We start from the raw sequence: 115343 nt of genomic DNA on the forward strand, positions 1-115343 counted from the left end.
CATGAAAAAGATCGGCCAGCCCATCATGCCGATGTTAGGAAAGTATATGTTTGCTTTTGTTGTCGCAGTGTTATTTTTATGTGCTGCGGCAGGAATCGAGGCGCTGCTCTCACCAATATTGATGAAATCGGTAATCAATTCATTTTAGGCTTGTGAAAATGGGGCCAATTTATATATAATGGGCGAATAAACGAATTGTTTATTCGTTTTTTTTGTCGTAAAATAAAGAATAAGTATCCTTCTCTTTTGATAATAATTATTATATAATATTGAGTATCAACTCTTATTTGTAATAATTTTATTTTGAATCTATCCCATAATCTGTTATAATGAGAATGTTAGTGGCGAGGGAGGAACTTCGGATGGAAAGTAGAATTGATAGAATAAAGAAACAGTTGCATTCGTCAAGCTATAAATTAACGCCTCAGCGTGAAGCAACCGTTCGCGTTTTGCTGGAGAATGAAGAGGACCATTTAAGTGCGGAAGATGTCTACCTCCTTGTTAAAGAAAAATCGCCTGAGATAGGCTTGGCAACTGTATATAGAACACTTGAATTATTAACAGAACTGAAAATTGTCGATAAAATTAACTTTGGTGATGGGGTTTCACGCTATGACCTTCGACAAGAAGGAGCAGCACATTTCCATCATCATTTAGTATGCATTGAATGTGGAGCAGTGGATGAGATCCAGGAAGATTTATTAGAGGATGTCGAAGAGGTCGTTGAACGAAGATGGAACTTTAAAATTAAAGATCACCGCTTGACATTCCATGGCATTTGTTATCGTTGCCACGATAAAGCCAATAGTGAAGAAACTGAAAAAGTTGAACAACAATAGCAAGAAAACCTTTTCTGTTCGTGGAAAAGGTTTTTTTTGTAAAATAAAATGTTGGTTGATGATTATTTTTAATTTATAATCTAAACGCCATCATAGGTATAATTCTTGTCCAAAATGGCATATCTTTTACTATTAACGATATGTGGGGGACATGTAAGATGAAATCGTGGCTTAAAATTGTTTTTCAAACGATAAAAGTATTCGTTCTTTTCACGGGATGCACAATCCTTTTTTATTATGGTATTATGTGGTTAAATGAAGAATATCAAGATTATCACCGCTATGATGAACCAGAGGGCACTGCTGTAAAAGTATTCTCTAGGGGAAATCCCAACGGTTCATCAAGCTGGTTTGATCGGTTAATTCTTTTCTATTTAAATGGAGAGTAGGGCCATTAATGGAGGACAATCTTAAAGATTTCATACATTATTTACTAGTAGAAAAAGGACTGGCAAAAAATACAATCATTTCTTATGAGAGAGATCTGAAAAGCTATATAAAGTATTTGAAAAAGGCTGAAGCAATAACGGCAATGAATGATGTCCAGCGTCTACAAATCATTCATTTTCTGAAGAGCTTGAAAGAACAGGGGAAATCATCAAAAACGTTGGCGAGGCATATTGCTTCTATTAGAGCCTTTCATCAATTTCTTTTAAGGGAGAAGGCTGTAGACCAAGACCCCTCTGTACATATTGAATCCCCTCAGCATGAACGATCACTGCCAAAGGTATTAAATATGCAAGAGGTGGAAACATTATTAGATTCACCGAAAACGCATGATCATTATGGACTTCGTGATAAGGCGATGCTTGAATTATTATATGCAACAGGAATCAGGGTTAGCGAATTAATCAGTTTGAAGATTGGGGATGTCCACTTGACAATGGGGTTTGTCCGCTGCATTGGCAAGGGCAATAAAGAGCGAATCATTCCAATAGGAAAGACAGCTGCTGGTGCACTTGAACGGTATCTTCAAGAAGGAAGAAGCCACTTTGTTTCAAAAAAACAAAGAGATGATTCCTTATTTTTAAATCACCATGGCCGTGGGCTATCGAGACAAGGATTCTGGAAAATTCTCAAACGTCTTGCTGCCGAAGCGGGCATTGAAAAGGACTTAACCCCGCATACCCTCAGGCATTCCTTTGCAACTCATCTACTCGAGAATGGTGCTGATTTACGTGCCGTTCAAGAAATGCTTGGCCATGCGGATATATCAACAACACAAATTTATACACATGTAACAAAAACTAGATTAAAAGATGTATATAGTCAATATCATCCGCGGGCATAACGAAAAGCGGAAGCGCTGGAGCTAGACTATTCTCTAAATTCAAAGCTGCTATTAAAAATGGCAGCTTTTTCTTTCATTTATTAAAGATATTAGGTAAAATATAGATGTCAGACTTCCGACATATAAAATGGAGAACATGTGATAAACGTATGTATAAGGGGTAACCTAATTAATATTTACAAATGTAAACGTATTCACTATCAAAGGAGGAGTTTAAATGACTTCATATGCATATAAAAGAGTTTTCGTCGTTGTTATGGATTCAGTTGGAATAGGTGAAGCGCCGGATGCTGAAAAATTCGGGGACAAGGGAGCCGATACACTTGGTCATATTGCCGAAAAAATGAACGGCTTGAAGATGCCGAACATGGGTAAGCTTGGACTTAGCAATATTCGTGAAATTAAGGGCATTGAAAAAGCTGAGAAACCGCTTGCTTTCTTTACGAAAATGAAGGAAGCATCAAATGGAAAAGATACGATGACAGGTCATTGGGAAATTATGGGACTTAATATTCAAACACCTTTTCAAGTTTTTCCAGAAGGCTTCCCGCAAGAATTAATTGCTGAACTAGAATCACGCACTGGCAGAAAAGTGATTGGCAATAAACCTGCAAGCGGAACGGAAATTCTTGTTGAGCTTGGGGAAGAACATATGAAGACCGGTGCACTTATAGTGTATACATCAGCTGATTCTGTTCTTCAAATTGCTGCTCATGAAGAAATTATTCCTTTAGAAGAGCAATATAAAATTTGTCAAATCGCGAGAGAACTTACACTGGATGAAAAATATATGGTTGGCAGGGTAATTGCAAGACCATTTATTGGTGAACCGGGAAACTTCCAACGAACATCTAATCGTCATGATTATGCCTTAAAGCCTTTTGATCGTACAGTCATGTCAGAAATGAAGGATGCGGGACTCGATGTGATAGCTATCGGAAAAATTTCTGATATCTTTGATGGTGAAGGTGTAACAAAGTCTCTTCGTACGGTTTCAAATATGGATGGGATGGATAAATTACTGCAATCATTTGATATGGACTTTACTGGTTTAAGTTTCTTAAATTTAGTAGATTTTGATGCCCTTTATGGTCACCGCAGGGATCCTGAAGGATACGGAAAAGCGCTTGAAGAATATGACGCACGTCTGCCAGAAGTATTTGAAAAGATGCAAGATGGGGATTTGCTGATCATTACGGCTGACCATGGGAATGATCCAATTCATCACGGAACAGACCATACAAGAGAATATGTACCACTTCTTGTCTATGCAAAAAATAATGAAAATGGCAAAGAGCTTACAATTCGTGAAACATTTGCAGACATTGGCGCGACAGTTGCAGAAAACTTCCATGTTAAAATGCCTGCTTATGGAAAGAGCTTTTTACAGGAATTGAAATAGGAGGAAATGATCATGTCATTCGAAAAAATTGAAAAAGCAGCAAGTTTCTTAAAGGAAAAATATGAGGAGACACCCCAGATCGGTTTAATCCTTGGGTCTGGTCTCGGTGTCTTAGCAGAAGAAATCGAAAATCCTGTAAAGATTCCTTATAATGAAATTCCAGATTTTCCTGTTTCAACTGTTGAAGGCCACGCGGGTCAGTTAGTATTCGGCTTGCTTAATGGCATTCATGTAGTTGCCATGCAAGGACGTTTTCATTATTATGAGGGCTATTCTTTTGAAAAAGTAACCTTCCCTGTTCGTGTGATGAAGGAACTTGGAATCGAACAATTAATTGTAACAAATGCAGCCGGCGGAGTGAACGAAAGCTTTTCACCAGGTGATTTAATGCTAATTAGCGATCATATTAATAATATGGGAAACAATCCACTAATTGGTCCGAATGATTCGCGCCTCGGTGTTCGTTTCCCAGATATGTCTGAAGCTTATTCGTCTGAGCTTAGACAACTGGCAAGAGGAATAGCAGCGAAATTAGGCTTAAATATCCAAGAAGGTGTCTATGTTGGCAATACGGGGCCAACCTACGAAACACCAGCTGAAATCCGCATGCTGCGCGTGTTAGGCGGAGATGCTGTTGGCATGTCCACAGTACCTGAAGTAATTGTCGCGAGACATGCAGGTATGAAAGTACTGGGGATCTCCTGTATCTCTAACATGGCAGCTGGGATTTTGGATCAGCCGTTAAATCATGAGGAAGTTATTGAAACAACTGAAAAAGTGAAAGCAGATTTTCTTATCTATGTAAAAGCGTTAGTACAAGAACTTGGTACAAAGTAGGTACTAAAGGAAAGCGAGCGGTGATTTATTATGAGAATGGTAGATATTATTGAAAAGAAAAGAGATGGAAAAGAATTATCGGCAGAAGAAATTCAATTTTTCATACAAGGATATACTGACGGCTCGATTCCTGACTATCAAGTAAGTGCGTTAATGATGGCGGTTTTCTTTCAAGGAATGACTGAACAGGAAAGAGCCGATTTAACAATGGCGATGGTTGAATCTGGTGATAAAATTGATTTATCCAAAATTGAAGGTATTAAAGTGGATAAGCATTCGACTGGCGGGGTTGGAGATACAACAACACTTGTATTAGGACCATTAGTTGCAGCCGTTGGTGTTCCAGTCGCAAAAATGTCTGGACGAGGGCTTGGCCATACAGGGGGAACGATTGATAAACTCGAATCTGTTGAAGGCTTTCATGTAGAAATCGAAAATGAAGAATTTATAAATCTTGTGAATAAAAATAAGATTGCTGTTATCGGGCAAAGCGGAAATTTAACACCCGCAGATAAAAAGCTTTATGCTCTCCGTGATGTCACGGCAACCGTTGATAGCATCCCATTAATTGCAAGCTCTATTATGAGCAAGAAAATTGCCGCGGGAGCCGATGCGATTGTACTTGATGTTAAGACAGGCGCAGGCGCATTTATGAAAACACTGGAAGATTCGAATGAGCTTGCAAAGGCAATGGTTCGTATTGGGAATAACGTTGGTAGGAATACAATGGCGGTTATTTCTGATATGAGCCAGCCGCTCGGATTTGCGATCGGTAATGCCCTTGAAGTAAAAGAGGCGATTGATACGCTTAAAGGAGAAGGACCGGAAGATTTAACAGAGCTTTGCTTAACATTAGGAAGCCATATGGTTGTTCTTGCAAAAAAAGCCGATAGCTTAAAGGAAGCACGTGAAATGCTTGAAGGAGTCATGAAGGATGGCACAGCTTTAGAAACATTTAAAACGTTCCTAAGCTCACAAGGAGGCGATGTATCTGTCGTTGATGAGCCATCGAAGCTTCCGCAGGCGAAATTTACATTTGAATTGGAAGCGAAGGAAGAGGGCTACGTTTCCGAAATAGTTGCTGATGAAATTGGCACAGCGGCTATGCTTCTTGGCGCTGGAAGAGCAACGAAAGAATCCGTTATTGATCTCGCAGTTGGTTTGATGCTTCGGAAAAAAATTGGTGATCAAGTGAAAAAAGGAGAGTCACTTGTGACGATTTACAGCAATTTTGAAGAAATTGATGAGGTAGCATCAAAGCTTTATGCAAATATTAAATTATCTAAAGAAAAAGTAGCTGCGCCAACATTAATCCATGGAGAGATTACCGAATAAATAAAAACTGTCAGGGGAAAACAGCCCCTGACAGTTTTTATTTTTATCGTTCAAAATATAAATTTTTACTTATAGGAAATTGTATAAATTTGTTACAAATGGAAATGATGGAGGCTATAAAGAATGGAGGTTTGTGTGATGAAACGAATTGTCCCTTTAATAGTTATGTCTTTCCTATTGACAACACTCTTTGTACCTGAAGCAACAGCAAAAGAAAATGATGGGCTAGATTTAGCTAAAAATGTAAAATCGGCCATCTTAATTGAACGAGACACAGGTGCAATTTTATACGAAAAGAATAGCAACGAACAGCTCCCTCCTGCAAGCATGACGAAAGTAATGACCATGCTATTAATTATGGAGGCATTAGATGAGGGCAGGCTGTCGATGGATGAAAAAATTCGCACAAGTGAATATGCTGCTTCAATGGGAGGATCACAAATTTTCCTTGAGCCAGGAGAGGAAATGACGACGGAGCAGATGCTAGAAGGAATTGCCATCGGGTCTGGGAATGATGCATCCGTTGCGATGGCAGAAAGGCTTGCTGGCTCTGAAGAAGAGTTTGTAAAGCTCATGAACAAAAAAGCAAAGGAACTTGGACTAAAAAATACAGAATTTAAAACAGCAACGGGTTTGCCTGGTCATGGAGATTATAGTACCGCTCACGATATGTCCATGATGGCCAAAGAGCTTCTAAAATACGAAGGAATAACGAAATACACCGGTACATATGAGTCTTATCTACGAGAAAATACAGATAAAAAATTCTGGCTAGTAAATACAAATCGCCTAGTTAAATTTTATCCAGGTGTAGATGGACTGAAAACCGGATTTACGAATGAAGCAAAATATTGCTTAACAGCAACGGCTGAAAAGAATGGGATGCGTGTCATTGCGGTTGTATTCGGGGCCCCGACCTCAAAGGAGAGAAATGCCCAAGTAACAAAGATGCTTGATTACGCTTTCAGCCAATATGAGACACACCCGCTGTATAAGCGGAATGTGGCACTTGGAAAAGTTGCTATTAGCAAGGGAGAAAAGAAAAGAGTTGAAGCGATGACGAGTGAACCGATCTCCCTTTTAACGAAAAAAGGGGAAGGCATTGAAAATATTAAACAAACGGTGGAATTAAATAAAAATGTGAAGGCTCCTATAAAAAAAGGGGATAAAGTAGGAATATTAAAATTGAAACAAGACGGAAAAACAATCGTTGAGACGCCGCTTGTAGCCAAAGAAGGTAGCAAGGAAGCGAGCTGGTGGACATTATATAAACGTTCAATGGGCATGTTTACAAAAGCAGGGCAATAGTAAGATATAAGGCACTGTCGAAATATTGATTATACATTCTAGTTTTAGCGAAATGCCACTAGTTTTGTCTTTCGGAAGGAAATGCGTTAGCGCATAGCGAATTTGACTCACTATAAAGGCAAAAGTATATCATGTAAAGTGATATGGTATAAAGCCAAATGGGATCCTAGATAAGGAGGCTATGATAGTGAGTCTTACTATTAATTTAGAAGTGAAGAAAGATGTCCTATGTATTCGTTTAAGCGGGGAACTAGATCATCACTCTGCTGATGAGCTGCGGAGACAGGCGTCTAACGCAATTGAAGAATATGATATTCATCATATTATTTTAAATCTTGAACAGCTTTCCTTTATGGATAGCTCAGGTTTAGGCGTTATTTTAGGCAGATATAAACAAATTAAACAACAGCATGGTGAAATGGTTGTTTGTGCAATTTCTCCAGCAGTCCAAAGATTATTTGATATGTCGGGTTTATTTAAAATTATCCGTTTAGAGCCGACAGAAGAATTTGCTTTGCAAAGACTGGGGGTTGCATGATCAATGAAAAACGAAATGCAAATTAAATTCAGTGCATTAAGCCAAAATGAATCGTTTGCCCGTGTAACTGTCGCAGCATTTATTAGTCAGCTTGATCCGACAATGGATGAGTTAACTGAAATTAAAACAGTTGTATCTGAAGCAGTCACCAATTCGATCATTCACGGCTATGAACAAGATCCAAACGGGCTTGTGTATATTACTGTGAAAATCGAGGATGGTTTCATTGATATGTCCATCCGAGATGAGGGTTTGGGCATAATGAACGTGGATGAAGCTCGGCAACCGCTGTATACAACTAAGCCAGAACTTGAGAGATCAGGCATGGGCTTTACAATTATGGAAAATTTCATGGATGAAATCGAAATTCAATCGCAACCGGGGAAAGGCACAGAGATCCGATTAAGAAAGCATTTATCAAATAGTAAAATGCTATGCAATTAAGGGAGTCTTGCTATGGATGTGGAGGTTAAAGCAGAAAAGAGCCAAACTTTTTTGAAGGATCATGAAGTCAAGGAGCTAATCCAAAAAAGCCAGGCTGGTGATCAAGAGTCTAGGGATTTAATTGTCCAAAGGAACATGCGTCTCGTCTGGTCGGTTGTTCAGCGCTTTTTAAACCGAGGATATGAGCCGGATGATCTCTTTCAAATCGGTTGTATTGGATTATTGAAGTCAGTTGATAAATTTGACCTATCGTTTGATGTAAAGTTTTCAACGTATGCCGTTCCTATGATTATTGGGGAGATTCAGCGATTTATACGAGATGATGGGACAGTCAAAGTCAGCCGCTCTTTAAAAGAGATGGGAAATAAAATTCGGAAAGCAAAGGATGAATTGTCTAAATCGCTTGGAAGAATACCCACCGTCTCAGAACTTTCTGAATTCCTTGATATTCCGCCTGAGGATATTATCCTTGCTCAAGAAGCTAGCCGGACCCCATCATCCATTCATGAGACGGTGTATGAAAATGATGGAGACCCGATCACATTGCTTGATCAAATTGATGATGGAAATGAAGGAAAATGGTTTGATAAGATTGCTCTAAAAGAAGCGATAAATGAACTGGATGACAGGGAACGTTTGATTGTCTATTTGCGCTATTATAAAGATCAAACGCAATCTGAAGTGGCAGCAAGACTTGGCATCTCACAAGTTCAAGTATCTAGGCTTGAAAAAAAGATCCTCCAGCAAATGAAAGACCGTATGGATTTATAATCCATACGGTCTTTTTTGTGAATCTCCGATATCTTTTGCAACCGTATTTATTTACTAACTATTTTTTCTAATACCCAATTATTGGTCGTCATGAAGTAAATATATGTAACTCATACTAGTGATACAAGGAAATAACTGTGTGGGAAGTGAACGAAATGGAACGAACGGTTTATATTCGGTTGCGTCACCGCATACAAGTACGAGCTCGTGAGGAAATTTTGCTCAAGGATATTGCTCAGCTAATTGTCGAAGATAAGCATTTTGAGAAGTTGAGCCAAATGAAAGTTTATGAAGTAACGGAACAAGACCGGAATATAATCATCATTGATGTCATGATGGTTATCCGTTTAATCACAGAAATGCTGCCGAATATAGAAATTCAAACACAAGGACCATCTCAAGTAATTATTGAAGTGGTATCTGAAAAAAGGAAGGTATCCCTGCCACTTTTTATTTTAGTATGGTTTTTATTGTTTATCGGTGCGGCCTTAACAATTATGAATTTTCATGAGGATGTTAGCATGCAGGCTGTTCAGCAGCGGATTTACACTATCATTACCGGAAAAATGGATGACAAACCTTTGATCTTTCAGATACCTTACTCCATTGGCCTAGGCCTAGGAATGATTCTATTCTTTAATCATCTTTTTAAGAAGCGTCTTAATGAAGAGCCGAGCCCTCTGGAAGTAGAAATGTTTAATTATCAGTTGGATCTAGATAATTATGTGGCAATGAACGAAAACAAAGAAAGTATGAAAAATATTGACGAGCGGTAATGTAGTCTTAGTCATGTTTGTCGGTCTTGCTGGGGGATTAGCAGTAGGCTCTGGGTTCGTAGCGTTTCTGTCTGTATTAGGTGTGATCCCAAGGCTTATGCAGTTGACAAAAACAATGAAAATGATCCGGTTTTATGAATGGGCTGTAGTAATGGGGGCTGTCATTGGTGGAATGAGTACGTTATGGGATCCGATCTTTCACCTCACATCCTATCTATTAGTACCGATAGGCTTGGCTTCCGGGATATTCGTAGGTATGATTGCGGCAGCATTGACGGAAGTGCTAAATGTCCTGCCTATTCTTGCTAAGCGAGTAGGCATAGATGGACAAATTGTATTTTTGTTAATGGCCATAGTGCTTGGCAAGATTGTAGGTTCACTCTTTCAGTGGATCTATTTTGTAGATAAGTAGCAAAAAATAGTGATTAGAAGGCTGTATCAACCTATGATGAAAGGATAATAGAACATGGAGGATCATCGAAGGCACGTAATTTTAATTACAGATGGAGATGATTATGCTAGAAAATCAATCGAACACATTGCCAATGAAATCGGGGGCAGATGTATCTCCTTATCCCACGGAAATCCTACCACCTTAGACGGCCCCCTAATTGTAAAGCTGATAAAAAAAGCACCGCATGACCCCGTGTTTGTCATGTTTGATGATAGCGGTTTTGTAGGTGAAGGAGCGGGGGAGCGCGCGTTAAAGTATGTAGCAGCTCATGAAGATATTCATGTACTTGGGATTATTGCAGTTGCTGCAAAAACAAGACAGGCTGAATGGGCAAAAGTGGATGTTTGTATTGACCGTGATGGAGAATTAACTCCTTATGGAGTCGATAAATATGGGCTTCAAGAAATGGAAAAAGGAAGACTTTATGGTGACACGGTCTATTGTCTCGATGAAATAGACGTCCCCATTAAAGTTGGAATTGGTGATGTAGGAAAAATGGCGAAAAAAGACCATTATGAAATTGGCTCGCCAATTACGAAGAAAGCCGTAGAACTCGTATTGGAAAGGAGCGGTTATCGTGGCAGACAATAAAATGAAAAATAAAATGCCTATTCCTGATTCAGTGGAAGAAATTGAAACGTATATGAAAAATAGAATTGGGTTGGGGGATAGTTTTGATTTAGGTGTTCGAAAACTCATCATTCTTAGAAAAGATGTACATTTTTATTATGTAAACGGACTAACAGATACCCAATTTATTATTGAAATTGTTGAAGAGCTTGTTGCAATCAATGACAACGAAAAATTATCAGCAAATATAAGTAAAATAGTTGAAAATAGGTTAGTCCATCAATCTGTAACTAAAATAAAAACAATGGATGAGCTTGTGGATCAAGTGCTATCAGGGCTGATTGTTGTAGTAATGGAAGGGGTTACCCATGGATTAGTCATTGATGTCCGCAGTTATCCAGGCAGAACACCAATGGAGCCGGATACGGAAAAGGTAGTAAGGGGATCAAGGGATGGATACGTAGAAAATATTATCATAAATACTGCCTTAACACGAAGAAGGATACGTGACGAAAGGCTTCGCTTTGAGATTATGAGGGTTGGTGAAAGATCAAAAACAGATGTGGCAATAGGATATATTAAAGATGTTGCCAATCCTGATTTAATTGACGTAATCCGAAAAGAAATTGCTGCCATACAAATCGATGGTATCACAATGGCCGACAAAACAATTGAAGAATTTTTATTAAAGCAAGGATTTAATCCTTTTCCACTTGTCCGCTATACAGAGCGAGCAGACGTTGCGGCAACTCATTTGCTTGAGGGGCATGTTTTAATATTTGTTGATACGTCACCAAGTGTAATGATTTCACCTACAACATATTTTCATCATTTACAGCATGCAGAAGAGTATCGGCAATCGCCGGCAGTAGGTACATTTGTACGCTGGATTCGTTTTCTTGGGGTAGCTTCATCCTTGTTTTTGCTGCCGCTTTGGTTTTTGTTTGTATTGGAGCCTTCTCTTTTACCCGAAAGTATTTCATTTATTGGACCTAATGAAGAAACCAATATACCCGTGATCATTCAATTATTTCTTGCAGAAATAGGAATTGAATTGCTTCGGATTGCTGCCATTCATACACCAACTCCGTTATCTACAGCTATGGGCTTAATTGCAGCTGTTTTAATCGGACAAATTGCCATTGATGTTGGTTTATTTGTTCCAGAGGTTATTTTGTATGTGTCCCTTGCTGCAATTGGAACTTATACAACTCCAAGTTATGAATTAAGTATCGCTAACAAGCTCTTTCGGTTATTATTTTTAGTCCTGGTTGCAATATTTCACACCCCGGGCTTTGTTGTTGGGATTACGATATTTATCCTATTCCTTGCGAATATGAAGCCATTAAACATACCGTATTTATGGCCGTTTATCCCATTTCATCCGAAGGCATTATGGCGAATATTCGTTCGTGCATCTGTACCTGGTTCGAGTATACGTCCAAGTATTGTCCATACGACAAACCGTTATAAGCAGCCGCCAAAAAACAGTACTTCAAAATGATATCTACTTATTGCGGACTTAACAGAATTGTGTTAAAATTTCTTAAAATTAATAAACAAAATACGACAGAAAATAGACAGTTTCTAATAAAGATACTGTCTATTTTCTAATTAATAAAAGCTTAAAGGGAAGAGGTAGGTTCATGCATTTAAACGGTACATCGAAGGTAAATGACAAGGGGCATTTGGAGATAGGCGGATTGGATACTGTAGTGCTAGCCGAACAATTTGGCACACCTTTATACGTATATGATGTTTCTTTAATTAGGGAAAGAGCGAGAGGCTTTAAGCATACGTTTGAAAAACTAGGAGTAACCGCTCAAGTTGCGTACGCGAGCAAAGCATTTTCGACGATTGCTATGGTCCAGCTTGCGGAAGAAGAAGGACTTTCACTTGATGTTGTTTCCGGCGGAGAATTATATACAGCCTTAGCAGCTGAATTCCCCCCTGAAAAAATTCATTTTCATGGGAATAACAAAAGTAAAGAAGAGCTGGAAATGGCTCTTAAACATGGAATTGGCTGTATTGTTGTCGATAACTTTTATGAATTAGAGCTCATTGAATCGATTTGTGAAGCGATGGAAGTGAACGCGAAAATTCTTTTAAGAGTTACACCTGGAGTTGAAGCGCATACACATGAATATATTACAACTGGGCAGGCAGATTCTAAATTTGGCTTTGACCTACAAAATGGACAAGCAGAAAAGGCAATGAGAGTGGCCTTAAAGTCCTCGAAAATCGAACTGCTCGGCTTGCATTGTCATATCGGTTCACAAATATTTGAAACCGCTGGATTTCTAGTAGCAGCACAAAAAATATTTGAGAAACTGAATGAATGGAAAAAGTTATACGCCTTTGAAACAAAGGTGTTAAACTTAGGCGGAGGCTTTGGCATTCGCTATACGAATGAGGATCATCCTCTGCCAGCAGGTCAATATGTTGAAGAAATTATAGAGGAAGTGCAAAGGCAGGCCGATCATTTTGCAATGAAAATGCCTGAAATATGGATTGAACCAGGCCGTTCTCTTGTGGGAGATGCCGGTACGACATTATACAAGATAGGCTCCAATAAAGAAGTTCCTAACATTCGCAAATATATCGCCGTGGATGGCGGGATGAGCGACAATATTAGACCGGCTCTTTACCAAGCAAGGTATGAAGCTATTTTAGCTAATAGAGCATTAGAAAAAGCAGAGGAGACTGTTTCTGTTGCTGGAAAATGCTGCGAATCAGGTGATATGCTCATATGGGATATCCCACTTCCAAAATCGGATCATAATGATTTGCTGGCAGTTTTTTGCACAGGTGCATATGGATATGCGATGGCAAATAATTACAATCGGATTCCTAGACCGCCTGTCATCTTTGTAGAAAATGGGGAAGCAAAGCTCGTTGTAAGAAGAGAAACGTATGAGGATCTTATTCGAATGGATGTATCAATCAAAGAAAAAATTAGTAATTAACAGTTGTTGAATGTATTCATGCATATTGAAAAAAGCTTGTAGAATGAAGAGCATGCCAATTGGGTCAGGTGTTGAGCTCGCTTTCTACAGGCTTTTTTGTATTTAATCGTATTAATTACTAGTGTAGAATGGAAAAATTGAAAGGTTTCGTGTAGAATAGAACTAATCCTTGAATGTGTGAAGATGTAATGATTTTGTTACAGGAGGTTTTATGAAAAAAAGCAATTGGATTCTTTTTGTTTTATTAATCGTGATGAGTTTAGCATGGGGACTTTATTATTGGTTTTTTATCGTTCCATCTAAGTAGACCCCCAGAAAAGCAATGATTAGTATCAGTATATAGCTAAAAGATCAGCCATTAGTGTACAAACTAATGAGGCGTACATATATTATATTATTACAGTTTGAAATATTAAATTTTTGGGGAAAATTAAGATGGAATGCTAAAATCTAATGAGGGATAAAAATGTTAATTCGTTATAAAAAAACTTTCGAAAAGATTGCTATGGGTTTGTTATCTTTTATGCCAAATGAAAAAGATCTCAAGAAGCTCCAGCAAACGATGAAACAATATGAAAGTGAGGAGAACCTGCAACTATTTCTTTGGAAAGCAGGGGAAGATATTATTGGATTAATGGGTGTTCTAATGAATGAAGACTCAGCTATGATTCAGCATATCTCAGTCAATCCTTCTCATAGGCAACAAGGAATTGGGAAGTCGATGGTCAAAGCGCTACAAGAATTATTCCCAGACAAAAAAATCACAGCGAATGAAAATACCGAATCATTCTTAAGTAAATGTGATCTCACAATTCATATAGAAAAAGGCAGTGAGTAATTATTTTATTCACTGCCTTTTTCTATGTGTTGGTGAATGGCTCTTTTTTAATGCATCTAACCGTTCCTGAATAATACTGCTTCGATCTCTAGAGGAATGGCGATGAACGATTTCCCTATTATTCAAGTCACTAGCTGATCCCCATATGAAACCGCGATCGATGCAGCCTGCATTGCAGCTTTCAATTAATATCGGATCAGTTATTGGAATCATATAGCTAGTATAGGGAATTTGTAAGGAGATATCTTCATGTTTTAAAGGCAGGTCATTCATCAATTGTTCTGTATCAATTCCTAACTGAAGCAGCTGTCTTTTTTCATTTTTTAAGATAGCAATTGATTTAGCTATCGTCTTTTCGGCACCTGGAAAATTTCCGCGCCGATGATGGTAATTTGACACGGCTAGGAGGATTAGACCTACCCAAATAGACTGCTTATTGTTAGGATCAACCTCTTTCCAATATTCCTCTAAGATTTCATGACATTCGAAATAATCTCTATCCCCATGAAAATGTATTAAGTAATCAATATACGCTTTTGGATACAACTCGCCACCTCCTATAAATATATGTTTATCATACCACAGAATATTTGTCTAAAAATTCAGCAATAGTTTTCAAGCAAACAAAAAACCCGGCATGAACCGGGTCATGTATACATATTATCTTAGCACCAAGCTGCTCCTACAATAATCAGCAGGATGAACAAAACGACAAGTAAAGCAAACCCTGTTCCTCCGCATCCAATGTGTCCTTTAGACATACATCATACCTCCTGTTTCTTTTGTTGTTTCAATATCATTTTATGTAGGCAAATACCAAAATGTATGGGCGAATGAAGAGAAAATTTATATAAGGCGCTTTCGCATTTCTAATATTTTTCTATTGGATAGCTCACCTTTATAATTTATACTATAGTAGTCTTTAATGAGGAATTTAATGAGGAAATTTTGGTGAGTAGTAATGGAACATTATAATGTAAAGATTGATGCGTTTGAAGGACCGCTTGATTTGCTTCTTCACTTAATAAATCGGCTTGAAATTGATATATATGATATTCCAGTAGCAGAAATTACTGAGCAATATTTATTATATATCCATACGATGCAAGTGCTGCAGCTTGATGTGGCAAGTGAATATCTCGTTATGGCAGCTACCTTGCTAGCGATTAAGAGCAAAATGCTTCTCCCAAAGCACGAGGAAGATTTGCTTGACGATGAATTTGGTGTAGGACCTGAAGAAGACACGATGGAAGAGCTTGTTGAAAGATTAGTTGAATACAGAAAATATAAAGAGGCAGCAGTTGATTTTAAAGAAATGGAAAAAGAGAGGGGCTTGATGTTTACAAAGCCACCAAGCGATTTAAGCGATTATGCCAAAGACATTCAACCGGAAAAAACGGAATTAAACGTTTCGTTGTATGATATGCTTGGCGCACTCCAAAAACTATTAAGAAGACAAAAACTGCAAAAGCCGCTATCTACGAAAATAACACGTCAAGAAATCCCAATCGAGACGAGAATGGCAGAAATTCTTGACGATTTAAGACAAATCAAGGTACGAAAAAGTTTTTATGAGCTCTTTCCTGTTCTTGACCGTGAAAATATTGTCGTTACTTTTTTAGCGGTGTTAGAGCTAATGAAACGTCAAGAAATCATTATTGAGCAGGATGGAAATTTTTCGGAAATTTATGTAAGTGCTATGGAAGGAGGAAATGAATATTAATATTATCAATTGGAAAGGGATTGTTGAAAGCCTTTTATTTGCCGCAGGGGATGAAGGGCTAACTTTAAAACAGGTGGCTCTTGTTCTCGAAGTAGATGAGTTGCAAGCTGAAGAAATTATTAAAGAATTAATGGAAGATTATCGAAAAGATGACATGCGAGGCATCACAGTTATCGAGCTAGCAGGTACCTTCCAGCTTGCTACGAAAAAAGAAAATTCAGCCTATCTAAAAAGACTTGTCGTTACTCCGCAAGCATCAACATTATCCCAAGCAGCATTAGAAACACTGGCAATTATTGCTTATAAACAGCCGATTACAAGAGCGGAAATTGAGGAAATAAGAGGGGTGAAGACAGAGCGGCCAATACATACGCTTATGGCGAAAGCGCTCATTAAGGAAGTGGGTAGAGCAGAGGGATCAGGAAGAGCTTATTTATATGGCACAACGAAAGAATTTCTTGATTATTTTGGTTTAAAAAAGATCGAGGAGCTGCCACCGCTTCCAGAAAAGGTAGAAGACGATTATCAGCTGGAAGAAGCCGATTTGTTTTTTGATAAGTTTCAAGAAACAATTGATTCTTGAATTTTTCATACAATTGAATCTATTTATGATACTATATACTTGTAAAAAAATGCTTAATTTTTAAAATGAAGCATTTTCTATATCGTTTTCATTTTTACATATGGGGAAAATTGTTGTGGAGGGGTTAAGATGCTTATTAAACAATGCAAGGGATATGAGCTGGAAAAGGAAAAATCGAATACGTCAGAGGATTTCTTCAATCGAAGTGAGGTTACTTTTGAGGAAAATGGACAAGAAAAGACTTTACACGTTCTATATGTCCGGTATTTTGATGAACTAATGTCTGAGTTTACTCCATTTGAAGGGAGCACCATTTTTAAAGCAGGATCCAAGGAGGTTGAATTTAAAGACATCGTGGCTCTTATTTGTTTGTTGAAAAATCCTGGCTTTCGCCACCGAAAGCGTGTTTACATTAATTCAAAGCTAGATTTTGCATCGTATTTTCAAGATATTGATTACACGAAGCTTCCTGGGATATTTGAGGATTTAGAAACGAAGAAGAGCTTTAATCTTCGTTCACCCTTGGAGTACATCGTTCAGCCCCAATAAGAATCCTTAAAAAACAGCCTTTGATGGTTGTTTTTTTCTTTATTAAAAAGTATATAGTTGGCGATATTTACATTCTACAGGAAAAAGCATATTTTATTGGGCTATTCATACTATAGAAAGGGACTATTAAGAAAAGAGGGATCGCATGAGTAAAATGAATGATTATATCCAAGATGTGTTTAAATGGAATAAGGAACTGCGAACATTTCTCGAATCAGAAAACGTTGATGAGAACGATGAGCTATGGCTGAAAATGGACCGAATGACTGATATTATGGAGGGAATTCAAAATCCATTAAGCAACGAGGCATTGTTGGAGATTCAGAATCATGTGGAAGAACTGCATATGGATATGGAGGAGTATTTCACGAAAAGGCAGGAGCTAGGAAGTGTTTATGTCAATCCACCTCAAATTGCAGCAGGAGCTCATACATTGCCTCCATTGCCATATGCTTACAATGCATTAGAACCTTATATATCAGGGGAAATTATGCGATTACATCATAATAAGCATCATCAATCTTATGTTGATGGATTGAATAAAGCAGAGAAGGAGCTAAATAAAGCAAGAAGATCGGGTGACTTTTCCTTAATTAAGCATTGGTCTAGAGAGCTTGCTTTTCATGGATCAGGGCATTACCTTCATACGATTTTCTGGAATAATATGATTCCTAAAGGCGGAGGAAAGCCTTCAGGCAGCCTGTTAAAAGCAATAGAAAAATATTTTGGGAGTTTCGAAGCATTTAAACAGCAATTCACAGAAGCAGCGAAGCAAGTCGAAGGTGTGGGCTGGGCTGTACTAGTTTGGTCACCAAGGGCGCATCATTTGGAAATACTGCAATCCGAAAGGCATATGATTTTAACCCAATGGGATACGATTCCTTTGCTTGTATTGGATGTCTGGGAGCATGCCTACTATCTGCAATATAAAAATGACCGTGCCAGCTATGTGAAAAATTGGTGGAATATTGTTAATTGGAAGGATGTTGAACAAAGGTTTATGAAAGCTTCTGAGCTTAAATGGAAACCATTTTAATAGAAATAAAAGGCGAAAAACAATCTATGTTTTTCGCCTTTTATTGTCATATCAATACTTGTCCTGCATAAAATTGTACAAACCAGTGAAGGAGACTGCAATGAAAAAGATGAAAAAGCTGATGATCTTTCCATTAATAGCCGCCATTTTTATAGCGTTTATTCCACTAAGGGCGCAAGCTTCTTTTTCTGTTAGCGCACAAAGTGCCATTTTAATGGAGCAAAGCTCTGGTCGGGTACTATATGATAAAAATGCAAATAAGCCGATGAGAATTGCAAGCATTACAAAGATTATGACGGCTATTTTAGCCATTGAATCGGGAAAAATGGATGAATGGGTAAAGGTAAGTGAGAAAGCGGTCCATACAGAAGGTTCCTCTATTTATTTAATTCCTGGTGAAAAAATAAAGTTAGAGGATTTAGTATACGGATTAATGCTTCGATCTGGAAATGACGCAGCTGTTGCTATTTCAGAGCATGTTGGTGGAAGTCTGGATGGTTTCGTTTATTTAATGAATCAAAAGGCAGAAGAAATCGGTATGAAGAATACTCATTTTGCCAATCCGCATGGGCTGGATGACCATGAAAATCATTTGTCAACAGCTTATGATATGGCACTCTTGACACGTTATGCGATGAATAATAAAGAGTACCAGAAAATTTCAGGTACGAAGGTTCACAATGCGCCGCATCCTACTGAGAAATGGGATCGAAAGTGGAAGAATAAGAACAGACTGCTTACAGAGCTTTACAGCTATACAACAGGAGGAAAGACAGGCTATACAAAACGTGCGAAGCGCACGTTAGTAACGACAGCCACCAAAGGTGAGCTCGACTTTATTGCTGTAACATTAAATGGTCCTGATGATTGGAATGACCATATTCAAATGTATGAGACCGGTTTTACCACCTATCGTTTAGTAGAGGTTTTGCCAAAAGGAAAGATCGAGCAAATAAAGGATAAATTTTATAAAAAGAAGGTCTATGTTAAGCATAGCTTTGATTATCCGGTGACATCGAAGGAAAAGAAGCAATTTAAAATTGAATACAAACTGAAGAAGCCAAAAAAAGAATGGGAAGATAATCCCCCTAAAATTGTTGGACAAGTGATTGTTTATTTTGACAAACAGCAAGTGAAAAGGATGCCAATATATTATAAATATGCTGATAGACAAGCCAAGCAATCGTTTTTTGAGCAATTCAGAAACATATTTCTCGTGATGATTGGTGTGAAAATAGATGGTTAATATTATATGGGTATTCCTAACAGTCATTGGAATTATCTTTGCCATGGTTAACGGAACGATGGATCAAGTGAATGAAGCGATCTTTAATGGTGCAGCAGAAGCAGTTACTTTATGTATTGGGTTAATCAGTGTTCTTGTATTTTGGTTAGGCATGATGAGAATTGCTGAGGAAGCTGGGCTATTGCAAAAATTGTCTCTCCTATTTAGACCGATTGTAAAGAGGCTATTTCCGGAGGTACCGAATGATCATCCAGCAATGGGCTACATTCTCTCTAATATGATGGCCAATATGTTTGGACTTGGCAATGCAGCAACCCCGTTAGGTATTAAGGCGATGGAGGAACTAAAAAGGTTAAATGGTGGATTGGATATCGCCAGCCGTTCAATGATAACCTTTCTAGCCATTAATACGTCAAGCATCACGCTTATTCCAACAATGGTTATTGCTATTCGAATGAAATATGAATCCGCATCCCCAACAGAGATTGTCGGTCCTACGTTAATTGCATCCTTTTGCTCAGCAATAGGCGCGATCATCATTGACCGGTATTTTCATTATAGAAGAACGAGAAAAGGATGAGTCATATGCAAGTTGTATCGGTTATCTCCCTCTGGTTTATTCCTGTTCTAATTGGTTTTATATTAATATATGGGACGGTAAAACGTGTACCCACTTATGAAAGGTTTGTGGAAGGCGGAAAAGAAGGAATAAAGATCGCAGTCTCGATTATTCCTTTTCTTGTTGGAATGCTTGTTGCCATATCGGTTTTTCGTGCTTCTGGAGCACTAGAGTATTTTATGGAGTTCATTCGCCCTATACTAGAAGCAATAGGTGTTCCGCCTGATATTGTTCCGCTCGCCATCATTCGTCCAATCTCAGGGTCAGCTGCACTTGGAATCACAAGTGATCTTATTGCTGTTCATGGCCCAGATTCATTTATCGGCAGGTTAGCATCTGTTCTTCAAGGCAGTACAGACACAACTTTTTATGTACTAACTGTTTATTTTGGTGCGGTAGGAATCAGAAAAATGGGAGATGCTTTAAAGGTAGGTCTATTGGCAGATTTAATCGGAATCATCGCAGCCATTGTAGTAGTTACACTTATTTTTGGGAGGATATGAAAAGACTAAGATGATAAAAACATGTAAAAATACCTAAAATAATAGGTATTTTTTTTAATGCTATTATTTGAAAAAAACGTCTACTTTGAAAAAGGAATGATTTATGTCATAATTCATAAGGATGGAAATAGGTATAATCCTTATTAAGTAATAGTTGGGGTGACATAAATGGAAAGATTGCAAAAGGTAATTGCCCATGCTGGATTTGCTTCTCGCAGGAAAGCGGAGGAGCTCATTAAGGAAGGCCATGTAAGGGTGAATGGAAAAACAGTTAAGGAGCTAGGTGTTAAGGTTTCCTCTTCAGATCGAGTAGAAGTGAATGGCATTCCTGTGGAAAGGGAGGAGCCGGTTTATTTTCTCTTATATAAACCAAGAGGCGTTATTTCAAGTGTAACGGATGATAAAGGAAGAAAAGTAGTAACTGATTTTTTTCAGCAAATTGAACAGCGGATTTACCCGGTGGGGCGTCTAGACTTTGATACTTCTGGCCTGCTGCTCTTAACAAATGATGGGGAGTTTGCTAATATGCTCATGCATCCAAAGAATGAAATTGAAAAGGTATACGTAGCCAAGGTAAAGGGAATTCCTTCAAGAGAGAAAATGAGAAGCCTTGAAAAAGGCATTCGCTTAGAGGATGGGAAAACAGCCCCTGCGCAGACAAAAGTGCTTTCAATTGACAAGAAAAAGCAGACAGCAATTATTGAATTAACAATCCATGAGGGAAGAAATCGACAGGTTAGAAGGATGCTCGAAGCTATCGGTCATCCAGTCCTTAAATTAAAAAGGGAAAGATACGGCTTCTTAACACTCCAAGGGTTAAAAGCGGGAGAAGCAAGAGAATTAACAGCACATGAAGTCAAGCAGTTGCGCGCGCTATCAAAATCGTAAGTAAATGGCGTTAAATTTCAACAATTAAGGGAAATTTCATAGAAAAGTCACAGTTACTTCAAATTGTAAACATTATTAGAATGATGATAAATGGTATAATAAAAATCGGCTGTTTCGTTTTAAAGACGCACAGCGTTTTTCTAAAGGGGAGAGTGTGATGAAAAAGCGTCGTTTAGTGATGAGAACGATTATTTTGCTCATTTTAGGTGCAGCTGTCGCTTATACCTTGTATGCAAATTTTACAAAAGATGATATTAAGAAGGTTGTTGTTGGTGAACAAGCACCTGATTTTGTTCTTGTGGACTTGAATGGAGAAGAGCATCGTCTTTCGGATTACAAGGGTCAGGGTGTCTTTCTTAATTTCTGGGGTACATATTGTAAGCCATGTGAAAAAGAAATGCCGTATATGGATAACCAGTACAAACAATTTAAAGACAAAGGTGTACAAACATTAGCTGTAAACGTAGGTGAGTCAGAGCTATCAGTAAGTAAATTTGCTGATAGACATCAATTAACTTTTCCGATTGTACTTGATAAAGACGGACAAGTTCAGACTGCCTATAAAATTGGCGCACTTCCTGCAACATTTATGATTGATAAAGATGGAAAAGTGGTTAAATATCACACAGGTCAATTGACGGAAGAAATGATTAAAGAGTTAATGGAACTAGTTCAACCATAAGCTACGGGGAGTTTTTTAAATGAAACATGTAAAATGTGAATGCGGGCATGTGAATCCGCATGGAACCATTCTTTGTGAAGCATGTGGAAGAGTTCTTCAGGAATCGGAAAAGGATAAGAAACTTGTTGATATGCGCTATGAGGGCAGTGCAAGGCGTTCGCAAACATACAACAAAACAATCATTGATAAAATCTGGAATTTCTTCTCATCCGTAAAAGTCGGTGTTTGGCTAATTGTGATTACGTTAATTGCGTCAGCACTTGGCACAATTTTTCCGCAAGAAATGTACATTCCTCCTATCATGCCTGCTGCAGAGTATTATGAGGATCAGTACGGTTGGTTAGGAAAGTTGTATTATGATCTTGGATTTCATAATTTATACAGTTCATGGTGGTATCTTGTTTTAATCGCTTCCATTGGCATTTCTTTAGTTATATGCAGCCTCGACAGGATGATCCCTTTATGGAGGGCTTTAAAGGCTCAACGTGTTGCAAGGCATGAAGGGTTCCTGAAGCGCCAGCGCATCTTTGGCGTCTCAGAGCATAGCAATCTTGATGAATCTTACACAGAGATAAAAGAAAGATTAAAAGCAAAGAGATACAATATTCGCGAAGAAGATGGGAATATTCTAGCTGAGAAGGGCAGATTTTCAAGATGGGGTCCGTATGTGAACCATGTTGGACTTATTATTTTCCTAATTGGCGGAATGCTTCGTTTTGTTCCGGGAATGTATATTGATGAAGTCCTCTGGCTTCGTGAGGGAGAGACAAAGGTCATTCCTGAAACGGATGGTCAATACTATTTAAAGAATAATAAGTTTATTCTAGAAGTTTATGATAAGGATAAAGATAACAAAGCATTTAGTGAAGCAATTGAGGAAAAAGGAATGGTAGCAAAAAACTACCAATCAAATGTAACCCTTTACAAGAAAAAGGGAGAAACCGTTGCCGGACAAGAGCCTGAACTTGTAAAAGTTAAGGACTATGAGATTCGTGTAAACGAACCGCTAAAGTTCGAAGGGTATGCACTCTATCAAGTTAGTTATAAATTAAATGAACTAAGCAAAATGACTTTTACATTGAGCAATAAGAAGTCAAATGAATCATTAGGCGAAGTGAAAATTGATTTGAATGACCCGAAAGATCGCTATGATCTTGGCAATGGCTATGCGGTAGAAGTGGTAAGCTATTTCCCTGACTTTGAATTTGATGACAGTGGAGAGCCGGTAACGAAATCAAAGGTTCCAAACAATCCGGCATTTGTATTCAAAATGATTACTCCTGATAAAAAAGATGGTGAAATCAGTTTTGTAGCTATACAGCAAACGATTGAGCCCTTTGGTGATAATGAATATAAAATGAATTTTGCGGGTATTGATACGAAAAATGTTTCATCTATTACGGTTCGAAAAGATTTAACGCTATGGATTATCGCATTGGGTGGGCTTATCTTTATGATTGGGGTTGCTCAAGGTTCCTATTGGAATCATCGCCGTATATGGATACGCAGAGTAAATGATGAAGTCTGGATTGCTGGACATACGAATAAAAACTGGCATGGTCTAAAAAGGGAAATCCAGGCTGTATTAGCGGATACAGGAATCGACGAACCTGAAGATCAAATGCAGAAAGAAGAAAATAAAGTATAAGGAGGGAAATCAGTGGTAAGTTTAAGCGGAAATTTATTATTTGCCTCATTTATCCTTTATTTAATCGCCACTGTCTTTTTTGCTGGATCGATTAAGGATAAAAAAGGAAAGTTAAAAGAAAAAGGCACAAATAAATGGGCGAAAATCGCAATTTTTATTACAATCATTGGATTTGTTTCTCAGTTAGGGTATTTTATTACTCGCTGGATTGTCGCTGGACATGCTCCTGTAAGTAACATGTTTGAATTTGGCACATTCTTTGCTTTATCATTAGTCGGTGCTTTTATCGTTTTATACTATATGTATAAAACACCATTACTTGGTGCTTTTACTTTACCAGTGGCACTCTTACTAATCGCATTTTCAAGCATGTTTTCACGTGATATATCGCCGCTTATCCCAGCACTTCAAAGCCATTGGCTTTATATTCATGTTACGACCGCAGCGTTGGGTCAAGCGATTTTAGGGATGAGCTTTGCAGCAGGTCTTATCTATCTTGTCAAGGCTATTGATCAATCAAAACCAAGTAAACGTACTTTTTGGCTTGAGACAATTATGTTTGGTCTCATTTGTACGCTTGGTTTTGTAATTGTAACTACTACATTCTCATTATTCGATTACAAAGCTGAATTTAATTGGATTGATAAAAATGGCCAAGAGTTAAAACAAGAATTTAATATGCCTGCAATAACTGGTCCGAATGAGGGCGAATTATTAACGGCTGGAAAATTTGAGCCGCTTGTAGAAATGCCTGGCATTATTAATGCGAAAAAAATGAATACAGTGATATGGTCGTTATTGTCAGGAACCATTATTTACTTATTATTCAGATTGATTATCCGGAAACGAGTAGGGGCTGTATTGCAGCCAGTAGTAAAAAATATTAAACTAGATTTAGTAGACGAAATAGGCTACCGCTCGGTGTTAATAGGCTTCCCGGTATTTACTTTGGGAGCTTTAATATTTGCAATGATCTGGGCTCAAATTGCTTGGACACGATTTTGGGGGTGGGACCCGAAAGAGGTTTGGGCGCTCATCACTTTCTTATTCTATGCAGCTTTCCTACACTTACGATTATCAAAAGGGTGGCATGGCGAAAAGTCTGCCTGGCTTGCAGTTATAGGATTTGTGATTATAATGTTTAACTTTGTGGCAGTAAATCTTGTTATTGCGGGATTGCATTCCTATGCAGGATAATGAAGCAGTTTAAAACTATTACTGGATATAGAAAGAATATCTACTTAATTTTAAAAAAAGCCTTCACTTCACGTTAGTGAAGGCTTCTTTTAAAAGATATATTTTTGGGGGAAAATGATAAGGGGGATATAGTTATGGACAAAGACGTTAGAATTTTAGTAGTGGATGATGAGGAAAGAATTCGACGTTTATTAAAAATGTATTTGGAGAGAGAAAACTATTTAATAGACGAGGCAGAGGATGGGAATGAAGCGATAGCAAAGGCATTAGGGAATGATTATGATGTCATTTTGCTTGATTTAATGATGCCTGGGAAAGACGGAATTGAAGTATGCCGTGAAGTAAGAGAGAAAAAAGCTACACCAATAATCATGTTAACAGCCAAAGGGGAGGAAGTTAACAGAGTACAAGGTTTTGAGGTTGGAACAGACGATTATATCGTGAAGCCATTTAGTCCAAGAGAGGTTGTATTGCGTGTAAAGGCATTGCTGCGCCGTTCATCGAAGACATCCTTCATTCAAACAGAGACAGCTACGAAGGATGTCATTGTCTTTCCACATTTAACAATTGACCATGATGCTCATAGAGTATTAGCGGATGGCAAGGAAGTAAGCCTCACTCCAAAAGAGTATGAATTACTCTATTTCTTAGCAAAATCTCCTGATAAGGTTTTTGATCGGGAACAACTGCTGAAAGAAGTGTGGCATTATGAGTTTTTTGGTGATCTAAGAACTGTAGACACACATGTGAAGCGCTTGCGTGAAAAGTTAAATAAGGTATCAGAACAAGCAGCAAAAATGATTGTAACTGTTTGGGGAGTCGGCTACAAGTTTGAGGTTATTAATGAATGATGCTGTGGCGCAGCGTTGTAGGTAAACTTTGGATTACCATTCTTCTGCTCGTATCTTTTGTGTTATTTATATTAACAATCATGCTCCTTGAGTTTTTTGAGAATTACCATATCAATGAAACAGAAAAAGGGCTTACAGATACTGCGCAAAAAATTGCTCGAATTCTGGAGGAGCATGAGAAAGAAATTGGGCTGGAAATTGCATGGGAATTAGTTGATGACTTTACGAAAATTGTTATCATTCACAATGAAAATGAATATGATTATTCACCTAATAAAAGCCAAACCTTTCAGTTGCCTTTGTCGTATTTAACGGAAGATAAAGATTTGCAAAAGGTATTTACAGAAAAGAAAACAGTACAGAAAATTTCCCCATTTTCTATAAATGAGGAAATGGATAACGATAAAACCAAAATATTAATTATCGGTGTTCCTTTACAAGATTCAGGGAATAAAAATGGGGCTGTATTTATATACCAGTCATTAGAGGTAATGCAGGAAACGACCCGGACAACAACAAAGTTTATTTTTCTTGCAGCAGGTGTAGCTATCATCTTAACAACAATTTTTGCCTTTTTCCTTTCGACACGGATTACTGCACCACTCCGTAAAATGCGTGAGGCAGCATTTGAAGTGGCAAAGGGAAAGTTTGATACAAAAATTCCTTTAACATCACATGATGAGATTGGTGAATTGGCAATTGCCTTTAACCAAATGGGAAAACAGCTGAAATTTAATATGAATGCTTTAAGTCAGGAAAAAGAGCAATTTGCTAGTATTTTAAGTGGGATGGCAGATGGTGTTATTACGTTTAATCGGGATGGAACGATTCTAATCACTAATCCTCCTGCAGATCGTTTTTTGCATAATTGGTATTATGAACAAGAGGAAAGTAATACAGATACAGCTGCTGTTCCTTCAAAAGTAATGGAGCTTTTTCAACAGGCCGTTAATACAGAAAAAGAACAAGTTGGTGAAATCTCCGTTCAGGGAAGGTTCTGGGTGATGATTGTAAGTCCGCTCTATAATAATAAATATATACGTGGTGCGGTTGCGGTTATTCGTGATATGACAGAAGAAAGACAGCTTGATAAGCTAAGGCAGGATTTTATTGCGAATGTTTCTCATGAACTTCGGACCCCTATTTCTATGATGCAAGGATATAGTGAAGCAATTGTAGATGATATTGCCGGGACGGATGATGAAAAGAAGGAGATGGCTCGCGTTATTTATGACGAATCCTTAAGAATGGGCAGACTTGTTAATGAATTGCTTGATCTTGCAAGAATGGAAGCTGGGCATATCCAATTAACAATTGAAGAGGTTGAAGTTCATTCCTATTTTCAGAAAATTATTCGGAAGTTTCAAGGGCTTGCAAAAGAGAAAGGGATTATGTTGGAGCAGGAGCTCGAAGGAACGGACTCTTCGTTTCAATTTGATCCTGATCGATTAGATCAAGTTTTAACCAACCTGATTGATAACGCAATTCGACATACACCAGAAAAGGGATTTGTGAAAGTTTCTGAACGGATGGACGAGCGCGGCTTGATCATTGAAGTAAAAGATTCGGGTTCAGGTATTCCGGAGGAAGATTTGCCATTTGTTTTTGAACGGTTTTATAAAGCCGACAAAGCTAGAACAAGGGGAAGATCAGGAACAGGATTAGGACTTGCCATAGCCAAAAATATTGTCAATGCCCATAAAGGTCAAATTACAGTACAAAGTAAGCTTGGTCAAGGAACGACATTTTCTATCCTTATTCCTCGAAAAAACGAATAATATCGTATACCCTGCCGATTGTTCTTGATACACGGGAAACATAGAAAAGCGGAAGCGCCTTGGTCATCGCCGTACAAACGCAGAAGGGCCTGTTCTTTCGATAAAGGAAACACGGTGAGCGAGAGCGAACCGATGTTGACGCAATCGTTGCGGGGGGACCTGAAGTTTGCTAGGCGATAGGCGCTGAAGCTAGACAATACTCTTCTTTTTAAAACAAATGATTCATGAACAAATACAAAAGGAAGGATTCCTGAGAAAATCCTTCCTTTTTTGTATAGAAAATACTATATTTAAAGGTGTAACTTTTTCATTTTTTTTGCGACTAAATTAATGAACGGGGAGGGGAATCGATGGACTCCGTTTTTGATGAATTATATAGAAAATATCATCATGACGTTTTTCAATTTCTTTTTTATATGGTCAAAAACAAAGAACAGGCTGAAGACCTTGTACAAGAGGTTTATATAAGAGTATTAAAATCGTATGAAAGGTTTGAAGGAAAAAGCAGTGAAAAAACATGGCTTTTTTCAATTGCCCGCAATGTGGCAATTGATTCTTTTCGTAAACAAAAAGGGTGGAAGCAAAGAATTTTAGAAAAGTTTGATTGGTCTACGTCTCAGGTGAAGGATAACCAGCCCATCCCTGAGGATATCGCACTGCAAAATGAGGAGATTCAACAAATATACAAGTGTTTGGATCAGTGTACGGTTGATCAGCGTCTTGTCATCGTTATGAGGTATATTCATGAGTTTTCAATCATAGAAACAGCTGAGGCATTAGGATGGACGGAAAGTAAGGTAAAGACGACGCAGCACCGAGCGTTAAAAATATTAAAGAAACAGATGGAGGAAACGATTGGAAAGGAGGGGATAGAAAGTGAAAAAATCAGAATGGAGCGATAATGAGCTTAAAGAATTATTAAGCCAAATGCCAAAAATTAAAGATGAGCGTGATCCGCGTGAAATATACCAAAGTATTACCATTCGGATGAATAAGAGAAAACAGCGAACATGGGTCATGCCAACTGCAGCCGCTGCTTTAGCAGCCGTTCTATTTTTTATTCTTGTCCCTACCCTTTTTGATTGGCAGAACTCAGAAGAACAGGTGGCAGATCTAGCTAAGGAATCAAAATCCTCTCAAAAAATTTCAATGAAGGAAGATGCTGATTTACAAGAAGCAGAGGAAAAAGTAAGCATGGAAGAAGAAAGTGTGACCCCGTATACGGCAGAGGAGAACACGGAGGAACAAAGCGAGATTGGAATTACATCAATGAATATGGATGATCCAACAACTGCTGTATATGAAGAGGATCTTGGCGGGATGGAAGTACTAACTTATGCAATACCTGATGAAAATGCAATGATAGCGGTGCCAGTAAGTGTACTTGTGGCAAAGGAAAAAGATAAAACCAAATTTGATCTTTTTGAAGAAAATATGCTGACTTTAAATGAAAAGGAATGGGGACTGAAGGATTATTTCCCATTAAAAGCGGAATTTATGCTTGATGAGCAAAGCAGAGTATTAACAGTCGATTTTCCTGCCGACCATCCATACGGAGATGGTTCAGCGTCAGAGAAAGTTTTTAATGAAGCGCTTAGCTACACGCTATCCGCTTTAGATATTAGCGAAATTGTGTTTACGACAGAAGGTAATAGTGGATTAGAACTTGGCAATAGAGGGGTTATAGAAGAATTTGTACCTGAAATCGGAAATCATGCCTATTATTTTTATTATCCGAATGAGACAGCAAAAAAGCCTTATATTGTACCATATGGAGAACAGTTAAGTTCAATCAAAGAAGCGTTTGCGGCTATGAAAGAAAACCAGGAAAAAGCACAATTACGTGCTTCTATCCCTGCTAATATAAATTTTGAAACTGAGGAGAACCAAGAAGAAAAAAAATTAACCATTCGCTTTGAAAAAGGTTCGGAAATAAATAATGATGAAACTACAGTGCACACGATCGAGGCCATTCTCTTAACAGCTAAAGACTTTAACTACCAAACAGTAAAATTGGAGAATGCCAACGTGGATAAGGTAGGCAGATTTAACCTGGAAAATGAAATTAAAGTCCCGATTGCGGCGAATAAGCGCAGCTTGCCATAAAAAAGTGAAGTGACTTGGAACCAATAAATTGATGAGCGTTAAAAAGAAGATAAGCAATGGCTTGTCTTCTTTTTATGTAATAAATATTAGACACTCATCATATGGTGAATATGGCAGGAAATAAAGATAGATGAGGAGCGGGGAGTAAGGTGGATTACATCAAACGTTTTATTATTGCAATCATAATGGTACTCTGTGTCAGCCTATTATTTCTTGGTGGAAAAACTGTAGGGGCACATTCAACCGAATCAAAAGACACATCAGTGGAGTTATTTCAATTTTTTTCATAGAATAGATGATTTGCTAGTCTATAGCCTTCAAAGTATAATAGGTTAAAATTAAGGAGGCGAAATCGTGCTAACAGATTATCATAATCATTTGGAAACAGGCACTTTAAGTTTAGACTATTTACGACAGTTTACAGATATGGCGAAACAAAAAGGAATTAATAGCTTTGGGATATCAGAGCATGCCTATCATTTCTATCAGACAGCAGATATTTTGCAGAATCCGTGGGTGAATGAAAGACGTTACTATGATATGAGGGATTATGTGAATCTATTTCAGCAAGCATGGGCAAATGAGATAGACGTAAAAATGTCGATCGAAATGGATTATACTCCAGGTAAGCATGAGGAAATGAAGCAGTTTATTCAAGCATATAGTTTTGATTATGTGATCGGCTCGATCCACTGGATAGACGATTTCGGGATTGATTTGACAGAATATAAGCATGAATGGGAAAAAAGGGACGTTTATGAAACTTATAAGAAGTATTTTGATCAAGTCGTTACGCTGGCCCAGTCCAATTTGTTTGATATTATTGGACATATTGATTTAGTAAAAATATTTAAATATGTACCAGAGAATGAGGAATTTCTTTTAGAACAGTATGAGCGTGCAACAGATGCTTTAGCCGAATCAAAGACATGCGTAGAAATAAGCACAGCAGGCTTGAGGAAACCGGTTGGAGAGCTATATCCTGATAAACGGCTTTTAGAAAAATGTTTTGCGAAAAATATTCCAATCGTATTATCATCAGATGCTCATTTTCCTCAGCATGTTGGTGCTGACTTTGATCAGGCAATTGCTTTGGCAAGAGAGGTCGGGTATACATCCCTCATGACATTTTCAAAAGGGGAGCGAAAAGAGCATTCATTAGGATGAAAAACTAAAAAGGATGACTTACCTAGTGGGGGTCATCCTTTTTAGTTTTTTTATACAGTCATTCGATTGACAGAAACAATATCATCAAGCTTTGTTAGCAATGCCAATGTTTCATCTTCCAAAGGCTTATCAAATGAAAGAACCATGATGGCTTCTCCGCCAGCTTCTTTTCTTCCTACTTGCATAGTAGCGATATTTATTGAATGATCACCCAATATTCTTCCAACCCTGCCAATAACACCCGGGCGGTCCATATGTTGAATATAAAGCAGGTTCCCTTCTGGAATAAAATCAATAGTAAACCCGTTAATATAAACAATTCGAGGACCGTAATGCTCAATAAATGTTCCTCTTATGATAAACGAGTTTTCTTCGCCCTTAGCAGTAACAGTAATGCAGTTGGCATAGCCGTAAGCATCGGCAGATATTTTCTCTCCGACAGTCATGCCGCGTTCTTTTGCTGTCAGCAGAGCATTTACTTCATTTACATTAACGGCGATTCTGTTTTTTAAAAAGGCGGCTAAAGTTGCTTTCGTTAAGTAGGCGGTTTCTAACTCAGCAACTGTTCCCGAATATGTAATCGATAACTCACGTATCCCTTCTTTTATACATTGGGATAAAATATAACCGATTTGTTTGGAAATATGATGGAATGGACGAATTTTTTCAAAAATATCTTTTGATATTGCCGGAAGATTGATAGAGTTTGAGACTAGATTATTTTCTAGAAATAATCGTACCTCCCTTGCCACTTGGGTTGCCACATTTAGTTGTGCTTCTTTTGTTGAAGCGCCAAGATGAGGAGTAACGATAACATTATCAAATTTAAGCAGCGGGTGTTCCCCTGGAGGTTCCGTTTCAAAGACGTCAATAGCTGCTCCGGCCACATGACCAATTCCGATATATTTTGCAAGTGCTTGTTCATCGATGATGCCGCCGCGCGCACAATTTAGAAAGAAAACACCCTTTTTCGTTTTGCTTAATGCCTGTTCATCAATGATGCCTTTTGTTTCTGCAGTGAGCGGTGTATGAACTGTGATAATATCCGCTTCCTTTAACACTGCATCCATGTGACAAGACTCAACTCCTAGCTTTGCTGCGCGATCTTTTGTTAAAAATGGATCAAATACTTTAATTGTCATGCCGAATGCTTTAGATCGCTTAGCAAGCTCTGAACCAATCCTCCCCATTCCAACAATGCCTAATGTTTTTCCGTATAACTCTGTTCCAAGAAAATGATTTCGCTTCCATTCTAAATTTTTGACTGTTTGATGTGCTTGGGGGATATTTCTCATCATGGAGGCCATCATGGCGAAGGTGTGTTCGGCAGTAGAAATTGTATTTCCGTCAGGAGCATTAATAACGATGATGCCTCTGCGTGTTGCTGCATCTACCTCGATATTATCTACACCCACACCAGCACGTGCGATGATTTTTAAATGGGGCATTTTGTTTAATAATTCCTCGTTTACCTTTGTTGCACTTCTAACAAGTAAGGCATCTATGATATTCAGGTCAACTTCTGGGTTTGAGGCTTTTTTTTGAATAATCTTTGCATTTTTCATTTCTAATAACGGTTGTAGTCCTTCTTCACTAATTGCATCGGCAACTAAAATAGTAAACATGTAAACACCTCATATGGAAATAATTTTCAGATAATTTTACAAGACAGACAGACATCTGTCAATTCAATAAATATCCTTTTTTCATTTGGAAGCGCTTTAAAATGCTAAAGTCGGTGGATTGTCATTTTATGGCTGGATGGTGCCAAAGTTTAAGCCTTCCCATTTTATTCTTTTTCGAGTATAATACTATTTGTATAAAATTATACGGTCTATCTTCGGGGCAGGGTGAAATTCCCGACCGGCGGTGAAGAGTTGTATAACTCTAAGCCCGCGAGCCTATAATAGCGAAAGTGATGATCCATTGAAACCTTTCAGCAAATGCGGAAGGAATATTGGATACGCTCTAGCTTGGGGCAGGATTTGGTGCGAATCCAAAGCCGACAGTACAGTCTGGATGGGAGAAGATGGAGGTTCTGCAGACGTTCAAAAAATGCAGGTTGTTTGAACGTTTATTTAGTGAGCCTTTGTAATCTCCCTCAAGCGATGAGCTTGAGGGTTTTCTTTTGCTTGGGCTTTTTAATACTGCTGAACCTTTCTTCTTTAGGAGAGATAGTCCTTACAAGGAGAGAGGAACATGAAAAAACTTACGGTTAAAGCTTTAGTTGGAATTGGGATGCTCAGCAGCATTTCGTACATTTTGATGCTATTAAATTTCCCTTTGCCGCCATTTCCAAATTTCTTAATGATTGACTTTAGCGATATACCTGCATTAATTGCTGCGTTAATCTTTGGTCCGGTGGCAGGAATTTTAGTCGAATTAATCAAGAACATATTAGATTACTTTATGACTGGAAGTGCTACAGGTGTACCTGTTGGCCATATTGCGAACTTTATGGCAGGTATCCTGTTTGTCTTGCCGACATACTTCGTTTATAACAAACTAAAAACGAAAAAAGGCATGACATTTGGATTAGCAGTTGGTACCTTTATCATGGCTGTAATCATGAGTGTGTTAAACTACTTTATCATATATCCAGCATATACACTCTTTTTAAATATGCCGGCTATGTCTGCTCCAGAAATCCGTACAGTCGTTGTAACGGCTATCTTACCTTTTAATATCGTCAAAGGCTTATTAATCACACTTGTATTTATGCTGTTATTTACACGCATGAGCACATGGATTAATAAACAAGGTTCATATAAGAGCGCGACCTAATATATAAATAAAAAAACAACGGCCTGCACCGTTGTTTTTTTATTGTCCAGGAAATTATAAAATTGAATGTTGTGGATAACTTTGTGAAAGGTTCCGCTACCATTAATATGTATAAGAATCAACATTCAGCTTGTATTAAAAAACTCCCTTTCTATATGAAAGGGAGCAGTAGCATTCACTATAAAAGAAAACTATTCAAATTTAAGTGGGTCTCCATCGAATGATTCATCAGCCACTTTAATGGAGTCAGTTGGACAGCCTTCGAAGGCATCCATCATGTCGTCAATTAATACATCTGGAATTTCAACAATTCCTTGGTTATCATCTAGTGTAACGAACGCAATGCCTTCGTCATCATAATCATAAATGTCTGGTGCAGCAGCTCCGCATGCCCCACATGCGATACATGTTTCTTTGTCAACAATTGTATACTTTGCCATGAAAAAACCTCCCAAAATTTAAAACAAATATTCTGATATTTTTTGAAGATTAAAACGTATTCCTCATACCTATTGTAAGACTGAATGGTCAACATTTCAATAGAAAAAGTATTGAGAATGCTTATCATAACAAGTTTGAGCGATTTCTACTAAATGTGTGATTTAATAAGACTCAAAATTTTTATTCATGATAAAATAAATGGGGATAGAAAGTTCTCAGGATGTAAAAAAACGAATTTTTGAAGAAAAATAGAATGATTTCTAACGATAGATATGTTAGTTGCAGTAAATCTAAGGCTGTGTGATATAATGAAAAAGTTTTATTTGTCAATGATTGTTTTATTCTGTTTACATAAAATTAATGGGGAGCGGACCATATATTCCATTCTTCATCTTTTGAATGGAAAAAAATCATCGCAAACCATTCAGGATGCTCATTTTTTTAGGTTAACTCCATTTTTCAGTATATACCCATCACTAAAAAGAGTAGAATTAGAATGGATCATTGACTTTTTGAAGAAGCAAGGATTCCTTTCACAAAATGGAGAGCAGAGTTACAATGTGACGTCTTTGGGGTTAGATCAGCTTACAGTGTACTTTAAACAAGATCCCATTCCCATGCATTTGAATGGCTGGAGATATCATAACCTAACAGAACTTTTTTGGGAACGGCTTTCATTAGCTGTTCAGGTAATCTCGCAGCTGAAAAATCGAAATACTAAATATTTGCCGATTCAAAAGAACAAGGAAATTCATCAATGGCTAAAAGAATACTTATACAAAAGTAAGCTTAGCAAGGATGAACTAGCAGAGAAGTTATATAATGAACTTGTGACATGCCTAGAAACATTAGACGAACTTGATCCGTCTATACTTGTGAAGAGATTAACAGGCTTTTCTTTGATTGGACTGACAAAGACCCAGGCAGCTGATCAATTTGGCATGGACGAAGAAGCTTATCATTTACATTTTCTCAGTATCATTCATTATATGCTCGAAAAAGTCGGAACGAAACCAAGTGATTTTCCGCTTCTAAGCCTTATGATTGAGGATAAAAAAAGAAATGCGCCTCTTACTGAATCAAGTAATCGAACGTTTAATCTATTGCAGACAGGTTATAGTATTGATGAAATTGCACAAATAAGGAAACTGAAAAAAAATACTATTGAGGATCATCTCGTTGAAATTGCATTAAATATTCCTTTTTTTGATATCTCACCCTTTGTAGATATAAACAAGCAAGAAAATATAAAAACGGCTATCCATTCAGTATCATCAAAACAGCTTAAACATATTCGTGAACTTGTTCCAGATGCAGACTATTTTGAAATCCGTTTAGTTTTAGCTAGAGGTGGTGAACAGAAATGAAGCTGGAAGAGGAATTGAAAAAGCATTTTAATTACACTACTTTCAGGTCGGGGCAAAAAGAAGTGATCTCCTCTATTTTGGAGGGGAATCATACGATCGCTATGCTTCCTACTGGAACAGGAAAATCATTATGCTACCAGCTGTCAGGCTATTTGTTAAATGGACAGATTATCATTATTTCACCACTGCTATCTTTAATGCAGGATCAGACTGAACAATTAATGATGAACGGGGAAAAGAGAGTAATCGCTCTAAATTCTTTTTTATCGCAACAAGAGAGAAATCAAGCTTTATTACGATTGGATATGTATAAATTTATCTTTCTTTCTCCAGAAATGCTGAAATCTGAATTTATTTTGAATAAGCTGAAGGAGCTTCAAATTGCACTGTTTGTCATTGACGAAGCCCATTGCATATCCCAGTGGGGGTATGATTTTAGACCCGATTATTTAAAGCTTGGAAATTTCAGAAAGAAATTAGGGGATCCGTTAACCCTTGCCTTAACTGCTACGGCAACACCTGAGGTTAAGGAAGAATTAATAGCTTCCCTGAATGTAACAAAGTGGAATGAATTTATTTATTCAGTAGACAGGCCAAATATTGCATTAGCTGTTGAAATGATTGAATCCTATCAAGATAAATCTCAGCGCTTAGTGGAGCTGGTTCAAAATCTTGAAGGGCCAGGAATTGTTTATTTTTCCAGTAAAAAATTGGCAGAAAAGATGGCTATTCATTTAAAACGACACGGGATTGAACGGGTGATGGCTTATCATGGAGGGATGGAACAGGAAAATAGGGTTCTTATTCAACAGCAATTTCTTCACGGCCAGCTAGATGTCATCTGTGCTACAAGTGCATTCGGAATGGGGATTAATAAGGAAAATATTCGCTATGTGATTCATTTTCATATGCCGCTCCAACTCGAATCCTATTTACAGGAAATTGGGAGAGCAGGCAGAGATGGAATGAAAAGTATTGCTCTTCTTCTGTATTCGCCCGGTGATGAGCAGCTGCCATATCAGCTTGCAGAAGGTGAATTGCCCAGTGAGGAACAGCTTGATCTTGTCTATCATACTTTTGAAGAAAAGCATGATTTAATACATGATATAGCTGCACTTGAAAATGAATTAAGAAATTTTTCTGGCCTAACAGAGACTCAGTGGAGGCTAGTGGCAGATTATTTATTTGGGAACACTGAAGAGCCCCTACAGCAAAGATATAACCAATTAAAAGTGTTTATAAACGAGCGTTTGCAGGTAAAGCGGAGAAAGATTAGCGAAATGCTTACATGGGCTTCAGCACAATTAAATGGATGCAGAAGAAAAAATATCTTGAAGTATTTTAAAGAAGACAAGACAATAGAGGTAGATGATTGCTGCGATCAATGTGGAATTAATTTATCTGTATTTTATAAGAAAACAAAAAATCATAAAACTGCCGAGAGCAGTTTTGATTGGAAAAATCAGTTGGCAAAAATACTTTTAGTAAGTGAGCGGGGCAGATGAAGAACAGTTATACTGATATGATTAAAGAAATTTCTACTAAACAGCTATTATTCCATCTCTATTTAACCCAAATCATCCTATTAACGATTTCTATCATTTTAGGTATTATTTTATTTGACAGTTTTTCGGAGTTTCTTAATCTGTTTAAATGGAACGATTATCGTATTTTGGTTATTGGCGGAGTTGCTGGATTAGCAGTGGTCATACTTGACCTCGTATTAATGAAGATCCTGCCATCATCCTATTATGATGATGGCGGATTAAATGAGAGAATTTTCCGTAACCGAAATATCTTCCACATCGCATTCATTGCAGCAGTAGTTGCCTTCTGCGAGGAAGTATTATTTCGTGGCATGATCCAAACACATGCCGGATTAGTTGTTTCTAGTATTATTTTTGCTATCGTTCATTATCGTTATTTATTTAATTGGTTTTTATTTTTAAATATTATTATTTTAAGCTTTTTTATCGGTTATCTTTTTTTACTAACGGGGAATTTATTGGTAACCATCTTTATGCATTTTATTATTGATTTTTTGCTTGGCATACTTATAAAGAACCGTAATAACGAACAGGAAGGGATGTTCAATGAATAGAGAAGATCCTTACAGAGATCAGGCTGAACGGCTTAGGAAGAAAATTGAGAAAAATATAGATAGCAATGAGAACGAAACAGTTAAAGAAAAATTACCGCCGAGAAGCAGGCATCATCAGCAGAAAAAAAAGAAAAATAAATGGAAGATAAAGTATCCTGTAATTAGTTTACTTGCACTATTTTTTATCCTGCTGCCAATCGCGATTTTAAGTATTTATCATTCGTTGAATGGTGATAGCCCGGGAAATGCTGATAAGGCAAGCACAACGAATTCAGGGTTTGAAACGGTTGGATATGAAAATAAAACAAACAGCAAAGAAAACGAAACAGAAGAGAAGCAAGATGCCGGGAATGCAATAGACGACCCAGCTAAAAATAGTAATCAAGCAGATTCTAATTCATCTATTCCAACTCCAAGGGACCCAGTGAATGGTGACAAAAATGATAAAGGTGTAATGGAAACCTCAAAAAAATCAGAAAGTCAAACAAATCAAGAACAGCAAGAAGAACAAAATGAACAAAAACAACAACAACAAGAACAAGAAGAGCAAAAAGAGGATGAAGCCGTTATTTATCATACCGTTAAATCAAATGAAAATCTGTTCCGCATTGCCCTGAAATATTACAAGTCACAAGATGGCGTAGAAATGATTAGAAAAGCAAATAATTTAAAGGGCGATGAAATCCGAGTAGGTCAAGTTTTAAAAATTCCGAAGAAGTAATTTCAACTCCCCCTTGTCATATATGATCGTACAAGCTCATATATTTAGAGTAGAGAGACTGTGTATTCATAATGAGCTTTATAAGGAGGGGGAAAATGGAACCATCGATTAAAATGCTTGATGAAAGAACAGATCAGGCAACAAGAAGGATGCTTCAAAAGGTAGTTGAAAGGAAAAGAAAGTTTGATAATTATAAGCGCCGGCATTTGTATGTCATGTGGGCAACTGTATTTATTACCTTCTTCTACTTGATGTATATTAATCAGACAGTGATCGAACCCTTTTCCTACTCCTTTGCTGCCATGTTCTCTGCTTATGTGAATTATCCAGCTAATCTATATTTAATCGTTTTCACAGTCGGAATGTATGGATTAATGAATTTACTAAGGGCAAAAAGAGAGAAAGCAGAAAAAGAATATCATGCATTAAGATGTGAAATCATTGATAAAAGCAAGGATCTTTGGAAGAAAGAAGAGGAATGGAAGAATAGGCATCTTGTTTATGAAATGATGAAGGTCAATTACGATATCAATTTATATCATGAAAATAAATAAACAAAGAAAAGAAGCATATAGATTGCTTCTTTTCCTTATCAATTAAAAAATTTTCTTTTTACCTCGTTCATCTTTCAGGATTTCTACGGCCTCTCTAAAGCGCTGGGAATGGATAATCTCTCGTTCTCGTAAAAAGCGTAGGCCATCATTTAAATCTGGGTCATCACTCATATTAATAATCCATTGATAAGTAGCCCTTGCCTTTTCTTCCGCAGCGATATCCTCATAAAGGTCCGCAATGGGATCTCCTTTCGCTTGAATATACGTGGCGGTCCATGGCACACCTGCAGCATTATGATAAAAGAGTGCCTTATCGTGGTCAGCATAATGAGCGCCAAGTCCTGCTGCCTTTAATTGTTCGGGAGTCGCATCCTTTGTTAGTTTATAAACCATGGTTGCTATCATTTCTAAATGGGCAAACTCTTCGGTCCCAATATCTGTAAGAAGACCAATCACTTTATCTGGGATCGTATAGCGCTGATTTAAGTACCTTAATGCTGCTGCTAACTCTCCATCCGCCCCACCGTATTGTTCAATTAAAAATTTTGCAAGCATCGGGTTACAAGTACTAACTCGAACAGGGTACTGTAATTTCTTTTCATAGACCCACATAGAACCCCTCCTTATATAAAACGATTAGTATCCAGCAGCAGCGCCTAGGGGCGAAACACTGAACATACAAAAGGAAACATCTAAGAATCATTTTTTATAATTTTTCCGATAATGCTCTCGCTTTTAAACTTGCCATGGCCAAGGGGCATCGTCCCAATTCCACGGTGTGCCTGAATAGCTATGACCGAAGTGCATAAGCGGCCCATACTTGCTTTCATATGCCTTCCGTAACTTTTTCCGCTCACTGACATAATGGTTAAATTGTTTTATTGCCTCTTCATCTCCATTGTGGGTGTCGAGGTATAAATTAAGTTCAACTAAAACGAAATCAACTGCCTGAAGCTGCTCTAAAAGCTGATAGTATTCTGCTGGAAGCTGTTTTTGCTTCATGAATGTCCCTCCTTTACCTTCTCATATGGACTGAAGTAAGGGTCATAGAATGGCTTCCATAATGTTCCTGCTCTCAAAGCTTCCATGGGAGTGAACTGAGGAAGATTCGGAGGCTGAAACCCCATGTAAAGATTGGGAGGAGTGGAATAGGTTTTTACTTTAATGGGTGGACAAGGATCGAAAGGACTTATATATGGGTAGTAAGCTTTATTAGGTGTAAACATGTAATCCCTCCTTTGTAAGTGCGTCATTCAATCTTATGAATAAAATTTTGCTTTCATGTTTACTTTTAAGAAGGGTTTTACAGTTTCGTGTGGAATAATAAATTTGAAGCTGTAAATAATACTTTGAGGTGATAAATATGTTTGTGAAAAGCGTCATGATTCCTAAATTTAAGAGCTATACAATTGATCACGACAAGACAATTAAGGAGGCCCTGGAGAAATTAGAAGAACATCATATTGATGGGTTGCCAGTTCTAGATGGGGATTCCTATGTTGGAATTGTTACACGATATGGAATTTATGAAAATTTCTTTACAGCTGAACAAACAAAGGAAGATTATTTACAGAATACACAAGTGAAGGAAATTGTTACCCATAAAGAGCATTATTTAAGTGGGGATGAAATATTTGAAAATACTCTTCTTGATTTAAAAGATTTCCCTTTACTAGCAGTGTTAGATGACAATCAAAAGTTTTTAGGAGTCGTGACACGTTATGATGTTCTTGCACAATTTCAATCTGCTTTTGGAATGAATAAACCTGGTATTCGAATTGCCTTTACTTCTTCCGAAACAGAGGGAAGATTGGCACGATTAGCAGATATTGCTCAGCAATTCCATGAACAAATTATTTCACTCGTTACTTTTGATGAAACAGATCGATTAATCCGAAGAATCGTTATGAAAATTGAAAAGAAGAACAATGTAGACAAATTTATTGAAAAACTTGAAGGTTCAGGCTTTCGGGTCCTTGATGTAAAGGAAAGCTAGCGTAAATGAGGAATAAAGAGCAGCCCCTCTCACACATTTAGAATGGGAGGGGATTTTTTTATTATAGATTTGTAGTATTATTTCTTAAGATTAAAAAAGCAAGAAATAGCCTTCAGGAGGAACTATGGAATATTTTTTTACAATAGCATTTATTATTTTAATTGGATTGATTATTTATATGGTAAAGGAGGCCTTTTCTAATCGCGTTATTTATAACGAGATTACATTTTCTGATTTTCCCGAAACCTTTGGCAAAGTGAAGCTGTTTTTTATTTCGGATATACATAAAAGAGTCATTTCTGATCGTATTATTCAAGAAGTTCAGCGCTCGAAAGCGGATATTGTAATAATTGGCGGTGATTTAGTAGAGAAGGGCGTTCCTTTTGAAAGAGTAAAAGATAATCTTCTCAAATTGAAAACGCTGGGGGATGTTCTTTTTGTATGGGGAAATAATGATTATGAGGTAGATTATCGATATTTGGATGCGTTATTGCTCGATTGTGGAGTGAAAATTCTCGATAATACAGCTGCGTTTTTTGAATCAGAAGAAGGGGAACGACTGATTTTTATGGGAATAGATGATATAAGTTTAAAACGAGATCGATTGGACCTGGCATTGGCAGATGCAGATATAGGTGAAGGCTTTAAAATCTTAGTTAGCCATAATCCGCGAATAGTTAGCAGCATTAAAAGTGAACATCAAATTCGTCTTGTTCTAAGTGGACATACACACGGGGGGCAAATTCATATTTTTGGATACAGCCCTTATGAAAAAGGAAAGCTAAAAAGAATGAAACAGACGATACTGTTAATTAGTAATGGCTATGGAACAACAGCTCTCCCGCTAAGATTAGGTGCTAAAGCTGAAACACATCTTATTACGCTGAAAAAAGGATAAAAAAATATAAGCGCCATATAGGAATATCTGTGGACGACTCACAAACATTTATTGCTCTCATACACTAAACAAAAGAGTTGGTTCACGGCAGGGGGCATTCGCATGCGCTTAGAACGGTTGAATTATAATAAAATCAAGATTTTTCTAACGCTAGATGATTTATCAGAAAGAGGTTTAACGAAAGAAGATATATGGAAGGATTCTATGAAATGGCACCAGCTATTTCATGAGATGCTTGAGGAAGCAAGTGAGGAGTTTGGTGTGGAATTTCAAGGGTCTGTGGCAGTTGAGATTTTTTCCATGCAAGCCCAAGGAATGATTATGATCGTCACGATGGAAGAGCAGGAGGATAGCTTTGAAGATAGCTTTATCGAAATGCAGGTAATATTAGAGGGCAAGGATATTCTTTTTGAATTTGAGGAATTTGAATACGTGATCCAGTTATCGAAACGACTAAGCTCAATCAATATGATGTTCGGCTCACTCTATACTCTTCACGACAAATATTATTTTCATCTCGGAATAAATGACCCCAATGAATTAAATAGGCTGATTGCGATCCTTGCAGAATATGGAAATCCGTCACTCGTAAGCATTCATACATTGCAGGAATATGGAAAAGAAATTATTAAGGATCATGCCGTAGAAACAATCATTAAGTATTTTCATTGATACAGTTAAAGGAGGGGAACACCCTCCTCTTTACACATAATTTATAACATTTTTTATATGGACAACTGTCTGGCTACAGCGTTTATTGCCGTACAAACTTCGGGTCTCCTCCATATGCGTAAGTCAAAATCGGTTCGCACGCTTGACGTGTTTCCATTATTGCTGTCGTTGTCCCTTCCAGTTTGTATAGCAATGATCATGGCGCTTTCCTTTTCTGCTTGAGAGCGTTTACATAAAAATATCGAAAAATGCGAAAAAAACCTTTTTTCATCTTGCATAAATTAAACAAAGGTGTATACTATGTCATGAAAGCGGACAACAAATGAAAGAGATTTCTAGGAGGTTTACTGATGGTAGCCAACAATGGTACTGAAACGAATAAAGAAGACAAACTTGACGTGTTAAAGTCAACTCAAACTGTCATTCACAAGGCATTGGAGAAGCTAGGATATTCAGATGAAGTGTATGAGTTATTAAAAGAACCACTTCGAATGATGACAGTGAAAATTCCAGTCCGAATGGATGATGGAACTGTGAAAGTCTTTACTGGCTACCGGGCCCAGCATAATGATGCAGTTGGTCCAACTAAAGGTGGTATTCGTTTCCATCCAGGTGTGACAGAGAAAGAAGTGAAAGCACTTTCTATTTGGATGAGTTTAAAATGTGGTATTGTAGATCTTCCATATGGTGGAGGAAAAGGCGGAATAATATGTGATCCAAGAAACATGTCCTTCCGTGAATTAGAAGCGTTAAGCCGTGGATATGTTCGTGCGATAAGTCAAATCGTTGGCCCAACGAAGGATATTCCAGCACCAGATGTATTTACAAACTCACAAATTATGGCATGGATGATGGATGAATATAGCAGAATGGATGAGTTTAACTCACCAGGGTTTATTACAGGGAAACCATTAGTTCTTGGTGGATCTCATGGCCGTGAATCTGCAACAGCAAAAGGGGTAACAATCTGCATTAACGAAGCAGCTAAAAGAAGAGGAATTGAATTAAAAGGTGCAAGAGTAGTTGTACAAGGATTTGGGAATGCAGGAAGCTTCTTGTCTAAATTCTTACATGATGCTGGCGCAAAAGTGATTGGTATTTCAGATGCATATGGTGCATTACATGATCCAAACGGTCTGGATATCGATTATTTACTTGACCGTCGCGATAGCTTCGGAACAGTAACGAATTTATTTAATGATACGATTACTAATAAAGAGCTCTTGGAATTAGATTGTGATATTTTGGTTCCAGCAGCAATTGAAAATCAAATTACAGATGAAAATGCTCATAACATAAAAGCAAAGATTGTTGTTGAGGCTGCAAATGGCCCAACCACATTAGAGGCAACACAAATTTTGACGGAGCGAGGCATCTTGTTAGTTCCAGATGTATTAGCTTCTGCTGGTGGAGTAACTGTTTCCTATTTTGAATGGGTTCAAAATAATCAGGGTTACTATTGGTCTGAAGAGGAAGTTGAAGAAAAATTAGAAAAGATTTTAGTGAAATCTTTTGAAAATATTTATGAAACAGCTGAATCCCGCAGAGTTGATATGCGATTAGCTGCCTATATGGTCGGTGTAAGAAAAATGGCAGAAGCATCAAGATTCCGCGGTTGGGTATAAAGAATATTTGAATATTAATGAAAAATCCCCTATTCTAATTGATAGGGGATTTTTTTAAGACTCTTATTTAAAAAGTGTTGTTTTCATAACATGTGTTTGCACTGGAGGATAACAATTAAAGGAGTAAAAAAATGAACAGAGAAGATGCGATTATCATTGGGGGAGGTCCCTGTGGGTTAGCAGCAGCTATTGCGCTGCAGGAGATTGGACTAAATCCTTTAATTATAGAAAAAGGCAATATAGTTAATGCAATCTACAATTACCCAACACATCAAACTTTTTTTAGCACAAGTGAAAAATTAGAAATTGGGAGCGTCCCTTTTATAACTGTTGAATACAAGCCGCGCAGAAATGAGGCTTTAACTTATTATCGAGAAGTTGTGAAAAGAAAAAATATTAAGGTAAAAGCTTATGAAAAGGCTACTAAGATCGTAAAGCAGGGACCAAATGAGTTTTTAATAAAGACAAATAAAAATCAATATATAGCAAGTCATGTGATTATTGCAACAGGCTATTATGACAATCCTAACTTCATGAATATTCCTGGTGAAGATCTGCCTAAGGTGTTCCACTATTTTAAGGAAGCTCACCCTTATTTTAATAAGGATGTTGTTGTTGTAGGAGGTAAGAATTCCAGTGTAGATGCTGCGTTGGAGCTTGTTAAGGCGGGTGCAAGGGTTACAGTCATTTATCGGGGAATGAGTTATTCTCCAAGTATTAAACCTTGGATATTGCCTGAGTTTGATTCACTTGTTCGAAATGGGACGATACAAATGGAGTTTTTATCACATGTGAAAGAAATTCTCGATGATAAAGTCATTTATACGAAAGAAGAGCAAGTTTTCGAGATTAAAAATGATTTTGTATTTGCAATGACTGGCTATCACCCGGATCATCGTTTTTTAGAAGCGATGGGTGTTCAGATTGATCGTGAATCTGGAAGGCCGTTTTATAATAGTGAAACGATGGAAACAAATATCGAGGGTATTTATATAGCTGGTGTTATAGCAGCAGGAAACAACGCCAATGAGATCTTTATTGAAAATGGCCGTTTCCATGGAGAGCTTATTGCACAAGCGATTAAAAATAAGAAATAAGCTAAAGTGAAAAGAAATCGGCTGAATGACCGATTTCTTTTCACTTTAGCTGTTAGACTTGGAATATTTTTTCGATGTCCTTTATGTTTTTGGAACTCTCAAGACCAATTAGAAGTTTTAGTCTAGCTTTTTGTCCATTTAAACCATTAGAAAAAATAACCCCTAAATCTTTCAATTGTTTTCCGCCGCCTTCATATCCATAAACATCCTGAGCAATCCCGTTAAAACAGCGGGAAACAATAACGATTGGAATGTTTTTTTCAATCAATCCTTTAATACCATCAATAGTAGCAGGAGGTAAATTTCCCTGTCCAAGTGCTTCTATAACTACTCCGTGGTATTCCAATTCTCTTATCGCAAATAAAAGAGTAGAATCCATTCCAGCATGAGCTTTAATTAATGCAACCCTCTTGGAAATTCCTGAAATTTGATAATATTCATTAACGGTTGGAAGATGGTGGAAGAACACCCCTCTCTTCGTGACAATTCCAATAGGGCCATATTGAGGGCTTTGGAACGTGGAAACATTACTAGTATGAGTTTTTGTTACATTTTCTGCTGTATGAATTTCATCATTTAAAACAACAAGAACTCCTTTATTCATTGCATCTTCACAAGATGCAACTCGAATGGATGAGATTAAATTGTATAATCCATCTGCGCCAATTTCATTGCTGGAGCGCATAGCGCCTGTTACAACGATTGGCATGGCAGTTTCAATCGTTAAGTGAAGAAAATAGGCTGTTTCCTCTAACGTATCTGTCCCATGGGTAATCACTACACCCGAAATTTCATTCAAAGCAATATATTTATCAATTATTTTTTTTAGTTCGTACATTTCCATAGGTGTAATATGCGGGGAAGGAAGATGAAATGGTTCTTCGATAACAATGTCAGCAATAGATAATAATTCATTTGTTTTTTGTGTGAGCGGATTATTTTCAGTCGGTTTAACAGCACCTGTTGAGGCATCTTCACTCATGGAAATCGTTCCGCCTGTATGGATAACTAGTATCTTTTTCTTCTGCATCTTACATTCCTCCGAAGTTGAATTTAAGTAACTGATAGCTCAGTCTCTTAGTACCTTAGAAACTTTTTGCATTTCCAGTTCCAAATTATGAAAAATCATTTTCAATCCTTATATATCATGTTACGATTAAAGAAAACAAAATTGAAATGAGGGCAGCTCATGCTTGGAATATTATCTGCGGGGATTGCCCCAGGATTAGCATTATTAAGCTACTTTTATTTAAAAGATCAATATAGTTCTGAGCCCATTTCAATGGTGTTCAAAACCTTTTTTTTCGGCGCGCTACTTGTTTTTCCAATCGCGTTTATTCAGTACGTGCTTGAAACTGAAAACTTGATTCATTCAAGCTTTATTAATGCTTTTCTCTCTGCCAGTATGCTAGAAGAATTTTTTAAATGGTTTATTCTATTTTATGCTGTGTACCAGCATGTAGAGTTTGATGAACCGTATGATGGGATTGTATATGGTGCTTCTGTTTCTTTAGGATTCGCTACTCTAGAAAATGTTTTTTACCTTATTGCCCACGGGGTGGATTATGCTCTTGGCAGAGCATTATTACCAGTATCTAGCCATGCCTTATTTGGTGTCATCATGGGTTATTATATCGGAAAAGGGAAATTTTCATCAACCAATAAATTTAAATGGATATTTTTATCCTTATTTTTTCCATTTGTTCTTCACGGGACGTATGATTTTATTTTAATAACGCAAAAAAACTGGATATTCATTATGTTTCCATTTATGATTTTCCTTTGGTGGCTAGGCTTAAGGAAAGTAAAAATGGCAAGAGCACTAAATGCAAAACATTTAGAAAATCAGCTGTACTACTAATGAACTCTTCATTTTAAAAAATGAAGAGTTTTTTTATTACACAATTATCACAAGTATAATTGCATAAAAAGTCAGTTATTACAAAATATAGAGGTAATGAGATAAAGATTTCCTTTGGAGGTTACAATTCCATGAAAAAGAATTTGTTAATAACAAAAGTAATTCTAATCATTTCTCTCTGCATGCTGTTTGTGCCGATCAGCGGAAATGATAGGAAGGTAACAGCCTTTACAGATCAAGTCATTCAACAAGGTGCTGTAGGGGATGATGTGATTGAACTTCAATCAAGGCTGCAATATCTTGGGTTTTATAACGGGAAGATTGATGGGGTATTCGGATGGGGAACGTATTGGGCATTACGGAATTTCCAATATGAATTCGGGTTAGATATTGATGGAATGGCAGGGGAAAAAACGAAGAAGAAACTCGTAAATGCATCAAAGTATAATAAGGAATTTGTGAAAGAACAAATAAATAAAGGAAATAAATTTACTCATTATGGAGGAGTGGATTTAGAAAAGCAGAAAAAGCCTGCTGGACAAACTGCTGAGAAACCCAAGGCACCAGCAAATAATAACGGCGGTGGGCAAAATACGCAGCAGAAACCAACAGGAACGAACATGCCTAATGGGTTTTCACAAAATGATATCCAATTAATGGCTAATGCCGTTTATGGGGAAGCGAGAGGGGAACCGTATACAGGTCAGGTAGCGGTTGCTGCAGTTATATTGAATCGTGTCGATAGCGCATCCTTTCCTAATACAGTTTCGGGTGTTATTTTTGAGCCGCGTGCCTTTACAGCTGTAGCGGATGGGCAAATATGGCTAACACCGAATGAAACAGCTAAGAAAGCAGTTCTCGATGCGATTAATGGATGGGATCCTACGGGGAATGCACTTTATTATTTTAATCCTGATACAGCTACAAGCGGCTGGATCTGGTCCCGTCCACAAATAAAACAGATCGGTAAACATATTTTTTGTAAATAGAGAGGTGATGAAATTTGCTAAGAGGAATATTGATTGGTGTACTTACTCTAGGTGTGGCAGGGACGGCTTTTTGGGGTTATCAGGAGCATCGTGAAAAGAATGCCATTCTGATCAATGCGGAAAATAATTATCAGAGAGCCTTTCATGATTTAACGTATCAAATAGATGTACTGCATGACAAAATTGGGACTACATTGGCAATGAATTCAAGAAATTCCTTATCACCAGCATTGGCGGATGTTTGGAAACTCACATCAGAAGCCCATTCCAATGTTGGACAGCTGCCATTAACATTAATGCCATTTAATAAGACGGAGGAATTTCTTGCAAGCATTGGAGATTTCAGCTATAGGACTGCTGTAAGAGATTTAGATAAAGAGCCGCTGTCCGAGAAGGAATACCAATCCTTAAAGAAATTGTATGCACAGGCTGGAGATATTCAACAGGATTTACGGCAAGTACAGCATATGGTGTTAAAAAACAACCTTCGCTGGATGGACGTAGAAATGGCGCTAGCAACCGACTCTCAGCCGGCAGATAACACAATAATTGACGGGTTCAAAACAGTTGAAAAAACAGTTGAAGGCTATGGAGACACAGATTTTGGTCCTGCATTTGTAAATATGAAAAAAGAGGATGAGAACTTTAAATTTATTGAAGGAAAAGAAATTACGAAAAAAGAAGCTGAAAATATAGCAAAAAAACATGCTGCCTTCGGAAACAATGTGAATATACAGGTAACTGAAAATGGAAATGGTTCAAAATACGGCTTCTTTAGTGTAACCGTTCAAGACAAAAAATCGAAGAATGAAGCAAGCATGGATATTACCAAAAAAGGTGGGTATCCAATCTGGTTTATTCTTGCAAGAGATGTGAAAAAACAGGTAATCAGCTTGAATGATGCTAGCAAAAAAGCAATACAATTTTTGAAGGATAACGGATTTGAAAGCTTAGATTTATTTGAAAGTGCACAATATGATAATGTGGGCGTCTTTACATTTGTAACAAACGAAAATGATATTAGAATATATCCAGATTCAATAAAGGTAAAAATAGCTTTGGACAATGGAAAATTACTTGGATTTTCAGCAGAGGATTATTTAAGAGCCCATCATGTACGTGATATCCCTAAACCGATTATAACTAGGGAGGATGCCCGTTCAAAAATCAATCCCCAAGTAAAAGTCATGGAAGAAGGCATGGCAATTATTATTAATGATCTGAATCAAGAAGTTCTTTGCTATGAGTTCCTTGGCACATTAGGGGATGATACGTATCGAATCTTTATTAATGCAGACAATGGAAATGAAGAGCGAATAGAGAAGCTTAAAAATGCAGAACAAATATTTGAGGATGTTGTCTAAAGGAAAAGCCGGCTGGCTTTTCCTTTTAATATGCATGACAAAACCGTCTATCCATGTCATAATTAAGTAACTAGATGATCCTTTTGAATAAGAAAGTGTGGTCTGCATGATTAATATTGGTGATGCATTATTATTAGAACCTAGTCATTCTGAAAAAGTTGAAAAATATAAATGTAAGATTGTTGAAAAGTCAGAGGGCAATATATATATTGATTATCCAATCAATATGGATACAAATAAAACAGTATTTTTAATGGATGGAACGCAATTAAAGGGGACTTTTGTTTCTGAAGATGGTTCTGTATATTTATTTGAAACAGAAGTGCTTAGAAGAGTAAAACAGAAGATTCCTATGATTGTTTTATCGTATCCTGGTGACGAACACTTAGTTAGAATTCAGCGGAGACAATTTGTTAGAGTGGAAACAGCTGTTGATGTAGCCATGCATCCTATACATATGGAATTTCCTCCAATGATCTCTATAACAGAGGATATAAGTGCCGGTGGCGCAGCGATTATCTGTCAAAATACATCTGTGATCGAACCAGATATGATGATAAATAACTGGTTTGTTTTGCCAATGCAAAATGGCGAAATTCATTATTTGAAAATGAAGAGTAAAATTATTAGGGTGCTTGAGAGAAAGGATTCGAAGCCTGTCGTTTCTGTCCAATTTGTAGATACTTCGCCTAGTGACCGCCAAATGCTCCTTCGATTTTGTTTTGATAGGCAGCTCGCATATAAGAAAAAAGGATTAGAATAATAAATTTAGGAATAATTTATTCATTATCATCTCATACTATTCGTAAAGTACAAAAGCGGAGCGATGGATGATGAAGACATTTGAAAGAATCCTAGTGAAAATTGCCATTATTCAATGTTTGTTTCTTATTTTAACCCAAATATTTTTTCACAAATTAAATGCTTTTCCTGAATTAAATCAAATCAGCCAGTATGAAGGTGTGACAGATAATAATTTTGTGGAATTGCTTGAAACATTTAAAGGAAAATAAATAAGCAGGCAAATTGTCTGCTTATTTTTTGTTGAACATAAATCGCCGACTAGACATTAAACATGGACGATAGGAATAACTAATACAGTGGAAACGGACATCTATATTCCAAATTGTGAGTTGAAGCTCATGATTGTTTTTTATTTTTAAGTAAAGCTTAAAAAAGCTCATTTTGCATTATCATATGTTAAAATATAATCAAAAATAGAGCAATAAAGGTATTTTAGGAGGCACTATGACGAATAAAATTTCAATTGCAATTGATGGACCAGCTGCGGCAGGGAAAAGTACAGTTGCAAAAATTGTAGCAGAAAAACTATCTTATATTTATATTGATACAGGAGCTATGTACAGGGCATTAACGTATAAAGCAATCTTAAACAATAGTAACTTAGAAGATGAACACAAACTGATGAAAATATTAGATGAAACGATTATTGAGCTGCTGCCTGGAAAGCATGGTCAGTTCATTTATTTAGATGGGAATGATGTAAGCAATGAAATCAGAACATCTGAGGTAACGAATTCAGTATCTATCGTTGCAAAACATAAACTAGTTCGGGAAGAAATGGTTAAAAGACAACAAAGCTTTGCGGTGAATGGCGGGGTTGTTATGGATGGAAGAGATATCGGTACACATGTGCTGCCTAATGCGGAAGTGAAAATATTTCTTTTAGCTTCTGTGGAGGAACGTGCGATTCGAAGACATTATGAAAATATTCAAAAAGGGTTTTCGTCTGATCTGGAGAAATTAAAGGAAGAGATCTCTTTAAGAGATAAATTGGATTCAGAACGTGAAGTTGCCCCATTAAAAAAATCAAAAGACGCTGTTGAAATTGATACCACTGCCTTATCAATTGAACAGGTTGTAGAAAAAATAATGAACCTGGCTAATGAAAGGATCGGATGAATCGTGACGTTTTACTCTTTTGCAAAATCGGTTGTATACGGAATATTAAAACCTATCTATCGATTTGAAGTTATTGGGAGGGAGCACTTTCCAAAAGAAGGCGGTGTACTGCTCTGTTCAAACCATATACATAATTTTGATCCTCCGGTTGTTGGTATTAATGCCCCAAGACCGGTTCATTTCATGGCAAAGGAAGAACTATTTAGCGTCCCTGTCTTAGGAAAGCTCGTCCCACATTTAAATGCATTTCCGGTAAAAAGGGGAATGAGTGATCGAGAAGCTTTGAGAAAAGGGCTTGCTGTTTTGAAGGATGGCCATGTTCTAGGATTATTTCCTGAGGGGACACGAAGCAAAACCGGTGAATTAAAAAAAGGGCTAGCCGGTGCGGGTTTCTTTGCTCTACGAACAGATGCAGCCATTGTTCCTTGCGCAATCATTGGTCCTTATAAAGCTTTTAAAAAATTAAAGGTCGTTTATGGAAAGCCGATTGACATGGAAAATCTGCGTGAAAGAAAAGCTTCTGCCGAAGAGACTACAGAACTAATTATGGGGGAAATTAGCAAGCTTATTGAAGAACATCGCTAGACCTTCTTGCTTGACAAAAGAAGTCGTTTGTAAGAAGTTAATTAAAAGGCATTTTTTTAAAATAGAATAGGTGTATGTATCGTTTGGTTGCTAATGAACTTTAGCATCGAATGAAGCACTTTTCGCATTTTAAATTAGGAGGAATACATATGTCAGAAGAGATGAATCAAGTCGATGTGAGAAATTTTGAAGTTGGCGATAAGGTTTCTGGCCTTGTTACGAAAGTGGAAGAAAAGCAAGTCATTGTAGATATTAGTGACAGCAAGCTAGATGGAATTATTCCAATTAGTGAACTATCGAGCCTTCATGTTGAAAAAGCGAGTGATGTAGTTGAAGTTGGTGATCAGCTGGACTTAGAAGTGTTAAAGGTGGAAGAAGAAGCATTAATATTATCTAAGCGTAAAGTAGACGCGGAAAAATCTTGGCAGGAGCTTGAAGAGAGATTTAACAAAGGTGAGATTTTTGAAGCGGAAATTAAAGATGTTGTCAAAGGTGGTCTAGTTGTTGATTTAGGTGTGCGTGGATTTGTCCCTGCATCACTTGTTGAAGCATTTTTTGTTGAAGATTTTTCCGACTATAAAGGGAAAACAATGACATTTAAGATTGTTGAGTTAGAAAAGGATAAGAACCGTTTAATTCTATCTCATCGTGCAGTTGTAGAAGAGGAAAAAGGAAAGCAAAAGCATCAAATACTAGACTCGTTGCAAGCTGGTCAAATTATTGAAGGAACTGTTCAAAGAATTACTGATTTTGGTGCGTTTGTTGACATAGGCGGTATTGATGGACTTGTCCATATTTCACAGCTTTCATATGAACATGTTGACAAACCATCGGAAGTAGTTGAAGAAGGACAAAAGGTTCAAGTGAAAGTATTAAGTGTTGATCGTGACAATGAGCGAATTTCTTTATCTATAAAAGAAACATTGCCTGGACCTTGGAGCAATATTGCAGAGAAAGCGCCAAAAGGAAGTACACTTAACGGTGTTGTAAAAAGATTAGTTTCTTACGGTGCTTTTGTTGAACTATTCCCTGGAGTAGAAGGTCTCGTTCATATCTCACAAATTTCGCATAAGCATATTGGAACTCCGCATGAGGTATTAAAAGAGGGTCAGGAAGTTCAAGTGAAGGTTCTTGATGTGAATGAACAGGATCAGCGGTTATCCTTAAGTATTAAAGAACTCCAGGAGAGAGAACAAGAAGAAGTAATTGACTATGAGCTTCCAGAAGAATCAAAGGGATTCCAGCTCGGTGAAATGATTGGGGATCAATTAAAGAATTTAAAAAAATAATGGTGATAAATGGTGTCTAGATCAAAAAGAAAATGGGATCATATACGTCTTGCTCTAGCAACAGGGCAGGAAAGAAAAGCCGGCTTTGAGGATATTACATTTATTCATCAAAGCTTGCCGAATATATCTTTAGAGCAGGTAAAGCTGGACACGAGAATTGGCGAACTTTCCGTAAGTTCGCCAATTTTTATCAATGCGATGACTGGTGGCGGTGGAGACCGTACGAAAGAAATCAATCGCGACCTTGCTATGGCTGCTAAAGAATTGGAGATGGCGATTTCTGTCGGATCACAAATGTCTGCACTGAAGGATCCAACAGAAGTGGAATCCTATCAGGTGATTCGACAGGCATACCCCAATGGAATCATAATTGGAAATTTAGGAAGTGAAGCAACGATTGACCAGGCAAAAACAGCGGTTGAAATGATTGAAGCGAATGCGCTGCAAATTCATTTAAATGTTGTCCAAGAATTGACGATGCCTGAAGGAGATCGGAATTTTTGCTCTGCTCTTAAACGGATTGAGGATATTGTAAAAAGCTTAAGTGTTCCAATTATTGTTAAAGAAGTTGGTTTCGGTATGAATAAAGAAACAGTGACAAAGCTTCTATCAATTGGTGTTTCTGCGGTTGATGTAGGAGGATTTGGCGGTACGAATTTTGCGAAGATTGAAAACAATAGACGGGAAAGTGCTTTTTCCTTCTTTAATGATTGGGGAATTCCAACCACAGTATCCATTGCTGAAGCAAAAGCTGCAGGTAGAGGGGTATCGGTAATAGGCTCTGGTGGGGTGCAGAATAGTTTGGATATAGCAAAGGCAATTGCGCTTGGAGCGGATGCCGTGGGTGTAGCAGGATATTTCTTGAAAATCCTTATGAAAGAGAGGGTCGAAGCTTTAGTCAAGGAACTTCATCTCATTCATGGAGAAATTGCGATGATGATGACCGCACTTGGTGCTAGAAATATACTAGAGCTGCAACAAGTCCCGATAATTATTTCTGGTAATACTCATCACTGGTTAAGTGAAAGAAGCATTGATACGAAGCAGTACAGTCAAAGGTAATACACAAAAAAGTTCTCGCATTTGCGAGAACTTTTTATGTTAAAGCTTATTGTTATTTAAATCTCTGGCCTCTTCAGGGCTTTGCATTTTCGTAGCTCCTGGATAATGGAGAGCTTGGTCACGGTCTGATTCCACTCTTTTACTTTGCTTTAATTTTCTCTCCTGACGATCCTTACCCATTAAACACACCTCCCTCTCTTTAACATGGAACGGGCATAAGGAATTTAATCGTAAATTAATTATTTTCTTTCGATACAGATTAAAGTACATAACAGACAGCCATAATGGGAATAGTAGGAGGTGAGTGTTTTGGAAGGATTAACCTTTTATTGGGCATCATGGTTCTTTTGGATAGTTGCAACCTTTTTTATGAAAAAAACCCATCAGTTTAGGTTCTGGCTATCATTGTATCTTTTACTTTTAATCATTGCCTCTCCATATACGGTTACGCTTTTCGAATTTGATCTATCAATCGCAGGTCTATTTCTTTGCTGCCCATTATTTTATATTGCTTCACGTTTAGAGTGGCAAAAGCTGACCTACTTATTAATTTGTTCTTTTATTATTATGCTGGCATATGTTTGTTTCCATTTATTTGAGCTATTTGACCCTGTTTGGCTTCTTTTTCCCCGTAATTGGATGCTTGCTGCCATACTGCTCATCATGTCCCTTATTTTACATGGAAATAAACGGTCTCGGATGTTTATAATTGTGCTTGGGTCAATCCAAGGTGAGTTTTTGTATGCACTTATAATAAGTAAATATTCATTTCCATATGTAATTGCTTCATTGTCGTTTTTAGATGTCATTTCGCTTTCATCCATTCTCCTTGCTATTTGGAATGGGATTGAATGGTTAGCTTCATTCTATGAAAGACATATTAATCAATTGGAAAGGGAGAAACAAAGACTAACATGAATGAATATACATTACCGATTATATTCGGAATTGCGATCGGCACATTAACACGAATATATATGCTAAGGACTGATTATCGTCAATATCCAACCTATCTCCATGGGAAAATAATTCATACTGCACTTGGTTTTATAGCTGCTGGTCTTGGTTCAGTTGCCATTCCATCAATCCTTAATGAGGAATTTACAGCAATTACGTTTCTGACCTTAGCTGCCTCACAATTTCGAGAAGTAAGAAACATGGAAAGAAATACTTTGACCGAGCTAGACAGCTATGAAATGGTACCGAGAGGAAAAACTTATATTGAAGGTATAGCCATTGCTTTTGAGAGCAGAAATTATTTAGTGATCTTTACTTCACTTGTTAGCGTTCTTGGCTATTTGCTATTCAATATTTGGGTAGGGGTCATCTTTGCAGTGCTCGCATTAATCATCTCGAAGGTTCTTATGTCAGGCGGCAAAATAGGGGATATAGTAGATGTTGAATATGTCAAACCTCACTTTGATGGTGCAGGTTTATATGTTGATAATATTTATATAATGAATATCGGACTTCCACAAAGACAAGAGGAAGTTTTAAGGTATGGAATGGGTTTTATTCTTAAACCAAAGAATTTTAATGCGCGATCAACGATAGCGAATTTAGGACAGAGACAGGCAATCCTCCATGATGTTTCGACTGCTTTAGGGGTTTATCGCGATTCAGGTACACCCGCACTTGTGCCGCTTGCCAAAAGAGATTTAAATGACGGGAGAGTTGGTGTGTTTGTCCTGCCACAGGAAAAAAATATCGATAGAGCTTTAAAGATCATAGGGGCAGTGCCGACCCTTGAAAATGCAATTCGTATGCCAACAGAGAGAAATGCTTCAAAAGAAAGGGGTTAAACGTAATGGTCCTGGAAAAATATATACTCGCTGTTATTACGACAAATCCATCAAAGGTGCCAAATGGTGCAACTGTATTCTCTTGTGAAAGTAAAGAAGAAATGGAATCGGTCGCTGCTAACCTTGAAGCCATTCTTGACGGGATTGCCCACGCATTAAATGAAGAATTGTATATAATCGTGAAACATTAACCATTCTCTTCTTACATGTCTTGTCTTATGCAGTGGTCCTTGGACGGGTTGCCTCCATATTTCAATCAAGCTTTCCAGAAAGGAAAGTCACCTTTTCCGTGAGGTTCATCATGTGCTACGCTTAAGGGTGATCAAGGCGCATACGTATTTGTTCTTGCTAGGAAGGTACTGCTTTGATAATATAATGAAGTTAGGCCCTTCTATAAAAGAAGGGTTTATTTTATAAAGAAATGCTTTTGTGCGTTCTTAGACTGCAGATCAATATACATTGGAATGTTTAAGTAATGTTTGAAAGAAATAAAAGTAAAGGGGTGATGTTCATGGCAAAACCAGTAGTGGCGATTGTCGGACGTCCAAACGTTGGAAAATCAACGATTTTTAACAGAATTGTAGGTTCACGGATTTCGATTGTTGAAGATATTCCTGGTGTTACAAGGGATCGCATATACAGTTCAGGAGAATGGTTAACACATGAATTTAATATTATTGATACAGGTGGAATTGATATAGGGGACGAGCCTTTCTTGGAGCAAATTCGCCAGCAGGCTGAAATTGCGATTGATGAAGCGGATGTGATTATTTTTCTTACAAATGGAAGAGAAGGTGTGACATCTGCAGATGAAGAGGTAGCAAAAATCCTTTATAAAGCGAAAAAGCCTGTAGTACTAGGTGTTAATAAAATTGATAACCCAGAAATGAAGGATCAAATTTACGATTTCTATGCATTAGGATTTGGAGAACCATTTCCTATTTCAGGTTCCCATGGGTTAGGACTTGGTGATTTGCTTGATGAAGCAGCTAAGCACTTCCCAAAATCTGGTCAAAAGGATTACGAGGATGATGTGATTAAGTTTTCTTTAATCGGACGTCCAAATGTGGGAAAATCCTCTCTTGTTAATGCAATTCTTGGCGAAGATCGAGTAATTGTGAGTAATATTGCGGGTACGACAAGGGATGCCATCGATTCTGAGCTTAAGTTTAATGGAAATAAATATGTCATCATAGATACAGCAGGTATGCGTAAAAAAGGAAAGGTGTATGAGACAACTGAAAAATATAGTGTTCTTCGTGCATTGAGAGCGATTGAACGTTCCGATGTCGTTCTTGTTGTTATTGATGGTGAGGAAGGAATTATTGAACAAGATAAGCGGATCGCTGGGTATGCTCATGAAGCAGGTAGAGCAGTCGTTATAGTTGTTAATAAATGGGATGCTGTGGAAAAAGACGATAAGACGATGAAAGAGTTTGAACAAAAAATTCGCGAGCACTTCTTATTCCTTGATTATGCTCCAATCGTATTCTTATCAGCTAAAACAAAGAAACGTATCCATACCTTGATTCCAATGATTGATAAAGTAAGTGAAAATCATGCATTGCGTGTGGAGACTAGCGTGCTAAATGATGTCATTATGGATGCAGTTGCTATGAATCCAACTCCTACAGATAAAGGTAAACGTCTAAGAATATATTATGCAACACAAGTAGCTGTAAAGCCACCTGCTTTTGTTGTATTTGTAAATGATCCGGAGCTTCTGCATTTCTCATATGAACGTTTCTTAGAAAATAGAATTAGAGATGCTTTCGGCTTTGAAGGAACCCCGATTAAAATATTCGCAAGAGAGAGAAAGTAATAAGAAAAGCGAAAGCGGCTCGCTCAGGGACGACAAGCATAAGCCAAGCCGTCATGATGGTTGCTCTTAAACCTTCGTGTCGAAATGGCTTATGACCTCGAGTCCCAGCTAGACAATATCATTTTAAAGGTAGTGATCTTATGGAGCGGAAAAGGGAAAGCATTGCTGTCATTGGAGCTGGCAGTTGGGGAACTGCTTTAGCAATGGTGTTAGCTGATAATAATCATGAAGTTAAGCTCTGGGGACATAACCCTGAACAAATTAAAGAAATAAATGAGCATCACGTAAATAAAAAATATTTGCCAGATATCTTGCTTCCAGAAGGAATTACGGGAATTGCTTCATTAGAAGAAGCCTTATTTGGAGTAAACACAATTATTCTAGCGGTCCCTACGAAAGCAATAAGGGAAGTAATTGGAAAAATTAGTGCCATTAGAAAAGAACCTTTAACAGTTGTCCACGTGAGTAAAGGAATTGAGCCAGATACACTGCTGCGCATATCGGAAATGATTGAAGAAGAAATGCCAGCAAACCTTTTAACTAGTGTAGTTGTACTTTCAGGACCAAGTCATGCGGAAGAGGTTAGCTTAAGGCATCCGACAACAGTTACCGTCTCCTCTAAAAATATGGCGGCTGCGGATCAAGTTCAAGATTTGTTTATAAATAATAATTTCCGTGTATACACAAACCCGGATATTGTTGGTGTAGAAATTGGCGGAGCGCTTAAAAATATTATTGCTCTTGCCGCAGGAATAACGGATGGATTAGGCTATGGAGATAACGCTAAGGCAGCCTTAATCACACGTGGTTTAGCTGAAATTGCGCGTTTAGGGATGAAGATGGGGGCGAGCCCGCTAACCTTTTCAGGGCTAACTGGGATAGGTGATTTAATTGTGACATGCACGAGTGTCCATTCCCGTAACTGGAGAGCAGGTCATTTACTTGGTAAAGGCCATAATCTTCAAGAGGTCTTGGATAATATGGGAATGGTTGTAGAAGGCGTAAGGACTACAAAAGCTGCAAAGCAGCTTGCGGAAAAATATGAAGTAAACATGCCGATAGCGGATGCTCTTTATGACGTCCTATTTAATAATATAAATGCGAAGGATGCTGTTGACCGTTTGATGGCACGAGGAAAAAAAGATGAAATGGAAGACCCTACAAACGTTCTTGATAGTAAGTAATGAGTATCCAAACAAATAAATATTTACAATATAGGCATTCGAGGAGACGACAGAGAAACACTTTGCATACAATGCAACGAAGCAAACTGGTGAATTGAACAGGGTATAGGGTTATTTAGTCACAGGCTAAGTTAAAGAATTGCCCCTCTTTGACTTAGCTTTTTTTTGTAAAAAAATTATCGGTCTAATAATTGAATAAGTCTTTATGTACGAAGTAATGACCAGTGCAGCAAAAGCAGGCAAACCGACTTTTGCTAAATAAGTCTAATATGTTACTTACATCGTTTTTGTGCCAAACACCTAAGTGATATGATATAATACTTCTCGGAAAAAGGAGTTGAAATCATGTCACCATCATTAATGAAAATGTGGGTATCACTTGCGTCTATGGGGTTTATGTTTTTAGCTATATTACTGATATATTTAAGCCGTTTTAAATTAGGCGGGGTTTTTAAGTTTATTACTGCTCTAGTCGCATATATCTTAATGATTGTATCAGGAATTATTATATTTCTTGTTGTCTTTAGCGGTCCCACCCCTGAATAGAAGAGGAAATGTAGCGGCCGTTTTATGAGTACGATAAATACATAGCCAAAAAGGATTGATTCGGTTGAAAAAAGAATTACGGCTTCTTTCTTTGCTTCTATTAGCTATAACAGTATTATCAGGATGCATGTATCCTAAAGAAAGACTTGCAGAAAACCAAATTCCATATGAGGACCAGATTCAAGCTGTCCAATCAGTGATCGATAAATATAAAGAGGATACGGGAGGGCTGCTTCCAATTAAAACGAGGGATCAAACAACTCCTATTTATCAAAAGTATCCAATTGATTTTAAAATGGTTATTCCAAAGTATATGGCAGAACCACCAGGTAATGCATTTGAATCAGGGGGCATATTTCAATATGTACTTGTTGATGTCGAAACCAACCCAACAGTTAAAATATTTGATTTAAGAATGGCTGAAACCATTCGCGATATTAAACTGAGGATAAAAACACAGGGGTATCCACCCTATAAAGAACAAATTGCTGGCCATGTTTTTTCATTGGATTATAGGAAATTAGGCTATAAAGAGGATCCAACAGCTAAAAGTCCATTCACAGGACTTCCTCTGCCATTTGTCGTAACAGGAGATGGAGAGGTATATGTTGATTATACAAGTGATCTTTTTGAAGCAGTTAAGACGAAAAAAATGAATTATAAGCCAGGTGAAGATATCAGAGGGATCCTTGTTGAAGATTCAGCATTTGTACCTGCTTATTCCTTGCCATATACAATTGATGAGAATACGAAACAGCCAATCTTTTTGGCGAAATAGTCATAACCCTTCTTCTACAAAATATATTGTAGGAGAAGGGTTTTTTTCTTTGTTTTGAATATGACATTAAAAGTAATGAATTAGAAATAAAGTTTATAAGTTTTACTATCAAAACGGGGTGATTTAAAAAAAACTGTCATAACAGAGTAGGACAACATCATAAATATATAATGTCCAAATGTAATTGATAGGATAATTTATCCCACAGATTTTAGGAGGGGATCACTTGGAAAAGGTAGATATTTTCAAAGATATTGCCGAAAGAACTGGTGGTGATATCTATTTCGGTGTAGTTGGAGCCGTGCGTACAGGCAAATCAACTTTTATAAAAAAATTTATGGAACTTGTTGTATTGCCGAATATGAGCAATGAAGCTGACCGAGCTCGCACCCAGGATGAACTCCCTCAAAGTGCGGCCGGTAAAACAATCATGACAACTGAACCGAAATTTGTACCAAATCAGGCAGCTACTGTTCATGTTGAAGAAGGCCTAGAAGTAAACATCCGTTTGGTCGATTGTGTTGGCTATACGGTCCCTGGAGCTAAAGGATATGAGGATGAAAATGGGCCAAGAATGATCAATACGCCATGGTATGAGGAACCAATCCCATTCCATGAGGCAGCAGAGATTGGTACAAGGAAAGTCATTCAGGAGCATTCAACGATTGGAGTGGTTATTACTACGGATGGGACAATTGGTGAAATCCCGCGTAGCAACTACTTAGAAGCTGAAGGAAGAGTAATTGATGAACTAAAAGAAGTTGGTAAGCCATTTATTATGGTGATCAATAGTGTTCAACCGCATCACCCTAATACGGAAGCGCTGAGGAATGAATTAGCAGAAAAATATGATATTCCTGTTCTAGCTATGAGTGTCGAAGGAATGAGAGAATCGGATGTATTAAATGTCATGCGTGAAGCATTATATGAATTCCCGGTACTTGAGGTGAATGTGAATTTGCCAAGCTGGGTCATGGTTTTACATGAAGACCATTGGTTAAGAGAAAGCTATCAAGAAGCCGTAAAAGAAACAGTTAAAGATATTAAGCGACTAAGAGATGTTGATCGAGTTGTCCATCAATTTAGTGATTTTGAATTCATTGATCGGGCTGGTTTAGCGGGAATTGAAATGGGCCAGGGAGTAGCAGAAATTGATTTGTTTGCTCCAGATGACCTTTATGATGAAGTGTTAAAAGAAATTGTCGGAGTTGAAATAAGAGGGAAAGATCATTTACTAGAACTTATGCAGGACTTTGCCCATGCGAAAACGGAATATGATCAAATCTCTGATGCTCTGAAAATGGTAAAACAAACGGGTTATGGAATCGCAGCTCCATCTCTTTCAGATATGAGCTTGGATGAGCCAGAAATTACTCGCCATGGCTCGAGATTTGGTGTTAGATTAAAGGCTGTTGCTCCGTCCATTCACATGATTAAAGTTGATGTCGAGTCAGAATTTTCTCCCATCATCGGAACAGAAAAACAAAGTGAAGAGCTTGTAAGATACCTAATGCAGGATTTTGAAGATGATCCATTATCCATTTGGAATTCTGATATTTTTGGTCGAAGCCTAAGCTCTATTGTGCGAGAGGGAATCCAGGCAAAGCTGGCTATGATGCCGGAAAATGCCCGGTATAAACTAAAAGAAACGCTTGAGAGAATTATAAATGAAGGTTCAGGCGGGTTAATTGCAATAATTTTATAGATAAAGGGACTCCGTTTGGGGGTCTTTTTCTTGTCTTATTCCAATTTAAATGAAGATTGAGTATATAAATTCGTTAAAATATATGAAAAGTTTCCCATTAATACAAGAAATATTCTTGATAACCGCAAATGATTGTGATAATCTTTAAACGTGAATTACTCATAAAGTGCTCAAACCCTTAGTATTAAAGGATTTTTAATATAAATGGATTGAAATTTTCCCATTTATGATTTATTATTGGGCATGTTAAACAAAAATACATGAAAACGTTTAGAAATCAGTAAATTTGTTTACAAATGTAAGTAAGAATACTATTATTGCTAATGAGATTCTACTTTTAGGCGTTAGACCGCTGTCTAGCTTCTCTCGTCTAGGGGCTTTAAGCATTTCGTTTTTGGGAGGAGGTGAAAGGCATGAATAAGACAGAACTAATTAATGCAGTTGCTGAAAGCAGTGAGCTTTCAAAGAAAGACGCTACTAAAGCAGTTGATGCTGTTTTCGATGCAATCTTAGATGCTTTAAAAAATGGTGATAAAGTACAATTAATCGGTTTCGGAAACTTTGAGGTACGTGAACGTGCTGCACGTAAAGGACGTAATCCTCAAACAGGTGAAGAAATTGAAATCGCTGCAAGCAAAGTACCTGCTTTCAAACCAGGTAAGGCATTGAAAGATGCAGTTAAATAAGTACATAATTGTGCTAAAAGCTTTTGCTTGAGCTAAAAACCGCGACTCGCTCGCGGTTTTTTATTTTGAAAGATCTGTATGGATGTCAGAGATTTTTTCAAAAAATCATTCGTATTATAAGCTTTTTCACGAAGATTGAGCATGAAGCTGGCTTTAAGATTTTCTTTTTTTGCTAGTAATGAAATGATTGTGCTAATATGGACATATTACGATAGATTTAGATAGTTGTGAACTTGAGGAGGATGGATGATGGCAGAGGTAAATCGTGCGCAGATTGAGAATGCGGTACGTTTAATATTAGAAGCAATCGGGGAGGATCCAAATCGTGAGGGTCTGCTCGATACACCCAAAAGAGTGGCAAAAATGTATGAAGAAGTATTTCAGGGAATGAATCAGGATCCAAAGGAATATTTTGAAACGGTTTTTGGCGAGGACCATGAAGAAGTGGTCCTAGTGAAGGATATTCCTTTTTACTCGATGTGTGAACATCATCTTGTCCCGTTTTATGGTAAAGCTCATGTTGCTTATATTCCAAGGAATGGAAAAGTAACTGGATTAAGTAAGCTTGCAAGAGCGGTTGACGCAGTAGCCAAAAGGCCACAGCTGCAGGAACGAATTACATCAACCATTGCAGATTCTATTGTAGAGAAACTTGATCCACATGGAGTGATGGTTGTAGTAGAAGCAGAGCATATGTGTATGACTATGCGGGGTGTGAAGAAGCCTGGTTCACAAACAGTGACTACTGCAGTAAGAGGCGTATATGCTGATGACGAAAGAGCGCGTGCTGAAGTGCTTTCATTGATTAAATTCTAAAATCAATCACTATTAGCAAAAGGGTGTTTATATGGAGAATAGAATTCAAGTGGGAAATGAGTATGTCATTATTAAAGCAAAAGAAGATGGAGTAAATGTAATTGGATTGACAAGAGGGTCAGATACAAGATTTCATCATTCTGAGAAGCTTGATCATGGTGAAGTCATGATTGCTCAATTCACTGAACATACTTCTGCAATAAAAATTAGAGGAAACGCTGTCATTATGACCGCATATGGAGAAGTGGAAAGTGAATCAAAAAAATAAAAAAATTTCTAAATGTATATAAACGTTCACTAAGCAGCTGTTTCTGTTAAATTTCCCTGACATTAAAATGTAATATATGATATAATGATCTCTGCCTTATGTATACTTAAAAACAGACTAGTAAAGGGACTGTATTCCTTTCGTACTATATAGAGATCGTAATTGAAACGAAGAAGAAAACTCAGGGAAAACAAGGGTGATTGAATGCAAAACTTGATGGTTAAATTAGCAGATGTGAAAGAGCAAATCAATGAGAAAATGAAGCACCCTTATTTACTTAAACATATAGAACCGCCAATAATCGACGAAGACAAGCTTTTACTCCTTCTTTCGCTTCTTAATAAAGGGAATAAACCAGAATTAATTGCGAAAAAATATTGCATAACAATCATGCTGATTCAAATCGCCCTTGATACTCATGAGCTTGTATCAAATCACAAACTAGATTCTGAAGAAATGAAGTCTAGGCAGCTTACCGTACTAGCTGGTGTATATTATAGCGGATTATATTATAAAATTCTTGCCGGTATTGATGATATAGAAATGATTCGTTCATTAGCTGAAGGAATAAAAGAGGTGAATGAACATAAAATTTCCCTTTATCAAAAATCAGCTAATACTTTAGATGAGTTAATGGATGATGTAAAAAAGATTGAGTCTTCTTTGTTTGTTAAGGTCGCTTCCTATTTGGGTGATTCGAAATGGAGTAATTTTTCCTCGGATCTTTTATTCATCAAAAGACTAAATGCCGAAAGAGAAATGTTCTTACAAGGGAGAAAGTCCATTGTTTTTGAGGCTATAAAAAACATAGTTGAAAACGATAAATGTACTGCTTCTAATGAGCAAGATAAGGATTTACTTGCCATTTGTGATCATTATATCGATTTCTCGAAAAAGCTCATTCAAAAGCAATTTATGAATTATCCAATCATTGACGAATTATTAGTTAAGAGAATTCAGTCAGTACTTACTAAGAATGAATCCTATGCAAATACATTTGTGGAAGAAGGGTAAGCAGAATGCAGCAATCAAAAGAAGAACGTGTCCATCATGTATTCGAAAAGATTTATGGGAATTATGACAAAATGAATTCTGTGATTAGCTTTCAGCAGCATGTAAGATGGCGTAAAGATACAATGAAGAGAATGAACGTCCAAAAAGGTGCGAAGGCTCTTGACGTATGCTGCGGAACCGCTGATTGGACAATTGCATTGGCTGAGGCAGTTGGAGAAAAAGGCGAAGTGATCGGTTTAGATTTCAGTAAAAATATGCTGAAAATCGGGGAACAAAAAGTAAAGGAAATGAATCTTAAACAAGCCAAGCTTGTTCATGGGAATGCGATGGAACTGCCTTTTCCTGATAACACATTTGATTATGTAACCATTGGGTTTGGATTGAGAAATGTTCCGGATTATTTACAAGTTTTAAAAGAGATGCATAGAGTCGTAAAACCTGGCGGATTGGCTGTTTGTCTAGAAACTTCGCAGCCAACGATGATTGGTTATAAACAAGCGTATTACTTCTACTTCCGTTTTATTATGCCAATGTTTGGTAAAATATTTGCGAAAAGCTATAAAGAATATTCTTGGCTACAGGAATCTGCACGAGACTTCCCAGGAATGAAGGAGCTTGCCCGCATGTTTGAAAATGCTGGCTTTGATCAAGTTAGCTATAAACCATATACTGGGGGAGTAGCAGCTGTTCATATAGGGAAAAAAGAAAAATAATATTTTTTCTGAATGCTTTTTCATAGGAATGTTTGTGCATGTAATAACATGATGTATGGAAGCGGCAGACAGGATATAAGCTGGGTGAGTATAGATATGAAGTTGAAAATGATGTATTCATTTTTGAATTCAGATTTAACGATTATTGAAGAAGCACTTGAGGAGACAGTTCAAGCAGATTCTCCTTTATTGCATCAAGCATCCTTGCATTTATTAAAAGCCGGGGGAAAACGAATCCGCCCAGTTTTTGTTTTGCTAGCTGGAAAGTTTGGAAATTATGATATAAGTAGAATCAAAAATGTTGCTGTATCGCTCGAACTTATTCATATGGCTTCACTTGTTCATGATGATGTCATTGATGATGCTGAACTAAGACGGGGCAAACCTACGATAAAGGCTAAATGGGATAATCGCATTGCAATGTATACGGGGGATTATATATTTGCACGCGCGCTTGAATTAATGACAAAAGTTGAAAAGCCATTTGCTCATCAAATATTAGCAGACACCTTAGTTGAGCTATGTATTGGTGAAATTGAGCAAATTAAAGATAAATATAATTTTAATCAAAATGTACGTAATTATTTTCGCCGAATTAAAAGAAAAACAGCTATTTTAATTGCAGTCAGCTGCCAACTAGGTGCTATTGCAGCAGATGTTGATGATGAAATACATAAAAAACTATACCGATTTGGCTATTATGTTGGAATGTCTTATCAAATTATTGATGATGTATTAGATTTCACTAGCACTGAGAAACAGCTTGGCAAGCCGGCTGGAGATGACCTTCACCAAGGCAATATTACACTCCCTGTTTTATTTGCGATGAAGAATGAGAAGATCCGGGAAAAAATAGTAAAAGTACAGGCTGCTACAAAGCGTGAGGAAATCGAACAAATTATTTCATTGATCAAAGATTCCGGTGCAATTGAAAAGTCACTGAAGGTAAGTGACAACTACTTGAAAAAGGCACTTGAAATCTTAAATGAGCTTCCGCAAAATCGAGCAAAGAAAACACTAAGAGATATTGCAAATATGATCGGCAAGCGTAAGTTTTAAAAGCTGATTTCCGAATATATTGCTAAATTATCAAAAAAATGTTACTATTTTCATGGGTTGTCTTCATAGGTAATTCACTATACATATGTTTTAGGAGTGGAGATCATGGAAAAAACATTTTTAATGGTAAAGCCTGATGGCGTTCAACGTAATTTAATCGGAGAGATTGTCTCTCGTTTCGAAAAGAAAGGGTTTCAGCTTGTAGGCGGTAAGCTTATGAGTATTCCGCAAGCGCTTGCAGAAGAGCATTACGGTGAACATAAAGAACGTCCATTCTTCGGAGAATTAGTTAACTTCATTACTTCTGGACCCGTTTTCGCAATGGTTTGGGAAGGTGAGAATGTTATCGCAACAGCTCGTCAAATGATGGGAGCTACTAATCCGAAAGATGCAGCACCAGGAACAATCCGCGGCGACTTCGGAATTACAGTAGGTAAGAATGTTATTCACGGCTCCGATTCACCTGCAAGTGCTGAACGAGAAATTGGCTTATTCTTTAAAGAGGAAGAGCTTGTAGAGTATGCTAAATTAATAAATGAATGGATCAATTAATTGATCTGTTGAAAGGCACTTGCTTTACTGCAAGTGTCTTTTTTTTATTGCTCTTTAGTGACACGATTTCATATTGACCAATGGTATCCAATTTGTTACGTTAGATCCATCTTAATTTTTATGTTGATGGGTGGAATAAACTTGCTTTCTTTTCGTGTTCGCTTTCTTCTTTTGATCTCACTTTGGGCATTAATTATTTTTTCTCCAAGCAAGAATAGTGGTGTGTACGTACTGCTTTTTTGTGCATTGTCATTATCCATTTATTTTCTTCTCCCTCTCTTTAAGAAAAAGCTGCCTTTTACCTTCGTGTTAGTAGCTATTACGTTCGTGTATGCATTTTTATTAGAAGAACAGCTCATTCCATTATTCTTATTGTTAATTTTCCTATATTGTCTAGAGTCTGCCTATTATTTATCTCCACTCTATTTTCGTAGTTTACTAATTGGAGTAAATATAATTTTACTCATTTACTTTTATGTATTGGTGGGATCAGTGAATAGTATACTAGCTGGTCTTTTTATTATGAACCTTCTCCAATTCTGTACTGTTTGGTTTTTAAATACTAATTATTACAATTTCATACATCAAACCCAATTATATGAACAGCTGATTGATGAATATAGAAAGGTAAAAAGATATGCAGCAAAAAATGAAAAAGCAGTACGGATGGAAGAAAGGACTCGGATTGCACGTGAAATGCATGATTCAGTCGGTCATAAGCTAACTGCTTTAAGTATGCAACTTGAAATGCTACTTATGAATGAAAAAAATGATGTTCTTCATTCGATGAAGGACATTGTAAATGAAAGTTTAGAAGAAACAAGAAAAGCGGTTAGAGCCTTAAACATGGATGATGTCGAAGGCATATCCTCAGTAATCCAGTTAATTAGAAAGCTGGAATCAGAAAGTCACTTACAAGTTCATTTCACCACGAAACAGGGGGCATTAAGTGTCACCTTATCTAACCAAAATAGTATCGTTTTATACCGAGTTCTACAGGAATCCTTAACAAATGCAATGAAGTATGGACAATCTAGAGAAGTCTTTGTCACATTGGGTACAACTCCGCTTGGTCATCTATATTTTGAAATTAGAAATACTTTTGATCATTTAAAGCCATTTCATGAGGGTTTTGGGCTGAAAAATATGAGGCAAAGGGTAAAAGAAGCGGGCGGTACGCTCGAAATTTATCAAATCGATCATACCTTTATTATTGAGGGGTCATTGCCATAGAGGAGAGATGAAATTGATTCGCGTATTATTAGTAGAGGACCAAAGCATCGTCCGTCAAGGGTTAAAAATGATTCTTGAACAAAATGAGCAATTTACTGTTGTCGGTGAAGCCGAAAACGGTGTTCAGGCGATTGAATACTTAGAAGATCATTTTGTTGATGTTGCTTTATTGGATATACGGATGCCGATAATGAATGGAATTGAGGCTGCCCACAAGATTAAAGAAAGATGGCCAAATATTAAGATTCTAATTCTTACAACATTTAATGATGAGGAATATGCACTTCAAGCATTAAAGGTGGGTGTAGATGGATTTTTGTTAAAAACCTCAGATGGACATAAGCTAATTAGTTCAATTAAAAGCTGTCTTGAAGGTGGTATGGCTTTACATGAGCAAGTAGCAGCCAAAGTGTTGCCAAGGCTGTTGGAAAAACCAGAAAACGATTCTATTGACATTCATTTAACACCAAGAGAATTAGTGATTACAAAGTTGGTTGGGAGAGGAAAGACAAATAAGGAAATTGCAAGTGAACTCTTCTTGTCAATAGGGACGGTTAAAAATCATCTAACACAGATTTTGCAAAAGCTTGATTTAAGAGATCGCACCCAGCTGGCAATTTTTGCAATCAAGCATGATCTCTTATGAAACCCCTTTTTTAATGAGTTATGTCCGTTGACATAGCTTTTTTCATGGGGAAAAATGACTAAGGTCATGGATGAAGTATATTTAAGTGACTGAGGGAAGTGTAGGAAGGTTTAAAATTTTTTTATACTAATCATGTACAAAGGAGGGAAAATCATGTTAGAAGTAGTGGATTTATCCAAACATTTCAAAAATAAAAAGGCCGTAAAAGGAGTTAACCTATATTTGGAAAAAGGGGAGACAGTGGGCTTACTTGGGCCAAATGGTGCAGGAAAATCAACAACTATATCATTAATCTCCTCATTGATTAACCCAACGAGCGGGGATGTTCGGCTAAAAAACGAAAGTATAGTAAAGAAACCAGAGAAAATTAGAAATATTCTTGGCGTAGTTCCTCAGGATATTGCCCTATACATGGATTTAACAGCGGAAGAAAATCTCAAGTTTTTTGGAAGGATACATCGAATGAAGAAAAAGGAATTACAAAGCAAAGTGGATGAGATATTAGAAATCATCGGTCTTACAGAACGAAAAAAAGAGTTGGTGAAAACTTTTTCAGGTGGAATGAAAAGACGTTTAAATATTGGTGTTGCATTGCTTCATGAACCGGAATTGATCATTATGGATGAGCCCACAGTCGGCATTGATCCTCAATCAAGGAACTATATCCTTGAAACGGTCAAAAGATTAAATACGGAAAAAAATATTACCGTGTTATACACAAGTCATTATATGGAGGAAGTAGAGTATCTGTGTGACCGCATTTATATTATGGATCATGGGGAAGTGATTGCGGCAGGTACAAAGGAGGAAATCAAGTCTATTTTATCTGCTGAACAATCGATTGCCATGAGAGTAGATATCTTAAAGGGAGAATATCTTCAACTTCTGCAAGCCCTTCCAAATGTAAAAAGCATTTCCGTTCAAGACCCCGCTATTACTTTAATCGTTCCTAAAAAGGTAAATATATTAAAAGACCTTTTCAAATTAGCGGAAGAAACAAAAACGAATATTATTTCTGTTCATATTGAAACACCCACTTTGGAAGATGTGTTCCTTCATTTAACAGGCAGACAATTAAGGGACTAAGAGAGGGGACGACAATGATTGCTCAATTAATAAAAAAAGAACTGCTCATGGTATGGAGGAGGCCTCGTGAATTAGTGATCCTTCTCTTTATGCCTTTTGTCCTCATTACGATATTAGGAGCTGCATTAGGTTCAATTATCGATGGAGAAGCGCCAGATTTGAATATTAAGCTTGCTGTTATTCAAAAGGATGATATAGAAGGCGGAGAAGGAAAGATAATTGATAAAGTAGAAAGCTTGCCAATTTCTCCAGAAGAAAAAACAGCAGCAATTGAAGGGATAAAAAGTTTCAATCCGTTAGGAATCTTACTTGAAGATGTATTTGCAAGCAAGGAATTTAAAGATATCATTCAAGTAATAGAATTGGAAGATGAGCCGTCCGCGAAAGAGGCACTTAAATATAGTGGAGTACTTGAGATTCCTGCAGGCTTTACGGAACAGTTTTATCTACATTCATTTTTTAATGTTAAAGAGGTCCCAAGTTTAAACCTTAAACTAAATGAATCAAGCGCACTAGAGGGCAGCGTGTTAAAAGATGTATTTTCCTCTTTTCAAGAAGAGATTTCATTATGGTCCACTCTTCCGTCCTTAGGTGTGGATCCGGAAACAATTCAAAACAGCTTAAGTTCGAAGGTAGGAAATACAGAAACGGTAACAAAAAGAAAGCCAATTAATGCAGTCACTTATTACGCAATTGGGATGTGCGTGATGTTTATGTTTTACGTTGCAGGAAATGCAGCTGCATTGGCATTAGAAGAAAAGGAAAACCAAATTTATGGACGTATTTTATTAGCAAACATTCCAATACCGATATTTTTTGTAGGCATTTTTGTTTCAACGATTGTTGTCGCCTTTATGCAAATGAATATATTGTTTGGGATGTCAGCGCTAATACATGGTGTAAGATGGCCAAATGTCTTTGACTATTTTGTTGTCACCTTTCTTTTAAGTGTGATGGTAGGAGGGTTTGCTGTTTTTATTTCAGCTATTAATTATCGTTCGAACTCAAGAAGTGCAACCCAAGTATTTTCCAGCTTTTTAATTCCAATTATAGCTTTTATCGGTGGAAGTTTTATCCCAGTCTCACAAATAGGAGGCATTTTTGAAGAGATATCTCAATACTCACCTGGAGGTGCAGGGATATCTGCTTATTATAAAATCATGCAGGGATATGCTTTAAGTGATATATCCAGTCAATTATTATCTGTTTCGATTACAACGGTCTTGTTATTATTTTTAGCATTTCTGATCCAGCCGAGAAGAGGTGAATCGATATGAGGGGAATTATATGGGGGAAATTCCGTTTGCTTCTTAGGAAACCAGGTGGATTTATTGCAACAACGATTATTTGTATTGCATTTGCCTATTTATTAGGAAAGTCATCGTTTACGAAAGTTGAAATTCCTGTTTATAGTTCTTTACCAGAAGAAGAGGTAAGTGTAATTGTAGGAGAACTTAATAAAGGTGACTCTTTTGAATTTGTTATTAGTGATGAAGAAGAAGTAAAGAACAAGGTGGCTGCAGGCGGTGCAGAAGCAGGAATATCACTGGATGCTGAATCTTTTACAATATATCAGGTAGGTAATACAGAGAATTTTCATATGATCAATCAATATGTTGAAAGATATTATTTAACAAGATTACAAGAAAAATCGATTATTGATCATGCTATTGATTCGACTAAGGCAATCGAAAAAATCAAAGGAATGAAAGAAAATCATCTTTTTCAGCTTTCAGTGGCATCTTTTTCAGATGAAGATCAATGGGTTTACGATCCAGGTCTACAATCATTATTTGGATTTGCCCTGTTCTTCTCAATTTATACGGTTGCGTTTAATGTAGTTGAAATATTGCGGGAGAAACAATTGGGGATATGGGATCGGCTGATTCTATCTTCTACTTCAAAGATAGAAATGTATGTAGGTAATTTACTATATAGCTTTTTTATCGGCTATATACAGATTGCCTTAATATTTGTCATCTTTAAATACGGTGCAGGAGTGGACTTTTATGGTTCGTTTGGAAAAACATTGATTCTGATTATCCCTTATTTATTTTCAATTGTTGCATTATCCATCTTTTTAACTGGTGTAGTTAAAACAATTGGTCAATTTAATGCATTTGTTCCTTTAATAAGTGTGAGCTTTGCTATGCTCGGCGGAGCTTACTGGCCTATTGAAATCATTACTTCAGATACACTATTGACTATTTCAAAGGTAATCCCGATTACCTATGGAATGGAGCTATTAAAAGGGGCAACCATTTCTGGCTTATCGTATAGTGAACTATTATTTCCTATTTCAATATTGATTTTAATGAGCGTGGTCTTGATGGGAATAGGAATTCGGTTAATGGAACGAAGGCATGTTTAATTGGTAGACAACTACAATTCCTGCAAAATTTTCAACAAAACTCACTCCAATTTGCAAAAATTCAGCTATACTAGTAATGTAATTACGAAAAATTAGCAATGAATAGAGGAGTAAGGCAATGTCGCAGGATTATCAGAATTTCATTGTAAATATTAAAAAGAAAACAGGGATTGATTTATCCTTGTATAAAGAAGCACAAATGAAAAGAAGACTCCTATCATTATATGAAAAAAAGGGGTTTAGGTCATTTAATGATTTTTTTGATTCTATGAATAAGGATAGGGAACTATTAAATGAATTTCTTGATCGAATGACAATTAACGTGTCAGAGTTTTATCGGAATGCTAAAAGATGGGAAGTACTTGAAAAAAAAATCATTCCCAAACTGCTTACGAAAAATAAGCGCTTGAAAATTTGGAGTGCGGCATGTTCGACAGGGGAAGAGCCATATACGATTGCGATGGTGATGTCGAATTTTATGCCGTTATCTCAAGTCCAAATATTAGCAACAGATTTAGATGAAAACGTAATTGCTCGAGCAAAGCTGGGAGTGTATCCGGAAAGATCTTTAAATGAAGTACCTGAGGAGATGAAGAAAAGATATTTCTCGAAAGATGGAACGTTCTTTAAAGTAGCTGATGAGGTTAAGAAAACTGTTACTTTTCGTAAGCAAAATCTCTTAGCAGATAGCTTTGGCGGTCCTTTTGATTTAATTGTATGCCGAAACGTGCTTATATATTTTACAGAAGAGGCAAAAGATGAGCTCTATTTTAAATTTAGCGGAGCTTTAAACAAAGATGGCATCTTTTTTGTGGGAAGCACAGAGCAAATCTTTAATCCAGGGAAATATGAATTGGAAACGGAAGACACGTTTTTTTATCGGAGGAAGTAGCCTGAGGACCTGGAGAAATCCAGCCTCTTTTTTTTCAATGTTTTTACTTCTCTTTTTTGAGTAACAGATCGTTTCATGTTAAAATGCATTAAATATAGAAAGAAATTATAGGAATTTTCTTTTTATTACTATTTTTATTATTTATCCTATGTTATATTGGTACATAATCCTTTAATGAGTTGAAGGGGGAAAGAGTTTTGAGATACTTAACTTCGGGTGAATCCCATGGTCCGCAGCTGACGACCATTATTGAAGGGCTGCCAGCAGGTTTGCCGCTGCTGGAAGCAGATATTAATTTTGAATTAGCAAGACGTCAAAAAGGCCATGGCAGAGGCAGAAGAATGCAAATTGAAAAGGATACTGTCGAAATTGTAGGTGGCATCAGACATGGCTATACGCTAGGATCACCAGTTGGATTAGTCGTAGAAAATAACGACTGGAAGCATTGGACGAAAATTATGGGGCAGGAACCGATTGCACCTGATGAGGAGGACGAAATCAAAAGAAAGATTACACGCCCTCGTCCTGGCCATGCCGACTTAAATGGTGCACTAAAATATGGACATCGGGATATGCGAAATGTTCTTGAACGTTCTTCCGCAAGAGAAACAACGGTGAGGGTAGCTGCAGGTGCTGTAGCAAAAAAACTATTAAAAGAGCTAGGAATCGAGGTTGCTTCACATGTAATTGGGATAGGTGGAGTGAAATCAGAAACCAAAGAATATGAATCTCTTGAAAGATTAAAAGAGATCACTGAGAGCTCACCAGTAAGATGCCTTGATCCAGTCGCTGAAAAAAAGATGATGGATGCCATTGACGAGGCAAAACAGCAAGGGGATTCCATTGGTGGAATTGTTGAAGTGATTGTTGAAGGCATGCCTCCTGGGGTAGGAAGCTATGTTCATTACGACAGAAAGCTTGATGCAAAACTGGCGAGTGGAATGATGAGCATCAATGCATTTAAGGGGGTTGAAATTGGCATCGGTTTTGAAGCAGCAAGTAAGCCAGGCAGTGAGGTACATGATGAAATAGCATGGAGTGAGGAACAAGGCTATTATCGGAAAACGAATCGTTTAGGCGGGCTTGAAGGCGGAATGACTACCGGCATGCCAATTGTTGTCAGAGGGGTCATGAAGCCAATTCCTACACTATATAAACCACTTCAAAGTGTGGATATTGATACAAAAGAACCATTTTCAGCTAGTATTGAACGTTCAGATAGCTGTGCTGTTCCAGCGGCTGCGGTCGTTGCGGAAAATGTGATCGCATGGGAGCTGGCAGTTGCGATTGTTGATCAATTTTACTCCGATCGACTTGAAACCTTGAAGGAGACAGTTGATAAGCAAAGAGCTTTTGCAAAGGAGTTTTAATATGAAGCAAATTTCCATACAAACTGCCTCAAAAACGTATCCTGTTTTTATTGGGCCGGGTGTGATAGAGGGATTAAGTACATTTATTAATCAAGCTTTCCCTACCATATCAAAACTCATGATTATTACAGATCAAACAGTTGCAGATTTGTATTTAACTGACATCCAACAGGTTTTGGCAGATTTTCAAACACCGTCATGTATCGTTCCAAGTGGAGAAAAAGCGAAAACCTTTGAAATATATTATCAATGCTTAACTTTTGCACTTGAAAATAAGCTTGACAGGAAATCGCTGATCATAGCGGTTGGCGGAGGTGCAGTAGGTGATCTTGGAGGCTTCGTTGCAGCCACTTTTATGAGGGGGATACCGTTTATACAAGTACCTACAACCATTCTTGCCCATGATAGTGCAGTTGGGGGAAAAGTAGCTATTAATCATCCATCTGGGAAAAATATGATTGGGTCATTTTATCAGCCAGAAGCTGTTTTTTATGACTTGGATTTTCTTTGGTCTCTTCCATTGCATGAAAGAAGATCCGGGTTTGCTGAAGTAATTAAGCATGGACTAATTAATGATTCTTCCTTTTATACTTGGTTAACTGAACACATTTCATCAATGGAAAAGCTGACAGTAACTGATTTAAGCTACATGCTTGCTAGAGGAATTGAAATAAAGAATAATTTTGTCTCTGTAGATGAAAGAGAGGCTGGCATTCGTACCTTCCTCAATTTTGGTCATACCCTTGGTCATGCAATCGAAGCCGAGGCAGGTTATGGCAAATGGACGCATGGCGAAGCAGTAGTAATTGGGATGTTATTTGCATTGGAGCTAAGCCGGAAAAAAGTTGGATTATCATTTAATCATGATAGATTTAAAAAATGGCTGCAACAGCTAGGCTATTCAACAGACCTACCAAAAGAACTAATACATGATAAATTAGTTACACGCATGAAGCAAGATAAAAAGTCGATAAGCGAAAAAGTGAATTTTGTATTGTTAACGGAGATTGGCAACCCCATTTCATATGAAATTTCGGATAAAGAGTTATTGCATGAGCTGAAAATATTTCATAAGGGGGAATAATAGTGATTCGAGGAATTAGGGGAGCCACTACTGTAACTGAGAATAGTGAAAGTGAAATTATCGAAGCAACAGAAATTTTACTAAGACAAATGATCGAACAAAACAAGATTGAAGCGAGTATGGTTGCATCTGTTTTCATTTCTGTGACAGAAGATATTACAGCTGCTTTCCCTGCAAAAGCCATTCGGTCAATTGATGGCTGGACATATGTACCTGTTATGTGTATGAGAGAAATCCCTGTCCCATCTGCATTGACAAAATGTATTCGGATTATGATGCATGTGAATACAATGATCCCGCAAGAAGAAATAGGCCATATTTATTTGGGAAATGCAATAAGTTTAAGGCCAGATTTGAAAGTTGAAAATAAGTCCTTATAACTCATAGATTTTAATACAGAAAATGATAAGAAAAGGTGAATGATCATGAAATGGAAAGAGCAGCTGCTTCAGTTAACTCCCTATCAGCCAGGGAAATCAATCGATGAAGTAAAAAAACAATATGGCCTAAATAAGATTGTCAAGCTCGCATCCAATGAAAATCCATTTGGGTGTTCAGTGAAAGTGGTTGAAGCTTTAAATCAGGAACCTTTAACGTTCCCGTTGTACCCAGATGGATACGCGACAGAATTAAGAACAGCTGTAGCAGAATATTTAAAGGTAGATGAGGATCAATTAATATTTGGAAATGGCTCGGATGAAATTATCCAAATGATCTCTAGGTCATTATTAGGAAAAGGAACAAATACAATCATGGCAGAACGGACATTTCCACAATATAAGCATAATGCTATTGTTGAGGGAGCAGAAATTAGAGAAGTTCCTTTGAAAAATGGGGAGCATGATCTTGATGACATGCTTAAGGCTGTAGATGAGCATACAACTGTTATTTGGATTTGCAACCCGAATAACCCCACAGGCCATTATATACCCGAGCACCGTTTGCTTCCATTTTTAGAAAAGGTACCGAAAGATGTTCTTGTTGTTCTTGATGAAGCTTACTATGAATATGTGGATGCCGCAGATTATTGTGAATCTATTCCTTTATTGCAGCTATTTCCTAACTTGATTATTTTACGTACATTTTCAAAAATTTATGGACTTGCAAGTTTGCGTATCGGCTATGGAATAAGTCGTCCGGAAACTATACGCGCACTTGAACCTGTTAGGGAACCGTTTAACGTTAATCGTGCAGCACAAGCTGCAGCAATTGCTGCGATCAAAGACCAGACATATGTTAAGAAATGCAAGCGGAATAATCGAGACGGGCTGGAGTTATTCTATCACTTTTGTACCGAGAATGGGCTTGAATTTTACCCCTCACAAGGCAATTTTCTATTAATTGATTTCAAAACGGATGGAAATGAAGTGTTTCAATATTTACTTGAGAGAGGTTTTATTGTTCGTTCAGGTAAGGCTCTAGGTTTTCCGACATCGGTTCGTGTAACTGTAGGATCAAAGGAGCAAAATGAAGGTGTGATGAAAGTAATGGGAGAATATTTAACATATAAAGCATCATGTATAGAGGATGCCAAAGCTCAATAAAATCGATAAACATATTCAGAGGCTGTTTTTTTAGCCTCTGAATTTATTTAAAGGGTGATGAAGAATTTGAATGGTCGTGTATTTATAATAGGATTAGGATTAATCGGAGGTTCTCTCGCGCTATGTATAAAGAAGCATCATAAGGATGTTAGTATTATAGGCTTTGATGTACATTCAGAACAGGCGAAGCTTGCAAAAATGCTTTCTATTATAGATGAAATAGCAGCTTCAATCGAAGACGGTGCGAAAGAAGCCGATCTTATTTTAATCGCAACTCCTGTCCAGGAAACGGAAAGAATTTTACAGACTCTAGGGAATATGGAGCTAAAGGAACAAGTAATAATCTCAGATGCTGGCAGTACGAAAAAGGAAATCGTTAAGCAGTCAAAAATGCTGGCAGATAAAGGAATTGCTTTTATTGGTGGACACCCAATGGCAGGATCTCATAAAAGTGGGATCACTGCTGCAAAGTCGATCCTGTTTGAAAATGCTTTTTATTTATTAACGCCTGAGGATCATATTCGATCAGAACAGGTACAGCAGCTGCAAAGCTGGCTTTCAGGGACTAAGGCGAGATTTATAACATTGTCTCCGGAAGAACATGATTATTTAACAGGGGTAATCAGTCATTTTCCTCACGTAATTGCGGCTTCACTTGTACATCAAGCAGAGAAAACAAGTGAAACAAGAAAGCTTGTACCAAGTTTAGCAGCCGGTGGTTTCCGCGATGTAACGAGGATAGCATCTAGCAGTCCTGAAATGTGGAGAGATATTTTATTACATAATAAAGAGGTTATTCTAAGTTTATTAGTAAACTGGCAGGAAGAAATGCAAAAAGTTACAAATATGCTGGAAACTGAAAATAGTGTAGAGATCTATGATTATTTTTTAAAGGCAAAACAGTTTAGAGATGAATTACCGCAAAAACAAAAGGGAGCGATCCCAGCTTTTTACGATCTTTTTGTAGATGTTCCTGATTATCCCGGTATTATTTCCGAAATAACAGGAATTCTGGCCAAGGAGGAAATAAGTATTACTAATATACGAATTCTTGAAACAAGAGAAGAAATTTACGGTGTACTAGTAATTAGCTTTCAAACGGAAGAGGATCGGGAACGTGCAGAAGCATGTATTCATTTACATACAAGCTATGAGACTTCGGTTGGTCTATAAATCCTAAGTATGAGTGTTATAGATTTAATATAAATTGGGAAAGGATGATGAAGATGCCAATAAAACTGCAAACCAATGTGAAAAGCTTGAATGGGGAACTTGCTATACCTGGAGATAAATCGATTTCCCATCGATCGATCATGTTTGGTGCAATAGCGCAAGGAGAAACAATTGTAACAAATTTTTTGTTAGGTGAGGATTGTTTAAGTACAATCGATTGTTTTAAAAAAATGGGGGTTAGGATAGATCAGCAGGAAGAAAAGGTGATTATCCATGGCAATGGCTTTGAAGGGCTTTGCGAGCCTTCAGAGATGCTCGATGTCGGAAACTCTGGCACGACAATACGCCTTTTATTAGGAATATTAGCCGGACGTCCATTTCACTCTGTTCTAATTGGTGATCAATCAATTGGAAAAAGACCAATGACAAGGGTAACAAAGCCATTGCAATTATTTGGTGCAGCCATTAATGGAAGAAAGAATGGTGAATACACGCCCTTATCCATTATGGGCGGGAATCTGAAAGGAATAGAATACGAGCTTCCTGTAGCAAGTGCCCAGGTTAAATCCTCGCTTCTTTTTGCTGGTTTACAAGCTAGCGGAATGACAACTGTAATTGAACCAGTAAAAACAAGGGATCATACGGAACGAATGATCAAACAATTTGGCGGAGAAGTAGAGAAAAACGGAACAACAATCAATATAGAGGGCGGACAGAAGCTAACTGGTGCATCCATTCATGTTCCAGGAGATATTTCATCAGCTGCTTTCTTTTTAGTTGCAGGTGCGATTGTACCTGACAGTGTTATTAAATTGACAAATGTAGGTCTGAATCCGACAAGAACGGGCATTATTGATATTATGAAGGAAATGGGAGCTCAGATAACGATTACAGAACATATAGATAGTGAATTTGAGCCAAGGGGAGACATAATCATTCAAGCATCTGCATTAAAAGGAACGACAATTGCAGGTGATATGATTCCTAGATTGATTGATGAAATTCCAATCATTGCTTTATTGGCTACCCAGGCAGAAGGGATAACAGTTATTAAAGATGCTCACGAATTAAAGGTGAAGGAAACGAACCGAATTGATACGGTTGTCGCAGAACTAACAAAGCTTGGTGCGAATATTGAGGCAACCGAAGACGGAATGATTATTTATGGGAAATCAAAATTGACGGGTGGGACTGTATCAAGTCATGGGGATCATCGGATCGGTATGATGTTATCTGTGGCAGCAGCTCTATGTGAAAAAGAAGTATATCTTGAGAATGAAGAGGCGATTTATGTATCTTATCCTTCATTTTTTGAACATTTACAAAGCCTTATTTCGTCATATGTCTATTAGGAGCTGCTATGCAGCTCTTTTTGTGTGAAAATTATAGATAAACGAACGAAACTTGTTTTTTAAACAAGCAAAATAACCAGCAAAAGAGTTGTTGTGTTGATTTGCATTTGCATGTTTAGTTGGGAGTATTGTTCAGATACTATTTGTCATATTTATTTTATAAAATGCATAGCTTGTCATAAGACCGAATAAGAGGGGGGTTTTATGACATATATTATAGAAAATGCAACCATATTAAAGGAACGAAGAATGACAAATGCTTCATTGTTGATTGAAAATGGGAAGATTTTATCGATTAAGCCAGATTATAAACGTTACCGGTTTATTCGAATGAATGCAGCTTCTTTTATTATGACCCCCACATCGACTCTTTTGCATAAAGAGTTCCCGTTAAATGTGCCTTTCCAAGAGTTGAAAAAATACTTTATTAACGAATTCATACTAAAGGGTTGTACAACTTTTATAACATTAGCTATGGTTAATCATGAGCAAGCGTTGTCGAAAGAAATTAAGCGTGTTCATACACGGTTGTTAAGCAGTCCAATCGACTATATTATTGGAGTAAAGATTTCATCTCGATTACTAACCCCAGCTTTATTAAGAAAATGCAAGCGGGAAAAAGTGCCCGCTATCTTTGTAGAAGTTTATCACAAGGACGAGCTAGATGCTCTTCCTTGGGGATGGCTGAGGGAGGCAATGTTTCCATACAACAGTCCGCTGATCCCGATTTTTGTAAATGACAATGAGAAAGAGAGAAACGAAGTAAAAATCAAATGGAAGCGTATCATGCAAAATGAAAAAATTCCATTTATTGATGATGAAATAGTAGAAAATGAACCAATCCCATATCCTGTTTTGAAAAAAATAGGAATTTATCCGAAGAAATCAAGTATTCATCAAGGTCTTGAGCTATCATATAACTTATACTTGAAGAGCAGGGAAATCAGAAATATTGAAGAAGTTGAGCTCTTTCATTATCATAGACATATGCTTGTTCATACTATCCATAAGGGCGAAGTTATCCGGGCACAGGAGAACATTGATTTTCGTCCAGGATTCGGTGAACATGTTAAAATAAACACACCATCCTATTTTACTATTTAATATACGACAGGGTAGACAGCCGTCTTGAAAGGAAATAAGTTATGGAAAAAGTAGATGAAATTATTGAGCTAATAGAAAAAGGCCAGCATGAGGAAGCGATGAAGCGGCAGAAACAAATTTTGCTACAAGGATCTCATGAGGAAAGATTTGTACTTGCAGAAGAGCTGTTTCAATACGGTTTTGTGGAGGAAGCAAAGGCATTGTTTGAGAGATTACTGGAAGCATATCCAGAAGAAGGGGAGCTGCTCGTCCTTCTAGCGGAGGCAAATATCGACCTTGGTCAGGAAGATGAAGCAATCCTCGTCCTTGAACGAGTACAGGAGGATGATCCAAGCTTTCCGCAATCTTTACTCTTATTAGCGGATCTTTATCAAATGGAAGGCCTCTATGAGGTCAGTGAACAAAAGCTGCAGAAGGCAAAGTCTATCTTGCCAAATGAAATCATAATCGATTTTGCTCTCGGAGAGCTTTATGCTGAGCAAGGTAAATTTCTTGAAGCAACAAGAGCTTACGAAATGGTCTTGCAGAAGGAAAACGTAATTGCAGGTGTGAATGTAAACCAGCGGATGGCTGAGGTCTTGAGTGTTGGTGGTGCATTTGAGGAAGCGATGCCTTATTATGAAAAAGCATTGGATGAAAAAATTGAAATTAATACTTTGTTTAGCTATGGGTTCACAGCATTGCAAGCAGGCTTTAATCGGACAGCGATTGAAAAGTTTAATGAATTAAAAGAGCTTGATCCTGAGTATCATTCCTTATATATAAATCTGGCAAAAGCCTATGAACGGGAAGAAGAACTCGAAAATAGCTATCAGGCGATAAATATGGGAATCAAACAGGATGAATTTAATAAAGAGCTTTATTTTAATGGTGGGAAGCTTGCATTAAAGCTTGGCAAGGAAGAAGAAGCGGAAAATTTGTTTAGAGAGTCCTTAGCATTAGATCCAGAATTTACAGAAGCTGCTGTCACGTTGACAAAGCTGTTCCTTAAACAGGAACGGTATGAGGATATTTTAGAGATTACTGAAATGATGAACGATCTTGAGGAAGAAGAGCCACGTCTTCTATGGGATGCTGCAATCGCCCATCAGCAGCTTGAAGAATATTCACAGGCATTAAATAAATACGATCTTGCATATACTTTTTTTAAGGAGCAGCCAGATTTTCTTTCAGACTATGGATATTTTCTAATTGAAGAAGGAAAAAGAGCCGAGGCTGCCGAAGTTTTTAATACATTGATAAAATTAGAACCAAACAACTTAGAATACCAAGATATAGTACAAAGACTCTCGGAATAATCAACGAGGAGTCCAATAAGGAGTTAGAGACCTGTCTAGCGCAAGTGCCTTACTCCCCAGACGTACAGGACGTACCGGTGTCGACAATGCACACAGGAATCATCGCAGGAACAATCATTCATTAAGATTGGTTCAAAGCCGCTTTAAGCATTTCATATTGCAGAGGAGGGAATCTTATCATGTCAGCCCCTGTATCTGTCAACGAGAAAAAAGATTTTATTCGCTGGTTTCTCAATCATTATCAATTAAAAAGGCGAGAATGCGTATGGATATTAAACTATTTAATGAGCCATGATCAACTGATGGAGAAGGTACATTTTGTTGAGCAAGCGCAATATTGCCCAAAAGGTTTAGTGATGTCTACTCATTGTGTGGATGAAGTCCCTTTTCGTTTTTATAAGGAAAACGTCATGACTACGGATGCGGAGAAATCATTCCATGATATTAGACTGAACCGTGAAGAAGAAATTTTTATTCAATTAAACTTTCATGCATCAAACAAAACCCATCAATATGCTGCTGTTCTCGAAGAAAATCCTTTCATGCCCAAGAAGCTTCGAATTAATGAAAAGGATCGGATCATTGCGGAAAGATTCTTAGATAACTGTTTAGAAAGGTTTCAAAGGGATCATCTATTGAAAAAAATCGATGAAGCACTTGATAATCATGACAAACAGACCTTTTTACTGCTAACTGAAAAATTAAACAGACTCAAGTAAGACTTTCATTAGCTTGCTAAACTGGCAAGCTTTTATTTTTTTGCTTTGCAAGTGTGCTAAACTTCCTTTAAGTAACTGGATTATAGTGATATGATGAATGAAGGAAAGCTGATAGCAGCTATTGATTTATTGAATGCCATTCTGCTCTTTTGGACAAATATAAGATATGGAGTGAAATATAATGAAGTGGATTTCTCAAGATATTGATATGTACATAAAATCAAAGGAATATGTAGACACAGCTGTTCTCCCTTTGTTTCCTGTTTCATTAGGAGAAGATATTAAGCAATCGGCTGCGATGTCGGAGTTTATTTCTTTATTAAGCATTCAGTTAGAAAGACAGTTCAGAGGAAGACTAGTTATGCTTCCAGGCTACTCTTATTTAAAATCATTCCCAGAGGCCAAGCTTATTAGCGATTTAATGCTTTGGGAGACTGAATTGTTAGAAAAAGGGTTTAAACATGTATTCTATTTAACATCTGATAGCGGCTGGAAAGCTATTGAAAATCAATTTGCGGGCGGGCTGATTTGGCTTCCATCTCTTCCGCTCGAGCACATGGATGAGCAGTATAAAAATACGATTCTAGATGATCAAGTAAAGCAGCTGCTCAATTTGTTTATGCAAAAATGGCAATCAGCCGAATAAGTGGCAATTTTAGTCACACAGTTGACATGTTTTCGTCAAAGGATATATTGACCTTCAATTCAGATTGATATATCATTGTTATGTCCTAGTTTTATATTGTGTTGAGTATTGTCCGTTGGACTTAACTTCATAATAGAGGGGGGAAAGGTATGAGCAAAAATCGTGTTTCAAGACGTCAATTCCTAAGCTACACACTAACTGGTGTAGGCGGTTTCATGGCTGCTGGAATGTTGATGCCAATGGTTCGTTTTGCAATTGATCCAGTATTGCAGGCAAAAGCTGGCGGTAATTACATTCCGACTCCGCAGAAAGTTGCTGATATTACAGAAGTACCAAAACGTGTTGACTTTACATTTGAACAGCAGGATGCATGGTACAATTCTGAAGAAACTGGAACTGCGTGGGTATATAAGGACGACAAAGGAGAAATTGTCGCACTTTCACCTGTTTGTAAGCATTTAGGGTGTGTAGTTAACTGGGAAGGGGATGCATCAAAACCTGAACATTTCTACTGCCCATGTCATGGGGGACTTTATACGAAAGATGGTACAAACGTTCCAGGTACACCACCTATTGCACCGCTTGATGTATATCCTTACATTGAAAAAGATGGTTACCTGCACTTAGGTAAAGCAGAGCCAAGAAAGGGGGCGTAATCCTTGTTAAACAAAATTTATGATTGGGTAGACGAACGTTTAGATATTACGCCTTTATGGCGCGATATTGCAGATCATGAAGTGCCTGAGCATGTAAACCCTGCCCATCACTTTTCTGCTTTCGTTTATTGCTTCGGTGGTTTAACATTTTTTGTTACCGTTATTCAAATTTTATCTGGAATGTTTTTAACAATGTATTATGTACCAGATATTAAAAATGCATGGGAATCTGTGTATTACTTGCAAAACCATGTGGCATTTGGACAAATTGTCCGAGGAATGCATCACTGGGGTGCTAGTTTAGTCATCGTAATGATGTTCTTACATACGTTACGCGTATTCTTCCAAGGTGCTTATAAGAAACCGCGTGAATTAAACTGGATTGTCGGCGTGTTAATTTTCTTCGTCATGCTGGCTCTAGGTTTAACAGGCTATTTACTGCCTTGGGATATGAAAGCTTTATTTGCAACAAAGGTTACAATGCAAATTATTGAATCTACTCCATTAATAGGGGTATATCTAAAAACCCTCATTGCTGGATCACCGGATATTGTAGGTGCGCAAACGATTACTCGTTTCTTTGCGATTCACGTATTCTTCTTGCCAGCAGCATTGTTCGCATTAATGGCTGCACACTTTGTAATGATTCGTAAGCAAGGTATTTCAGGACCATTGTAAGATGAACAAAAAGAGGATTTTTTGATAAAGGAGGGGGAATCGCCCAATGCATCGTGGTAAAGGTATGAAATTCGTAGGAGACTCTCGTGTTTCTGCTGAACGAAAACCGAACATTCCGAAAGATTATTCGGAATACCCTGGCAAAACAGAAGCATTCTGGCCTAACTTCTTATTAAAAGAATGGATGATAGGTGCCGTTTTCCTAATCGGATTTTTATGTTTAACAATTGCACATGAGCCGCCACTTGAAAAAATCGCGGATCCAAGTGATACAGCATATATTCCATTGCCAGACTGGTATTTCTTATTCTTATACCAATTATTAAAATATACTTACGCATCAGGTCCTTATAATGCTGTAGGTGCCTTTATAATTCCAGGTCTTGCTTTCGGAGCATTGCTTCTTGCGCCATTTATCGACCGTGGACCCGAACGCCGTCCATCAAAGCGTCCATTGGCTACAGGCTTTATGTTATTAGCAGTTGCTGCAATTACATTCTTAACTTGGCAGTCCGTAGCAACACATGACTGGGAGGCAGCAGCTAACCAGGGGAAAATTGTTGCGGAAGTTGAAATTGATACGGAAGCAGAAGGCTACAAGATTATGGAAGCGAATACTTGCTTAACTTGTCATGGTGGAGATCTTCAAGGAGGAGGAGGAGCGCCTGCTCTGATTGACACTGGTAAAACTCCTGAAGAAATTAAAGAAATTGTTACAAACGGTAAAGGTGCGATGCCTGGAGGACTTTTCAAAGGTACGGATGAAGAGTTTGATAAATTGGCTGAATTTATCTCGAGCATCGTAAGTGAATAAATAAAAAGGCTGACGATAATTCGTCAGCTTTTTTGTATTCTCTATATATTGAACAGGCCATATGGTAAAATAAAGAATTATAAAACAATATATAGAGATGAGGAAAATCATGAAGTGGATTTATCCTATTTTAGGAAATAAGGCTGTTTTGTTCCTTCTATTAATTATCAATATTGCAGGGACCATTTACGGGTATATATGGTACAAATGGCAACTCGTTGATACGCCTGTGATATTCTTGCCTTTTGTGCCTGATAGCCCAACCGCAAGCTTATTCTTCGTATTTGTATTAATTGCTTTTCTTTTAGGAAGAAACTGGCCATTATTTGAAGCGCTAGCAATCGTAACATTAATTAAGTATGGCATATGGGCAGTTGTAATGAATTTATTAGTATTTCAAGTGACTGGGGAGCTAGACTGGGTTGCGCTAATGCTGATACTCTCTCATGGGGCGATGGCCATTCAGGGAGTGCTATATGCCCCCTTTTACCGGATAAAAACTTGGCATCTTGTCATTACAGGTATTTGGACTTTGCATAACGATGTAATTGACTATGTATTTTTTATGCTTCCACGCTATACCATCCTGGATTTATATACTCCACAAATTGGGTATTTTACATTCTGGCTAAGTATTTTTTCTTTAGGGATCACCTATTTTTTAACGATAAGAAAAGACCATTTCCAACTAAAAATCAAAAAATAGTCAATACTAAATCTATGATAGAAATTAACAACGAAAATGGATTTCTGGTCTAACCTTGTCCAATCTCTCATACATATTTAATAGTAATTTGAGGGGGGACAAGTATGAAATCCAGAATAATAATAGCAATCATGATTTTTCTTCTATTGCCTATAATGGGGTATGCCGAAGAAACTTCATCTATTGATAGATTGGATCAATTATCAGATGAAGCGTTGCAAATGGTTAAGCTTCATAGATATGATGATGCAAAAAAGCTTTTAGATTATTTTTCTGATCAATTTCGTGCAACATCTGGACAAGTTACCGTATTGACTTCTGATGAGATGCGCATTGTTACGGTTTCTTATGATGAGGCGGTACAAGCGACAGCTAACGCAACTATTGATCATAATGAAAAAATCAATCGTGTAACAAAGTTTAGACTCGTCATGGATGCTATTACCTCTCAAAGTCAGCCGTTATGGACAGAAATGGAAGCCCCGATTATGACTGTTTTTGGAGAAATGAAGGAGGCAGTTAACAACGGAGATAAAGAAAATTTTCAATCGAAATTTAATACTTTTTTGTCTTTATACGATGTCATTTATCCTAGTATGAAAATTAACGTAACCGGGGATCGCATTCAAAGATTAGATACTCGTATTGATTTGATCGATCGTTACCGTCCTCAAGTGTTGGCTGATGAAGGGACACAGCAGGAACTTGAGGCGCTCGAGGCTGATTTACAGCTTTTGTTTGACGAAATGTCTGACGATGAAGCGGATCCATCGCTATGGTGGGTAATTATTTCTACAAGCAGTATTATTATTCTTACATTATCTTATGTCGGCTGGAGAAAGTATAAGGGAGACCAGCAAAGGGAAAAAAACCGTTCAAGAGAGCAAAAATAATGACTTCATATTTCGGCAAGTGTACAATATAAATTAACAACTAGTTATGCGGAAATGGGAGGTTAGTTATGGGTGGATACCTAATTTACTTCGCGATTATTATTTTAGTGCCTATTTGGGCGCAATTTAAAGTAAAGGGCTCGTATGCAAAATACTCAAAAGTCCCGTCCTCATCCCATATGAGGGGGGCAGAAGTGGCTAGAAGGATTTTAGATGCAAATGGTTTATTCCATGTTGGAATTGAGGAGATAAGAGGACATTTATCGGATCATTATGATCCACGTTCAAAAACAGTCCGTCTTTCTTCAGCAAATTATCACGGGCATTCTGTTGCAGCGGCTGCAATAGCAGCTCACGAGGTTGGTCATGCTATACAGGATCAGCAGGATTATGCCTTTTTAAGGTTTCGCCATGCGCTTGTTCCTGTTGCAAATATTGGATCGAACTTTTCTTGGATATTAATTATGATTGGGTTTCTTGCAGGCTTCCAAGGTTTTGTTTTATTAGGGATTATCTTCATGGCTGCAGCGGTTGTTTTTCAAGTTATTACCTTACCGGTTGAATTTAATGCGTCTAATCGTGCAATGGATCAGGTGGTTTCACTTGGCGTTATCCGAAATGATGAAGAAAGAGAAACGAAAAAGGTTCTAAATGCAGCAGCCCTTACTTATGTAGCGGCGGCAGCAGTTGCAGTCATGGAACTGCTCCGTTTAATTCTTATTTATACTGGTATGCAAAGAAATGATTAAAACCAGCCAGCTGGCTGGTTTTTTCTATTTCAGATATTAATGTTCGAGTGGCTTTTTGTTTTCATCTAATGTGAACCCTTCTCCAAGGACGTCATGAACAACGCTAACAGAGACGAATGCATGAGGATCGACAGACGTGATCACATTTTTAAGCCGGACAATTTCATTTTTCCCCACGACACAGTATAAAACTTCCCTCTCCTTTTTTGTAAAAGAGCCATGCCCCTTTAGAACGGTTACTCCTCTTTCCATTTCATTCATAATTTTAGCGGCAATATCTTCATTATGATCAGATATGATCATCGCACCTCTAGCAGAATAGGCCCCTTCTTGCATGAAATCAATCACACGAGCGCCGACAAAAACGGCAACGAGCGTATACATCGCTTCTTGATAGGATAAATAGAAAATTAAAGAGAGGGTGATAACAACAGCATCGAACATAAACATTGTTTTTCCCATGCTTACTCCAGCATATTTATTCACTAATCGGGCGATAATATCAACCCCGCCAGTTGTACCACCAAAGCGGAAAATAATTCCAAGTCCAACTCCAATGAAAACACCAGCAAATAAAGCGGCTAAAGTTAAATCCTCGCTTAGAGGCATAATAATTTGATATCGCTGGAAAATCCATAAGAAGACTGAGACACTGACTGTACCGATTATGGTATAAAGAAAAGCATTCCTTCCTAACAATTTCCATCCAATAAAGAAAAGCGGAATGTTCAGGATTAAATTTGTATAGGAAGGATCCCACTTGAAAAGAAAGTATAAGAGTAATGTTATTCCAGTAAATCCGCCCTCTGCCAAATTATTTTGCATATTAAAGTGAACTATCCCAAACGAAAAAATGATTGATCCAAGAAGGATAAAAAGAATATTTTTAACTTTTAGTCCAATTTTCATATAAACCCTCCACTGCCAAAATTTCACTTAGATAATTGTGCATGTTCTGGAATAAGAAAGTCAAGTATGTTTAGTAAAGGAATTAGGCGAGGTCAAAAATGTTTGTAAAAGAACCGTTGATTAGCTAACATAAAAGAAGAGAATTTAATCGTTTTTCAAATGTAATTAGATGGAGAGTGGATGAATTGTCAGAAAAAACAATGAGAGATCTTCAATCAGAAGTGGATGAATACATAAGCCAATTTAAAGAAGGGTATTTTAGCCCGCTGGCGATGCTCGCTAGAATGACGGAGGAGCTTGGGGAACTGGCCAGGGAGGTCAATCATCAATACGGTGAAAAACCAAAGAAATCATCAGAAAAAGAAAAGGCAATTGAAGAGGAAATGGGAGATATGTTATTTGTGCTCATTTGCCTTGCCAATTCTTTACATATCGATTTGGAAAAAGCGCATGACCGTGTTATGGACAAATTTAACACCCGCGATAAGGATCGATGGACAAGAATCAAAGAGTAGGGGAGAAAATACGGATGAGAGATATTAAGATTGTTATTGCTGGCCCCCGGGGAAGGATGGGGAGAGAGGCAGTCAAGTTTGTTCAGCAATCAGACGATTATCATTTAGCTGCGGTGGTTGATCATAAAAATGATGGTGGGCGCTTGAGTGATTTTGAAGGCTTTTCAGGATTAGATATTCCAGTTTATTCGAATATGGAAGAATGCTTTCAAAAAGTGGAAGCTACTGTACTAATAGACTTAACCACACCAGAATTTGGAATGAGGCATACAAAAATAGCTCTATCATACGGAGTAAGACCTGTAGTTGGAACTACCGGATTCACCAAAGAGAATCTAAACGAACTTGACGCCATTTGTAAGGAAAAGGGTCTAGGATGCATTATTGCTCCTAATTTTGCAATTGGCGCAGTCCTTATGATGAAATTTTCTCAATTGGCAAGCAAGTATTTTAATGATGTGGAAATTATTGAGTTGCATCATGATAAAAAGCTAGATGCTCCCTCAGGAACAGCTACAAAAACAGCTGAAATGATAGCGGAAGTAAGAGAGATGAAGCGGCAAGGCCATCCAAACGAAAAGGAAACAATGGCTGGTGCAAGAGGAGCCGATTATGAAGGCTTGCGTATACATTCAGTTCGATTACCAGGGCTGATTGCCCATCAACAAGTGATATTTGGGGATACCGGACAGACTCTGACGGTTCGTCATGACTCGTATAATCGTGCTTCATTCATGTCTGGTGTAAAGCTGGCTGTAGATACAGTAATGAAAATTGACACGCTCATATACGGGCTTGAAAACATTATTGAATGATGGAGGGCAAAACGATGAATATAGCTTTAATTGCTCATGATAAGAAAAAAGACCATCTCGTCGGTTTTGCGATTGCGTATAAAGAAATATTGTCTAAGCATCGTCTTTATGCTACAGGAACGACTGGTACAAGAATAATAAATGAAGCTGGACTGAACGTTCATCGCTTTCAATCTGGCCCGTATGGAGGCGACCAGGAAATAGGTGCACTTGTAGCAAATAATAAAATGGATATTGTTATTTTCTTCCGAGATCCTTTAACAGCCCAGCCGCACGAGCCTGATATTAGTGCGCTTATCCGGTTATGTGATGTATATTCTGTCCCGCTTGCGACGAATCTTGGAACAGCAGAGATACTAATTAAAGGCCTGGAACGTGGAGATTTGGCTTGGAGAACAATTGTGAATGGAAGAAGCGGTGAAATAAATGGATCAGATCAAGCTTGATATACTTGCATTTGGAGCGCATGCAGATGATGTTGAAATAGGCATGGGGGGGGCAATTGCAAAATATGCAGAAAATGGAAAGAAAATTGGGATATGTGATTTAACAAAAGCAGAGCTGTCCTCGAATGGGACAGTTGAAATCCGGCAAATGGAAGCAAAAGAAGCTGCCGAAATTCTAGGTGTTGATATTAGAGAAACACTTGATTTACCTGATAGGGGACTTTTTTTAAATCAGGAATACATAAGAAAAGCTGTTCGTATGATTCGTAAATACCAGCCGGCACTCGTCTTTGCCCCATATTATAAGGATCGTCATCCAGATCATGGCGGGTGTGCCCGCTTGGTAGAGGAGGCGGTATTCTCTGCGGGTATAAAGAATTATGATAGTGAGGAGGGGCTGCCCGCTCATAAAGTGAAAAATCTATTTTTTTATATGATTAATGGTTTCCATGAACCTGATTTTGTTATAGACATATCTTCTTATATGGATAAGAAGATCGCTAGCCTACAAGCGTATAAAAGCCAATTTACTAAAACATCAGAATCCTTCAATACTCCGTTAGTAAATGGATATGTTGACATGATTCAAGCAAGAGAGGGACTATTTGGCAATCAAGTAGGTATTACATATGCGGAAGGTTTCAAACGAAAGAAACCGCTAATTATAAATGATGATTTATTTGGAGAAGAACAATGAAAGAAAAAAAATTAAAAATTGGCATTACCTGTTACCCGACTGTTGGCGGTTCAGGCGCAATTGCAACAGAGTTAGGGAAAATGCTTGCGGAAAGAGGACATGAAATTCATTTCATTACTTCAAGCGTCCCTTTTCGTTTAAATAAAATGAATCCGAATATTTATTATCATCAGGTGGAGGTAAATCAATATTCCGTTTTTCAGTACCCGCCATATGATATCGCCTTAGCAAGTAAAATGGCGGAAGTCATCAATCGTGAGGACTTGGACCTTCTTCATGTACACTATGCTATTCCGCATGCGGTTTGTGCAATCTTGGCGAAACAGATGGTTGATAGGGATATCAAAATTGTTACTACTCTTCATGGAACAGATATTACTGTTCTAGGCTATGACTCCACTTTAACAGATGTCATCCGTTTTGGGATTGAAAAGTCAGATGTAGTAACAGCAGTATCAAAAGCATTAGTTGCTCAAACTTATGATGTTGTCAAACCGAATAAAGCAATTAGAGTTGTTTATAATTTTATTGATGAACGTGTGTATCGACGGACGAATTCTTCGTATTTAAAAGAAGAATTCGGGATTCATGAAGGGGAGAAGGTCGTCATCCATGTGTCGAATTTCCGTGCTGTAAAAAGGGTCCAGGATGTGGTAAAGGTATTTTTCAGAATAGCAGAGCAGCTTCCTGCCAAACTTCTTCTAGTGGGTGATGGACCAGAGATGACTGCCGTTTGTAAGCTTGTCAGTCAATTAGGTATTGCTGATCAAGTTATTTTCTTGGGTAAGCAGGATAATCTTGAAGAATTATATTCAATTAGTGATCTCATGCTTTTATTATCTGAAAAAGAAAGCTTTGGATTAGTGGCGTTAGAAGCTATGGCGTGTGGTGTCCCGTGTATAGGGACGAAGATTGGTGGAATACCTGAAGTAATTATGGATGGAAAGAACGGCTATTTATGTAATTTAGGGGATTTAGAAGAAATCGCCCTTAAAGGTGCTTCACTGCTCACTGATGAAAAACTTCATCAAAAATTCTCTACTGAGGCGGTTAATTCTGCCTATAATAATTTTCGTTCAGATATTATTGTCTCACAATATGAAGACATTTATTATGATCTATTAATGAATAGGGAGGATATATGAAGGAGCCATTTTTATCTGCCGTTTCCTTACTCACTAAAATTGAAGAGGCGGGCTATGAAGCTTATTTCGTTGGAGGCTCTGTTAGAGATTTATTACTCGGAAGGGAGATAGCGGACGTTGATATCGCAACATCAGCAACTCCCCAAGAGATTCAAGCCATTTTTCCAAAAACGATTGATGTCGGTGCAGAGCATGGAACAATTGTTGTTCTATTTAGCGGGAAGACATATGAGGTAACAACCTTTCGTACAGAAGCAGAATATGAAGATTGCCGCAGACCATCCGAGGTACAATTCATTCGATCGCTGGAAGAGGACTTAAAGAGAAGAGATTTTACGATGAACGCCATCGCGATGGATAAGTCAGGGCGATTCATTGATCCTTTTCATGGCAAAAAGGCAATAGAAAATAGAGTGATTCAAACGGTCGGGAAAGCTGAAGAGCGTTTCAGCGAAGATGCGTTAAGAATGATGCGTGCTGTACGCTTCTATAGTCAGCTTCATTTTACTATTGAATCCTCAACAAAAGACGCGCTTATTCAATATGCTCATTTGCTCAAACATATTTCAACGGAAAGAAAGCTGGTTGAGTTTGAGAAGCTATTAGTTGGAAAAAACCGCCGCAATGCATTAAAAGTACTTCATGAAACAGGATTATATACATATTTGCCTGGAATGGCACCTAATTCAGAAGGGTTAATCCAGATGATAAAATACGATAGTACAAGTCTGACAATTGAAGAGATGTGGGTATTGCTGATTTATCAGATTAGAATATATGGGACAGACATCCATTCCTTTTTGAAAATTTGGAAGCTGCCTGTAAAGAAAATCAAAAAAATTGTTCGAATAGTGAATTGGCTTACGATAAGATTGAAAATGGATTGGACGGTTGAATCTCTTTACGAAGCGGGCGAGGATACGATTTTTTCAACAGAAAGAGTTTACAATTTATTACATAACCAAAAGGTGGACAGCCGAATTAATCAATTATCGGAACAATATAACGCATTGCCTATTAAGCAGCGGAGCGAGCTTGAGGTTACAGGGAATGATATACAGGAATGGTTTCAAAAGAAGCAAGGTCCTTGGATAAAGGAAATATTAGAAATGATTGAAAAAGCTGTGATTCATCAAAAGGTAAGTAATCACAAACGATCAATAAGGGAGTGGCTAATCAAGTGCAATCAGAAATAAGAAAGAAGCTGCTTGATGCGTTTTCCAATAGTCAGGATGAGTTTTTATCTGGGCAGGCACTAGCTGACCTTATAGGATGCTCCAGGACAGCGGTCTGGAAGCACATTGAAGAACTGCGAAAAGAAGGCTTTGAGCTTGAGGCTGTAAGAAGAAAAGGCTATAAGATTATTAAGACTCCTGAGAGGGTAACTGCAGATGAAATAAGGCTTGGTTTAAAAACAGAGTTCATGGGCAGATATATTTATTCAGAGGATGTCGTAGATTCCACGCAAAAAGTAGCCCAGCGCCATGTTTTTGAAGGGGCACCTGAAGGAACAATTATTATTGCAGAAGAACAGCTTTCTGGGAGGGGGCGTATGGACCGAAAGTGGCATTCTCCTAAATATACAGGAATTTGGATGAGTGTCATTTTACGCCCGAATCTTCCACCTGCAAAAGCGCCTCAGCTAACGTTAATTACTGCTGTTGCTGTTGTACAGGCGATTGAAGAAATGACCGGTATGACGCCAGAGATCAAATGGCCGAATGATATTTTGCTAAATGGAAAAAAAGTGACGGGTATTTTAACAGAATTGCAGGCAGATGCAGATCGTATTCATGCGATAATTATTGGAATTGGAATTAATGTAAATCAGCAGCAGGAAGACTATCCTGAAGAATTGAAACGGATAGCAACTTCGCTAGCGATAGAATATGGGAAAAAGATGGAACGGGCAGAACTAATTAAAGTTCTCTTAGTAAAATTAGAAAAGCTGTATTCTCTATACTTAGAAAAAGGTTTCTATCCAATAAAACTTCTTTGGGAAAGTTATGCGATCAGCATTGGGAAAAATATTACAGCAAGAACGATAACGGGAAGTATAACAGGACAAGCATTAGGAATAACGGATGAGGGTGTTCTTCTGATCGAAGATTCTCAAGGGGATGTACATCATGTATACTCAGCCGATATTGAATTGGAAAAATAATATTTTTGTAGTCAGCTTATTCATTGATTTGATATACTTTATTTGAAAAACAAATGTGTTTTTCTCGGGCAGTATCCTCTTGTTGAACTGCACCAATTTGTTGTCAAATAAATTAAAGATTTCTGCCTAGATCCATAGTGGACCGGGACAGAGGGATGAAATGCAAATCATGAGCTAATTCACAATCCTTCTGTGTTTACAGAAGGATTTTTATTATTCAAAAAATAGCTCTTGCTTTATATCACCCTCTTCCTTAAAAAAGGAGGAAAAGAAATGAAGCAAACGACCGATTTCATGAAAATGAAAGAAAATGGAGAAAAGATTGTCATGTTAACTGCTTATGACTACCCAGCAGCAAAACTAGCTGAAAAATCTGGGGTTGACATGATCTTAGTCGGGGATTCATTAGGAATGGTTGTCTTAGGATATGACTCAACGGTTCCGGTAACAATGGATGATATGGTCCATCATGCGAAGGCGGTAAAGCGTGGGGCAAAGGATACATTTATTGTTGTCGATCTTCCTTTTATGAGTTATCACCTATCAAAGAGAGAAACACTTCTAAATGGAGCGAGGCTTATTCAAGAAACAGGTGCTCATGCGGTAAAGATTGAAGGGGCAGATGAGGTGATTGACAGCGTTCACGCATTAACGAAAGCGGGTATTCCTGTTGTAGGTCATTTAGGTCTAACTCCGCAATCAGTCGGTGTTTTAGGGGGATATAAAGTTCAAGGGAAAAATGCTGAAGCTGCAAAAAAGTTAATTGAGGACGCCAAAAAATGTGAAGAGGCTGGAGCTTTTGCTCTTGTACTAGAATGTGTACCAAAACAATTGGCAAAAGAAGTTTCCACATCCATTAAGATCCCGACCATTGGAATTGGAGCCGGTGTGCATACGGATGGACAAGTTCTTGTCTTTCATGATGTGCTTATGTATGGAGTGGATCGGGTGGCGAAGTTTGTAAAGCCTTACTTGCAATTGAATGAGGATGTTAAGCATGGGATTGAGTCCTATGTCGATGAAGTAAAACAAGGCATATTCCCGAATGATCAGCACAGCTTTACGATGAAGGAAGAAGAATTGCTTAGTTTGTACGGAGGGAAAGCATGAGAGTTATAACAACAATTAAGGAAATGCAGCACACCATGTTGCTTGCAAAAAAAGGAGGACAATCGATCGGGTATGTCCCAACAATGGGCTTTTTACATGAAGGCCACCTATCTTTGATGGAAAAAGCGCGTGAAGAAAATGATATTGTTGTCATAAGCATTTTTGTCAATCCGCTTCAATTTGGGCCGACTGAAGATCTCAGCTCTTATCCAAGGGATTTTGAAAGAGATAAAGAATTAGCCCTAAACCAACAGGTTGATTACATCTTTTATCCGTCGGTGAAGGAAATGTATCCACACTCTTCCTCTGTAACAGTAAAAGTAAATGAAAGAACAGATGTTTTATGCGGGAAATCTCGACCTGGTCATTTTGATGGTGTCGCAACCGTGCTAACGAAGCTCTTTCAGATTGTACAACCAGAAAAGGCTTATTTTGGAACGAAAGATGCGCAGCAGGTTGCTGTTGTTGAAGGGTTAGTAAATGATTTACACTTTCCGGTTGAAATCATTGCTGTCGAAACAGTCAGAGAAGAGGATGGACTGGCAAAAAGCTCAAGGAATGTGAATTTACTTCCGGAGGAAAGAGAACAGGCTCCTAACCTGTATCAAAGTCTTTTAAGAGCCAAAGAGATGATCCTTAATGGAGAAAGAAATCCGCAAAAAGTCGTTTCTTTCATAACTGAGATGATAACTGAAAAAACGGATGGAAAGATTGATTATATCGAAATTTATTCCTATCCTATGCTAAAAGAATTAACAGAATTACATGGGAAATTTATTATCGCGCTGGCAGTGAAGTTTTCGAAAGCACGTTTAATTGATAATATCATTTTAGAAATTTATGAAAAATAGGGGGATACATGATGTTCCGCACCATGATGAACGGCAAAATTCATCGTGCCGTTGTCACAGAAGCTAATTTAAATTATGTAGGAAGCATTACGATTGATACTGATATTCTTGATGCAGTTGGCATGGTACCAAATGAAAAAGTGCAAATTGTTAATAATAATAATGGGGCAAGGTTTGAAACGTATATTATCCCTGGTGAAAGTGGCTCTGGGGTTATTTGTGTGAACGGAGCTGCAGCACGTCTTGTTCAGGAGGGGGATATCGTTATTATTATTTCCTACGCAATGATTGCTGAAGAAAAGATCCCGTACCATGAACCAAAAGTCGCTATAATGGATGAAAAGAATAGAATTAAAAATATGATCAATCACGAGCCGGAAAAAACGATTTACTAAAATGATGATCAATTGCTGACTGGATATATCTGGTCAGCTTTTCTTATTAGGGTATGAATAAGGGGAAATATAGCTAAAAATAAAAATAGAAAGGGTTATGTCTTTTTCTTTTTCCATTTTTGTGATACCGTTTGATTGACTGAATGTTAGAGGTGTTTAGGATGGGTAATAAATATGTTGTAATCGATTTAGAAACAACTGGTAACGCTCCGAAGAAGGGCGATAAAATCATACAATTTGCAGCAGTTGTCATTGAAAATGGAAAAATTACTGAAGAATATTCTTCTTTCGTCAATCCCAGAAAAGCGATTCCGCCATTTATTGAAGAATTAACAGGCTTAAATGATCACATGGTTAAGAATGCCCCTGATTTTTCAGAAATTGCCCCTAAAGTATTAACCCTTTTAGAGGGAGCTTATTTTGTTGCCCATAACGTACTGTTTGACCTTTCATTTTTACAAGAGGAATTAATTGAGGCGGGATATAATGGTTTCTATGGTCCGATTTTGGATACAGTGGAAATGTCAAGAGTGCTAATGCCAACCGCGGATAGCTTTCAATTATCGGAACTAGCGATAAGAGAAGGATTGAACCATGAACGTCCTCATCAAGCAGATAGTGATGCATACGTGACTGCAGAGCTTCTGATGCGTCTTTTAGAAAAGCTTGGACAATTACCATTAAATACGGTAAAACAGCTTCATAAGCTTTCTAGCGGCTTAAAAAGTGATTTAGACCTTCTTATTGACAATATTATTCTAATAAAGGAATCGTCGGTCGAAACCATTCCAGATATACTTGAAATTCATCATGGAATTGCACTAAAAAAGTGTGTGAAACAAGTAGAGATTTGTGAAGCGAAACTAATGAATTATCCTATAGACAGAGAGGAGAAGGAGGAACTATTTCGAAGAGCTTTTCCTGCATTTGAAACCCGATTAGGACAATTCTCTATGATGGATTCCGTCTATGAGGCTTTTAATGAGGAAAAACATGCGATGATAGAAGCAGGTACTGGTGTTGGAAAATCCCTTGCCTATTTGATCCCTTCTGCCATTTATGCGAAAGAAAATAATCGAACGATCGTAATTAGTACATATACAACACAGCTTCAAGAACAATTACTGTCAAATGATATTCCAAGGCTAGCAAAGATGCTTCCTTTTCCAATAAAAGCAGTGCTGTTAAAAGGGAGGAGCCATTATATAAGCCTTGCCAAGTTTGAGCAAACATTAAAGGACCAAGATGATAATTACGATACGATTCTTACAAAAATGCAGATTCTTGTCTGGCTGACAGAGACGAATTATGGGGATATCGATGAGTTAAATTTATCCAGTGGGGGGATGCTCTACTGGAATAAAATAAAAAATGACGAAACTGTCTTCCTGAAGAATAAATCTTGGCTTTCTAGGGATTTTTATACACGAGCGAGAAAAGAAGCGTTGCAATCGGATATAATCATTACAAATCATTCCTTATTATTAACCGATCTTGTAACGGATCATAAAATATTGCCTGATTATACCCATGTAGTTATCGATGAAGGGCATCATTTTATGAAAGTATCGAGCAAGCATTTTGGATATACTTTTGATTATTTATCTACCCGTTTGCTTCTGAGTCAGATTGGACTCATTGAGCAGAAGCAATTGCTATATAAACTTGAACAAATATTAGAAAAGGAATGGGTAAACAAGCATGAACTCATTCATTCCTTTGAAGTGAACCAAATGATGGCCGAGTTAAACCTAGAAGTAGATGAACTGTTTAAAGTGATTAGCCATTATGCCAAAAAGAGAAAGAGATCGAAAAAGGGCTATAATCGAATTAGCTGCCGATTGACAGCTGATGAAGAAAATGTGGAATGGAGAGCACTTGAAATCTCTGCAGAGCGATTTGTCTTCTTCATTAAAGATTTCATTCAAATGATTTCAGCTAGACTTGATTTCATCAAAACTGTTCAAGATTCGTTATCTGCTAGGGAAAAGTCATCAATGGAAGAATTAACAACACTTGTAGAAGAATTAAAGGAACTATCTTTAGTCGCCAAAAATATTTTCTTATATCCTTCTGAAGAATTTGTATCATGGATTGAGATGGATGAGCGTGTCATGCAAAATGCGACGACAGTCTATGCCCAGCCAGTTACCGTTGATAAATATTTAAAAGAGCAATTTTTTGAAAAAAAGAAGTGTGCGATTATAACTTCTGCAACTTTATCTGTAAAAAATTCGTTTAATTATATGTTAACTGAGCTTGGATTAGAGCGATCAGATTGTTCCGTACAGCAAATCCAATCACCATTTAATTATAAGGAACAGGTAAAGCTTATTATTCCTGATGATCTTCCTGAAATAAATGCCGTACCGCTGGAAGACTACGTAGCATCGATTTCTGAACAGATAATTTCCATCGCAGAAGTAACAAAAGGACGTATGCTGATTTTATTTACGTCTCATGATATGCTGAGAAAAACGTATGAGCTCTTAAAGGAATCAGGATTTTTAGATGACTATGCGATTATTGCCCAAGGAATCTCAAGTGGAAGCAGATCAAGATTAACAAGAAACTTTCAAAAATTTGATAAAGCCATTCTTTTAGGAACTAGCAGCTTCTGGGAAGGGGTTGATATTCCTGGAGAGGATTTAACTTGTCTAATAATTGTTCGCTTACCTTTTTCACCTCCAGATGAACCGTTAACAGAGGCGAAATGCAACCAAATTAAACAAAGCGGTGGCAATCCATTTTCTGATTATTCATTGCCAGAAGCGATTATTCGCTTTAAACAAGGATTTGGCAGATTAATTCGAACGAAAACGGATCGCGGACTCATTTTTATTTTTGACCGTAGACTAGTGACAACCAAATATGGGAAAGCCTTTTTGCAATCAATTCCTGAAGTACCAGTTGAAAGAAGGGGAATCAATGAAATAATCCCTGTAATCTCAGAGTGGATCTAAGTGATCTAAAAAATGCTGCGCTAATTTTAGCGCAGCTAAAAGACGTAAATGGATTAGAAGAAATTTTAAGTTGATATTTAATGCAAATCATTTAGCTGTTATACTAATTTAAAGGCTTGAACAGTTACGTACATATAGTTTATCCGTATGAAATAAACATATAAGTTACAAATTTTGTTGCCTATGAGGAGGATTTCCATTATGGAAAGTAAAATTGAAGTAATATCAACAGTAAAAGTTCAGTTAAGCCCAGATCTTTATAAGGTGGTTGATGTATTAAATCGAACATTAAAAGAAAAAGATTTAATGTTTGGATTAGCGCTTGATAAAGAAGACCAAAATAAAGCTGTATTTTCAATATATCGTACATAAGAAGAGTGACATTTGTGAAAAAAATAATTATTATAAGTATATTCATTATTCTCATTGTTTTAGTTTCTGGAATTTTTATTTATCAAAATGCATTAAAGCCTGTGAAAACAGCTGAGAAAAAAGCCGTTCAAATAGCAATGGAGGAAACGGAACTTACTAAAGCTGAAGATTTTTATTTATACAACGGGCAGGAAACCTATTATGTCTTAAAAGGTAAAAATAAAAAAGGCATAAACATGTATGTTTGGATTCCTGAAAAAGAAGGAAGAATCATTGTTCGGAAGCAGTCAGACGGTGCTTCTGAAAAAGAAGCGGTAAGCAAACTTCTTGAAGAAAAAAAACCGAAAGAAATTATTTCTGTACGTTTAGGTATAGAAGATAATCGTCCATTATGGGAAATTTACTACCGTTCCGAAGGAAATTTAATCAATTATTATTACGTTGATTTTGAAACAGGTGAATGGCGGAAAAGCATCGAAAACTTATAGACGGAGGAAAAAAATGGAGATTCAATTAGCGCAACGTGTAAAAGCATTAACACCTTCATCAACACTGGCAATTACCGCAAAAGCGAAAGAGCTGAAAGCACAGGGATTTGACGTTATTGGTTTAGGTGCCGGGGAACCGGATTTTAATACCCCACAACATATTATTGATGCGGCTGTACAATCCATGAATGAAGGACATACGAAATATACACCTTCAGCTGGACTTCCAGCTTTAAAAAAAGAAATCGTAAAGAAATTTGCTCAAGATCAGGGAATTACTTATGATCCAAGTGAAATTATCGTTACGAATGGTGCAAAGCATGCCCTGTATACATTATTCCAAGCCTTACTTGACGAGGGGGATGAAGTCATTATTCCTACACCTTATTGGGTAAGCTATCCAGAACAAGTGAAGCTTGCGGGCGGACTTCCTGTTTATATTGAAGGAAAAGAAGAAAATAATTATAAAATCACCCCAGAGCAATTAACATCGGCACTATCTAGTAAAACAAAGGCAATCATTATTAACTCACCGAGCAATCCGACCGGAATGCTTTATTCACAAGCTGAGCTAGAGGCAATAGGTGAAGTTTGTCTAAAGAATGATCTTTTAATTATTTCAGATGAGATCTATGAAAAATTAGTTTACGGAGACAATAAACATGTTTCTATCGCAGGGCTTTCACCAGACTTAAAGGAACAAACAATTATTATTAATGGTGTGTCGAAATCACACTCTATGACCGGCTGGAGAATTGGCTATGCTGCAGGAAATAAGGATCTCATTAAAGCAATGACTAATCTTGCTAGTCATAGTACATCCAATCCTACGACAACAGCACAATACGGATCTATTGCTGCTTATGCTGGATCACAGAAAATGCTTCAAGAAATGCGTGAAGCGTTTGAACATAGACTTAATACCATTTATGAGAAATTAATTGCTATTCCTGGCTTTACATGTTTAAAGCCGCAGGGAGCCTTTTATTTATTCCCAAATGTCATCAAAGCTTGCGAATTAACAGGCTATGCAAATGTTGATGATTTCTCCCAAGCTTTATTAGAAGAAGCAATGGTTGCAGTTATTCCAGGCTCCGGTTTCGGTGCACCGAATAATATCCGTCTATCCTATGCGACTTCACTTGAATTATTGGAAGAAGCGGTTCGTAGAATGCATCAATTTGTAGAAAGTAAGCTGAAATAATTTGAAAGCGTGCAGTCAGACGGGCTGCCGCTTTTATATTTATGTGTATTGGCGAAGTTGGATAGACGGCGAATATATCAACTGTTAAGGGGAATAAATTTGAATCACGGTGAATATAGCCAACCAAGTCGCTTCCGCTTTCATAGTTGCTTGTCACATTTTCGGAAGGTATAATATAAAGGATACATAAGTCGAGATTTACTAGTTTTTGGAGGGAACACAGTGGTTAAAACAACGATATCTGAAGTTTACAAATATGTAGATCAAGAAATGAAAATTGGTGCATGGATTGCAAATAAGCGTTCAAGCGGAAAAATTGCATTCCTGCAGCTACGGGATGGAACAGGCTTTATTCAAGGGGTAATCGTAAAAACAGATGTCCCTGAAGAAGTGTTCCAGGAAGCAAAATCAGTGACACAAGAGTCTTCTGTTTATGTTACGGGAAAAGTACAAAAGGATGAGCGTTCTCCACTTGGCTATGAATTGCTTGTAACGAATATTGAAGTCATTGCAAGAGCTGTAGATTACCCCATTACTCCAAAGGAGCATGGAACAGAGTTTTTAATGGATAATCGTCATTTATGGCTACGCTCACGACGTCAGCATGCGGTGATGAAGATACGTAACGAAATTATTCGTGCGACGTATGAATTTTATAATGAGCAAGGATTCGTGAAGGTGGACCCTCCAATCTTAACTGGAAGTGCACCAGAAGGAACTTCTGAATTATTTGCAACAAAATATTTTGATGAAGATGCGTATCTTTCACAAAGTGGCCAATTATATATGGAAGCAGCTGCAATGGCGCTTGGGAAAGTATTCTCTTTCGGACCAACATTCCGTGCTGAAAAGTCAAAGACTCGCCGGCACTTAATTGAATTCTGGATGATTGAGCCTGAAATGGCATTCTATGAGCATGAGGATAGTTTAAAGGTCCAAGAAGAATATGTATCATTTATCGTCCAATCTGTCTTGAAAAACTGCAACTTAGAGTTGAAAACACTTGGTCGTGATACATCGAAGCTTGAAAATATTAAAGCGCCATTCCCGCGTATTTCATATGATGATGCCATCAAATTCTTAAATGAAAAAGGTTTTGATGATATTAAGTGGGGCGATGATTTTGGTGCGCCGCATGAAACAGCTATTGCTGAAAGCTACGATAAACCAGTGTTTATAACTCATTATCCAAAAGCAATTAAGCCATTCTATATGCAGCCGCATCCTGACCGTGATGATGTTGTTTTATGTGCTGATTTGATCGCTCCGGAAGGATATGGAGAAATCATTGGCGGCTCTGAGCGTATTCATGATTATGACTTAATGAAACAGCGTCTTGAAGAGCATCATTTAGAAATGGATGCCTACAAATGGTATTTAGAATTGCGACAATACGGTTCCGTTCCACATTCAGGATTTGGACTAGGTCTTGAAAGAACGGTTGCCTGGATTAGTGGGGTTGAACATGTTCGTGAAACGATCCCATTTCCACGTTTATTAAATCGTTTATATCCATAATTAGTTAATAGAAAAATCCGCTTCTTGCGGATTTTTTCTATTAGTAGTGATAACCAGCTTTTGAGTGTCAAGGAGCGATTAATAGGAAAGATTGCCTTTCATATTCTCCTTACTAGCTAAGGGTGTTCATGCTATACTTATGAAGAGGTGTCTAGAATGTCAAAAACAAGTTTATTAAAGTGGATCCAGGAGGGAAACGTAACAATCCCTGGAGTATTACTCACTCACTATAAAGAGATGAATTTAGATGAGAACGAGCTCGTGCTTTTACTGCAAGTAATCTCCTTTATTGAAAATGGAAATGAGTTTCCAACCCCTTTTGAATTATCTTCCCGCATGACGATAACTGTTTCAGTTTGTACTGAAATTCTACGTAAATTAATTCAAAAAGGGTTTATTGAAATAAAAGAAAGCTATTCAGGAGACAATGTTCGATATGAGAGATATGATGTGGGACCGTTATGGGAAAAATTAATAGATTATTTTTTGCTCAGAAACAAACAGGAAGCTGTCATAGCAAATCAAAAGAATGAAACAGATTTGTATACTTGCTTTGAGCAAGAATTCGGACGTCCTTTATCTCCATTCGAATGTGAAACACTTGCTATGTGGATGGATGATGACCATCATGACCCGCATATAATAAAAGCTGCTTTAAGAGAAGCGGTGATTTCAGGAAAGCTAAATTTCCGTTATATTGACCGAATTTTATTCGAATGGAAAAAGAATGGAATTAAAACAATTGAACAAGCAAAAAGCTATGGAAAAAAATTCAGGCAAAGTCAAACACCGCAGAGAAACAGACAACTGGAGGAGCCAGATCCAACATTAAAATCTGTTCCGTTTTATAATTGGCTTGAGCAATAAATAGAAGAGTAAGTGGTGGGATATATGTTAAATAAAACTCAAATCAGATTTTGCCTTGATCGAATGGGTGAAATGTTTCCTGATGCACATTGTGAATTAAATCATTCCAATCCTTTTGAACTAGTCATTGCCGTGGCATTATCAGCTCAATGCACGGATGTTCTAGTAAATAAAGTAACAAAAAGTTTATTTCAAAAGTATAAAACACCCGAAGACTATTTAAATGTTTCTTTAGATGAGCTGCAAGGGGATATTCGTTCAATCGGATTGTACCGGAATAAAGCAAAGAATATTCAGAAACTTTGCCGAATGCTTCTTGACGATTATGGTGGCATTGTCCCGTATGATCGAGATGAATTGACCAAGCTTCCTGGAGTTGGGCGCAAAACGGCAAATGTTGTTGTCTCAGTTGCTTATGGTGTTCCAGCAATTGCGGTCGATACACATGTAGAGCGAGTAAGCAAAAGATTAGCCTTTTGCAGATGGAAGGACTCAGTATTAGAAGTAGAAAAGACATTGATGAGAAAAGTACCGATGGATGAATGGTCTGTTACTCATCACCGTATGATATTTTTTGGAAGGTATCATTGTAAGGCGCAAAACCCGCAATGTCCGATATGCCCATTGCTCGAACTTTGCAGAGAAGGGAAAAAGCGGATGAAGGAGAAGGGGCATAATGAGTGATCAACTAATGTTATCCATTCCGGATGAGTTGATTAATCCTTTCTTTTTTTCTGTAAATGACAGAATATCTGTTGAAAAGGATCAATTACAAAATAAAGTGATGGATATACCTTTTCTGTATGAAGCAGCCTTTTATGCAAATATTGAGGCACTAAAGCCCTGGCAATCGCATGAGGAGTTCATTCCTCTCTTAAAAAATGAATGGGATGCTGAAAGAAGGCATCTTGAAGAGATTTTTTCAAAAAGAAAGTATAAAGATGCCATTGCACCTATGAAAAAGGGGATTGGACTATTTATGGAGTTCGTTTACTGGGCAAATGAACTGCCTGTTCATTTTGGCATGCCATTATCGAGTGAATGCTTAAAGGTACAGCCCGTCAATTTGGGAGAGAGGATTGGTTTCGTTATTCAGCGCCCAGCTCTTTTTCATTCTTTTATACAATTAAATGAACTTATGACAGAAATGGAAAAGCAGTATGTTAAACATTTGGCCATCAAAAAAGCGTCTAAGCAATAGCTTATGACGCTTTTTTGATTACAAATCTTTATTGTTCGCCTGAACCTTGTGTTCCATCTGGATTAGAAGATCCGTTGTTTGAATCTTCTCCATCTGGGTTAGTTATGCCTCCTTGGCTGTTTCCATTCCCATTATTGTTGCCGTTACCGTTATTCCCATTACCCCAGCCAGAGCCTGAGCCATTTCCGTTTCCAGTGTTTCCAGTGTTTCCGTTGGTTCCAGACGTTCCATCTTCTATGTCTTCTTCATCTTCGAAATCATCCATTGGATCTCCATTGCCAAATCCATCATCAATTTCAGATTCTTGAATTGGCACTTCAACTTTCACCGCAGCTGGATCACTTCGCGTGTCACCTCTAATTGCCGTTACCTTAAATTGATAGATGCCCCCTGGAACAGGGTTGGCAATTTTGATTCCTTTTTCTGTTACAACCTGTAGTGGCTGTTCGGTTCCATCATTTAGAGCAACTGAGACTTCAAATTGTATATCTTCTGCTTCCTCAGGATATTCCCAAGTTAATGCAATTTCATTTGTTAGCTGATCATAGGCTCCGTTAACATTTACAGGGGAGTCTAGCTTTTCAAATTTGTCAGAGACCTCTTTAGGTGCTTGCCCTTTTACTGCATATTCATAAATAATTTGATCTTTAGGTGTGAACTCACTTGCAAGCTTTGCAGGCATTGTTCCTTTCTCAATGGCCACCTTTTCCACACTATCAGGCATTTTGAAGTCAGGTGTTTCAATATCTTTTGAAACATAGGCCATTAAATTCTTAAATAATAATTGGGCGATTTTTTGATCCTTAGGAGCAATCGAGCTCTTCATGTTTGGATAACCAGTCCAAATCGCTGCTGTGTAATTTGTCGTGTAACCAGCAAACCAAATATCAGGAACACCCCCGCTTTGGATCTGCCATTCTTTCTTTTCTTTAGCGGAATAGTTTGTCGTACCTGTTTTTCCTGCTAAATGAAGGTTAGGCACATTCGCTTGTTTCCCAGTTCCAAAGGAATCTTTCACAACACTTTTTAAGACGTCAGTGATCATGAATGCCGTATAATCCTGCATGACTGCTTCAGACTTTGGTGTCGCATCAATGGTTGTCTTATCTCGCATTTCAATTTTTTTGATCGAATGCGGTTCTGTATAAAATCCTTCATTGCCAAAAGCGCTATAGGCACCAGCCATTTGTAATGACGAAACTTCCTGAGTACCAATCGCACTGGATTCATAGACTTCATCCATATCTATTCCCAGATTATTAACGAATTCCTTTGCCTTATCTAAGCCAACCTCTTTTTCTACTGCCTGTAAGGTTTGCAGAGCAGCTGTATTACGTGAACGAGCTAATGCCTCACGTAATGACATTTTTCCCATATGTTTTCGGTCCCAGTTATTCATCTGCTGACCACTTGAATAAGTAGTTGGTTTATCATCTAATGTATGGTAGGTTCCCCATTTTAAATATTCAATTGCAGGGCCGTAATCCATAATTGGTTTAAATGTCGAACCAGCTTGTCGTTTTGAATCAGTAGCATAATTAAATCCTCTTTTTACTTCTTGATTTCTGCCACCGCCAATTGCTCTAATTTCCCCTGTTTTCGTATCAAGTAAGGTTATTCCTGCCTGGAATTCATCATTTGGGAATTGAACAATATCATTTGAATTAAGCATTTTTTCAACATAATCCTGTGCTTTTGTATCTAAAGTAGTATAAATAGTAAGTCCATCAGAAGAAATATCTAAATCAGGGTATTTACTTTCTACTTCTTCAATCACAACATCAACAAAGGAGTCATATGGAGCATCATTCTTTTTTCGATCTTCTTCTTTAACGAGACTTGATTCAACTGGAATCGCTTGTGCAGCCTTCATTTGTTCTTTCGTAATAAATCCATGCTGATTCATTAATGAAAGAACAATATTTCTTCTCTTTTCTGCACGGTCCGGATGCTTAAATGGATTGTAGTTTTCTGGGCTTTGCGGCATACCAGCTAGCAAAGCAGCCTCATGTAGCTCTAGTTCATCAAGATCTTTGCCAAAGTAAATATGAGAGGCAGTTAGTACCCCATGGCTTCGTTCAGACATCCATATTTTATTGACATACATTTCAAAAATTTGCTGTTTCGTATACTTTCGTTCTAGCTGAAAGGCAAGCCATGCCTCCTGTGCTTTTCTGCTTAATGTTTTTTCATTATTTAAGAAGGAATTCTTTACAACCTGCTGTGTAATCGTACTAGCTCCCTCTGATCCAAAACCACGGGTAACGTTGGCAAGCACCGCGCCCCCTAAGCGGATTAAATCCATGCCATTATGTTTATAGAACCGGACATCTTCTGTAGCAAGGAATGCATCTTCAACTAGTTTAGGGATGTCCTCATAATTTACATATTCTCGATTTTCTAAGCCAACTTCGGTAATTAGCTCTCCATTAATATCAAGAATTTTTGACGAAATAGGGTCCTTTAAAGCTTTCTCATCAAGCTTAGGTGCATCCTTTACCATAAAAGCAAAGGTAGCAGCACCAACAAGCATACCCGCAATGCCTAGGGCAATTAATATTAGAAAGATTCGTTTGAAAATTCCTTTAGAAGGCTGTTTACCGCCTTTATTCTTATGTTTAGAAGCATGCTGTTTTCTGCGCTCCTCTCTTGATTGATAATTCTCTGCCATATCTATTCATCCTTTCTGGACTGTAAAGAAAATTTGATTCCATTTAAAATGATCTAACTAAGTCTATAAAGATAATCGATTTTTTTAATATAGTCAATTCTTGGCTGATATCCGAGTGGAATCAGATGGCCGAACGTTTCTATTTCTACCTTTGTGATCGATTTTCTTCCCCCATCCTTCATTCTTTTCCAAAAGGTGAGTAAATGCCGTGCTTCAAGAAGAAATATTTCCTCTGTAAGTGAAAACCTGAGCAGGACAAAGCAAATACCATCTTGATTAAGGATTTTTTCCATATGTGAAATTTGGTGGTCATGAAAATTCTTTAATGGAAAAGATGTTGGATTTTGTGTTTCTTTTGCTTCAAAATCTATATATTTCCCTTTATAAACTCCATTATAGTCAGTTGTAGAAGCTTGCTTAAAATAGGCTTCCTTAATGACGGCTGCACTTCTTTTTGGGTAATCGACTTGAACGATTTGAATGGGTGTCGGTTTCTTATGGATTGCTGCAATGTTTTGGTCTAAATAATATTCGTTAGTTATGTTTATATCTTCCTCCAAAGTCATTCCGCGATTGCTGTAGGACCATTTTTTCTCTTTTTTCTTTAATTTTATTGTCTCCTTTTTTTCCGGTATAAATCTTTTGCCGTTAGGATAATTGAAATTCATCTTACTCACCTCACAAGCTATTTCTTATCATACCAAAACTTTGTTCGATTTGGTTGAATAAAAAGTATTAGTTTGCAAAAGTTAAGTTAAATGTTTGAGGAGATGCTGATTAATGTTATATCAAAAAGGACGATCTATAGAACAGCTTTCATTAGCGGAAATTGAATTAATTAACCGAATTAATGAGAAGACTATCCGATACAATATAGATAACATATCGAGAACGAAAGCATACCATCATTATTATAATAAACATCCGGAAATTAAATGGTCCTTTCTTGCTAGTATGGTATCCCGAAATGCAGGCTGGAACATGTGTGACCTTGAAGGGACCCTATTTTCAAGAGCTTTAGATAACAGTTTTAGGAAAAAGCTTTTTTTCACATATGAGCGTGCCAATTGGCTTATTTTTCAAGATGCTTTTCCTCAATTACTGCTCTATCTGTATTCGACGAAAATAAATCGCCCAATGTTTCATTTATTAAAGTTTTTCCATGTATCTTCATTTATGGAAAGTGAATGGGTTAAGTTTTGGGATGATCGCCAAGTAGATAGACTGATGATTTCGCTAATCATTAATGAACAAAATGTAATTCAAAAGCCAGTTATTAAGCATTCTGTATATAAATCTACTGTTTTTCGATCTTTTTTATTTGTTTTTCAAGATTGGCTTCATTATAGCTCAGTTATTTTCCCAACGAGGGAAGGGGAATTATATGGGGCAAGTGTAAGTGGTTTTAAGTCTATTTCTAATCGAATTGAATTAGGGAAAAGATTGGCAGACATTTTGTTTAAAAAGATGCTTTATCCTAGGTTTTATGCATTTGCCTGTACAACCGAGCATACAGGTTCAAGATATGATTATGAACAATATTTAAAGCAGAAAAAATTAAGAACAACTCCATTTTTACGATGTACCTATCCGATTGTCAAGCATCATCGTTATGATCTAAGGGACTGGTCAACATTTTGCCGAATAAAGAAAAAATGGAGAAATGAGATGGCAGATCACAAGCATCCCATTGAAATAACTAATTGGTACTTAAAGAAGCAGGAACAAATGGAAAAAGGCATTTGTTTAAGCGAATGGGTGAAATCAATCAAATAAGAGAGCTGATATCAGCATGTCTGATTGCAGCGCTCTTATTTTTTGCACAAGCTTCCGTCAATTGACCTTATGTAGAAGGACGGTCTGGTCCTTCGAGTTTTTTATCGCCGTATCCTGTTTTTGATTCCTCTAGGTTCTTCGGCTGTGTTTTATTATCCTTTTGATGTTTTTTCATATATTGCACCTCCAATATTAGTGTTTGCATGTATCATTACTTTCATTCCGATTTAAACTTGTCGAATGCAGGTCTAATGGATTGAAAAATCCTTCTTTATTTGCCGAATCCCTTCTAGTTTTGTCAGGGACGAAGGATTGATAAAAGACAAGACGAATAGAGTGTAATAAGACAACATACATTTTGATAGATTGTTTGTACTTTTGCATATATAAGGAGGCAAAGCCGATGGACAAAAAAATCATCGCAAAAGAAGAATTACTAAGCATGCTTACGGAAATTTCTGACCAATTGGAAGAACTGGAAGGGATTTTGGAAACAAGCCTTTCTAAAGCCCGTCAAAATGTTCGGGACGAATATACAGCAAAAATGAATAATTGTGGAGAAAAGATAACTGCACTTGAAAAGGAGGCAGCAAACCTTCTAAAAGAAAAGGAAGGGCTTGGCCAAGCTAGTCAATTACATCGCCCAAATAGCATGAAGCTTGAATTAGGATATTAATTAATCTAGAATGAAATTAGCAGCAGCTTGAAAAATTAAGCTGCGTTTATTTTTGGAGCTGAACATAAATGGAAGATTATAAAGAGCTTTTGCAATTAACCCAAAAATTACTTGCCTACACCGATAGCCTTTCATTGAAATACATTGAAGTGAGGGAAACAGGGGAAAGCAGCGACTTTTTCGGTAAAGTAAAGCCTTTTGCTGATGAAGTGAAGGAAGTTAATGACGCGTGGAAAATTAAAGCGTACGAATGGATTGAAGAGACTAGGCCCAAAAATTTATATACTCAGCAAATAGATGCTGCCTATGAACATATCGAAACCGTTTCCGTACAAGCATTTTTTCCAAGTACAAGTCGTTCAAGATTTAATAATGTAATGGCTTCCGCAAAATTTATCCTAAATAGTGTCATTCTTGAATTAAAAGGGGAGCCCTTGTAGTAAGGACTCCCTTTTAATTCTTTGGATATATGGGAACTAGACTAGAAGCTTTCTGGAACTTCTGCTCCTTGTGCTTCAAGCTCACGAACAAGCTGCCGATAAACATTAATACAAATATCGTTTTGAATATACGCCTTCTTAGTAAAATCTAGTAATTCATTTACATTTTCAGGACTGTAATTTCGAATTTGAAGAAACTTCATGTTTAGTTCGTGAACATTCATTATAATTCCCTCCTCAAATTTGTATAAAAATACTTTCTACTTTTTTAATATACTATCACATAAATAAAGCTGTCCGTTATTTTTAAAAAATTTAGACTTCCGACAGTTTATTTCATAATTTGACAAAGTGTTGAGATTTATTTTTATTCACATGATGGGCGTTCTAAACATAAATTATCATAATGAATAATACTTTTAAGGAGGAAGTCTGCCCATGTTTGGAAGAAGAGGACATCCCGCATATCCCGCTCAATTTCCAGCTTTTCATCCATACGCAAACATGAATCGCTATGGACCGAGGATTTACAATCAATATTCTGATCGCCAGCAACCGTCTGCTTTTTACCCAAATCTCTCAAATCATTGGGGGAATTCTCATTCCCCGCAACATGTACAAATGAATCAAATGCCACCCCATGGGTATAATCCCTATCCGATTTCACATACATCAGTAAATCCATATCTTGGGGCGGATCCTTACCATAATTACGGACTGCAGCCGTATGGACAGCAAAAACAGCATAATCATATACAAAGTATTTTTCAAAATCCATTAGAGCCTGAGCCGGACACTAATTATACGAATTCGAAGCAGCATTATCCAATAAATCCATATATGAACCCTTATCCTAAACAATCTTTTATTCCAAAACAGCCATCAGGGGTTAAATCGATTATAAACTCTTTTAAAGGTCAGGATGGTACGCTAGATTTTAATAAAATGGTTGATACGGCCGGAACGATGATGAATGCAGTGAGTCAGGTTTCGTCAATGGTAAAAGGACTAGGGGGAATAATAAAGGTTTAGTAAAAAGGGCTAATTAATTATTTTACTAAAATATAAAAAAATGGCTGCAAGGCCATTTTTTTATTTGTTGAATTGTATGAATTCACATAATTTTATTGACAATTACTAACAAAAAGTGAAAAAATAGATTTTGATAAGAAAGGAGGAGTAGAGGTGTTTAGAATCATACAGCAAATGATTATTATATTCCTCTTAATACTTTCCTTAGCTGCACTGCCTATGATCATAGAAGTCAACTCAGCTGAAAGTAAGCTGGAATGGCACTTTGAAAAGTTGCCAAAAGTTTACGGCGATTTTATAAGTGAAGTAAGCAAAGGAAGTCTCGGAACCTACCGATTGGGCACACAGGTTAGGAATATTGAACAAGACATTGGAGATAACTTTTTAACCAGTTTAAAAGTTATGCTTATCGGCGTAAATGCAAGCATAATCATTAGTTTGCTGTTTGGAATTTTCCTTAGCCGTTTCCGGCTAACTAAACTATTTAACTATTTTATAAATATCTTAGCGGCCATCCCCGATTTTATTATCATAGTTATGTCTATGATTCTTGCTGTAAAAATATATAGGTGGACCGGGATTAGGGTGATATCGTTAAGGCCGGATGCAGGTGCATTAAATACTTGGTTCCCGACAGTACTCGTTGCCATCGCACCAACTCTCTATTTATTTAAATTAATTTCTGTTAAGTATTTTCAAACGAGCAGTGAAGATTATATTCGAACAGCTGTCGCAAAAGGGATGCGTTTAAATTATATTAACTTCCAACATGTATATAAAAATATTGAACCCTTCATTACTGCGGAATTAGTAAAGGTCATTTCTTTAGCGATTGGTAATCTTTTTATTATTGAATACATACTCAATGTCTCAGGCATTACAAAGTTTATTTTTCAAAGCGGTGAGATTCAGCCGATTGCTATTGGGCTATTTGCCATGCTCTTAATATCAGCGATTGTCTATGTATCAGTTAGACTCGTATTCTATCTATTTAAACGAGGATTTATTTATGAATAAACTATTAAAAATCAATTACTCACTATACATAGGAATATTTTGTGTTTCGCTCTTGCTTTTTCTTTGTTTGTTTGGACCAATCATGGCGCCTTATTCATTAACAGAAACGTTAGAAACGCAATATACGGATGGGAAAATTATTTCACCGCCAATGGAGCCCTTTGAATCGGAGGACTATCCATTAGGAACCGATAAATGGGGCTACGATTTACTTTCAATGATATTACATGGCATTCGTTATACAGTGGTGATAGCATTAGCAATCACACTTATAAAAATGATTGTAGGTACAATACTCGGTTTATATATAGGGCAGTGGAAAAGAACCCCTAGTTGGATGATTGCCTTTGAAAATGCATGGAGTTATGTGCCATTATTTTTGATCTTATATTTTTTTATGATGCCGATCAATTTCAATGGTCAGTTAGAAACGAGAACACTGTTAGGCTATTTTATTGTAATTGCTTCCATAATTAGCATACCGAGTATTGTTTCATCAGTTAGATTGAAAACAGCTGAACTGAATAAATCTGTTTATATAGAGGCAGCAAAGGCATTAGGAGCGAGCAGGAACAGACTCATTTGGAAGCATATTTTTCCCCAATTGAAAGAAACCATTCTCGTTATGTTTATACTTGAAATTGTATATGTCATAACGATTATGGGGCAGCTGGCATTAGTAAATATTTTTGTCGGGGGAACACTCATGCGTTTCGACCCGCTAATTTACATTTCTGTGACAAAGGAATTATCAGGCTTAGTTGGGCAGGCAAGATTAAATATATATGGAAATACCCATATCCTCATTGTTCCCTTAATCGTGTTATTATTTACAACGATTTCATTTAGTTTGCTCGCAAACGGCTTAAAAAATCGTTTTCAATCGAATTATGCCCGAACGCCTTGGATAAGGATTGGACAAGTACCAAGAATGAAGCCTGTAAGAAAACAGTTTGGCAAACAAGGTAAATTTTGGTCTCTAAACGGTGAGAAATTAGCCTTTCTTGGATTATGTTTAATCTTCATTGGGGCAGGTACATATGTTTATCTCACTAAAGATTCAGATGTGGGTGTAAAGAATTTCAGTAAAGCTGCGTACGATATAAAGCTTGAAATGGATGAAAATGGGGTGTTTAATATAGCTGCAACCATTCAAGTGAAGAACAAATCGGATGATGCTTGGAAGGAGCTTGTCTTTTATTTTATTCCTAATGTCTTTACAGAGGGACATGCCTTTGAATCAGTCAAAGGGAATGCTATAGTGAAAGTAAAGGAAATAGAAGTAAATGGGAAAAAGGCTGATTACAGCTTGGAGAAGGATACTTTAAAGATAACACTCCCTAATAATATGAAAAAACAAAGTAAACAAACGGTAAAGGTTGAATATGAGTTTACCCCTCCAGAGCAGGGAGTTCGTTTTTCAAAAGAAAAAGATAATTATTACTTAGCCCAATGGTATCCGATGCTTGCAACTTATCAGAATGGCAAGTGGAACAAAGAGGACTATTCTGATGGTGTAGAGACCTATCATGTTGACTTTGCCAATTATAAGGTGGAATATAAGCTTCCAGAGGGCTATACATTTATTTCCTCCGCGGATAGGGACCCTAAACCTGAAGTGAATAAGGGAACTGTAAAAATGAAAAAGGTAAGGGACTTTTTCATTGCCGTTACAAAGGATATGGATATCCATGAAACGACTGCAAATGATGGAGTAAAGATCCGCTTGTTTACAAAAAGCGATCATGACAAGAAAATCGATGATTCTTTAGCGCTTGCTAAAGGTGCGCTTTCATTTTTCCAGGAAAAAATTGGTGCGTACCCTCATAAACAATTGG

127 protein-coding genes and 1 riboswitch (2 of these 128 cut by a window edge) are annotated in these 115343 nt (G+C 37.4%); of the genes, 114 read left to right on the plus strand and 13 right to left on the minus strand.

Annotated features, from left to right (window positions below; genetic code table 11):
- The 17 genes from spoIIM to RUH74_RS01305 all read left to right on the plus strand — a co-directional run.
- Window positions 1-148, plus strand: the end of a protein-coding gene (gene spoIIM / locus RUH74_RS01225) for a stage II sporulation protein M (RefSeq protein WP_313798418.1). It extends 491 nt beyond the left edge of the window; 148 of the gene's 639 nt are visible here — the last part of the coding sequence; its start codon lies off the left edge, out of view; its stop codon occupies window positions 146-148.
- A gap of 214 nt (window positions 149-362) precedes the next feature.
- Entirely contained in the window at window positions 363-839 is a 477-nt protein-coding gene (gene fur, locus RUH74_RS01230) for a ferric iron uptake transcriptional regulator (RefSeq protein ID WP_053476878.1), read from the plus strand.
- A gap of 158 nt (window positions 840-997) precedes the next feature.
- The gene (locus RUH74_RS01235; protein WP_313798419.1) at window positions 998-1228 is read left to right on the plus strand and encodes a YqzK family protein; all 231 of its coding nucleotides are present in this window, start codon (window positions 998-1000) and stop codon (window positions 1226-1228) included.
- Window positions 1229-1236: 8 nt separating this feature from the next.
- A complete protein-coding gene (gene xerD, locus RUH74_RS01240; RefSeq protein WP_313798420.1) occupies window positions 1237-2130 on the plus strand; it encodes a site-specific tyrosine recombinase XerD in 894 nt (297 codons plus the stop codon).
- 217 nt (window positions 2131-2347) lie between these two features.
- Window positions 2348-3532 (plus strand): phosphopentomutase, encoded by a 1185-nt coding sequence (gene deoB, locus RUH74_RS01245; RefSeq protein WP_313798421.1) that lies wholly within the window; start codon window positions 2348-2350, stop codon window positions 3530-3532.
- 12 nt (window positions 3533-3544) lie between these two features.
- On the plus strand, window positions 3545-4369 hold the full coding sequence (locus RUH74_RS01250) for a purine-nucleoside phosphorylase (RefSeq protein ID WP_313798422.1): 825 nt from the start codon (window positions 3545-3547) through the stop codon (window positions 4367-4369).
- A gap of 30 nt (window positions 4370-4399) precedes the next feature.
- Complete coding sequence (locus tag RUH74_RS01255; RefSeq protein ID WP_313798423.1) at window positions 4400-5704, plus strand: pyrimidine-nucleoside phosphorylase; 1305 nt, start codon at window positions 4400-4402, stop codon at window positions 5702-5704.
- 138 nt (window positions 5705-5842) lie between these two features.
- Window positions 5843-7012 (plus strand): D-alanyl-D-alanine carboxypeptidase family protein, encoded by a 1170-nt coding sequence (locus tag RUH74_RS01260; protein ID WP_313798424.1) that lies wholly within the window; start codon window positions 5843-5845, stop codon window positions 7010-7012.
- 187 nt (window positions 7013-7199) lie between these two features.
- Window positions 7200-7550: an anti-sigma F factor antagonist gene (gene spoIIAA / locus RUH74_RS01265; protein WP_053476873.1), complete on the plus strand. Its 351-nt coding sequence runs from the start codon at window positions 7200-7202 to the stop codon at window positions 7548-7550.
- A 3-nt stretch (window positions 7551-7553) separates the two neighbouring features.
- The gene (gene spoIIAB, locus RUH74_RS01270; RefSeq protein WP_313798425.1) at window positions 7554-7994 is read left to right on the plus strand and encodes an anti-sigma F factor; all 441 of its coding nucleotides are present in this window, start codon (window positions 7554-7556) and stop codon (window positions 7992-7994) included.
- A gap of 12 nt (window positions 7995-8006) precedes the next feature.
- A complete protein-coding gene (gene sigF / locus RUH74_RS01275; RefSeq protein WP_313798426.1) occupies window positions 8007-8765 on the plus strand; it encodes an RNA polymerase sporulation sigma factor SigF in 759 nt (252 codons plus the stop codon).
- Window positions 8766-8920: 155 nt separating this feature from the next.
- Window positions 8921-9541 (plus strand): stage V sporulation protein AA, encoded by a 621-nt coding sequence (locus tag RUH74_RS01280; RefSeq protein ID WP_313798427.1) that lies wholly within the window; start codon window positions 8921-8923, stop codon window positions 9539-9541.
- Between the two features lie 13 nt (window positions 9542-9554).
- Window positions 9555-9953 carry a stage V sporulation protein AB gene (locus RUH74_RS01285; RefSeq protein ID WP_313798557.1) on the plus strand — a complete coding sequence of 133 codons (399 nt, stop codon included), beginning with the start codon at window positions 9555-9557 and terminating at the stop codon, window positions 9951-9953.
- 54 nt (window positions 9954-10007) lie between these two features.
- On the plus strand, window positions 10008-10586 hold the full coding sequence (gene spoVAEA, locus RUH74_RS01290) for a stage V sporulation protein SpoVABEA (protein ID WP_313798428.1): 579 nt from the start codon (window positions 10008-10010) through the stop codon (window positions 10584-10586).
- Window position 10587: 1 nt separating this feature from the next.
- Window positions 10588-12069, plus strand: coding sequence for a spore germination protein (locus RUH74_RS01295; protein WP_313798558.1), 1482 nt, complete (start codon window positions 10588-10590; stop codon window positions 12067-12069).
- Window positions 12070-12211: 142 nt separating this feature from the next.
- Window positions 12212-13531, plus strand: a complete 1320-nt coding sequence (lysA, locus tag RUH74_RS01300; RefSeq protein ID WP_313798429.1) for a diaminopimelate decarboxylase — start codon at window positions 12212-12214, stop codon at window positions 13529-13531.
- Window positions 13532-13997: 466 nt separating this feature from the next.
- Window positions 13998-14369, plus strand: coding sequence for a GNAT family N-acetyltransferase (locus RUH74_RS01305; RefSeq protein WP_313798430.1), 372 nt, complete (start codon window positions 13998-14000; stop codon window positions 14367-14369).
- Window positions 14370-14378: 9 nt separating this feature from the next.
- Here the strand turns inward: RUH74_RS01305 and RUH74_RS01310 are convergent, their stop codons facing one another.
- Window positions 14379-14915, minus strand: a complete 537-nt coding sequence (locus RUH74_RS01310; protein WP_313798431.1) for a DUF309 domain-containing protein — start codon at window positions 14913-14915, stop codon at window positions 14379-14381.
- Window positions 14916-15034: 119 nt separating this feature from the next.
- Window positions 15035-15130 (minus strand): YjcZ family sporulation protein, encoded by a 96-nt coding sequence (locus RUH74_RS01315; RefSeq protein ID WP_313798432.1) that lies wholly within the window; start codon window positions 15128-15130, stop codon window positions 15035-15037.
- 200 nt (window positions 15131-15330) lie between these two features.
- Here RUH74_RS01315 and RUH74_RS01320 point away from each other — a divergent pair, with 200 nt between their 5' ends.
- The 16 genes from RUH74_RS01320 (at window position 15331) to RUH74_RS01395 (ending at window position 30945) form a co-directional block, all read left to right on the plus strand.
- Entirely contained in the window at window positions 15331-16092 is a 762-nt protein-coding gene (locus RUH74_RS01320) for a segregation/condensation protein A (protein ID WP_313798433.1), read from the plus strand.
- Window positions 16088-16675, plus strand: a complete 588-nt coding sequence (gene scpB, locus RUH74_RS01325; protein WP_313798559.1) for an SMC-Scp complex subunit ScpB — start codon at window positions 16088-16090, stop codon at window positions 16673-16675. The genes RUH74_RS01320 and scpB overlap by 5 nt, the downstream gene beginning before the upstream one ends.
- A gap of 129 nt (window positions 16676-16804) precedes the next feature.
- On the plus strand, window positions 16805-17224 hold the full coding sequence (locus RUH74_RS01330) for a hypothetical protein (RefSeq protein ID WP_313798434.1): 420 nt from the start codon (window positions 16805-16807) through the stop codon (window positions 17222-17224).
- 145 nt (window positions 17225-17369) lie between these two features.
- The gene (locus RUH74_RS01335; protein WP_313798435.1) at window positions 17370-18260 is read left to right on the plus strand and encodes a superoxide dismutase; all 891 of its coding nucleotides are present in this window, start codon (window positions 17370-17372) and stop codon (window positions 18258-18260) included.
- 100 nt (window positions 18261-18360) lie between these two features.
- Window positions 18361-19506, plus strand: coding sequence for a D-alanyl-D-alanine carboxypeptidase family protein (locus tag RUH74_RS01340; RefSeq protein ID WP_313798436.1), 1146 nt, complete (start codon window positions 18361-18363; stop codon window positions 19504-19506).
- The gene (locus RUH74_RS01345; protein ID WP_313798438.1) at window positions 19499-20086 is read left to right on the plus strand and encodes a nucleoside recognition domain-containing protein; all 588 of its coding nucleotides are present in this window, start codon (window positions 19499-19501) and stop codon (window positions 20084-20086) included. The genes RUH74_RS01340 and RUH74_RS01345 overlap by 8 nt, the downstream gene beginning before the upstream one ends.
- 5 nt (window positions 20087-20091) lie before the next feature.
- Complete coding sequence (locus RUH74_RS01350) at window positions 20092-20628, plus strand: spore maturation protein (protein WP_313798439.1); 537 nt, start codon at window positions 20092-20094, stop codon at window positions 20626-20628.
- Between the two features lie 168 nt (window positions 20629-20796).
- Window positions 20797-21516, plus strand: a complete 720-nt coding sequence (rluB, locus tag RUH74_RS01355) for a 23S rRNA pseudouridine(2605) synthase RluB (RefSeq protein ID WP_313798440.1) — start codon at window positions 20797-20799, stop codon at window positions 21514-21516.
- A 157-nt stretch (window positions 21517-21673) separates the two neighbouring features.
- The gene (resA, locus tag RUH74_RS01360) at window positions 21674-22198 is read left to right on the plus strand and encodes a thiol-disulfide oxidoreductase ResA (RefSeq protein ID WP_313798441.1); all 525 of its coding nucleotides are present in this window, start codon (window positions 21674-21676) and stop codon (window positions 22196-22198) included.
- A gap of 19 nt (window positions 22199-22217) precedes the next feature.
- Window positions 22218-23846 (plus strand): cytochrome c biogenesis protein ResB, encoded by a 1629-nt coding sequence (gene resB / locus RUH74_RS01365; RefSeq protein ID WP_313798442.1) that lies wholly within the window; start codon window positions 22218-22220, stop codon window positions 23844-23846.
- Window positions 23847-23858: 12 nt separating this feature from the next.
- Window positions 23859-25043: a c-type cytochrome biogenesis protein CcsB gene (gene ccsB / locus RUH74_RS01370; RefSeq protein WP_313798443.1), complete on the plus strand. Its 1185-nt coding sequence runs from the start codon at window positions 23859-23861 to the stop codon at window positions 25041-25043.
- 134 nt (window positions 25044-25177) lie between these two features.
- Entirely contained in the window at window positions 25178-25894 is a 717-nt protein-coding gene (locus RUH74_RS01375) for a response regulator (RefSeq protein ID WP_313798444.1), read from the plus strand.
- Window positions 25891-27672 (plus strand): ATP-binding protein, encoded by a 1782-nt coding sequence (locus tag RUH74_RS01380; protein ID WP_313798445.1) that lies wholly within the window; start codon window positions 25891-25893, stop codon window positions 27670-27672. The genes RUH74_RS01375 and RUH74_RS01380 overlap by 4 nt, the downstream gene beginning before the upstream one ends.
- A 350-nt stretch (window positions 27673-28022) precedes the next feature.
- Window positions 28023-28574 (plus strand): RNA polymerase sigma factor SigX, encoded by a 552-nt coding sequence (gene sigX / locus RUH74_RS01385; protein ID WP_313798446.1) that lies wholly within the window; start codon window positions 28023-28025, stop codon window positions 28572-28574.
- Window positions 28549-29778, plus strand: coding sequence for a GerMN domain-containing protein (locus tag RUH74_RS01390; RefSeq protein WP_313798447.1), 1230 nt, complete (start codon window positions 28549-28551; stop codon window positions 29776-29778). The genes sigX and RUH74_RS01390 overlap by 26 nt, the downstream gene beginning before the upstream one ends.
- A gap of 354 nt (window positions 29779-30132) precedes the next feature.
- The gene (locus RUH74_RS01395; protein WP_313798448.1) at window positions 30133-30945 is read left to right on the plus strand and encodes a histidinol-phosphatase; all 813 of its coding nucleotides are present in this window, start codon (window positions 30133-30135) and stop codon (window positions 30943-30945) included.
- A 50-nt stretch (window positions 30946-30995) separates the two neighbouring features.
- Here RUH74_RS01395 and serA read toward each other — a convergent pair whose 3' ends face one another.
- Window positions 30996-32570: a phosphoglycerate dehydrogenase gene (serA, locus tag RUH74_RS01400; protein ID WP_313798449.1), complete on the minus strand. Its 1575-nt coding sequence runs from the start codon at window positions 32568-32570 to the stop codon at window positions 30996-30998.
- Between the two features lie 207 nt (window positions 32571-32777).
- A riboswitch (FMN riboswitch) is annotated at window positions 32778-32980 on the plus strand.
- Between the two features lie 164 nt (window positions 32981-33144).
- Between serA and RUH74_RS01405 the strand changes: the two genes are divergently transcribed.
- Complete coding sequence (locus RUH74_RS01405) at window positions 33145-33729, plus strand: ECF transporter S component (protein ID WP_313798450.1); 585 nt, start codon at window positions 33145-33147, stop codon at window positions 33727-33729.
- A 191-nt stretch (window positions 33730-33920) separates the two neighbouring features.
- On the opposite strand, the gene RUH74_RS01410 is transcribed toward RUH74_RS01405, so the two are convergent.
- The gene (locus RUH74_RS01410) at window positions 33921-34169 is read right to left on the minus strand and encodes a ferredoxin (protein WP_313798451.1); all 249 of its coding nucleotides are present in this window, start codon (window positions 34167-34169) and stop codon (window positions 33921-33923) included.
- A gap of 309 nt (window positions 34170-34478) precedes the next feature.
- Between RUH74_RS01410 and RUH74_RS01415 the strand changes: the two genes are divergently transcribed.
- The 5 genes from RUH74_RS01415 to RUH74_RS01435 all read left to right on the plus strand — a co-directional run bounded on the left by RUH74_RS01415 (window position 34479) and on the right by RUH74_RS01435 (window position 38913).
- Window positions 34479-35537 carry a YpbB family protein gene (locus tag RUH74_RS01415; protein WP_313798452.1) on the plus strand — a complete coding sequence of 353 codons (1059 nt, stop codon included), beginning with the start codon at window positions 34479-34481 and terminating at the stop codon, window positions 35535-35537.
- Window positions 35534-37042 carry a RecQ family ATP-dependent DNA helicase gene (locus RUH74_RS01420; protein ID WP_313798453.1) on the plus strand — a complete coding sequence of 503 codons (1509 nt, stop codon included), beginning with the start codon at window positions 35534-35536 and terminating at the stop codon, window positions 37040-37042. Before RUH74_RS01415 ends, RUH74_RS01420 begins: the two co-directional genes overlap by 4 nt.
- Window positions 37039-37638: a CPBP family intramembrane glutamic endopeptidase gene (locus RUH74_RS01425; RefSeq protein WP_313798454.1), complete on the plus strand. Its 600-nt coding sequence runs from the start codon at window positions 37039-37041 to the stop codon at window positions 37636-37638. Before RUH74_RS01420 ends, RUH74_RS01425 begins: the two co-directional genes overlap by 4 nt.
- A complete protein-coding gene (locus tag RUH74_RS01430; RefSeq protein WP_313798455.1) occupies window positions 37631-38359 on the plus strand; it encodes a LysM peptidoglycan-binding domain-containing protein in 729 nt (242 codons plus the stop codon). Before RUH74_RS01425 ends, RUH74_RS01430 begins: the two co-directional genes overlap by 8 nt.
- Window positions 38360-38454: 95 nt before the next feature.
- Window positions 38455-38913 carry a YpbF family protein gene (locus tag RUH74_RS01435; protein WP_313798456.1) on the plus strand — a complete coding sequence of 153 codons (459 nt, stop codon included), beginning with the start codon at window positions 38455-38457 and terminating at the stop codon, window positions 38911-38913.
- Between the two features lie 42 nt (window positions 38914-38955).
- Here RUH74_RS01435 and RUH74_RS01440 read toward each other — a convergent pair whose 3' ends face one another.
- The 3 genes from RUH74_RS01440 to RUH74_RS01450 form a co-directional block, all read right to left on the minus strand.
- Window positions 38956-39525, minus strand: a complete 570-nt coding sequence (locus RUH74_RS01440; RefSeq protein WP_313798457.1) for a manganese catalase family protein — start codon at window positions 39523-39525, stop codon at window positions 38956-38958.
- A 123-nt stretch (window positions 39526-39648) separates the two neighbouring features.
- The gene (locus RUH74_RS01445) at window positions 39649-39915 is read right to left on the minus strand and encodes a spore coat protein CotJB (RefSeq protein WP_313798458.1); all 267 of its coding nucleotides are present in this window, start codon (window positions 39913-39915) and stop codon (window positions 39649-39651) included.
- Window positions 39912-40139, minus strand: coding sequence for a spore coat associated protein CotJA (locus RUH74_RS01450; RefSeq protein ID WP_313798459.1), 228 nt, complete (start codon window positions 40137-40139; stop codon window positions 39912-39914). Before RUH74_RS01450 ends, RUH74_RS01445 begins: the two co-directional genes overlap by 4 nt.
- Window positions 40140-40276: 137 nt before the next feature.
- On the opposite strand from RUH74_RS01450, the gene RUH74_RS01455 reads away from it, so the two are divergent.
- From RUH74_RS01455 to RUH74_RS01475, 5 genes are all read left to right on the plus strand, one after another.
- Window positions 40277-40909 carry a CBS domain-containing protein gene (locus tag RUH74_RS01455; protein ID WP_313798460.1) on the plus strand — a complete coding sequence of 211 codons (633 nt, stop codon included), beginning with the start codon at window positions 40277-40279 and terminating at the stop codon, window positions 40907-40909.
- Window positions 40910-41033: 124 nt separating this feature from the next.
- Window positions 41034-41807, plus strand: a complete 774-nt coding sequence (locus RUH74_RS01460) for a metallophosphoesterase (RefSeq protein WP_313798461.1) — start codon at window positions 41034-41036, stop codon at window positions 41805-41807.
- A gap of 102 nt (window positions 41808-41909) precedes the next feature.
- Entirely contained in the window at window positions 41910-42479 is a 570-nt protein-coding gene (locus RUH74_RS01465; protein ID WP_313798462.1) for a genetic competence negative regulator, read from the plus strand.
- 350 nt (window positions 42480-42829) lie between these two features.
- The gene (locus RUH74_RS01470; protein ID WP_313798463.1) at window positions 42830-44104 is read left to right on the plus strand and encodes a Glu/Leu/Phe/Val family dehydrogenase; all 1275 of its coding nucleotides are present in this window, start codon (window positions 42830-42832) and stop codon (window positions 44102-44104) included.
- A 131-nt stretch (window positions 44105-44235) separates the two neighbouring features.
- Entirely contained in the window at window positions 44236-45201 is a 966-nt protein-coding gene (locus RUH74_RS01475; protein WP_313798464.1) for a YpdA family putative bacillithiol disulfide reductase, read from the plus strand.
- Window positions 45202-45253: 52 nt separating this feature from the next.
- On the opposite strand, the gene RUH74_RS01480 is transcribed toward RUH74_RS01475, so the two are convergent.
- The gene (locus tag RUH74_RS01480; RefSeq protein WP_313798465.1) at window positions 45254-46231 is read right to left on the minus strand and encodes an asparaginase; all 978 of its coding nucleotides are present in this window, start codon (window positions 46229-46231) and stop codon (window positions 45254-45256) included.
- 159 nt (window positions 46232-46390) lie between these two features.
- Here RUH74_RS01480 and prsW point away from each other — a divergent pair, with 159 nt between their 5' ends.
- The 9 genes from prsW to fni all read left to right on the plus strand — a co-directional run bounded on the left by prsW (window position 46391) and on the right by fni (window position 54274).
- Window positions 46391-47062 carry a glutamic-type intramembrane protease PrsW gene (gene prsW, locus RUH74_RS01485; protein ID WP_313798466.1) on the plus strand — a complete coding sequence of 224 codons (672 nt, stop codon included), beginning with the start codon at window positions 46391-46393 and terminating at the stop codon, window positions 47060-47062.
- 131 nt (window positions 47063-47193) lie between these two features.
- Window positions 47194-48051 (plus strand): spore cortex-lytic enzyme, encoded by an 858-nt coding sequence (sleB, locus tag RUH74_RS01490; RefSeq protein ID WP_313798467.1) that lies wholly within the window; start codon window positions 47194-47196, stop codon window positions 48049-48051.
- A gap of 14 nt (window positions 48052-48065) precedes the next feature.
- On the plus strand, window positions 48066-49415 hold the full coding sequence (gene ypeB / locus RUH74_RS01495; RefSeq protein ID WP_313798468.1) for a germination protein YpeB: 1350 nt from the start codon (window positions 48066-48068) through the stop codon (window positions 49413-49415).
- 106 nt (window positions 49416-49521) lie between these two features.
- A complete protein-coding gene (locus RUH74_RS01500) occupies window positions 49522-50178 on the plus strand; it encodes a flagellar brake protein (RefSeq protein ID WP_313798469.1) in 657 nt (218 codons plus the stop codon).
- A gap of 67 nt (window positions 50179-50245) precedes the next feature.
- On the plus strand, window positions 50246-50428 hold the full coding sequence (locus RUH74_RS01505; protein ID WP_313798470.1) for a YpfB family protein: 183 nt from the start codon (window positions 50246-50248) through the stop codon (window positions 50426-50428).
- 235 nt (window positions 50429-50663) lie between these two features.
- Entirely contained in the window at window positions 50664-51338 is a 675-nt protein-coding gene (gene cmk, locus RUH74_RS01510) for a (d)CMP kinase (RefSeq protein ID WP_313798471.1), read from the plus strand.
- Between the two features lie 3 nt (window positions 51339-51341).
- A complete protein-coding gene (locus RUH74_RS01515; RefSeq protein ID WP_313798472.1) occupies window positions 51342-51923 on the plus strand; it encodes a lysophospholipid acyltransferase family protein in 582 nt (193 codons plus the stop codon).
- A 149-nt stretch (window positions 51924-52072) separates the two neighbouring features.
- Complete coding sequence (gene rpsA / locus RUH74_RS01520; protein ID WP_313798473.1) at window positions 52073-53212, plus strand: 30S ribosomal protein S1; 1140 nt, start codon at window positions 52073-52075, stop codon at window positions 53210-53212.
- A gap of 12 nt (window positions 53213-53224) precedes the next feature.
- A complete protein-coding gene (fni, locus tag RUH74_RS01525; RefSeq protein ID WP_396229734.1) occupies window positions 53225-54274 on the plus strand; it encodes a type 2 isopentenyl-diphosphate Delta-isomerase in 1050 nt (349 codons plus the stop codon).
- A gap of 39 nt (window positions 54275-54313) precedes the next feature.
- Here the strand turns inward: fni and RUH74_RS01530 are convergent, their stop codons facing one another.
- The gene (locus RUH74_RS01530; RefSeq protein WP_102274737.1) at window positions 54314-54454 is read right to left on the minus strand and encodes a YpzI family protein; all 141 of its coding nucleotides are present in this window, start codon (window positions 54452-54454) and stop codon (window positions 54314-54316) included.
- A 129-nt stretch (window positions 54455-54583) separates the two neighbouring features.
- Here RUH74_RS01530 and RUH74_RS01535 point away from each other — a divergent pair, with 129 nt between their 5' ends.
- The 37 genes from RUH74_RS01535 (at window position 54584) to RUH74_RS01715 (ending at window position 88233) form a co-directional block, all read left to right on the plus strand.
- The gene (locus tag RUH74_RS01535) at window positions 54584-55192 is read left to right on the plus strand and encodes a YphA family membrane protein (RefSeq protein ID WP_313798475.1); all 609 of its coding nucleotides are present in this window, start codon (window positions 54584-54586) and stop codon (window positions 55190-55192) included.
- On the plus strand, window positions 55189-56076 hold the full coding sequence (locus RUH74_RS01540; RefSeq protein ID WP_313798476.1) for a YIEGIA family protein: 888 nt from the start codon (window positions 55189-55191) through the stop codon (window positions 56074-56076). Before RUH74_RS01535 ends, RUH74_RS01540 begins: the two co-directional genes overlap by 4 nt.
- A 5-nt stretch (window positions 56077-56081) precedes the next feature.
- On the plus strand, window positions 56082-56267 hold the full coding sequence (locus RUH74_RS01545; RefSeq protein ID WP_313798477.1) for a capping complex subunit for YIEGIA: 186 nt from the start codon (window positions 56082-56084) through the stop codon (window positions 56265-56267).
- 320 nt (window positions 56268-56587) lie between these two features.
- Window positions 56588-57898: a ribosome biogenesis GTPase Der gene (gene der / locus RUH74_RS01550; protein ID WP_313798478.1), complete on the plus strand. Its 1311-nt coding sequence runs from the start codon at window positions 56588-56590 to the stop codon at window positions 57896-57898.
- Between the two features lie 140 nt (window positions 57899-58038).
- Complete coding sequence (locus RUH74_RS01555; protein ID WP_313798479.1) at window positions 58039-59082, plus strand: NAD(P)H-dependent glycerol-3-phosphate dehydrogenase; 1044 nt, start codon at window positions 58039-58041, stop codon at window positions 59080-59082.
- 345 nt (window positions 59083-59427) lie between these two features.
- A complete protein-coding gene (locus RUH74_RS01560) occupies window positions 59428-59628 on the plus strand; it encodes a DUF2768 domain-containing protein (protein ID WP_313798480.1) in 201 nt (66 codons plus the stop codon).
- Window positions 59629-59692: 64 nt separating this feature from the next.
- The gene (locus tag RUH74_RS01565; protein ID WP_313798481.1) at window positions 59693-60406 is read left to right on the plus strand and encodes a hypothetical protein; all 714 of its coding nucleotides are present in this window, start codon (window positions 59693-59695) and stop codon (window positions 60404-60406) included.
- Between the two features lie 226 nt (window positions 60407-60632).
- Window positions 60633-62111: a stage IV sporulation protein A gene (gene spoIVA / locus RUH74_RS01570; protein WP_313798482.1), complete on the plus strand. Its 1479-nt coding sequence runs from the start codon at window positions 60633-60635 to the stop codon at window positions 62109-62111.
- Between the two features lie 413 nt (window positions 62112-62524).
- Window positions 62525-62797 carry an HU family DNA-binding protein gene (locus tag RUH74_RS01575; RefSeq protein WP_053476815.1) on the plus strand — a complete coding sequence of 91 codons (273 nt, stop codon included), beginning with the start codon at window positions 62525-62527 and terminating at the stop codon, window positions 62795-62797.
- Window positions 62798-63046: 249 nt separating this feature from the next.
- Window positions 63047-63613 (plus strand): GTP cyclohydrolase I FolE, encoded by a 567-nt coding sequence (gene folE, locus RUH74_RS01580; protein ID WP_313798560.1) that lies wholly within the window; start codon window positions 63047-63049, stop codon window positions 63611-63613.
- A gap of 31 nt (window positions 63614-63644) precedes the next feature.
- Window positions 63645-63881 (plus strand): trp RNA-binding attenuation protein MtrB, encoded by a 237-nt coding sequence (gene mtrB / locus RUH74_RS01585; RefSeq protein WP_053476813.1) that lies wholly within the window; start codon window positions 63645-63647, stop codon window positions 63879-63881.
- A gap of 204 nt (window positions 63882-64085) precedes the next feature.
- Window positions 64086-64895 carry a heptaprenyl diphosphate synthase component 1 gene (locus RUH74_RS01590; protein WP_313798483.1) on the plus strand — a complete coding sequence of 270 codons (810 nt, stop codon included), beginning with the start codon at window positions 64086-64088 and terminating at the stop codon, window positions 64893-64895.
- A gap of 5 nt (window positions 64896-64900) precedes the next feature.
- Window positions 64901-65608 (plus strand): demethylmenaquinone methyltransferase, encoded by a 708-nt coding sequence (locus RUH74_RS01595; RefSeq protein WP_313798484.1) that lies wholly within the window; start codon window positions 64901-64903, stop codon window positions 65606-65608.
- Window positions 65609-65704: 96 nt separating this feature from the next.
- Window positions 65705-66667 carry a heptaprenyl diphosphate synthase component II gene (hepT, locus tag RUH74_RS01600; RefSeq protein WP_313798485.1) on the plus strand — a complete coding sequence of 321 codons (963 nt, stop codon included), beginning with the start codon at window positions 65705-65707 and terminating at the stop codon, window positions 66665-66667.
- Between the two features lie 105 nt (window positions 66668-66772).
- Window positions 66773-67219, plus strand: a complete 447-nt coding sequence (gene ndk, locus RUH74_RS01605; RefSeq protein WP_313798486.1) for a nucleoside-diphosphate kinase — start codon at window positions 66773-66775, stop codon at window positions 67217-67219.
- Window positions 67220-67360: 141 nt separating this feature from the next.
- Window positions 67361-68452, plus strand: a complete 1092-nt coding sequence (locus tag RUH74_RS01610) for a sensor histidine kinase (RefSeq protein ID WP_313798487.1) — start codon at window positions 67361-67363, stop codon at window positions 68450-68452.
- 13 nt (window positions 68453-68465) lie between these two features.
- Window positions 68466-69098 carry a response regulator transcription factor gene (locus tag RUH74_RS01615; protein ID WP_313798488.1) on the plus strand — a complete coding sequence of 211 codons (633 nt, stop codon included), beginning with the start codon at window positions 68466-68468 and terminating at the stop codon, window positions 69096-69098.
- Window positions 69099-69251: 153 nt separating this feature from the next.
- The gene (locus tag RUH74_RS01620; RefSeq protein ID WP_313798489.1) at window positions 69252-70184 is read left to right on the plus strand and encodes an ABC transporter ATP-binding protein; all 933 of its coding nucleotides are present in this window, start codon (window positions 69252-69254) and stop codon (window positions 70182-70184) included.
- 14 nt (window positions 70185-70198) lie between these two features.
- Entirely contained in the window at window positions 70199-71461 is a 1263-nt protein-coding gene (locus RUH74_RS01625; RefSeq protein WP_313798490.1) for an ABC transporter permease, read from the plus strand.
- Window positions 71458-72555, plus strand: a complete 1098-nt coding sequence (locus RUH74_RS01630; RefSeq protein ID WP_313798491.1) for an ABC transporter permease — start codon at window positions 71458-71460, stop codon at window positions 72553-72555. Before RUH74_RS01625 ends, RUH74_RS01630 begins: the two co-directional genes overlap by 4 nt.
- Window positions 72556-72673: 118 nt before the next feature.
- Window positions 72674-73447, plus strand: a complete 774-nt coding sequence (locus RUH74_RS01635; RefSeq protein ID WP_313798492.1) for a CheR family methyltransferase — start codon at window positions 72674-72676, stop codon at window positions 73445-73447.
- Between the two features lie 197 nt (window positions 73448-73644).
- Window positions 73645-74817: a chorismate synthase gene (gene aroC / locus RUH74_RS01640; RefSeq protein ID WP_313798493.1), complete on the plus strand. Its 1173-nt coding sequence runs from the start codon at window positions 73645-73647 to the stop codon at window positions 74815-74817.
- Between the two features lies 1 nt (window position 74818).
- Window positions 74819-75901, plus strand: coding sequence for a 3-dehydroquinate synthase (gene aroB / locus RUH74_RS01645; RefSeq protein ID WP_313798494.1), 1083 nt, complete (start codon window positions 74819-74821; stop codon window positions 75899-75901).
- A gap of 2 nt (window positions 75902-75903) precedes the next feature.
- Window positions 75904-76281 carry a chorismate mutase gene (aroH, locus tag RUH74_RS01650; protein WP_313798495.1) on the plus strand — a complete coding sequence of 126 codons (378 nt, stop codon included), beginning with the start codon at window positions 75904-75906 and terminating at the stop codon, window positions 76279-76281.
- 45 nt (window positions 76282-76326) lie between these two features.
- Window positions 76327-77445: a histidinol-phosphate transaminase gene (hisC, locus tag RUH74_RS01655; RefSeq protein WP_313798496.1), complete on the plus strand. Its 1119-nt coding sequence runs from the start codon at window positions 76327-76329 to the stop codon at window positions 77443-77445.
- Window positions 77446-77511: 66 nt separating this feature from the next.
- Window positions 77512-78618 carry a prephenate dehydrogenase gene (locus RUH74_RS01660; RefSeq protein ID WP_313798497.1) on the plus strand — a complete coding sequence of 369 codons (1107 nt, stop codon included), beginning with the start codon at window positions 77512-77514 and terminating at the stop codon, window positions 78616-78618.
- Between the two features lie 53 nt (window positions 78619-78671).
- Complete coding sequence (aroA, locus tag RUH74_RS01665; protein WP_313798498.1) at window positions 78672-79970, plus strand: 3-phosphoshikimate 1-carboxyvinyltransferase; 1299 nt, start codon at window positions 78672-78674, stop codon at window positions 79968-79970.
- Window positions 79971-80174: 204 nt separating this feature from the next.
- Entirely contained in the window at window positions 80175-81074 is a 900-nt protein-coding gene (locus RUH74_RS01670) for a hypothetical protein (RefSeq protein ID WP_313798499.1), read from the plus strand.
- Window positions 81075-81115: 41 nt separating this feature from the next.
- Entirely contained in the window at window positions 81116-82372 is a 1257-nt protein-coding gene (locus tag RUH74_RS01675) for a tetratricopeptide repeat protein (RefSeq protein ID WP_313798500.1), read from the plus strand.
- A gap of 179 nt (window positions 82373-82551) precedes the next feature.
- A complete protein-coding gene (locus tag RUH74_RS01680; protein ID WP_313798502.1) occupies window positions 82552-83091 on the plus strand; it encodes a ReoY family proteolytic degradation factor in 540 nt (179 codons plus the stop codon).
- A gap of 181 nt (window positions 83092-83272) precedes the next feature.
- A complete protein-coding gene (locus RUH74_RS01685; protein WP_313798503.1) occupies window positions 83273-83737 on the plus strand; it encodes a YpiF family protein in 465 nt (154 codons plus the stop codon).
- A 149-nt stretch (window positions 83738-83886) separates the two neighbouring features.
- Window positions 83887-84393 carry a QcrA and Rieske domain-containing protein gene (locus RUH74_RS01690; RefSeq protein ID WP_313798504.1) on the plus strand — a complete coding sequence of 169 codons (507 nt, stop codon included), beginning with the start codon at window positions 83887-83889 and terminating at the stop codon, window positions 84391-84393.
- A gap of 3 nt (window positions 84394-84396) precedes the next feature.
- The gene (gene qcrB, locus RUH74_RS01695) at window positions 84397-85071 is read left to right on the plus strand and encodes a menaquinol-cytochrome c reductase cytochrome b subunit (protein WP_313798505.1); all 675 of its coding nucleotides are present in this window, start codon (window positions 84397-84399) and stop codon (window positions 85069-85071) included.
- A 46-nt stretch (window positions 85072-85117) separates the two neighbouring features.
- Window positions 85118-85885 carry a menaquinol-cytochrome c reductase cytochrome b/c subunit gene (locus tag RUH74_RS01700; protein ID WP_313798506.1) on the plus strand — a complete coding sequence of 256 codons (768 nt, stop codon included), beginning with the start codon at window positions 85118-85120 and terminating at the stop codon, window positions 85883-85885.
- Window positions 85886-85994: 109 nt separating this feature from the next.
- Complete coding sequence (gene lhaT / locus RUH74_RS01705) at window positions 85995-86591, plus strand: lipoprotein heptaprenylglyceryl N-acetyltransferase LhaT (protein WP_313798507.1); 597 nt, start codon at window positions 85995-85997, stop codon at window positions 86589-86591.
- A 104-nt stretch (window positions 86592-86695) separates the two neighbouring features.
- A complete protein-coding gene (gene ypjB, locus RUH74_RS01710) occupies window positions 86696-87484 on the plus strand; it encodes a sporulation protein YpjB (protein ID WP_313798508.1) in 789 nt (262 codons plus the stop codon).
- A 68-nt stretch (window positions 87485-87552) separates the two neighbouring features.
- Window positions 87553-88233 (plus strand): zinc metallopeptidase, encoded by a 681-nt coding sequence (locus tag RUH74_RS01715; protein WP_313798509.1) that lies wholly within the window; start codon window positions 87553-87555, stop codon window positions 88231-88233.
- 36 nt (window positions 88234-88269) lie between these two features.
- Here the strand turns inward: RUH74_RS01715 and RUH74_RS01720 are convergent, their stop codons facing one another.
- Window positions 88270-89142 carry a YitT family protein gene (locus tag RUH74_RS01720; RefSeq protein ID WP_313798510.1) on the minus strand — a complete coding sequence of 291 codons (873 nt, stop codon included), beginning with the start codon at window positions 89140-89142 and terminating at the stop codon, window positions 88270-88272.
- 200 nt (window positions 89143-89342) lie between these two features.
- On the opposite strand from RUH74_RS01720, the gene RUH74_RS01725 reads away from it, so the two are divergent.
- From RUH74_RS01725 to RUH74_RS01810, 18 genes are all read left to right on the plus strand, one after another.
- Window positions 89343-89657, plus strand: a complete 315-nt coding sequence (locus RUH74_RS01725) for a nucleotide pyrophosphohydrolase (RefSeq protein WP_313798561.1) — start codon at window positions 89343-89345, stop codon at window positions 89655-89657.
- A gap of 14 nt (window positions 89658-89671) precedes the next feature.
- Window positions 89672-90472 carry a 4-hydroxy-tetrahydrodipicolinate reductase gene (gene dapB / locus RUH74_RS01730; protein WP_313798511.1) on the plus strand — a complete coding sequence of 267 codons (801 nt, stop codon included), beginning with the start codon at window positions 89672-89674 and terminating at the stop codon, window positions 90470-90472.
- A gap of 14 nt (window positions 90473-90486) precedes the next feature.
- On the plus strand, window positions 90487-90918 hold the full coding sequence (gene mgsA, locus RUH74_RS01735; protein ID WP_313798512.1) for a methylglyoxal synthase: 432 nt from the start codon (window positions 90487-90489) through the stop codon (window positions 90916-90918).
- Window positions 90899-91615: a bacillithiol biosynthesis deacetylase BshB1 gene (gene bshB1, locus RUH74_RS01740; protein ID WP_313798513.1), complete on the plus strand. Its 717-nt coding sequence runs from the start codon at window positions 90899-90901 to the stop codon at window positions 91613-91615. Before mgsA ends, bshB1 begins: the two co-directional genes overlap by 20 nt.
- Window positions 91612-92760: an N-acetyl-alpha-D-glucosaminyl L-malate synthase BshA gene (bshA, locus tag RUH74_RS01745; protein WP_313798514.1), complete on the plus strand. Its 1149-nt coding sequence runs from the start codon at window positions 91612-91614 to the stop codon at window positions 92758-92760. The genes bshB1 and bshA overlap by 4 nt, the downstream gene beginning before the upstream one ends.
- Complete coding sequence (locus RUH74_RS01750) at window positions 92757-93956, plus strand: CCA tRNA nucleotidyltransferase (RefSeq protein WP_313798515.1); 1200 nt, start codon at window positions 92757-92759, stop codon at window positions 93954-93956. The genes bshA and RUH74_RS01750 overlap by 4 nt, the downstream gene beginning before the upstream one ends.
- Window positions 93941-94924 carry a biotin--[acetyl-CoA-carboxylase] ligase gene (locus RUH74_RS01755; protein WP_313798516.1) on the plus strand — a complete coding sequence of 328 codons (984 nt, stop codon included), beginning with the start codon at window positions 93941-93943 and terminating at the stop codon, window positions 94922-94924. The genes RUH74_RS01750 and RUH74_RS01755 overlap by 16 nt, the downstream gene beginning before the upstream one ends.
- Window positions 94925-95197: 273 nt before the next feature.
- Window positions 95198-96034 (plus strand): 3-methyl-2-oxobutanoate hydroxymethyltransferase, encoded by an 837-nt coding sequence (panB, locus tag RUH74_RS01760; protein ID WP_313798517.1) that lies wholly within the window; start codon window positions 95198-95200, stop codon window positions 96032-96034.
- On the plus strand, window positions 96031-96885 hold the full coding sequence (gene panC / locus RUH74_RS01765) for a pantoate--beta-alanine ligase (protein ID WP_313798518.1): 855 nt from the start codon (window positions 96031-96033) through the stop codon (window positions 96883-96885). Before panB ends, panC begins: the two co-directional genes overlap by 4 nt.
- Before the next feature lie 11 nt (window positions 96886-96896).
- Window positions 96897-97280 (plus strand): aspartate 1-decarboxylase, encoded by a 384-nt coding sequence (gene panD, locus RUH74_RS01770; protein ID WP_313798562.1) that lies wholly within the window; start codon window positions 96897-96899, stop codon window positions 97278-97280.
- Window positions 97281-97441: 161 nt separating this feature from the next.
- Window positions 97442-100243 carry an ATP-dependent DNA helicase DinG gene (gene dinG / locus RUH74_RS01775; RefSeq protein ID WP_313798519.1) on the plus strand — a complete coding sequence of 934 codons (2802 nt, stop codon included), beginning with the start codon at window positions 97442-97444 and terminating at the stop codon, window positions 100241-100243.
- A gap of 201 nt (window positions 100244-100444) precedes the next feature.
- Complete coding sequence (locus tag RUH74_RS01780) at window positions 100445-100615, plus strand: YpmA family protein (protein ID WP_313798520.1); 171 nt, start codon at window positions 100445-100447, stop codon at window positions 100613-100615.
- A 14-nt stretch (window positions 100616-100629) separates the two neighbouring features.
- Window positions 100630-101103, plus strand: a complete 474-nt coding sequence (locus RUH74_RS01785) for a cell wall elongation regulator TseB-like domain-containing protein (protein WP_313798521.1) — start codon at window positions 100630-100632, stop codon at window positions 101101-101103.
- A gap of 13 nt (window positions 101104-101116) precedes the next feature.
- Entirely contained in the window at window positions 101117-102307 is a 1191-nt protein-coding gene (locus RUH74_RS01790) for a pyridoxal phosphate-dependent aminotransferase (protein WP_313798522.1), read from the plus strand.
- Window positions 102308-102529: 222 nt separating this feature from the next.
- Complete coding sequence (asnS, locus tag RUH74_RS01795; RefSeq protein WP_313798523.1) at window positions 102530-103825, plus strand: asparagine--tRNA ligase; 1296 nt, start codon at window positions 102530-102532, stop codon at window positions 103823-103825.
- 156 nt (window positions 103826-103981) lie between these two features.
- On the plus strand, window positions 103982-104692 hold the full coding sequence (locus RUH74_RS01800; protein WP_313798524.1) for a DnaD domain protein: 711 nt from the start codon (window positions 103982-103984) through the stop codon (window positions 104690-104692).
- A gap of 24 nt (window positions 104693-104716) precedes the next feature.
- Window positions 104717-105376, plus strand: a complete 660-nt coding sequence (nth, locus tag RUH74_RS01805; protein ID WP_313798525.1) for an endonuclease III — start codon at window positions 104717-104719, stop codon at window positions 105374-105376.
- Window positions 105369-105893 carry a YpoC family protein gene (locus RUH74_RS01810; protein WP_313798526.1) on the plus strand — a complete coding sequence of 175 codons (525 nt, stop codon included), beginning with the start codon at window positions 105369-105371 and terminating at the stop codon, window positions 105891-105893. The genes nth and RUH74_RS01810 overlap by 8 nt, the downstream gene beginning before the upstream one ends.
- Before the next feature lie 28 nt (window positions 105894-105921).
- On the opposite strand, the gene RUH74_RS01815 is transcribed toward RUH74_RS01810, so the two are convergent.
- Both RUH74_RS01815 and recU read right to left on the minus strand, forming a co-directional pair.
- Entirely contained in the window at window positions 105922-108564 is a 2643-nt protein-coding gene (locus RUH74_RS01815; RefSeq protein WP_313798527.1) for a PBP1A family penicillin-binding protein, read from the minus strand.
- Between the two features lie 53 nt (window positions 108565-108617).
- The gene (recU, locus tag RUH74_RS01820) at window positions 108618-109232 is read right to left on the minus strand and encodes a Holliday junction resolvase RecU (protein ID WP_313798528.1); all 615 of its coding nucleotides are present in this window, start codon (window positions 109230-109232) and stop codon (window positions 108618-108620) included.
- Window positions 109233-109344: 112 nt separating this feature from the next.
- On the opposite strand from recU, the gene RUH74_RS01825 reads away from it, so the two are divergent.
- The 3 genes from RUH74_RS01825 (at window position 109345) to RUH74_RS01835 (ending at window position 111456) form a co-directional block, all read left to right on the plus strand.
- A complete protein-coding gene (locus RUH74_RS01825; protein WP_313798529.1) occupies window positions 109345-110340 on the plus strand; it encodes a DUF2515 domain-containing protein in 996 nt (331 codons plus the stop codon).
- A 403-nt stretch (window positions 110341-110743) separates the two neighbouring features.
- A complete protein-coding gene (locus RUH74_RS01830; RefSeq protein ID WP_313798530.1) occupies window positions 110744-111016 on the plus strand; it encodes a hypothetical protein in 273 nt (90 codons plus the stop codon).
- 68 nt (window positions 111017-111084) lie between these two features.
- Window positions 111085-111456: a YppE family protein gene (locus RUH74_RS01835; RefSeq protein WP_313798531.1), complete on the plus strand. Its 372-nt coding sequence runs from the start codon at window positions 111085-111087 to the stop codon at window positions 111454-111456.
- 41 nt (window positions 111457-111497) lie between these two features.
- On the opposite strand, the gene RUH74_RS01840 is transcribed toward RUH74_RS01835, so the two are convergent.
- Window positions 111498-111680, minus strand: coding sequence for a YppF family protein (locus RUH74_RS01840; protein WP_313798532.1), 183 nt, complete (start codon window positions 111678-111680; stop codon window positions 111498-111500).
- A gap of 214 nt (window positions 111681-111894) precedes the next feature.
- On the opposite strand from RUH74_RS01840, the gene RUH74_RS01845 reads away from it, so the two are divergent.
- From RUH74_RS01845 to RUH74_RS01855, 3 genes are all read left to right on the plus strand, one after another.
- A complete protein-coding gene (locus tag RUH74_RS01845) occupies window positions 111895-112488 on the plus strand; it encodes a YppG family protein (RefSeq protein ID WP_313798533.1) in 594 nt (197 codons plus the stop codon).
- Between the two features lie 153 nt (window positions 112489-112641).
- A complete protein-coding gene (locus RUH74_RS01850; protein WP_313798534.1) occupies window positions 112642-113505 on the plus strand; it encodes an ABC transporter permease subunit in 864 nt (287 codons plus the stop codon).
- Window positions 113498-115343: the 5' portion of an ABC transporter permease subunit gene (locus RUH74_RS01855; protein ID WP_313798535.1), read on the plus strand. The gene runs 548 nt beyond the window's last position; the window shows 1846 of its 2394 coding nt (coding positions 1-1846); it begins with the start codon at window positions 113498-113500; its stop codon lies off the right edge, out of view. The genes RUH74_RS01850 and RUH74_RS01855 overlap by 8 nt, the downstream gene beginning before the upstream one ends.

It is taken from the genome of Cytobacillus sp., assembly GCF_032154635.1.
GTDB lineage: Bacteria > Bacillota > Bacilli > Bacillales > Cytobacillaceae > Cytobacillus.

Coding starts and splice junctions, on each gene's coding strand:
- fur (WP_053476878.1), top strand. CDS start 363: ATGGAAAGTAGAATTGATAGAATAAAGAAACAGTTGCATTCGTCAAGC.
- RUH74_RS01235 (WP_313798419.1), top strand. CDS start 998: ATGAAATCGTGGCTTAAAATTGTTTTTCAAACGATAAAAGTATTCGTT.
- xerD (WP_313798420.1), top strand. CDS start 1,237: ATGGAGGACAATCTTAAAGATTTCATACATTATTTACTAGTAGAAAAA.
- deoB (WP_313798421.1), top strand. CDS start 2,348: ATGACTTCATATGCATATAAAAGAGTTTTCGTCGTTGTTATGGATTCA.
- RUH74_RS01250 (WP_313798422.1), top strand. CDS start 3,545: ATGTCATTCGAAAAAATTGAAAAAGCAGCAAGTTTCTTAAAGGAAAAA.
- RUH74_RS01255 (WP_313798423.1), top strand. CDS start 4,400: ATGAGAATGGTAGATATTATTGAAAAGAAAAGAGATGGAAAAGAATTA.
- RUH74_RS01260 (WP_313798424.1), top strand. CDS start 5,843: ATGAAACGAATTGTCCCTTTAATAGTTATGTCTTTCCTATTGACAACA.
- spoIIAB (WP_313798425.1), top strand. CDS start 7,554: ATGAAAAACGAAATGCAAATTAAATTCAGTGCATTAAGCCAAAATGAA.
- sigF (WP_313798426.1), top strand. CDS start 8,007: ATGGATGTGGAGGTTAAAGCAGAAAAGAGCCAAACTTTTTTGAAGGAT.
- RUH74_RS01280 (WP_313798427.1), top strand. CDS start 8,921: ATGGAACGAACGGTTTATATTCGGTTGCGTCACCGCATACAAGTACGA.
- RUH74_RS01285 (WP_313798557.1), top strand. CDS start 9,555: ATGTTTGTCGGTCTTGCTGGGGGATTAGCAGTAGGCTCTGGGTTCGTA.
- spoVAEA (WP_313798428.1), top strand. CDS start 10,008: ATGGAGGATCATCGAAGGCACGTAATTTTAATTACAGATGGAGATGAT.
- RUH74_RS01295 (WP_313798558.1), top strand. CDS start 10,588: ATGAAAAATAAAATGCCTATTCCTGATTCAGTGGAAGAAATTGAAACG.
- lysA (WP_313798429.1), top strand. CDS start 12,212: ATGCATTTAAACGGTACATCGAAGGTAAATGACAAGGGGCATTTGGAG.
- RUH74_RS01305 (WP_313798430.1), top strand. CDS start 13,998: ATGTTAATTCGTTATAAAAAAACTTTCGAAAAGATTGCTATGGGTTTG.
- RUH74_RS01315 (WP_313798432.1), bottom strand. CDS start 15,130: ATGTCTAAAGGACACATTGGATGCGGAGGAACAGGGTTTGCTTTACTT.
- RUH74_RS01320 (WP_313798433.1), top strand. CDS start 15,331: ATGGAACATTATAATGTAAAGATTGATGCGTTTGAAGGACCGCTTGAT.
- RUH74_RS01330 (WP_313798434.1), top strand. CDS start 16,805: ATGCTTATTAAACAATGCAAGGGATATGAGCTGGAAAAGGAAAAATCG.
- RUH74_RS01335 (WP_313798435.1), top strand. CDS start 17,370: ATGAGTAAAATGAATGATTATATCCAAGATGTGTTTAAATGGAATAAG.
- RUH74_RS01340 (WP_313798436.1), top strand. CDS start 18,361: ATGAAAAAGATGAAAAAGCTGATGATCTTTCCATTAATAGCCGCCATT.
- RUH74_RS01345 (WP_313798438.1), top strand. CDS start 19,499: ATGGTTAATATTATATGGGTATTCCTAACAGTCATTGGAATTATCTTT.
- RUH74_RS01350 (WP_313798439.1), top strand. CDS start 20,092: ATGCAAGTTGTATCGGTTATCTCCCTCTGGTTTATTCCTGTTCTAATT.
- rluB (WP_313798440.1), top strand. CDS start 20,797: ATGGAAAGATTGCAAAAGGTAATTGCCCATGCTGGATTTGCTTCTCGC.
- resA (WP_313798441.1), top strand. CDS start 21,674: ATGAAAAAGCGTCGTTTAGTGATGAGAACGATTATTTTGCTCATTTTA.
- resB (WP_313798442.1), top strand. CDS start 22,218: ATGAAACATGTAAAATGTGAATGCGGGCATGTGAATCCGCATGGAACC.
- RUH74_RS01375 (WP_313798444.1), top strand. CDS start 25,178: ATGGACAAAGACGTTAGAATTTTAGTAGTGGATGATGAGGAAAGAATT.
- RUH74_RS01380 (WP_313798445.1), top strand. CDS start 25,891: ATGATGCTGTGGCGCAGCGTTGTAGGTAAACTTTGGATTACCATTCTT.
- sigX (WP_313798446.1), top strand. CDS start 28,023: ATGGACTCCGTTTTTGATGAATTATATAGAAAATATCATCATGACGTT.
- serA (WP_313798449.1), bottom strand. CDS start 32,570: ATGTTTACTATTTTAGTTGCCGATGCAATTAGTGAAGAAGGACTACAA.
- RUH74_RS01405 (WP_313798450.1), top strand. CDS start 33,145: ATGAAAAAACTTACGGTTAAAGCTTTAGTTGGAATTGGGATGCTCAGC.
- RUH74_RS01410 (WP_313798451.1), bottom strand. CDS start 34,169: ATGGCAAAGTATACAATTGTTGACAAAGAAACATGTATCGCATGTGGG.
- RUH74_RS01415 (WP_313798452.1), top strand. CDS start 34,479: ATGAAAAAGTTTTATTTGTCAATGATTGTTTTATTCTGTTTACATAAA.
- RUH74_RS01420 (WP_313798453.1), top strand. CDS start 35,534: ATGAAGCTGGAAGAGGAATTGAAAAAGCATTTTAATTACACTACTTTC.
- RUH74_RS01425 (WP_313798454.1), top strand. CDS start 37,039: ATGAAGAACAGTTATACTGATATGATTAAAGAAATTTCTACTAAACAG.
- RUH74_RS01430 (WP_313798455.1), top strand. CDS start 37,631: ATGAATAGAGAAGATCCTTACAGAGATCAGGCTGAACGGCTTAGGAAG.
- RUH74_RS01435 (WP_313798456.1), top strand. CDS start 38,455: ATGGAACCATCGATTAAAATGCTTGATGAAAGAACAGATCAGGCAACA.
- RUH74_RS01440 (WP_313798457.1), bottom strand. CDS start 39,525: ATGTGGGTCTATGAAAAGAAATTACAGTACCCTGTTCGAGTTAGTACT.
- RUH74_RS01445 (WP_313798458.1), bottom strand. CDS start 39,915: ATGAAGCAAAAACAGCTTCCAGCAGAATACTATCAGCTTTTAGAGCAG.
- RUH74_RS01450 (WP_313798459.1), bottom strand. CDS start 40,139: ATGTTTACACCTAATAAAGCTTACTACCCATATATAAGTCCTTTCGAT.
- RUH74_RS01455 (WP_313798460.1), top strand. CDS start 40,277: ATGTTTGTGAAAAGCGTCATGATTCCTAAATTTAAGAGCTATACAATT.
- RUH74_RS01460 (WP_313798461.1), top strand. CDS start 41,034: ATGGAATATTTTTTTACAATAGCATTTATTATTTTAATTGGATTGATT.
- RUH74_RS01465 (WP_313798462.1), top strand. CDS start 41,910: ATGCGCTTAGAACGGTTGAATTATAATAAAATCAAGATTTTTCTAACG.
- RUH74_RS01470 (WP_313798463.1), top strand. CDS start 42,830: ATGGTAGCCAACAATGGTACTGAAACGAATAAAGAAGACAAACTTGAC.
- RUH74_RS01475 (WP_313798464.1), top strand. CDS start 44,236: ATGAACAGAGAAGATGCGATTATCATTGGGGGAGGTCCCTGTGGGTTA.
- RUH74_RS01480 (WP_313798465.1), bottom strand. CDS start 46,231: ATGCAGAAGAAAAAGATACTAGTTATCCATACAGGCGGAACGATTTCC.
- prsW (WP_313798466.1), top strand. CDS start 46,391: ATGCTTGGAATATTATCTGCGGGGATTGCCCCAGGATTAGCATTATTA.
- sleB (WP_313798467.1), top strand. CDS start 47,194: ATGAAAAAGAATTTGTTAATAACAAAAGTAATTCTAATCATTTCTCTC.
- RUH74_RS01500 (WP_313798469.1), top strand. CDS start 49,522: ATGATTAATATTGGTGATGCATTATTATTAGAACCTAGTCATTCTGAA.
- RUH74_RS01505 (WP_313798470.1), top strand. CDS start 50,246: ATGATGAAGACATTTGAAAGAATCCTAGTGAAAATTGCCATTATTCAA.
- cmk (WP_313798471.1), top strand. CDS start 50,664: ATGACGAATAAAATTTCAATTGCAATTGATGGACCAGCTGCGGCAGGG.
- rpsA (WP_313798473.1), top strand. CDS start 52,073: ATGTCAGAAGAGATGAATCAAGTCGATGTGAGAAATTTTGAAGTTGGC.
- RUH74_RS01530 (WP_102274737.1), bottom strand. CDS start 54,454: ATGGGTAAGGATCGTCAGGAGAGAAAATTAAAGCAAAGTAAAAGAGTG.
- RUH74_RS01540 (WP_313798476.1), top strand. CDS start 55,189: ATGAATGAATATACATTACCGATTATATTCGGAATTGCGATCGGCACA.
- RUH74_RS01545 (WP_313798477.1), top strand. CDS start 56,082: ATGGTCCTGGAAAAATATATACTCGCTGTTATTACGACAAATCCATCA.
- der (WP_313798478.1), top strand. CDS start 56,588: ATGGCAAAACCAGTAGTGGCGATTGTCGGACGTCCAAACGTTGGAAAA.
- RUH74_RS01555 (WP_313798479.1), top strand. CDS start 58,039: ATGGAGCGGAAAAGGGAAAGCATTGCTGTCATTGGAGCTGGCAGTTGG.
- RUH74_RS01560 (WP_313798480.1), top strand. CDS start 59,428: ATGTCACCATCATTAATGAAAATGTGGGTATCACTTGCGTCTATGGGG.
- RUH74_RS01575 (WP_053476815.1), top strand. CDS start 62,525: ATGAATAAGACAGAACTAATTAATGCAGTTGCTGAAAGCAGTGAGCTT.
- folE (WP_313798560.1), top strand. CDS start 63,047: ATGGCAGAGGTAAATCGTGCGCAGATTGAGAATGCGGTACGTTTAATA.
- mtrB (WP_053476813.1), top strand. CDS start 63,645: ATGGAGAATAGAATTCAAGTGGGAAATGAGTATGTCATTATTAAAGCA.
- RUH74_RS01590 (WP_313798483.1), top strand. CDS start 64,086: ATGCAAAACTTGATGGTTAAATTAGCAGATGTGAAAGAGCAAATCAAT.
- RUH74_RS01595 (WP_313798484.1), top strand. CDS start 64,901: ATGCAGCAATCAAAAGAAGAACGTGTCCATCATGTATTCGAAAAGATT.
- hepT (WP_313798485.1), top strand. CDS start 65,705: ATGAAGTTGAAAATGATGTATTCATTTTTGAATTCAGATTTAACGATT.
- ndk (WP_313798486.1), top strand. CDS start 66,773: ATGGAAAAAACATTTTTAATGGTAAAGCCTGATGGCGTTCAACGTAAT.
- RUH74_RS01620 (WP_313798489.1), top strand. CDS start 69,252: ATGTTAGAAGTAGTGGATTTATCCAAACATTTCAAAAATAAAAAGGCC.
- RUH74_RS01625 (WP_313798490.1), top strand. CDS start 70,199: ATGATTGCTCAATTAATAAAAAAAGAACTGCTCATGGTATGGAGGAGG.
- RUH74_RS01630 (WP_313798491.1), top strand. CDS start 71,458: ATGAGGGGAATTATATGGGGGAAATTCCGTTTGCTTCTTAGGAAACCA.
- RUH74_RS01635 (WP_313798492.1), top strand. CDS start 72,674: ATGTCGCAGGATTATCAGAATTTCATTGTAAATATTAAAAAGAAAACA.
- aroB (WP_313798494.1), top strand. CDS start 74,819: ATGAAGCAAATTTCCATACAAACTGCCTCAAAAACGTATCCTGTTTTT.
- hisC (WP_313798496.1), top strand. CDS start 76,327: ATGAAATGGAAAGAGCAGCTGCTTCAGTTAACTCCCTATCAGCCAGGG.
- aroA (WP_313798498.1), top strand. CDS start 78,672: ATGCCAATAAAACTGCAAACCAATGTGAAAAGCTTGAATGGGGAACTT.
- RUH74_RS01670 (WP_313798499.1), top strand. CDS start 80,175: ATGACATATATTATAGAAAATGCAACCATATTAAAGGAACGAAGAATG.
- RUH74_RS01675 (WP_313798500.1), top strand. CDS start 81,116: ATGGAAAAAGTAGATGAAATTATTGAGCTAATAGAAAAAGGCCAGCAT.
- RUH74_RS01680 (WP_313798502.1), top strand. CDS start 82,552: ATGTCAGCCCCTGTATCTGTCAACGAGAAAAAAGATTTTATTCGCTGG.
- RUH74_RS01685 (WP_313798503.1), top strand. CDS start 83,273: ATGAAGTGGATTTCTCAAGATATTGATATGTACATAAAATCAAAGGAA.
- RUH74_RS01690 (WP_313798504.1), top strand. CDS start 83,887: ATGAGCAAAAATCGTGTTTCAAGACGTCAATTCCTAAGCTACACACTA.
- RUH74_RS01700 (WP_313798506.1), top strand. CDS start 85,118: ATGCATCGTGGTAAAGGTATGAAATTCGTAGGAGACTCTCGTGTTTCT.
- lhaT (WP_313798507.1), top strand. CDS start 85,995: ATGAAGTGGATTTATCCTATTTTAGGAAATAAGGCTGTTTTGTTCCTT.
- ypjB (WP_313798508.1), top strand. CDS start 86,696: ATGAAATCCAGAATAATAATAGCAATCATGATTTTTCTTCTATTGCCT.
- RUH74_RS01715 (WP_313798509.1), top strand. CDS start 87,553: ATGGGTGGATACCTAATTTACTTCGCGATTATTATTTTAGTGCCTATT.
- RUH74_RS01720 (WP_313798510.1), bottom strand. CDS start 89,142: ATGAAAATTGGACTAAAAGTTAAAAATATTCTTTTTATCCTTCTTGGA.
- RUH74_RS01725 (WP_313798561.1), top strand. CDS start 89,343: ATGAGAGATCTTCAATCAGAAGTGGATGAATACATAAGCCAATTTAAA.
- dapB (WP_313798511.1), top strand. CDS start 89,672: ATGAGAGATATTAAGATTGTTATTGCTGGCCCCCGGGGAAGGATGGGG.
- mgsA (WP_313798512.1), top strand. CDS start 90,487: ATGAATATAGCTTTAATTGCTCATGATAAGAAAAAAGACCATCTCGTC.
- bshB1 (WP_313798513.1), top strand. CDS start 90,899: ATGGATCAGATCAAGCTTGATATACTTGCATTTGGAGCGCATGCAGAT.
- bshA (WP_313798514.1), top strand. CDS start 91,612: ATGAAAGAAAAAAAATTAAAAATTGGCATTACCTGTTACCCGACTGTT.
- RUH74_RS01750 (WP_313798515.1), top strand. CDS start 92,757: ATGAAGGAGCCATTTTTATCTGCCGTTTCCTTACTCACTAAAATTGAA.
- panB (WP_313798517.1), top strand. CDS start 95,198: ATGAAGCAAACGACCGATTTCATGAAAATGAAAGAAAATGGAGAAAAG.
- panC (WP_313798518.1), top strand. CDS start 96,031: ATGAGAGTTATAACAACAATTAAGGAAATGCAGCACACCATGTTGCTT.
- panD (WP_313798562.1), top strand. CDS start 96,897: ATGTTCCGCACCATGATGAACGGCAAAATTCATCGTGCCGTTGTCACA.
- dinG (WP_313798519.1), top strand. CDS start 97,442: ATGGGTAATAAATATGTTGTAATCGATTTAGAAACAACTGGTAACGCT.
- RUH74_RS01780 (WP_313798520.1), top strand. CDS start 100,445: ATGGAAAGTAAAATTGAAGTAATATCAACAGTAAAAGTTCAGTTAAGC.
- RUH74_RS01790 (WP_313798522.1), top strand. CDS start 101,117: ATGGAGATTCAATTAGCGCAACGTGTAAAAGCATTAACACCTTCATCA.
- RUH74_RS01800 (WP_313798524.1), top strand. CDS start 103,982: ATGTCAAAAACAAGTTTATTAAAGTGGATCCAGGAGGGAAACGTAACA.
- nth (WP_313798525.1), top strand. CDS start 104,717: ATGTTAAATAAAACTCAAATCAGATTTTGCCTTGATCGAATGGGTGAA.
- RUH74_RS01810 (WP_313798526.1), top strand. CDS start 105,369: ATGAGTGATCAACTAATGTTATCCATTCCGGATGAGTTGATTAATCCT.
- RUH74_RS01815 (WP_313798527.1), bottom strand. CDS start 108,564: ATGGCAGAGAATTATCAATCAAGAGAGGAGCGCAGAAAACAGCATGCT.
- recU (WP_313798528.1), bottom strand. CDS start 109,232: ATGAATTTCAATTATCCTAACGGCAAAAGATTTATACCGGAAAAAAAG.
- RUH74_RS01825 (WP_313798529.1), top strand. CDS start 109,345: ATGTTATATCAAAAAGGACGATCTATAGAACAGCTTTCATTAGCGGAA.
- RUH74_RS01830 (WP_313798530.1), top strand. CDS start 110,744: ATGGACAAAAAAATCATCGCAAAAGAAGAATTACTAAGCATGCTTACG.
- RUH74_RS01835 (WP_313798531.1), top strand. CDS start 111,085: ATGGAAGATTATAAAGAGCTTTTGCAATTAACCCAAAAATTACTTGCC.
- RUH74_RS01840 (WP_313798532.1), bottom strand. CDS start 111,680: ATGAATGTTCACGAACTAAACATGAAGTTTCTTCAAATTCGAAATTAC.
- RUH74_RS01845 (WP_313798533.1), top strand. CDS start 111,895: ATGTTTGGAAGAAGAGGACATCCCGCATATCCCGCTCAATTTCCAGCT.